General features: G+C 56.8%; 88 protein-coding genes, 1 other RNA gene and 2 pseudogenes (2 of these 91 cut by a window edge). 56 read left to right on the forward strand and 35 right to left on the reverse strand.

Features of this window, described 5'->3' with window-relative positions:
* The 3 genes from E9954_RS29650 to E9954_RS29660 all read right to left on the reverse strand — a co-directional run.
* A protein-coding gene (locus tag E9954_RS29650; RefSeq protein ID WP_136082912.1) for an MFS transporter crosses the window boundary here: on the reverse strand, window positions 1-530 show its start. Its footprint begins 1,135 nt before the window's first position; only the first 530 of its 1,665 coding nucleotides appear in the window; its start codon is at window positions 528-530; the stop codon falls past the left edge of the window.
* Window positions 531-720: 190 nt separating this feature from the next.
* Complete coding sequence (locus tag E9954_RS29655) at window positions 721-2,361, reverse strand: sulfatase family protein (protein ID WP_136082913.1); 1,641 nt, start codon at window positions 2,359-2,361, stop codon at window positions 721-723.
* Between the two features lie 79 nt (window positions 2,362-2,440).
* Entirely contained in the window at window positions 2,441-3,466 is a 1,026-nt protein-coding gene (locus E9954_RS29660; RefSeq protein WP_136082914.1) for an alpha-L-fucosidase, read from the reverse strand.
* 205 nt (window positions 3,467-3,671) lie between these two features.
* On the opposite strand from E9954_RS29660, the gene E9954_RS29665 reads away from it, so the two are divergent.
* The 3 genes from E9954_RS29665 to E9954_RS29675 all read left to right on the forward strand — a co-directional run bounded on the left by E9954_RS29665 (window position 3,672) and on the right by E9954_RS29675 (window position 5,089).
* Entirely contained in the window at window positions 3,672-4,037 is a 366-nt protein-coding gene (locus E9954_RS29665) for a type II toxin-antitoxin system VapC family toxin (protein WP_136082915.1), read from the forward strand.
* A gap of 108 nt (window positions 4,038-4,145) precedes the next feature.
* Window positions 4,146-4,358 (forward strand): hypothetical protein, encoded by a 213-nt coding sequence (locus E9954_RS29670; protein WP_136082916.1) that lies wholly within the window; start codon window positions 4,146-4,148, stop codon window positions 4,356-4,358.
* A 440-nt stretch (window positions 4,359-4,798) separates the two neighbouring features.
* Window positions 4,799-5,089: a hypothetical protein gene (locus tag E9954_RS29675; protein ID WP_222847371.1), complete on the forward strand. Its 291-nt coding sequence runs from the start codon at window positions 4,799-4,801 to the stop codon at window positions 5,087-5,089.
* A 145-nt stretch (window positions 5,090-5,234) separates the two neighbouring features.
* Here E9954_RS29675 and E9954_RS29680 read toward each other — a convergent pair whose 3' ends face one another.
* The 3 genes from E9954_RS29680 to E9954_RS29690 all read right to left on the reverse strand — a co-directional run bounded on the left by E9954_RS29680 (window position 5,235) and on the right by E9954_RS29690 (window position 7,934).
* On the reverse strand, window positions 5,235-6,296 hold the full coding sequence (locus E9954_RS29680; protein WP_168442687.1) for a LamG domain-containing protein: 1,062 nt from the start codon (window positions 6,294-6,296) through the stop codon (window positions 5,235-5,237).
* Window positions 6,289-6,822: a hypothetical protein gene (locus tag E9954_RS29685; RefSeq protein WP_136082918.1), complete on the reverse strand. Its 534-nt coding sequence runs from the start codon at window positions 6,820-6,822 to the stop codon at window positions 6,289-6,291. Before E9954_RS29685 ends, E9954_RS29680 begins: the two co-directional genes overlap by 8 nt.
* Window positions 6,823-6,908: 86 nt before the next feature.
* On the reverse strand, window positions 6,909-7,934 hold the full coding sequence (locus E9954_RS29690; RefSeq protein WP_136082919.1) for a glycoside hydrolase family protein: 1,026 nt from the start codon (window positions 7,932-7,934) through the stop codon (window positions 6,909-6,911).
* A 210-nt stretch (window positions 7,935-8,144) separates the two neighbouring features.
* Between E9954_RS29690 and E9954_RS29695 the strand changes: the two genes are divergently transcribed.
* From E9954_RS29695 to E9954_RS33210, 8 genes are all read left to right on the forward strand, one after another.
* Window positions 8,145-10,571, forward strand: a complete 2,427-nt coding sequence (locus tag E9954_RS29695) for a GH36-type glycosyl hydrolase domain-containing protein (RefSeq protein WP_136082920.1) — start codon at window positions 8,145-8,147, stop codon at window positions 10,569-10,571.
* Window positions 10,572-10,573: 2 nt separating this feature from the next.
* On the forward strand, window positions 10,574-11,590 hold the full coding sequence (locus tag E9954_RS29700) for a glycoside hydrolase family protein (RefSeq protein WP_222847372.1): 1,017 nt from the start codon (window positions 10,574-10,576) through the stop codon (window positions 11,588-11,590).
* Between the two features lie 184 nt (window positions 11,591-11,774).
* The gene (locus tag E9954_RS29705) at window positions 11,775-11,987 is read left to right on the forward strand and encodes a hypothetical protein (RefSeq protein ID WP_136082921.1); all 213 of its coding nucleotides are present in this window, start codon (window positions 11,775-11,777) and stop codon (window positions 11,985-11,987) included.
* A 32-nt stretch (window positions 11,988-12,019) separates the two neighbouring features.
* Window positions 12,020-12,187: a type II toxin-antitoxin system HicA family toxin gene (locus E9954_RS33750; RefSeq protein WP_342793908.1), complete on the forward strand. Its 168-nt coding sequence runs from the start codon at window positions 12,020-12,022 to the stop codon at window positions 12,185-12,187.
* Window positions 12,188-12,464: 277 nt separating this feature from the next.
* Window positions 12,465-13,484 (forward strand): LacI family DNA-binding transcriptional regulator, encoded by a 1,020-nt coding sequence (locus E9954_RS29715; protein ID WP_136082922.1) that lies wholly within the window; start codon window positions 12,465-12,467, stop codon window positions 13,482-13,484.
* A gap of 58 nt (window positions 13,485-13,542) precedes the next feature.
* Window positions 13,543-15,906, forward strand: coding sequence for a hypothetical protein (locus E9954_RS29720; RefSeq protein ID WP_136082923.1), 2,364 nt, complete (start codon window positions 13,543-13,545; stop codon window positions 15,904-15,906).
* A gap of 230 nt (window positions 15,907-16,136) precedes the next feature.
* Window positions 16,137-17,015: a sulfatase-like hydrolase/transferase gene (locus tag E9954_RS33205; protein WP_222847373.1), complete on the forward strand. Its 879-nt coding sequence runs from the start codon at window positions 16,137-16,139 to the stop codon at window positions 17,013-17,015.
* Window positions 16,906-18,099: a sulfatase-like hydrolase/transferase gene (locus E9954_RS33210; protein WP_222847374.1), complete on the forward strand. Its 1,194-nt coding sequence runs from the start codon at window positions 16,906-16,908 to the stop codon at window positions 18,097-18,099. Before E9954_RS33205 ends, E9954_RS33210 begins: the two co-directional genes overlap by 110 nt.
* A gap of 124 nt (window positions 18,100-18,223) precedes the next feature.
* On the opposite strand, the gene E9954_RS29730 is transcribed toward E9954_RS33210, so the two are convergent.
* The 3 genes from E9954_RS29730 to E9954_RS29740 form a co-directional block, all read right to left on the reverse strand.
* Window positions 18,224-18,841, reverse strand: a complete 618-nt coding sequence (locus E9954_RS29730; protein ID WP_136082924.1) for a hypothetical protein — start codon at window positions 18,839-18,841, stop codon at window positions 18,224-18,226.
* Between the two features lie 286 nt (window positions 18,842-19,127).
* Complete coding sequence (locus tag E9954_RS29735; protein WP_136082925.1) at window positions 19,128-20,045, reverse strand: hypothetical protein; 918 nt, start codon at window positions 20,043-20,045, stop codon at window positions 19,128-19,130.
* Between the two features lie 225 nt (window positions 20,046-20,270).
* Window positions 20,271-22,154, reverse strand: coding sequence for a Fic family protein (locus E9954_RS29740; protein ID WP_136082926.1), 1,884 nt, complete (start codon window positions 22,152-22,154; stop codon window positions 20,271-20,273).
* A gap of 203 nt (window positions 22,155-22,357) precedes the next feature.
* Between E9954_RS29740 and E9954_RS29745 the strand changes: the two genes are divergently transcribed.
* Entirely contained in the window at window positions 22,358-24,298 is a 1,941-nt protein-coding gene (locus E9954_RS29745) for a beta-agarase (protein WP_168442688.1), read from the forward strand.
* Window positions 24,299-24,456: 158 nt separating this feature from the next.
* Window positions 24,457-26,196 carry a sulfatase-like hydrolase/transferase gene (locus E9954_RS29750; protein WP_136082927.1) on the forward strand — a complete coding sequence of 580 codons (1,740 nt, stop codon included), beginning with the start codon at window positions 24,457-24,459 and terminating at the stop codon, window positions 26,194-26,196.
* 59 nt (window positions 26,197-26,255) lie between these two features.
* On the opposite strand, the gene E9954_RS29755 is transcribed toward E9954_RS29750, so the two are convergent.
* Both E9954_RS29755 and E9954_RS29760 read right to left on the reverse strand, forming a co-directional pair.
* Window positions 26,256-27,677, reverse strand: a complete 1,422-nt coding sequence (locus E9954_RS29755; RefSeq protein ID WP_136082928.1) for a sulfatase-like hydrolase/transferase — start codon at window positions 27,675-27,677, stop codon at window positions 26,256-26,258.
* A 167-nt stretch (window positions 27,678-27,844) separates the two neighbouring features.
* Window positions 27,845-29,287: an NRAMP family divalent metal transporter gene (locus E9954_RS29760; RefSeq protein ID WP_136082929.1), complete on the reverse strand. Its 1,443-nt coding sequence runs from the start codon at window positions 29,285-29,287 to the stop codon at window positions 27,845-27,847.
* Between the two features lie 319 nt (window positions 29,288-29,606).
* On the opposite strand from E9954_RS29760, the gene E9954_RS29765 reads away from it, so the two are divergent.
* The 5 genes from E9954_RS29765 (at window position 29,607) to E9954_RS29785 (ending at window position 42,134) form a co-directional block, all read left to right on the forward strand.
* Complete coding sequence (locus E9954_RS29765; RefSeq protein ID WP_136082930.1) at window positions 29,607-31,526, forward strand: hypothetical protein; 1,920 nt, start codon at window positions 29,607-29,609, stop codon at window positions 31,524-31,526.
* A 395-nt stretch (window positions 31,527-31,921) separates the two neighbouring features.
* Complete coding sequence (locus E9954_RS29770; protein WP_136082931.1) at window positions 31,922-34,321, forward strand: hypothetical protein; 2,400 nt, start codon at window positions 31,922-31,924, stop codon at window positions 34,319-34,321.
* 100 nt (window positions 34,322-34,421) lie between these two features.
* Window positions 34,422-37,355, forward strand: coding sequence for a hypothetical protein (locus E9954_RS29775; RefSeq protein WP_136082932.1), 2,934 nt, complete (start codon window positions 34,422-34,424; stop codon window positions 37,353-37,355).
* Between the two features lie 55 nt (window positions 37,356-37,410).
* The gene (locus tag E9954_RS29780) at window positions 37,411-40,326 is read left to right on the forward strand and encodes a family 16 glycosylhydrolase (RefSeq protein WP_136082933.1); all 2,916 of its coding nucleotides are present in this window, start codon (window positions 37,411-37,413) and stop codon (window positions 40,324-40,326) included.
* Window positions 40,323-42,134: a sulfatase-like hydrolase/transferase gene (locus E9954_RS29785; RefSeq protein WP_222847375.1), complete on the forward strand. Its 1,812-nt coding sequence runs from the start codon at window positions 40,323-40,325 to the stop codon at window positions 42,132-42,134. The genes E9954_RS29780 and E9954_RS29785 overlap by 4 nt, the downstream gene beginning before the upstream one ends.
* Window positions 42,135-42,214: 80 nt before the next feature.
* On the opposite strand, the gene E9954_RS29790 is transcribed toward E9954_RS29785, so the two are convergent.
* On the reverse strand, window positions 42,215-43,030 hold the full coding sequence (locus tag E9954_RS29790) for a hypothetical protein (protein WP_136082934.1): 816 nt from the start codon (window positions 43,028-43,030) through the stop codon (window positions 42,215-42,217).
* 373 nt (window positions 43,031-43,403) lie between these two features.
* Between E9954_RS29790 and E9954_RS29795 the strand changes: the two genes are divergently transcribed.
* The 4 genes from E9954_RS29795 (at window position 43,404) to E9954_RS29810 (ending at window position 49,566) form a co-directional block, all read left to right on the forward strand.
* Window positions 43,404-44,753 carry a vWA domain-containing protein gene (locus E9954_RS29795; RefSeq protein ID WP_136082935.1) on the forward strand — a complete coding sequence of 450 codons (1,350 nt, stop codon included), beginning with the start codon at window positions 43,404-43,406 and terminating at the stop codon, window positions 44,751-44,753.
* Entirely contained in the window at window positions 44,750-45,295 is a 546-nt protein-coding gene (locus tag E9954_RS29800; RefSeq protein ID WP_136082936.1) for a methylated-DNA--[protein]-cysteine S-methyltransferase, read from the forward strand. The genes E9954_RS29795 and E9954_RS29800 overlap by 4 nt, the downstream gene beginning before the upstream one ends.
* A gap of 93 nt (window positions 45,296-45,388) precedes the next feature.
* Window positions 45,389-48,379 (forward strand): FAD-dependent oxidoreductase, encoded by a 2,991-nt coding sequence (locus tag E9954_RS29805; protein ID WP_136082937.1) that lies wholly within the window; start codon window positions 45,389-45,391, stop codon window positions 48,377-48,379.
* A 200-nt stretch (window positions 48,380-48,579) separates the two neighbouring features.
* Window positions 48,580-49,566: a hypothetical protein gene (locus E9954_RS29810; RefSeq protein ID WP_136082938.1), complete on the forward strand. Its 987-nt coding sequence runs from the start codon at window positions 48,580-48,582 to the stop codon at window positions 49,564-49,566.
* Here the strand turns inward: E9954_RS29810 and E9954_RS29815 are convergent.
* The 3 genes from E9954_RS29815 to E9954_RS29825 all read right to left on the reverse strand — a co-directional run bounded on the left by E9954_RS29815 (window position 49,563) and on the right by E9954_RS29825 (window position 53,372).
* Entirely contained in the window at window positions 49,563-50,480 is a 918-nt protein-coding gene (locus E9954_RS29815; protein WP_136082939.1) for an alpha/beta hydrolase, read from the reverse strand. The two genes, E9954_RS29810 and E9954_RS29815, sit on opposite strands and share 4 nt — an antisense overlap.
* A 76-nt stretch (window positions 50,481-50,556) precedes the next feature.
* Window positions 50,557-51,936 carry a sulfatase gene (locus E9954_RS29820; protein WP_168442689.1) on the reverse strand — a complete coding sequence of 460 codons (1,380 nt, stop codon included), beginning with the start codon at window positions 51,934-51,936 and terminating at the stop codon, window positions 50,557-50,559.
* Window positions 51,937-52,079: 143 nt separating this feature from the next.
* Window positions 52,080-53,372 (reverse strand): glycosyltransferase family 2 protein, encoded by a 1,293-nt coding sequence (locus E9954_RS29825; RefSeq protein ID WP_136082941.1) that lies wholly within the window; start codon window positions 53,370-53,372, stop codon window positions 52,080-52,082.
* Between the two features lie 346 nt (window positions 53,373-53,718).
* On the opposite strand from E9954_RS29825, the gene E9954_RS29830 reads away from it, so the two are divergent.
* The 5 genes from E9954_RS29830 to E9954_RS29850 all read left to right on the forward strand — a co-directional run bounded on the left by E9954_RS29830 (window position 53,719) and on the right by E9954_RS29850 (window position 58,920).
* Entirely contained in the window at window positions 53,719-54,888 is a 1,170-nt protein-coding gene (locus E9954_RS29830) for a hypothetical protein (RefSeq protein WP_136082942.1), read from the forward strand.
* Complete coding sequence (locus E9954_RS29835; protein ID WP_136082943.1) at window positions 54,885-55,550, forward strand: hypothetical protein; 666 nt, start codon at window positions 54,885-54,887, stop codon at window positions 55,548-55,550. The genes E9954_RS29830 and E9954_RS29835 overlap by 4 nt, the downstream gene beginning before the upstream one ends.
* 68 nt (window positions 55,551-55,618) lie before the next feature.
* Window positions 55,619-56,425, forward strand: coding sequence for a hypothetical protein (locus E9954_RS29840; RefSeq protein WP_136082944.1), 807 nt, complete (start codon window positions 55,619-55,621; stop codon window positions 56,423-56,425).
* A complete protein-coding gene (locus tag E9954_RS29845; protein WP_168442690.1) occupies window positions 56,425-57,828 on the forward strand; it encodes a 1-acyl-sn-glycerol-3-phosphate acyltransferase in 1,404 nt (467 codons plus the stop codon). The genes E9954_RS29840 and E9954_RS29845 overlap by 1 nt, the downstream gene beginning before the upstream one ends.
* A gap of 96 nt (window positions 57,829-57,924) precedes the next feature.
* Window positions 57,925-58,920 carry a diacylglycerol/lipid kinase family protein gene (locus tag E9954_RS29850; protein ID WP_136082946.1) on the forward strand — a complete coding sequence of 332 codons (996 nt, stop codon included), beginning with the start codon at window positions 57,925-57,927 and terminating at the stop codon, window positions 58,918-58,920.
* 43 nt (window positions 58,921-58,963) lie between these two features.
* Here the strand turns inward: E9954_RS29850 and E9954_RS29855 are convergent, their stop codons facing one another.
* Complete coding sequence (locus E9954_RS29855) at window positions 58,964-59,155, reverse strand: hypothetical protein (protein ID WP_136082947.1); 192 nt, start codon at window positions 59,153-59,155, stop codon at window positions 58,964-58,966.
* Window positions 59,156-59,287: 132 nt separating this feature from the next.
* Entirely contained in the window at window positions 59,288-61,579 is a 2,292-nt protein-coding gene (locus E9954_RS29860) for a sodium-translocating pyrophosphatase (protein WP_136082948.1), read from the reverse strand.
* Window positions 61,580-61,737: 158 nt separating this feature from the next.
* Here E9954_RS29860 and E9954_RS29865 point away from each other — a divergent pair, with 158 nt between their 5' ends.
* Entirely contained in the window at window positions 61,738-62,277 is a 540-nt protein-coding gene (locus E9954_RS29865) for a nitroreductase family protein (protein ID WP_168442691.1), read from the forward strand.
* Window positions 62,278-62,307: 30 nt separating this feature from the next.
* Here E9954_RS29865 and E9954_RS29870 read toward each other — a convergent pair whose 3' ends face one another.
* Both E9954_RS29870 and E9954_RS29875 read right to left on the reverse strand, forming a co-directional pair.
* A complete protein-coding gene (locus E9954_RS29870) occupies window positions 62,308-63,003 on the reverse strand; it encodes a LytR/AlgR family response regulator transcription factor (RefSeq protein WP_136082950.1) in 696 nt (231 codons plus the stop codon).
* A gap of 8 nt (window positions 63,004-63,011) precedes the next feature.
* Window positions 63,012-64,868, reverse strand: a complete 1,857-nt coding sequence (locus E9954_RS29875) for an ABC transporter substrate-binding protein (RefSeq protein ID WP_136082951.1) — start codon at window positions 64,866-64,868, stop codon at window positions 63,012-63,014.
* Window positions 64,869-65,214: 346 nt separating this feature from the next.
* Here E9954_RS29875 and E9954_RS29880 point away from each other — a divergent pair, with 346 nt between their 5' ends.
* A complete protein-coding gene (locus tag E9954_RS29880; protein WP_136082952.1) occupies window positions 65,215-66,225 on the forward strand; it encodes a glycoside hydrolase family 43 protein in 1,011 nt (336 codons plus the stop codon).
* Between the two features lie 8 nt (window positions 66,226-66,233).
* Window positions 66,234-67,721: an MFS transporter gene (locus E9954_RS29885; protein ID WP_136082953.1), complete on the forward strand. Its 1,488-nt coding sequence runs from the start codon at window positions 66,234-66,236 to the stop codon at window positions 67,719-67,721.
* Between the two features lie 10 nt (window positions 67,722-67,731).
* On the opposite strand, the gene E9954_RS29890 is transcribed toward E9954_RS29885, so the two are convergent.
* Window positions 67,732-68,886: an AraC family transcriptional regulator gene (locus E9954_RS29890; RefSeq protein WP_136082954.1), complete on the reverse strand. Its 1,155-nt coding sequence runs from the start codon at window positions 68,884-68,886 to the stop codon at window positions 67,732-67,734.
* On the opposite strand from E9954_RS29890, the gene E9954_RS29895 reads away from it, so the two are divergent.
* From E9954_RS29895 to E9954_RS29920, 6 genes are all read left to right on the forward strand, one after another.
* Window positions 68,879-70,960 carry a hypothetical protein gene (locus tag E9954_RS29895; RefSeq protein WP_136082955.1) on the forward strand — a complete coding sequence of 694 codons (2,082 nt, stop codon included), beginning with the start codon at window positions 68,879-68,881 and terminating at the stop codon, window positions 70,958-70,960. The two genes, E9954_RS29890 and E9954_RS29895, sit on opposite strands and share 8 nt — an antisense overlap.
* Before the next feature lie 116 nt (window positions 70,961-71,076).
* Window positions 71,077-75,276, forward strand: a complete 4,200-nt coding sequence (locus tag E9954_RS29900; RefSeq protein ID WP_136082956.1) for a sulfatase-like hydrolase/transferase — start codon at window positions 71,077-71,079, stop codon at window positions 75,274-75,276.
* 147 nt (window positions 75,277-75,423) lie between these two features.
* A complete protein-coding gene (locus tag E9954_RS29905; RefSeq protein ID WP_136082957.1) occupies window positions 75,424-76,242 on the forward strand; it encodes a hypothetical protein in 819 nt (272 codons plus the stop codon).
* 285 nt (window positions 76,243-76,527) lie between these two features.
* Complete coding sequence (locus E9954_RS29910) at window positions 76,528-77,871, forward strand: SGNH/GDSL hydrolase family protein (protein ID WP_136082958.1); 1,344 nt, start codon at window positions 76,528-76,530, stop codon at window positions 77,869-77,871.
* Window positions 77,872-77,997: 126 nt separating this feature from the next.
* A complete protein-coding gene (locus E9954_RS29915; protein WP_222847376.1) occupies window positions 77,998-79,698 on the forward strand; it encodes a sulfatase-like hydrolase/transferase in 1,701 nt (566 codons plus the stop codon).
* Window positions 79,699-79,737: 39 nt separating this feature from the next.
* Entirely contained in the window at window positions 79,738-82,413 is a 2,676-nt protein-coding gene (locus tag E9954_RS29920; RefSeq protein ID WP_136082959.1) for an endo-1,4-beta-xylanase, read from the forward strand.
* Between the two features lie 7 nt (window positions 82,414-82,420).
* Here E9954_RS29920 and E9954_RS29925 read toward each other — a convergent pair whose 3' ends face one another.
* Entirely contained in the window at window positions 82,421-84,013 is a 1,593-nt protein-coding gene (locus E9954_RS29925) for a sulfatase family protein (protein ID WP_136082960.1), read from the reverse strand.
* A gap of 174 nt (window positions 84,014-84,187) precedes the next feature.
* On the opposite strand from E9954_RS29925, the pseudogene E9954_RS33980 reads away from it, so the two are divergent.
* A pseudogene (locus E9954_RS33980) lies at window positions 84,188-84,274 on the forward strand (hypothetical protein); the annotation flags it as partial.
* Window positions 84,270-84,773 carry an IS30 family transposase gene (locus E9954_RS29935; RefSeq protein ID WP_281281281.1) on the forward strand — a complete coding sequence of 168 codons (504 nt, stop codon included), beginning with the start codon at window positions 84,270-84,272 and terminating at the stop codon, window positions 84,771-84,773. The pseudogene E9954_RS33980 and the gene E9954_RS29935, both read left to right, overlap by 5 nt.
* Before the next feature lie 54 nt (window positions 84,774-84,827).
* Here E9954_RS29935 and E9954_RS29940 read toward each other — a convergent pair whose 3' ends face one another.
* The 12 genes and pseudogenes from E9954_RS29940 to E9954_RS29995 all read right to left on the reverse strand — a co-directional run bounded on the left by E9954_RS29940 (window position 84,828) and on the right by E9954_RS29995 (window position 96,755).
* A complete protein-coding gene (locus tag E9954_RS29940; protein WP_168442692.1) occupies window positions 84,828-85,391 on the reverse strand; it encodes a hypothetical protein in 564 nt (187 codons plus the stop codon).
* A 273-nt stretch (window positions 85,392-85,664) separates the two neighbouring features.
* Window positions 85,665-85,784, reverse strand: a pseudogene (locus E9954_RS33755) (GIY-YIG nuclease family protein); the annotation flags it as partial.
* 24 nt (window positions 85,785-85,808) lie between these two features.
* Complete coding sequence (locus tag E9954_RS29950; RefSeq protein WP_136081302.1) at window positions 85,809-86,828, reverse strand: IS1595 family transposase; 1,020 nt, start codon at window positions 86,826-86,828, stop codon at window positions 85,809-85,811.
* A gap of 32 nt (window positions 86,829-86,860) precedes the next feature.
* Window positions 86,861-87,007 (reverse strand): GIY-YIG nuclease family protein, encoded by a 147-nt coding sequence (locus E9954_RS33760; RefSeq protein ID WP_136082964.1) that lies wholly within the window; start codon window positions 87,005-87,007, stop codon window positions 86,861-86,863.
* Between the two features lie 438 nt (window positions 87,008-87,445).
* On the reverse strand, window positions 87,446-88,498 hold the full coding sequence (locus E9954_RS29960) for a Fic family protein (RefSeq protein ID WP_136082965.1): 1,053 nt from the start codon (window positions 88,496-88,498) through the stop codon (window positions 87,446-87,448).
* The gene (locus E9954_RS29965; RefSeq protein ID WP_136082966.1) at window positions 88,495-89,226 is read right to left on the reverse strand and encodes an RNA ligase family protein; all 732 of its coding nucleotides are present in this window, start codon (window positions 89,224-89,226) and stop codon (window positions 88,495-88,497) included. Before E9954_RS29965 ends, E9954_RS29960 begins: the two co-directional genes overlap by 4 nt.
* The gene (locus E9954_RS29970) at window positions 89,223-89,753 is read right to left on the reverse strand and encodes a hypothetical protein (protein ID WP_136082967.1); all 531 of its coding nucleotides are present in this window, start codon (window positions 89,751-89,753) and stop codon (window positions 89,223-89,225) included. The genes E9954_RS29965 and E9954_RS29970 overlap by 4 nt, the downstream gene beginning before the upstream one ends.
* Window positions 89,750-91,156, reverse strand: a complete 1,407-nt coding sequence (locus E9954_RS29975; RefSeq protein ID WP_136082968.1) for a DUF3696 domain-containing protein — start codon at window positions 91,154-91,156, stop codon at window positions 89,750-89,752. Before E9954_RS29975 ends, E9954_RS29970 begins: the two co-directional genes overlap by 4 nt.
* 40 nt (window positions 91,157-91,196) lie before the next feature.
* A complete protein-coding gene (locus E9954_RS29980; RefSeq protein ID WP_136082969.1) occupies window positions 91,197-92,732 on the reverse strand; it encodes a restriction endonuclease subunit S in 1,536 nt (511 codons plus the stop codon).
* Complete coding sequence (locus E9954_RS29985; RefSeq protein WP_136082970.1) at window positions 92,732-94,156, reverse strand: class I SAM-dependent DNA methyltransferase; 1,425 nt, start codon at window positions 94,154-94,156, stop codon at window positions 92,732-92,734. Before E9954_RS29985 ends, E9954_RS29980 begins: the two co-directional genes overlap by 1 nt.
* Window positions 94,157-94,168: 12 nt before the next feature.
* A complete protein-coding gene (gene hsdR / locus E9954_RS29990) occupies window positions 94,169-96,553 on the reverse strand; it encodes an EcoAI/FtnUII family type I restriction enzme subunit R (protein WP_136082971.1) in 2,385 nt (794 codons plus the stop codon).
* A complete protein-coding gene (locus E9954_RS29995; RefSeq protein ID WP_136082972.1) occupies window positions 96,546-96,755 on the reverse strand; it encodes a helix-turn-helix domain-containing protein in 210 nt (69 codons plus the stop codon). Before E9954_RS29995 ends, hsdR begins: the two co-directional genes overlap by 8 nt.
* Window positions 96,756-96,919: 164 nt before the next feature.
* Between E9954_RS29995 and E9954_RS30000 the strand changes: the two genes are divergently transcribed.
* A complete protein-coding gene (locus tag E9954_RS30000; protein ID WP_136082973.1) occupies window positions 96,920-97,111 on the forward strand; it encodes a hypothetical protein in 192 nt (63 codons plus the stop codon).
* Window positions 97,112-97,190: 79 nt separating this feature from the next.
* Here the strand turns inward: E9954_RS30000 and ssrA are convergent.
* Window positions 97,191-97,544: a transfer-messenger RNA gene (gene ssrA, locus E9954_RS30005) on the reverse strand.
* Between the two features lie 316 nt (window positions 97,545-97,860).
* Complete coding sequence (locus E9954_RS30010) at window positions 97,861-98,046, reverse strand: hypothetical protein (protein WP_136082974.1); 186 nt, start codon at window positions 98,044-98,046, stop codon at window positions 97,861-97,863.
* Between the two features lie 219 nt (window positions 98,047-98,265).
* Here E9954_RS30010 and E9954_RS30015 point away from each other — a divergent pair, with 219 nt between their 5' ends.
* From E9954_RS30015 to nuoE, 17 genes are all read left to right on the forward strand, one after another.
* Window positions 98,266-99,447: a PQQ-binding-like beta-propeller repeat protein gene (locus E9954_RS30015; protein ID WP_136082975.1), complete on the forward strand. Its 1,182-nt coding sequence runs from the start codon at window positions 98,266-98,268 to the stop codon at window positions 99,445-99,447.
* Window positions 99,434-100,138: a 4Fe-4S dicluster domain-containing protein gene (locus E9954_RS30020; protein WP_136082976.1), complete on the forward strand. Its 705-nt coding sequence runs from the start codon at window positions 99,434-99,436 to the stop codon at window positions 100,136-100,138. Before E9954_RS30015 ends, E9954_RS30020 begins: the two co-directional genes overlap by 14 nt.
* A complete protein-coding gene (locus E9954_RS30025; RefSeq protein ID WP_136082977.1) occupies window positions 100,135-101,328 on the forward strand; it encodes a radical SAM protein in 1,194 nt (397 codons plus the stop codon). The genes E9954_RS30020 and E9954_RS30025 overlap by 4 nt, the downstream gene beginning before the upstream one ends.
* A 71-nt stretch (window positions 101,329-101,399) precedes the next feature.
* On the forward strand, window positions 101,400-102,197 hold the full coding sequence (locus E9954_RS30030; RefSeq protein WP_136082978.1) for a prenyltransferase/squalene oxidase repeat-containing protein: 798 nt from the start codon (window positions 101,400-101,402) through the stop codon (window positions 102,195-102,197).
* Window positions 102,187-103,785, forward strand: a complete 1,599-nt coding sequence (locus E9954_RS30035; protein ID WP_136082979.1) for a prenyltransferase/squalene oxidase repeat-containing protein — start codon at window positions 102,187-102,189, stop codon at window positions 103,783-103,785. Before E9954_RS30030 ends, E9954_RS30035 begins: the two co-directional genes overlap by 11 nt.
* Window positions 103,778-104,194: a VOC family protein gene (locus E9954_RS30040; RefSeq protein ID WP_136082980.1), complete on the forward strand. Its 417-nt coding sequence runs from the start codon at window positions 103,778-103,780 to the stop codon at window positions 104,192-104,194. The genes E9954_RS30035 and E9954_RS30040 overlap by 8 nt, the downstream gene beginning before the upstream one ends.
* A complete protein-coding gene (locus E9954_RS30045) occupies window positions 104,191-105,516 on the forward strand; it encodes an outer membrane protein assembly factor BamB family protein (RefSeq protein WP_136082981.1) in 1,326 nt (441 codons plus the stop codon). The genes E9954_RS30040 and E9954_RS30045 overlap by 4 nt, the downstream gene beginning before the upstream one ends.
* Window positions 105,516-107,051, forward strand: coding sequence for a polyprenyl synthetase family protein (locus tag E9954_RS30050; RefSeq protein ID WP_136082982.1), 1,536 nt, complete (start codon window positions 105,516-105,518; stop codon window positions 107,049-107,051). The genes E9954_RS30045 and E9954_RS30050 overlap by 1 nt, the downstream gene beginning before the upstream one ends.
* Window positions 107,048-108,478 carry an outer membrane protein assembly factor BamB family protein gene (locus tag E9954_RS30055; RefSeq protein WP_136082983.1) on the forward strand — a complete coding sequence of 477 codons (1,431 nt, stop codon included), beginning with the start codon at window positions 107,048-107,050 and terminating at the stop codon, window positions 108,476-108,478. Before E9954_RS30050 ends, E9954_RS30055 begins: the two co-directional genes overlap by 4 nt.
* A complete protein-coding gene (locus tag E9954_RS30060) occupies window positions 108,475-109,413 on the forward strand; it encodes an NHL repeat-containing protein (protein ID WP_136082984.1) in 939 nt (312 codons plus the stop codon). The genes E9954_RS30055 and E9954_RS30060 overlap by 4 nt, the downstream gene beginning before the upstream one ends.
* Window positions 109,410-109,574 (forward strand): hypothetical protein, encoded by a 165-nt coding sequence (locus E9954_RS32820; RefSeq protein ID WP_168442693.1) that lies wholly within the window; start codon window positions 109,410-109,412, stop codon window positions 109,572-109,574. Before E9954_RS30060 ends, E9954_RS32820 begins: the two co-directional genes overlap by 4 nt.
* Window positions 109,571-110,131: a 4Fe-4S binding protein gene (locus E9954_RS30065; RefSeq protein ID WP_136082985.1), complete on the forward strand. Its 561-nt coding sequence runs from the start codon at window positions 109,571-109,573 to the stop codon at window positions 110,129-110,131. Before E9954_RS32820 ends, E9954_RS30065 begins: the two co-directional genes overlap by 4 nt.
* Before the next feature lie 158 nt (window positions 110,132-110,289).
* A complete protein-coding gene (locus E9954_RS30070) occupies window positions 110,290-111,513 on the forward strand; it encodes a 4Fe-4S binding protein (RefSeq protein ID WP_168442694.1) in 1,224 nt (407 codons plus the stop codon).
* A 387-nt stretch (window positions 111,514-111,900) separates the two neighbouring features.
* Entirely contained in the window at window positions 111,901-112,353 is a 453-nt protein-coding gene (locus tag E9954_RS30075; RefSeq protein ID WP_136082987.1) for a transposase, read from the forward strand.
* Window positions 112,354-112,833: 480 nt separating this feature from the next.
* A complete protein-coding gene (locus E9954_RS30080; RefSeq protein ID WP_136082988.1) occupies window positions 112,834-114,567 on the forward strand; it encodes an outer membrane protein assembly factor BamB family protein in 1,734 nt (577 codons plus the stop codon).
* A gap of 25 nt (window positions 114,568-114,592) precedes the next feature.
* Entirely contained in the window at window positions 114,593-114,997 is a 405-nt protein-coding gene (locus E9954_RS30085) for a GxxExxY protein (protein WP_136082989.1), read from the forward strand.
* Between the two features lie 39 nt (window positions 114,998-115,036).
* Window positions 115,037-115,343 carry the beginning of an NADH-quinone oxidoreductase subunit NuoE gene (gene nuoE / locus E9954_RS30090; RefSeq protein ID WP_136082990.1) on the forward strand. 2,039 nt of this gene lie beyond the right edge of the window, so only the first 307 of its 2,346 coding nucleotides appear in the window; it begins with the start codon at window positions 115,037-115,039; the stop codon falls past the right edge of the window.

The following is a 115,343-nucleotide window of genomic DNA, read 5'->3' on the forward strand; positions in this document are numbered from 1 at the left end:
CAGTAGAGAAACAGGGTGTAGACCTGCTGGACGTAGGTACGTACAACAAAGATACTCGTTCTTTCGCGATAATCCGGCGTCAGTTCGGCTCCAAGCGCCTCGTATGGAACGGAAAAAATGGAATAAAGCGTGTAGAAAACAAGAACCGTAATAAAGAGCCATGCGTGGATGGCCGTAGTCGACCAGGTTTCCGGCACCATCCAGATCACCGGGAAAAACAGACCCATCGTCAGTGAGCCAACCAGGATAAACGGACGACGACGCCCCCACTTGGATCGGCAGCCGTCTGACAGGCGACCGGCCGCCGGATCGGTGAACGCATCCCACAGACGGGCCACGGCAATGGCCGCACCAACGATCGATGCTTTAATGCCCGCGTTCAGGAAGTCCGTAAAGAAGGCCATCAGGAACGCGGATATACTGACGGTTGCAAAGTGGTCGGACGCCAATCCGAGGCCATATGAAATTTTTTCGAATAGAGGAACTTTGTCTTCCGCACTCGTTTTGCGATCGCTCGTATTTTCTGACATATCTCTTCCTCTGCTGATTAAAATTCGGCCTCTTGCCGGCCCTCTGCTAGTTCATGTCCGTGAATCCAGTCTACCGTCTCCATGCTAAGCGCTTTAATGTCTGGCATCCGGCGGCACAAGTCAAATACAAATGTTTACGGTAACATTCGGATGGCCGGAATGTTGGACGGCCGACGGAAGCCGGGCACCCCTATTTAAGCAACTCGCCCCACTTTTCGTGGTTCCAGCGCACGGGCGGCGCGAAATTTGGGGTGTGTTTGAAATACTCCGCCTTCATCGCCTGAACCAATTCCGGCATCTGATCCTTCAGGTCCGTGGTTTCGGCGGGATCGGCCGTGATGTTGAACAGCTCCAGCTTTGCGGGGGCGCCGTCGGGCTGCTCGGAATAGACGCCGGGTTCGATGGTTCCGGTGAAGCGCAGCGCGTGGTCGCCCTGAACGAGCGCCCAGCCGCCGGGCGCCTTGTTGCGTTCGTCGTTTTTGCCCAGCAGGGAACGGTGGCGGTTGAAGCCCCAGGCATAGGCGTGGATGCCCGCCCAAACCAGATTGTCATGGACTGCGGCTTTGCTTTTTCCGGAGAGCAGGCCGAGCAAGCTTTTGGCGTCGATGTGCTCCGGAGCCTTGAGTCCGGCGGCCTCGATGAAGGTGGGCAGGATATCCATGCTGGAAGCAAGGGGCTTCATTTCGCCCTGCGGCGGGATGCCCTTCGGCCAGTGGAAGAGCAGGGGGACGCGGATGCCGCCTTGGCGGAACATGCCTTTGTGCCCGGAAAAGGGGGCGTTGCCCGGCAGCACGTTGGCGCCGCCCGACATGGCGCCGTTGTCCGACGTGAAGGCGATCAGGGTGTTTTCGAGCTGTCCGGTTTTTTCGAGGTGGTCGAGGATGCGCTGGATGTTTTGGTCGACCGCGTTGAGGTGGGAATAGAAGTTCGAAAGGTTGTAGGAGGGCGATTTGAAATTGTTCCAGTAGCGGTTGGGGGCGTTGGGTTCGAGGTAGTCGTGTACGGCGTGGTAATGGAGTTGGACATAGAACGGCTTTTTGCCTTTGACCTGTTTTGAGATGAAGCCGAGCGCCTTGTCGGTGAAGACTTCGGTGTTGTAGCCGGCTTGCCGCCCGGCGTGCTTGAAGTTTTCCCAAACCAGTGTCGAGTCGTAGAACTGGCTCGCCCAGTTGTTGTAGCCATAATAATAGTCGAAGCCGTTGTTGAGCGGGTTTTGTTCCGGCACCACGGAGCCATAGTAGCCCGCGTCCCACGCCTCGTTGTAGAGCTCGGGATGTTTCTTGCCGAGCTGCCCCCACCAGAGGGTTTCCTCGATGCCATGTTTCGCGAGAACATTCTGGATTACCTGCTGGTCGCGCTGGCCAACATGCCACTTGCCGATGTGCGCCGTGGCGTAGCCCGCGTCGTGCAGTTTATGGGCTAGGTGCTCGCCGGGTTTAATGCCGCCGCTCTCCACATCCATGTTGGTATAAACGCCCGCGTCCGGCGGAATCTTCCCGGTCGCCACCGCCAGGCGCGATGGGGCGCAGAGGCTGCTGGCCGCGAACGCGCGGGTGAAGTAGGCGCCGTTCTTCGCCAGTCGGCTGAGGGTCGGCATGGCCTTTTTTGAAAGTTCGAGTGCCTGCTCCGGCGTGTATTCCTGGGTTTGCGCAACCCGCTCCTTGAAGTAGGGCTCGAACTGGTCAACCGTCAGGTTTTCGTTGTGCCACTGGCAATGCCCGTAGCCCAGATCATCGACCATGATGAACAGTAGGTTGGGGCGGTTGGCGGCAAGGGCTGAGAGGGAAGCCGAAGCCACGATCATGGAAAGCAAAACTCTAATCTTCATCATCAGTCCTTTTTAACGTGGCCTGAAACGTTAGAGCCTGGATGCCGTGGGGTCAAACTATACAAAAGGCCAGGGCCTTTCCTCAATCCAGCCCAACGAGGTCGATGTTTTTGCGTAGGCGCATGAGGGCATCTATCCATCGCTGCGGCATGCGGCCGCGCTGGTCGGGCGGGCAGTTGAGCAGGAAGTTGGCGCCGCGCCCGGTGGTGGCCATGTACATGCCCAGCAGATCCTTGTCGGAGCGGACGGCATCGTTCTCTTCATAGAACCATTCGCGGCCGATGGTATCGTTGGTTTCGCCCGGGATGTAGCAGTTCTTGCCGAGGATTTCCTTCCATTGGAAATAGTCCTGCTTCGCGTGGCCGTTGTAGGCATTTGGGATGTTGCGTTCCAACGTCATGATGTCCGAAGGCCAGGCAAACGTTTGGTCAAATGTTGTGCCGTTCTGGCAGGAATGGTTGTAGGCGAAAAAGAGTTCCGGCTTGCGCTGGGTGATGCGTTCGTAGAGTTCGGTACGCTTGTCGAGCGGCAGCACCTTGGGCATGTCGACCCAGAAATAATCCGGATCATAGGTATCGATCAGCTCATCGCACTGGTTCCACATGAACTCGCGGTAGCCGTCGTTGGTGGTGGTTACGCCGAGGCCATATTGGTTCCAGTCGCGGGTGATCGGCATGCCGAACAGGTTGGTGTTGTCCCATGCGCAATAGTAAAAGCCGACCTTGATACCCTTGTTGCGGCAGGCCGTAACATATTCGCCGACCACGTCGGTGGTGACCTTACTGTTCTTCACCGAGTAGTCGCCATAGGCACTCGGCCAGAGGGCGTGGCCGGCCACATGCTTGGTGGTCAGCACGGCATACTGCATCCCCGCATCGCGCGCCACCGAAATCCACTCGTCCACGTTGAGGTCGGTCGGGGCATACGTTTCGATCGGTTCGCACGCACTCAGCTCGAGGCCATCGAAGGTCGACATGCCCCAGTGGATGAACATGCCATATTTCCACTGCTCGAACTCCTGCAGCTTTTCAATGCCCAAGCGTTGTTCGCCGGCACCCTTGTCTTCAACCAACTTGATATTGTTTTGATCGGGGATCGGGTCTGCCATGGTTTTGCCTCCAAATGCCGATAAGAGTGGAGGAGTGGGAGATGGGGGGCAAGGGGGAAGGGTTGCAACTTTATGCGTTTTATAACGATTCAATGGGCAGGGAAACTGTGCAACGGTTCTTTTTCCAGCGCATCTTGGGAGACCAAACTATTTTGCATATGCTCATGAATGTTGTAGTTTGGCGGTAGTGAATTGGAGACGGGTAATGGATGCCGAATATATAGAAACCTCGGTGGTAAGCTATTATGTTGCGCGGGCTAGCAGGGACGTTGTGGTCGCCGGGCATCAACAGGCCACGGTTGAGTTTTGGCGAAGGCTTGGTGCTGATTTTGAACCCTACGTTTCGGCTTTGGTTATTCAAGAAGCCGGCAAAGGAGATGCGGAGCTGGCGCAAAAACGACTCGATGCAGTTTCCGCTTTTCCGATAATTGAAACAACGCCGGAGGCAGAGGAAATTGCCGGAAAAATTCATTCAAGGCAAAGGTATTCCCGAAGCATACCCGGAAGATGCCTTGCACATTGCCGTCGCGGCCTTGGCAGGCATCGAGTTTCTCGCCACATGGAACTTTAGCCACATCAACAATCCGTTTACACGAATGCTGATCCGTCAACTTGTCGAGAACCACGGCTATGCATGTCCGGAATTGGTGTCGCCCGACGAATTGACAGGAGGGGAACAATGAAAGATCCCATCGTTGAAGAAGTACGCAAGCACCGTATGGAGCATACAAACCGTTTCGATGGCGACCTGCACCGCATATGCGAGGATCTTCGCAAAACTGAAAAGGGGCTGTCCGACAGGGTCGTCAAGCGTTCGCCCAGAAAACTAACTGATCACGCACCGCTCTTCCGTGTTGCCGAGGAACCTTCGGAATACAGGGTGGAGGATTAGTTTTGGAGTGCGCAGGGTTGTCTTGCGCGTAGCTTAGACTCGCTCCGCGTGACTGCGCTTTTAATCCGGCGGCTTTGCGGAAGTGTTTTAAAGCTCCGTCGAGCCGGAGCACTCCAAAATTTTAAACAGCTCTTCCTTGTTCTTGCGCGTTGCGTTGCGGGCGGATACCCTTTCCCCCTGTTTGCATTTGTTGGTTTGCCGTAGGTTGGGCTCCGCCTCGACCCTCTGCGGAACGGGACAAAGCTGGAACTTTATCCTGCGGAATGTCTGATAGGAACTTAGCTTGAATGGTCTCACCTCAGAGGACACGGAGGCACAGAGAAATATAGCAATCCCGCTCCTCTGTGCCCTGTGGTAAAAAAACGAATCAGTTTAATTTGGTATGACAACCATTGACCAAGTACGAATAACCACCTCGGAACGAGGCGCGGGAGATTGGGATGAAGCAATCGGTATATATTGAATCGTCGGTCATCAGCTACTTGGTCGCCCGAAGAACTGGGAGGGAAATTCCAATGATTGATGATCCCATTGTTGAAGAAATCCGCCGCTATCGAAAAGAACACGCCGCGAAATATGGAAACGACATCCATCGGATTTGCGAAGCGCTTCGCGAAAAGGAGCGGACATCCGGGCGCACCTACGTTAACCGCGGGCCGCGCCTCCTCAAGGATCGGGATGCGCTGCCCCGCGTCGCGGAAGAACCGCCGGAATACGGGACGGAGAATTAAATTTAGAGGGCGACGCTCCGTCGGCGCTTTCCCATCCGCAAAGAGCGGTGACGCCGTCACCGCAGTCCAGGGCGGCTCCGCCGCAAAACGTGGCGCGGACTTTCCAGTCTGCGTCAGGCAGGCAGGAAAGCCTGCCCCACATTTGCTACTCCGACTGAAGCACTTGTGCAATCAGGTCGCGGTCTTCCTTGGAGAGGAGCTTGGTCAGTACCTTGATCTGGTTGCCGTTTTTCTTTTCCAACTCGACATAGTTGAACTTGGCGCGGACCAGCTTGGCCGTGGTGGAGCTTTCGCCGTTCGCGGATTTCCATTCGCGGAAGTCGGTGCGGAGCTTGGCGAGCCGCCACTCCGGGAGGGAGCCGTCGGATGGGACGAGCGTGTAGGCGCGGATCCAGTCGATCAGCGTGGTGTTGCGCGAAGGATCGTTCACCTCTTCCGGCGTGGGCGGCGTTTCCCAGTCGTAGGTTTCGGTTACCATGTTGATATGCATCGGGTGCTCGAAGGGGTGGGGGATGAGCGAGGTGTCGAACTCCACCTCGCCGACGAATTCGTTGTTGAGATAGAAGCGGACGCGGTTGGCATCGACCCACCAGGCGCCGTAGACGTTGAAGTCCTCGTATGATTTTCCGGGTAACGCTGCCTTGTTGCCCTTTGCCCGGCTTTCACGGTTGTGCCAGACATGGGTGTTGGAATTCATGTGGGTGGCAAAGCGTGGATTCTTTTTTGAGCCGCCGACGGTTTCGAGGATGTCCAGCTCCTGCGAGACATTGCCGATGCCTTCATAGTGGTGGCCGCGGTTGCTCATCCAAAAGGTGGACGACATCGAAATGTTCGAGGCCTTCAGACGGCATTCATAGTAGCCGTAGAATGCGCCGATCTTCCTGGAAACGACCGCCGCGCCACCGATGGTGAATTCCTGGCCGCGTTCGGAGATCGGTTCGTCGAGCATGCCGTTGGTCTGGCGCAGGTATCCACCGCCGACGGAAACATTTTCAGGCATGAAGCGGGCGGGGGGCCTGCCGCGCCAGCGCGGATGGTGGTCGTGCCACTTTTCGGAATCGAGCGCGTTTCCGTCAAACTCGTCGGTATAATCCTGGTTAACCTCCCACCGGAACCCTTCCGGCGCAGGCGGCGGTTCGCCCCATGCGGTTAGGGCAAAGGTTCCGAGGATTGGGATTTTCCAGAGACTGGAAAGCGATTTATTCATTGTTGACGGTCTCAAAGTTGTTTGCTTTGAAACGCTCCGCCGACTCGTTTGTTGGACACGAGACGATGCCGATGTTTTTCGGGCCCTTGAAACCGAAGGTGACGCGCTCGTAGGAAACCTGGTGCTTTCGATAAAACGCTTCGATCGCCTCGACCAGCTCATTGCGCCCGAGTTTTTCATCCGACCAAAAGTTGCAGCACGGAAGAATGAGCGCCGGCCGGATCAAGGCCGACTCCGCCACCGGGCGGGTCGCTTCGTCGGCATGAAGGCCGATCACCAGGTCATAATAATCCGCCATGGCCGAAACATATTCCGCTTCACGGTTGGGCACGCCCTTCATGGTCCAACCGCGCGGATCGATCACTTCGGAGTCATAGTTGTACTGCTTGCGCAGCACGCGGCTGAGCATGCCCTGGCCGCCCGCGACGTCGGCAATATATTGAATGCCCGTCCCGAAACAGCCGTGTACATATTCGGCCAGCACATCAAACCGCGCCGGATCGCCATGGAATTTTTTCCTGCCCATGAAATGTGTATTACCACAAAGGCACTGAGAGCACGAAGGGTCACCAAGTTCTAATTCTTCGTGTTCTTCGTGCCTTTGTGGTTAATTTAATCCACCTTGAGGACGGCGCCGGAGGAGGTGTTGTATTTCCCGCCGACCATGGCGAAGAAGACATAGTCCGGCTTGCCGTCCTTCATCAGCACCTGGGTGCGCTCGAAGCGGCCTTCGCGTTCGAGGCCGTTGGGCGGCTCGGGCAGATATTTGCGTCCGGCGTAGAACGCCACGGAGGGCATGCCCCAGTGGATGCCGTCGTCGGACTCGAACATCAGGCCGTATTCGTGGTTCCAGTAGCCCATGTCGCGCATGATCATCTTGAACTTGCCGTCTTCGATCCAGATGTAGGCATCTTCGGACTGCGCATTTTCGCCGAGGTGGCTGAGGTCGATGATCGGGCCGTCGCCGACTTTTTCCCACGGGCCTTCGAGGCTGGTGGCCTTGGCAAGGCCATATTGGCGGTTGGTGTGGCGACCGACGTCGGACGTTGCAACGCGCAGCCCGCCCGCGAGGTCTTTTTCCCAGTCGGTGGCGCGCCAGGATTTATAGTAGAGCCACAGCTCGCCGTTCGGGTGCTGAACGAAGGCCGGGTTGGTGGTGCAGACCGAGTTCCACGCGTCCGGATCCTTGTCCGGCTCGATGAGCGGCTTGTCGGAACGTTTCCACGGGCCGCTGAGCGAGTCGGAAGTGGCCATGCCAACGCGCTTGGTATAGACGGTGCCGTCCTGGGTGCCCATGTAGAAGAGCACATATTTTTCGCCCACCTTGTGGATGGTCGGGTTGTGGCAGGTCATCGCGTCCCACCAGTCGCCGCCGCGCCCGGTTACGGCCACATCGACGGTTTCGAACGGGCCTTCGGGGGTGTCGGCCACCGCGTGGGCAATCTCGCAGCAGGTGATCCAACCCTGGTGGTGCGCCTCGTTTTTCCAGCGCGAGTAGAAGACGTGGACTTTTCCGTCGTCGCCCCAAATGGGGGAGCAACCCCAGACATTGTAGTCCGGATCTTCCAAAATGCGCCCGACGGGCTTCAGTCTTTTCTCGAAATCCGAGGAAATCGGCTCGGTTAGGTTCATTTTCATGGCAGTCTCTCCATTAGCTTTATGATGACCTTTGTCATCGTTTGAAATCGTGCTACACGATGTTAACACACACATTATGCTCAAAAAAGTTATCGACACGGGCCGGATCATGGGGCATAACCTCCAAAGATGTTTACTGTAACATCCGCGTATATGGGCATAGCCACCGCTCGTTGTCCAGCGAATTTATGAAGGATATTGGGAAAGTTTATGAACGATAACAACACCTACCGTTTCGATGACGAAAAGCGATCCATCGAGATTTTCCGCAGCGATCTGCCGACGCCGTGGATCAACTATCTCTCCAACGGGCGCCTGCACGCGTTCGTGTCGCAGGCGGGCGGCGGCTTTGCCTGGTGGAAGAGCCCGATCACCTACCGCATGATGCACTACCGCTACCAAAACGTGCCGATGGACGGCCCCGGATTCTACACCTATGTCCGCGAAAAGGACGGCACCACCTGGTCGCCGACCTTCCGTCCGTGCGAGACGCCGCTCGACGACTGGAAGGCCGAGCACCATCCGGGTTGGTCGCAGTTCACAGGCACCAAAAACGGCGTGACCGCCAAGCTCAAGCTGTTCTGTGCGATGGATACCGACGCCATCTGCTACGACCTCGAAATCATCAACAACTCGAATGAGGAAAAGGAACTCGATCTGTTTGCCTACGCCGACCTGGCGCAGCTTGAATGGACGACCGACCTGTTCTACGGCTACTACATCCAAAGCCAGGTCACCACCTTCTACGACGAAGAGCTCGATGCCATCATCTATCGTTACCAGCACACCCCGCAACCGTTCGTCGAGGACGTGCCGCTGATCTGGATGGCGGCCGACCGCAAGATGGATTCGTGGTCGGGCGACCGCGACAAATTCCTCGGCCCGTACCGCTATGAACAAAACCCCATCGGCGTCGAGCGCGGCGACTGCGGCAACGACACCATCGAGTGCGGCCACCCCTGCGCGGCGGGGCAGGTGAAGCTGACGCTCAAGCCGGGCGAGTCCGACCGCGTGGTTTTCACCCTCGGCGTTGCGCCGGGCGGGCTGATCAAGCACAAGGAGACGCTGGCGAACATCAAAACCGATCTCGAAACCTTCCGCAGCCACGATGCCATCGATGGCCAGTTCGCCAAGCTCACCGCATGGTGGGACAACCATTTGAACAAGTTCGACTGCTCCATTCCGAACAAGGATATCGAGCGGCAGATTAAAACGTGGAGCCCGATCCAGACCGTGCACAACGGCCGCTACTCGCGCTCCACCTCCTGGCATGCGCCGGGCTACCGCGGCTTCGGCTATCGCGACACCGCCACCGACATGGTCGGTGTCGCCTACCGCGATCCCAAGTGGGCGACCGACATGTGCCTCTACCTGCTTTCGCAGCAGTTCGAGGACGGCCACGCGCTGCACACCTGCTATCCGGAAGACGGCCCCGCGATGTCGCGCGGCGCGTCCAAGCATGCCGACGACCATCTCTGGATGCCGATGGTGGTCTACGCCATCCTGGCCGAGACGGGCGACTATTCGCTGCTCGACCAGGAGGTGCCATGGCTCTCGCCGGAAGACAATTGGACGACGTTCGGCTCCGACTCCGTCTGGACGCACCTGATGCGCGGCGTCGACTTCACCGAAAACAACCTTGGCGAAAAAGGCTTCCCACTCACCTTCGATGGCGATTGGAACGATATCATCCTGCGCTTTTCCCGCGCCGGAAAGGGCGAGTCGATCTTCTGCGGCCAGCAGTATGTCATCATCCTGCGCCAGCTGCTCGAAATCGGTGCGGCGGCGGGCAAGCCGCAGGCCGACCTCGACCGCCTGCGGCATTGCCTCGATAAGATGGTCCTCAATCTCGAAACCCATGCGTGGGACGGCGAATACTGGCGCCGCGGCTTCACCGACGAAGGCGACATTGTCGGAACGAAGGAAGCCGAATACGGCAAAATTTTCATCAACCCGCAGTCGTGGTCGGTCTGGGCGGGCGTCGGTACCGACGCACAGAACAACAGCGGCATGGACAACGCCATCAAGTATACCGCCACCGACTTCGGCCTGCGCCTGGTCTATCCGGGCTTCAAGACCTATCCGCACGATCCCGACCCGTTCACGGGCTACAACCCGGGCTGCGCGGAAAACGGCGCGGTCTTCTGCCAGGCGAACGGCTGGGTGATTATTGCGTTGTCGAAACTCGGCCGTTCGGAAGACGCCTGGAAAATCTTCGGCGACATGGTGCCGCATACGGCGCTCACGAAGATTGGGCTGGAGCGCTACGAAGCCGAGCCCTATGCCTATGCCTCCAACATTATCGGCCCGGAAAACAAGCGCCACGGCTGGGCGAATGTTACGCAGGTGACGGGGACCGCCGCCTGGATGGATCTGGTCGGCACGCAGTATCTGCTGGGCGTGCGCCCAACCCTCAACGGCCTCGAAATCGATCCGTGCATCCCGGCCGACTGGAAGGAATACAGCGTTACCCGCGAATACCGGGGCGCAACGTATAAAATTTCCGTGTCGAACCCTGATGGAGTCGTGAAAGGCATAAAAGAGATTAAAGTTAATGGACAAATCATTAAAGGGCAGGTTATTGACCCTACAGCCGTTTCGGGGGAAGCGGCCGTTGAAGTCGTGATGGGAGCATAGCAATGGACGCGTTGATGGAAGAAACCAGGGAAGAGGTCGTTTCGGACTTCTGTGAAAGTTTAACGGGCGTTGGCCGCATCTTGGAAGATCCGGACTACAACGTCTGGGGCTGCTCCCCGATCTATGGCCCGGATGGCAAGGTGCATGTCTTTTATTCGCGCTGGCTCAACGAGGCCGACCACGAGGGGTGGCTCACCTGTTGCGAAATCGCCCATGCGGTGGCCGACGATCCGGCCGGCCCCTACGAAACCGTCGATGTGGCCGTGAAGGGCCGCGGCGACGACTGGTGGGATGCCATGACCTGCCACAACCCGACCATCCACAAGGTGGGCGAAAAGTATGTGCTTTTCTACATGGGCACGTCCGACGGCACCGTCTACACCAAGCGCGTCGGCATGGCCACCTCGGATTCGCTCTATGGCCCGTGGGAACGCTCGCCCGGGCCAATCATCCAGACCGACCCCGATCCCAAGGCCTGGAACTCCATGTGCACCTCCAACCCCGCCTTTGTGAAGGTGTCCGACGACGAGTTGCGGCTCTATTACAAAAGCTGGAGTATCGCCGACTGGGAATACGATCTGGAGCATGGCGACGGCATCCGCACCAACCGGCAGTATGGCATGACCATCGCCAAGTCGCTCGACAGCCCTTGGGTCAAGCAGTGCGAGGGGGGCCCCATCATCGATTTGCGCTATATCGGAAAAAACGCCCAGTGCGAAGATGCCTACATCTGGATCGAGGACGGCTTGTTCAAGATGATCCTGCGCGACATGGGCTACTGGAACCACGAATACGGCCTCTATTTCGAATCCGAGGACGGCATCCATTGGGGCGATCCGCAGATTTCCTTCTGGAATTCGCACCGCTATTTCGACGAGCCCCCCAACGGCCTCGACCGCGAGGGCCGCTTCGAGCGCCCGCAGCTGCTCCTGCGCAACGGCAAGCCCGAATATCTCTTCTGCGCCTTCCGTGGAGGGAAATACAACACCTCCTCCGGAGCGGTGCTGAAGGTCGGTTGAGGCTCCAGCTTCGACCCTCTCCGACGCTGGGCGGAACTGGGTTTCCCCATCTTTACGGATCAACGTTTACCCGATTTGCCCGCCTGCGCGGGGCAGGCTGGAAAGCCCGCCCCACAGAACCATTGCCATTCCACGGTGCAGATTGAAGCTTGAAAACAGAACTTTTTGAAGCATACTTCGTTGCATGAAAATTCTGGTTAAAGAAGACGGCGAAGGGTATATGGCGCGAGTACGCGGTTCGGATAATTTGTTCGCGTACGGTTTTACCAAGGAAGAAGCATTGGATGAGCTTTCGGGCGTCATTGACATGACCATGGATTACCACCTTGAGCAGGTGGACATCGAACGGCGCGCACGGCAGGAACTGATGGAAAACCGCGCAGCCTATGCCCTATAAATACAAAGAGATCGAAAAACGGCTCCGCAAAGCTGGGTTATAAGGTTGTCCGGCAAAAAGGATCCCACGTTCTCTTCTCGAACGGAATCATCACATTCCCTGTTCCAAACCATTCCGGTAAAGATATATCACCGGGGGTGGAGCGGCAGCTCCTGAAGCTGCTGCAAATGACCAAAGACGATTTCCTCAAGCTGAAATGAAAACCTTTGGCGCATCCAGCCTGTTTCGGGTTGCCAGATGGGTGGCGGGCACTGCTGGCGGCAGCGCTAGCTCTACTGCCCGCACCGCGCCGGATGAGGGCATCCGGCCTACAGCTGATGGCGGAGCGGTGTCGCCCGCTGGTTGCCACAGCTCCAAGACGGCAGCACCAACGTGTTTACAGGAATGTTAAATTCTCACGATTATTCAATCCTGTGCAAACTAATCCCCGTTTAATCATTGTGTTTGCTGAAATGTTCGTGGTAACAATCCGCCACTATGAAAAAGCAGATAACCATTCGTGATATTGCCGAGAAGACCGGGTTCTCGTTCCAGACCGTGAGCCGGGTGCTGAACGGCAAGGCGCATCTCCACAAGGCGGCCACCGTCCGCAAGATCGAGAAGGTGGCCAGCGAGATGGGCTACGTTCAAAACCTCTTCGCCAAAGGGATGCAGAGCGGCAAGACCTATTCGGTGGGCCTGATCATCGATCCGTTCGTCGATAGCTTCACCGAGGAAATCTTCCGCGGGGCGCACGACGAACTGATGAAACGCAATTTCCTGCCGATCCTGCTGATGCACAACCAGGATGGCCAGGACGAACAGCTGGTGCAGCGCCTGGCCGAACGGCGCGTCGAGGGCTTGATCATCCGCCCCTATGTGGAGCGCATGGACGAGGTTTCCGCCGCCGTCGAGCAGCACCAGATGCCGGTGGTTTCGGTGGACTATGCCCTCACCAGTGAAAAGAAATTCGACTTTGTCGGCACGGCCGACGAACACGGCGGGCAGCTGGCCGCCGAGCATCTGCTGGAGCTGGGCCATCGGCGCATGGCCTGCCTGTTCACCGACACCGAGAGCCTTCAACTGCGCAAGCGTGGCTTTGAATATGCCGTCTCCCGGGTCGAGGGTACGGCCATGGTCGGGCTCGAAGGCTGGAACTTCTCCGACGATGAGCCCAACCAGCGCAAAATCATGGAGCTGCTTCAGCGCGCCGATGCGCCGACGGCGATTTTTGCGGGCGGCGACTACATGCTGCCCAGCATCTACAAGGCGGTGCATGCCTTGGGCATCACCATTCCGGACGATGTTTCCGTGGTCGGGTTCGGCGACGAGGAGTTTTCAGAATACCTGATTCCGCCCGCAACGACGCTGCACCAGGACGCCTACGAAATCGGCGTGCAGGCGGCGCAGCTCGTTATCGACCGCATAGAAAACAAGGACCGCCAGGTGCCCGTGCGCCAGTTGCGCTTCGAGCCGCATCTGCTGACGCGCGAGTCCACCGCTCGTCCAAAAGACTAGTTTCATGGTTTGCCCAACGGGTGTTTCATGCACCCGTTGTTTTTTGAAAGGAAATGTTATGGTTCTCAAAGGTATATATGGTCCCGCCGCTACTATCCTCTTGCTGTTCCTCGCGCATGGCGCATTGGCGGCGGAGTTCGACCCGAACCAACTCGGTGTGGCCGGACGCGAGGCCTATGCAAAGCACCAGCGCTTGTTCAACGAGGTGGTGCCGAAGCACAAGGTGCAAACCAAGGTGCAGGTCAATTCCGGATTGGATGCACTCACGCATGTCACGTTTTATGAAAAGTCCACACCGATCAACGGCAGGATCGAGGTGCCGATCCCGTTCGAGCTCAACGAGCACATTTTCGATTTCAAGCAGGTCGAGATTCTCGGCTCCGGACTCAAGGGGGTAACCAAGGTGCTGGTGGAAAGCACGGGGGCGGGCAACCCGGTGCTCGGCATTACGGCGCAGCGCGAAAAGTCGATCCAGATCAAGGTGACCTCTTTCATGTGCGCGCTCAACGTGCCGCTCAAACTCATCATCGAAGGGCAGGGCACCGTCGAGAAGATCGAGTTTGTCCACCGCGAAGGCATCGCCATGGCGTTCGATGCTTCGATCTACCGCGAACCCGGACTCGATAAGCCGATCAAGCAGGTGAAGGTGTCGGTCGATGCCACCAAACTGCGCTCCATCGAAGGCATCTGCGAGGTGAAGCGCGAGCGCTTCTTCCGCTACTATGCCGATCCGAACGGCGACCGATCCGGCAAGGAGTCCTATTTCCGTGGCAAGGGCTTTCTGCCGGGGCGCCAGATTGTGGAAATAGGCCCCGCCTTCGAAGATCGCTACGGCGCAGCCAACGCGATGGCAACGCTGAAGGAAGATCCCAAGCGCCCCGGCTCCGGATATGCCGATCCGGCCTTCTTCGAACGCGACGAGTTCTGGCGCTTCGAGGGGGTTGATCCGAACCTTGAATTCGTGATGTGTTTCGACTCCTGGCCGCGCTTCACGCACCCGACCAATTTCCCGGGCGTGCCCAACCAGCGCGGAACGCCTGCCATCGATAAGTTCGATGCCGCCGCCGATATGAGCGTGCGCTATCTCCAGGCGGTGAACCGCGACAGCGGCCGCACTGCCAGATGGTGGGAAGTGAAGAACGAATCGGATGTGAAGTCGGAATGGATCTACCACCACGAAGAGGGCTACGACGGTTGGAAGCTGCTGGCCGATTTCCACAACACCATGGCCGACGCCATTCATAAGGATGTCCCGCAGGTTGAAGTGGGCGGCCCGGTTTCCGCCTGGTTCATTCCCTATGCGGGCGACTTTGCCGTCTGGAAAAACCAGGCGCGCTTCATGGACCTCACCCGCGACCACCTCGATTTCTACTCGCACCATTTCTACGAAATCGGCGCGATGGACTCGCTCGAGCGCGTGCGGCGCGAGGGGCACAGCTATGTGCAGGGCGGTCTCGAGTGCACGATCGACATGCTCTGCGCGCATATGGACACCACCGGAAACCGCAAGCCGTTGGTCTGCTCCGAATACGGCTCGCTCAGTTTCGTGCGCGACGAACGCGGCTTCTGGATGCACATCAAAAACATCAATTCGCTGATGCTCAAGTTCATGGATCGGCCGAGCGATTTCGAGATCACTGTTCCGTTCATGCTGACCTTCATGCACTGGGCGCCCGACTCGCTCGAAACCTTCATCCATCAAACGCCGGACGGCGAGTTCGTGAAGACCAAGAACACCTACATCATCGACATGTGGACGGGGTTCAAGGGCAAGCGAATTCCCGTTTCCGACACCGAGCACAAGGTGCGCACCCACGCCGTCATCGATGGCGACCTCATCCGCCTGGCCGTCAACAACCATTCCGGGCAGCGCGCCGAGTTGGATATCGAAGCCCTTTTGCCAAAGGGGGCGAAGGTGGAGTCGGTCAAACGCCGCATGGCGCTCTTTGAAAAGGGCGAGGTGAAGTTTGTCTACGACGATCTACAACGCCTCGACTCGATCCCGCTGGGCGTCGATGTGACCGCGATTCTTGAAATCAAGCTGGATCGGAATCTCACACCTGCGCAGGTGTGGAATGAAAGAATCCACTACGCCACGTCAACGGCCGTGAAGGTCGATGGTTCCGCGGAACTCGAGATTCCGGTCGATGTGGAAAAGGCGAAGGCGGCAACGTTGCGCGTCGGCCTGTTCCGCAAGGGCGGATTCAGCCAGCCGCTGACGCTGATGCTCAACGGTGTCGGGCAGGAGGTTGACCTGACCGCCAGCGAGGGAACGCCCAACCTGTTCGACTACGTTGAAGTCCCCGTCGATCCGAAGACGCTGAAGGCCGGAAACAAGCTGGTCGTCAAAACCGACGAGCCCGGCACCACCGTCACCGCCGCCCGCATCACGACCGTTACGGAAGGGCGACTTGGGCGCTAGCCTTTGAAAGGGAGCCGCAGCATGGGTGTGCTGAAAGCACAATACAATTTAGCCTTGGGCAACGCCCAAGGAGATAAGGTGGTTTGGATTATTTGTCCTGTAGGGACAACACAAACGCCGAATTGTATTGCCCCTGCAGGGCAAGTGATTGTTGGTGGCGGTAGGTCATGGGGCTTTGCCCCATGCTAAATTGTGTCGTGCCGTTGGCACATTGCTAGAGGATAAAGTGTATGAAGAAACTTCTAATATCATCATTCATGTTTGGTTGTATCCTGTCGGTTGTTGCGAAGCCGATGAACGTGATTCTGGTGGTGGCCGACGACATCAGTTCGCGCGAATTCCCCTTCTATGAATCGACCAAGTGGACGGGCGACCGCCGGGCCCGAACGCCGATGATGGATCGGATGGCGGTCGACGGTGGATGTTTTGTTGAGACGTTTTGGGCGGCGACCATCTGTAAGCCCAGCCGTGTGCTGTTGATGAACGGCACCTATGCCTACAACAACAAGTATTGGGACAACAAGCATATCGGTGCGGATTGCCGCAATGTCTACTCGGCCTACGAAAGTGCGCCGATCACGCTCGGGAACATGAGCCGCGATGCGGGCTATGCGAACATCTGGGTTTCAAAGAACCACATCGCCAGTGGCGGGGATGTGCTGAGCTTCGGGTTTAACGAGTGCGTGTTCAATCCGGCGGAGCCCGCGCGCCACATGGGGTGGAACCAATTCGGCACGCCGAACAAGAATCCCTATCCAATCTTCCGCACGAAAGATCCCGAAGACTGGGACCACGAATCCTTTTTCTGGTGGCCGGAAATCCAACTGATCAACCATCCCGACCACCCGAACGAACCGTTCAAATTCGCCAAGACGCAGATCGACGACTATGCGCCCGATCTGGAAATGGCATATATCTTCGATTTCATGGATCGCTCTCGGGAATCCGTTCTTCGTGCTGCACACGCCGCACCTTGGACATCTGGCGAAGGATTGCGCCGTGCCGGGCACGCCGACCGTATGGCCGGGGACTCCGGTGCTGGAGTGGAAGAACGGGAACTATGTCCGCAAGGAGCCAAAGCATGTCGCCAAGGCAGACGGCTCGTATGACCGGAAAAACATTACGCCCGACGGGCTGAGCTACCATGTGGAATATCTCGACTACCACATGTGGCAGTATGTCGAAAAGCTCAAGCAGATGGGCGAGCTGGAAAACACGGTCATTATTTTCAGTGCCGACAACGGGACGCAGGATAATGCAGGCAATTTTGGCAAGGCACGGATTACCCAGCAGCAGGGCATGCACGTGCCGCTGCTCATCTATGCCCCCGGTGTCAAGAACCTGGTGCAGGGCCGACGCATCATTCAGTCCGACTTTACCGATGTGCTGCCGACATTGGCGGAGGTGATGGGCTTCGATTTTCCGAAGGGCTACGACAAGCTCGACGGCAAGAGCCTTTGGCCCTATCTGACCGGCAAGAGCAAGCACCACCGCGACTGGATCTATTCCATGCGCATCGATGCCCAGATGATCCGCAACGACAAGGTGCTGCGCGACGGCCAAGGCACGTGGTACGACGTGAACAAGCGCCCCGGCGATTATCACAGCTTCACCAAGCTCGACGATCTGCCGAACGGTGAATACAAAAACATGTTGCTGACGGAAAAGGCCAAGCTGGAGCCGAAGCTGGCCAAGTTCAATCTCTACAACACCGATTCCGAAGCGCCCCTCCCGCCGCCGGACGCCGATGGCGACGGCATTGCCGACTGGTTCGAGGAAAAGCATGGGCCGCTGAATCCCAAGGAAGATTCCGATGGCGACGGGGTCGACAACTATCACGAATATGTGCACGGCGGCGACCCGAAGGATCCAAAGTCGCCAACGAAGAAGCAGCTGCCCCATTTGATTGAGGTTTCGGATGCGCAGGGCGAATATCTGGCCTTGCAGTTTGACCGCCTCGAAGAACTCGGCCCCGACTATTGGTGTGTCATCGAAGGCTCCGCCAATGGAAAGCAATGGACTACCGATGGCGTCATGCAGCAGCACACCCGCCGCTCGAACCACGACGGCACCGAGCGCATCGTCGCCCGCATCGCCGCCGACAAAAGCAAAGCCAACCTAAAGCAGCTGCGCCTAACGGTTCACAAACCGAAAAAGCGCCAGCCGCGGAAGTTTGTGAACCTGTTGAAATAAGGTTCATGTCCCGAATGGCACTTACCATTTGAATTGACGTAACGCCCGCTATCCCCGCGGGCTATCCCCTATCCCGGGTGACCCCTTTCTCATCGAAAGTCAGTTTTCGCGTTAACGGAGAACCTCAGATGGCTGGTTGGCAATATTTATATTCTGACAGCATTTTGTAGATGCGGAGTTCGTGATTTTCTGGAAGCCGATTCTTCCAAACACATTTTATAATTCCATTTGGCATGCGCCCTGTTGATTTTTGAAATGTCTTACATTTATTGTTCAGGAAGTCCTCGCCGATCTTTAATTCCTCTCCGGTTCCTAGGCCGAAATAAGTATCTAATTTATTTTTTCCATTGCTCAAATATGCAGTCATTTCACCATCTGTTAGATAGATGAAAAAGCGGAGTGCTGGTAAGCGGGTTTGAAATTCAAGTAAGCGACACATATCGTTGAAATGCTTACCTGCTTTTTGCGGACGGGGAGCGTTCTTTCCTCCCGGGTTTGCTCGGTCATACTTGAACTCAATTACAACTTCCTTTTCTTCGTAGTTTGGGATGTATGTATCGACTCGGGCATTTTGTCTGTGGTTATGAGGGAATTCCATAACAATATCATAAGGCTGAAGCGATGTGTTTTTGAGTAATGAAGCGAAGAATGAATAACGAACTGAATCTTCTGTGGTAAACACATGATTGCTTAATCGCTGAGTCAAATAATTGTCGAATGAGCTGTAAATTGCTTCGTTCATATTTATGTGATGCCAGACGTTTGGTGTGACCCTCGCTGCGCTAAACGTTGACCGAATCAAAATGCGTTGGTCAGCGTATGATCCATGCCCTGGGTACGCCTGGCATGAACACAAACTGACGGGGTTGAAGTCCCCTGCGCGTAGCCCGGCTGTTCGCTGCTCCCTTCATGGGGAAAGACGGTAGCCGAAGCGCTGGACGAAATCAACTGCGGGCTCGCGAGGGATCGCCACGCTAGTCCCAAAACAAGAAAAAAGCTACAATGTACGGGTGACCCCTATCCCCGCCCTAATCTGTCATCTGGTGAATTTGAAGTAGTATGTTTCCGGTCTGCGCTGCGTGTTTGCGTTTTCTCAAAAGTAGGCTAACGAAATCAATTCGTTCCTCAACCACAGCCATTAGATCAGCTCCGGTCATGAGGATTATTACAGGGCGTCCAGTGGAATGGGCGCGTACACCATCTTCCGAAAATCCGTTGATTGATAGGAAAAGGCCAAGTGTATTATCCAGTTTACGATTTACTTTACCGGCAAAGGAGTCGAGGTCGCTGATTGCACAGGGATCTTGTTGCCATTTGGCCTCAAATAAATAATCAGTACCTTCCATTGAGAATGCACCATCAATCTGTTCTCCGATATTTCTAAATGATGCCCTCGGGTCGAGATCAAATAAGTTAAATAAATCGTACATAACTCGCTCGAGTTCAAACCCCCGTTGCTGGGGAGTACACGTAGATACGAGAGACATATACCGAGATTTTATTTCATCGAGTTTTTCCCGAACTGCTGTGCTATGGCGGAGCCTTTCTGCTTCTTTCGCACGGCGCTCTTTAATCTTTCTTGCTTCATCAGTAGCTTCGTCATGAACCTCTACTATACGCTGTAGTTCTGCTACCGCCACACGAGCTTTTTCTGCCTTTGCTTTGCCATCTTCTAGCTGTTCGAGATGGCGAAACGAGGTCATTTTGGCGACCTCGTGGAACAAGCGGCGAATGTCACCTAAATATTTTTCTTGGTCTTGGCAAAGAAGGTCAACTACGTCCGACACTATCTGTCGTTTGTAGCCTTCCCAATCCGCTTGGGAGACTGCGCTTCGATCTGTAATGGTGTTCTGTAGGAAACTACGGAGATCCGCCTTATACCAATAGATTAAACATAGTGCTTCCTTAAGAGCCTGCACTGCTGTTGCTGAAACCATTTTTGTCATAGTTTTTATTTCCGTCGAACGATTAGGCAGAAACAGCATCTGCCCATCTATTCCCTTAAAGGTGTCGTTTGCTATGAGATAGGCAGAATGCCTGAATAAGGATTGTGTGAAAAGTATCATTCCGGAAAATGAGGTGGTGCTCTCGCTTCGCGCGGCATATCCGCCGTGCGAAGTACTTTCCGTGGTTGCTCTCTCGTGCAGATGCAACGAAGCTGGAAGCATCGTCTACGATCCATTCTCCAGCAGTTGCCGTCCCTTATCTGTGAGTCGGTATTTTTGTTTGCTGCTGCGGGGTTTGTCGGGGATGGTCATTTCCACGAGTCCATCCGTAAGTAGCGGATTCAGCACTTGGTTCCTGAACTTGGTGCGGTCGGTGCGCCCGGAAATTTCCATGAGCGCGCCAATCGCGTTTTCTTCCCTGCATTTAACGAGGATATCGACTTGATCCCGACTTAGTCCCGACTTAGTCCCGACATAGTCCCCACTTGGTTTCGACTTGGTGCCTTTTCCGGTTACTTGGGGGGTGACTTGTGCCTCGACTTGGTGCCGACTTGGTGCAGACTTGGTGCCTTTCCCGGCGACTTCCCCGGTGACTTCCCCGGTGATTTCGGGCGATTCGTTTTCGAGGAGGGTTAGGCCTTTGGCGGTGAGGCGGTATTTTTGCTGTCGGCTCCGGGGTGTTTCGGGGATGGTGTATTCCATTAGTTCCAAGGCTCTTAGGTGCGGAATAATGGCGCGTAGGTTGCCGCTGAGGGTCTTGTGCCCGAGCACGGTGGCAATGTCGCGCGAGGAGAGCGGCTGCATCCGACAGGCCTGCAAAATGCGCAATGCGACTTGTGCCTCCACTTGTGCCTGACTTGTGCCTAACTTGTGCCTAACTTGTGCCTCTTCTTGTGCCTCCACTTGTGCCGACTTGGGGGGTGGCGCCTCTTTTTCCGCCGTCAGCGGGAGGGTCAGCTCGAAGCCGTGGGCGGTTTCCTTGAAGATAGGTTTTGCGCCGTTGGTGTAGAGGGGCAGGTATTTATTGATGTTGGTGACGCCGGAGCCGAGCTGGTCGAACCGTCCGAGCTGGATCATGAATTTGCAGATGGTCGGGTTCTTTGAAAACGGGCGCAGGTTTTGCGGGGTGATTTCGCCGAAGTGGTGCTGGGTGCAGGGATTGTCGAGGATGACTTTGTCGCGGTAGATCATCAGCCGCGCGGGCGCGCCGCCCGTGTATTCGCGGTGGGAGATAATGTTGGAAAGGGCTTCGCGGAAGATTTTGTCGCGCAGGCTGATCCGCATGTCGCCTTCGAGGTGAAAGGGATCGTTGAGGTGCTTTTCCACGAATTCCATCATCTGGTCGTAGGCGTCGATCAGGTTGGTGTAGATGAGGACGCGGTCGTCGTAGCGGTCGACATTGTCGCGACGGAGCAGGCAGTCGAACTTGTAGGCCGGGGCGGCCTGCTGAATGGCCTGGTCGGTGCCGAACATCAGGATGGCGGCGAGGGTCAGGTGGTGTTGACCTGTCTCTTCGGTTTGTGTGTAGAAGCCGCCGATGCGGAGCATCTCTTCGTCGCTGAGGCCGATCCAAGGGTGCTTCGAGTTGTAGGAGCGCATCAGGCGCCGGGCACGGTCGAACAGTTCCGGGCGCAGGTCGTCCATCGTGGCAAAGGGCAGGGTGCGCTGTTCGGTAAAGAGGCCCAGCTTGCGGTTGATCAGTCCGGCGAGCTGGTGCGTGCCCTGCACGCGGTAGTCGCCGTCTTCGCTGCGCAAAATAATGTTGCCCCCGGTTTTGTGGAGCTGCGAGCTGAGCGGTACCTGCACGGCAATGATGGTTTTTTCGTCGATCTCGAAGGTCTGCGGGAAAAGCAACCAGGGCGGATCGACCTTCTGGGGATTGTTGGAGAGATTGGCGAGGTCGGCTTTCATCCTTTCCGCCGCAGCGGGATCGACGCCTTTAATTGCGCCATCGTCGGCCACCCCGAGAAAGATCGTGCCGCCATCGGTGTTGAGGAATGCGCATACGGTTTCAAACAGGTTGCGCGGCAGGTGTTCGCGCGCCTCCTTGAATTCGCGGTGCAGCCCTTCGCCCTCCGACAGGTCGTCTAAAACTTGGTTTAGGTTCATTCCCCGTTGCCTTCCCTGTGCTTCAAGTTTGTTGCGTCGTATTCGACCGTGAAACCATACCTGCCGGGCGCGGGGGAAACAAAATAAAACACGCGGAATGGGGCCGTGTTTCCTTTGCTCGGGAATAATACATTTGGCCAGTTGACAGTTTGGGGCTTCCTCTGCGATTGTTTGCGTTCTCATTCTAAAAGGAAGGCAGAAGTATGAAGATCGGGAATGTAATAGGTTTGATGGTATTGGGTTCGGTTTTGACGGGCTGCGTGCCTGAACAGGAGCAACGGGCCATCGATTGGTCGAAGCCGCACATTGTGGTGGAGGCGGAGACGACGCGCGCCATTGGTGGCGTTTCGGAGGTGGATCGCAAGCGCTATTTTTGTGTGAGCGACAACGGTACCGGTTTCGACAAGCGCATGACGCCGGAGGTTTACGACTATCTGGTGAATGAGCTAGGCATTTCGTTCGGGCGCAGCCTGGGGCCGGTGCAGTGGGTTGCCAAGCAGCTTAAGGAAGATCCGACGCGGCCGGGGTATGCGGATGTGACGGGGCTCAAGACCCAGAAACTTCCGGAGCCGGGCGAGCAGTTCGTGAAGGATTTCGGCCCCAATCTCGATGTGGCGTCGCACGGCAACCACAACGCCTACCCGGCCTACATGGGCAAGCATATGCAGGAGGGCGCGGAATACCACGGCACGCCGGAGTGGATTCCGGAAAACATCGATGCCGCCGCCGAGCTGGCCGCCGCCGTGATGAAATACAACTATACCGACTTCGACCGTCCCAAATATTTCGAGCCGCTCAACGAGCCGCACTGGAAATATTTCGTGGACCAGCACATGGCGGACTGGCATCTGGCGGTGCAGGAGAAGGTGCATGCCCTGACGCCCGAGGTGAAGGTGGGCGGCATGTGCCAGTCGGTTTCCTATTTCTTCCGCGACAACTACCAGAATTTCAATGGCTTCAAGGGCTTCATCCAAAACACGCAGGGCCGGATGGATTTTTATTCGTTCCATTCCTACGACTACCTGCGCTGGCGCGACGGCGAGTTCAAGGGGCGCATCCAATCCGGCATTGCGCTCGAAGGTTCGCTCGACCTGATGCAGAACTACACCGTCAATGAATTCGGCAAGGAAGTGGATGTGGTGGTCAGCGAGCAGGGGGGATATGCCCACCACGAGCCGAAAGGCATGTATGACGGCGAGTTCCTCGCTGCGGGCATCATGGCCTCGAACTATCCGAACGCCGATGCCACGTCGTGGGACTATGAGATGAAGAAGCGTTCCATCGTCTGCTTCGGCCATGTGAGCAGTATCCTGGCAAACACCATGGCGTTCATCGACCATCCGCACACAGTGCAGAAGTCGGTGCCGTTCCTGCTGCCCAACACCTGGAGCTGGGACACGAAATACTACGCCAATCTCTACGTGCCGAAACACTATACCGATGAATCGGAGTGGGTTGGAACCCACATGCTCGACTTCTACAAGTTTTTCCGCGGCGTCGATGGCCGCCGGGTGAAGTGTATCTCCAGCGACCCCGATTTGCAGACGCGCGCATTCGTGGATGGATCGAAGCTGTATCTGGCGGTCAACAACCAGAGCTGGCGTCCGGAAGCGGTTTCGCTCCATGGCATCGATGCGAAGCAGGTCGAGATCCGCCGCTTCGGACGCAATACCGACTTCACCGCCTACTACACCGAGGAAACCATCGCCACACCCGAAACACTGGAGCTGCCCGGGCGCGAGTCGGTCATGATTGTGGCCGACCTCGGCAAACCGATCGCGGAACAGGCGAAAGTGAACGAAATCATGTGCTATGGCGACAAGGTGATCGTCCCGATGAAGAAGGCCGAGTTCACGGTCAAGGTGCCCGTTGAAAAGCAGATCGACTATGCCGTGTTGCGCGTCGGCCTGACCCGCAAGACCGAGTCGAACAAGGAGGCGGTCATCACGCTCAACGGCAAACCGCTCGCCGTTCCGCTTGAAGACTGCGCCGACCGTCTGGCCGACGGCGAATACGGCGTCACGAAACTGGTGAATCTGAACGTGGCCGATCTGCAGGCTGAAAACATCGTCAAGGTTTCGTTCCCCGACGGCGACGAAGGAATGGTCGGCACCGTCGTCATCCGCGCCGCCGTGGTGGAATAAATACATGACCGCGAAGACGCCACGACTATAAGGTTTTCGATTCCACGCATCGTTGCGGCTTCGCGGTCATCTAAATCAATGGGGTTAGGCCGAAAGGCTAGGTTGTTGGTCGGGGATGTTGCTGTACTGTTCCATTCTGATTTAAACGGAGTAGGACCATGAACAGGATTTTTTCTTTGTGTTTCATTTTGTCGTTGGCGGTCGGCGCGGTTGCCGAGCGGCCCAATGTGGTGTTTATCTTGATCGACGACCTGAGCCACTACGGCATCACCGCCTACGGTGCGAATAGGATCAGCTCGACCGAGGGCTTCTTTAAGAACGTGGAGTTCGAGACGCCGCGCATCGACAGCCTGGCCGAGGAGGGCATGCTGTGCACGCACGCCTATGCCTATCCGCTCTGCGAGCCGACGCGCATTGCGCTGATGAGCGGCATGAACAATATCCGCAACTACCACCAGTGCAAATCGCAGCATGCGTCCGACATCACCTTCGGCGATCTGTTCCAGCGCGAGGGCTACGAAACCTGCATCGTTGGAAAATGGAAACAGACCCGCGGTACAAAAGCGATCCATGGCAAAGACTACATTTCCGAGTTCGGCTGGGACGAGTTCTGCTGCTTCGATGTCGTCACCGAAGGCTACCGCATGATCGATCCCGACATTGTTGAAAATGGAAAGATGATGAACTACAAGGGCGTCGATCCCGTAACCGGCCGTCGCTATTACGGCCCCGACATCTTCAACCGCTATGCGCTCGATTTTCTCGACCGCAGCAAGGACAAGCCCTTCTTCCTCTACTATTCCATGGTGCTGATGCACGACGAGCACACGCCGACGCCCGATACGCGCCCGAAGGAAATCTTCGATGACCACGATATTTCCAAGCCCAGCGATTATGGCTTCATGAAAGGCGACGACCGGCGCTATTTCCCCGACATGCTCGCCTACACCGACAAGATGGTCGGTCAGGTGCTCGACCGGTTGAAAAAGCTTGGCTTGGAGAAAAATACGCTTGTCGTTGTGATGGGCGACAACGGCACCAAGGAATGCTTTTCGCATACGCTGCCCGACGGCACCGTTTTCCTTGGCGATAAAGGCAGCAACAAAGAGGGCGGACTGCACGTGCCGCTGCTGCTTAAAGCTCCCGGAAAAATTCCGCCGCAACAAACGTATGGCGGCATGGTCAACCTCACCGACATTCTGCCGACGCTTTGCGACGCCGCCGGCATCGAGCCGCCCAACAAGGATGCGCTCGATGGCATCAGCTTTTGGCCGCAGGCCACCGGCCAGGCCGGCGGTGAGCACCGCAAGTTTATCTACACCTGGTATAACGGAAACAACAAATCGTCCGATCCCGACAACGTGCTCGAATATGCCTTCACCAAGGAGTTCAAGCGCTACGCCCCGAGCTCCCTCTATCCCGAAGGTCGCTTCTTCGACCTGCGCACCGACCTGTTTGAAACGGCGGGTGCTAAAAAGATCAAGGTGCCGAAGGTTTGGAACAAGTGGCACCATAGCGGCCTTGAGCTCAACAAGCTGACGGCCGAGCAGAAGCGCGCCTACGACGGCCTCGGGAAAATCCTCGAACAGAAAGCCTACGTTCCCGTCCAACGATTGGAAGTGGTTAAAGGCGAGGTTCCGCTACGTACCGGAAAGTCGGTCGAGCTCGATTGCCGCGTCTTCCCGGCCGAAGCCACCCGGCGCGGCGTCGTCTGGCAATCAAGCGATCCCACCATTGCAACCATCGACAAATTCGGAGTCGTGACCGGCCATCGCAAAGGCACCGTCGAAATCACCGCCTATTCGTGGGACGACGCCATCCCGCTCGCCGACCGCAAAAGCGCCGAATACAAAACCGGCGGAATCAGCGACACGATCAAGATTCCGGTTGGGCGATAGTAGCTCGCATATCCGATGCGAGTTTTGTGCGCACGGGGAACGCGGATCGGATATCCACGCTACTTGGCATCGCGCGCCTTTTTGGCTTCGGGGGGAATGGCGTCTTTGTGGAAGGCTTTGCGCTTTTGGTTGTATTGGAAGAATTCCCAGAACTGGTAGGGAATGTTGGGTTCGTCCCATTCGTCCCACATGGCCTTGAGCGTGGCGGCGGATTCCGGGCTTTGGTTGAGGATGTTGTTTTGCTCGGCGGGATCGGTGTTGAGGTCGAACAGTTCGGCGGGCTGGTCCCATTTGTTTTTTACATATTTTTTGCCATTGTGCAGCACCGACCAGAGGGTGTGGTTGTAGCCGCGCCAAAAGAGCGCCTTGTGCGGCTGCCCGGTTTTTTCCTGCTTGAGGAACGGCATGAGGTTGACGCCTTCCATCTCCGGCGCGGCGGTTTCGCCTCCGCCGAGTTCGACGATGGTGCGGGAAATATCGAGCGAGATGACGGGTTCGGGATAGCTGGTGCCGGGTTGGATGGCTGCCGGCCAGTTGGCGAGCATCGGGACGCGCAGGCCGCCTTCGTAGAAATCGCCTTTGCCGCCGCGCCACGGGCCGTTGCTGGAGCCGTTGCCGCCGTGCGGCTTGTCCGGTGCGGCGAGCGGTCCGCCGTTGTCGGAGAGGAAAAAGACGAGGGTGTTTTCGCGGACGCCCTGTTGTTCCAAGGTCTGGACAACGCGACCGATGCCTTGGTCCATCACATCGACCATGGCGGCATAGACGCGGCGTTTGGGGTCGGCGATGTGCGCATATTTTTCAATGGCTTCTTCCGGCGCCTGCAATGGGGCGTGCGGTGCGTTGTAGGAGAGGAAGAGGAAGAACGGCTGTTCCTTGCTGCGCTCGATGAAGCCGACGGCTTCGTCGGTCAACGTGTCGGTTAAATAGCCCTCGAACACGGCAGGCATGTTGTTGCGCTCGAGCGGCAGGAGGTAGTGCTGTTCGCCGGCCTCGATGGTGTCGATGCGAAAATAGTCGTGCCCTCCTTCGCGGAAGCCGTAGAAAAAGTCGAAGCCGCGGCGGTTGGGATGGAAGGGCGCGGCGGAGCCGAGGTGCCATTTGCCGATGATGCCGGTGGTGTAGCCCGCTGTTTTTAGGCGGGTGGAGACGAGCCGTTCGGTTTCGGCAATGCCCATCTGCATGTTGGTGGGGTCGTAGGCCGGATTGGTTTCGAAACCGAAGCGGTGCTGGTAGCGGCCGGACATGATGCCGGCGCGCGACGGCCCGCAGAAGGGGTGGGTCACATAGCCCTGCTCAAAGACCGCGCCCGTTGCTGCAAGGCGGTCGAGGTTGGGCGTCCGGATGTCGGTGCTGCCGGTGAAGCCGGTATCGGCATGCCCCATGTCGTCGGCCATGATCAGTACGATGTTGGGGCGTTGTTTCGCGGCGTGCGGTGCGTGAAGTGCGGCGATCAATGCGAGGAGCGAAAGTAGTTGTTTCATGGCGGGTTCCCTTTGGTTATTCAAAACAATAGGCGAGGGCGGTTTCCGCTACAACTGGCTTTTAGTCTAGGTGGTGGAGGCAAAAAGAAACGCGGCCTTTTCGAGGAAAAGAGCCGCGTCCTGCAGTGGCCTGGAAAGCGGCACAGGACGTGCCGCACTCCGGCTTATTATTTCGCCTTTTCGGTTTTCGTCATGTTCCTGATCTTGTCGATGACGCCGCCCTTGATTTTGATGCCCGCGCCGACGAGCGAGAGCACCACCGCCACCAGCAGCACCGCGTTGACCGCGATGCGCTTCCAGCCCTTGCCGACGGCGTCGCCGAGGTAGGAGCGCTTGTTGTTGAGGATGAAGAAGCTAACGTAGGCGATCGGCAGCATCGTGAAGGCGAGGGCCGAGGCGATGACCGGCAGCCAGATCGGGCTCTTGATCATGACGCCCAGGATGCCGATGGCCGGAACCAGGGTGAACATGCGGTAGCGCTTGGGGGTGTATTCGAGCCCGAACATTTCGCAGACCGTGAAGCCGCAGCAGACCATGTGCGCACTGATGGCGCCGCAGGCCATGCCGATGAAGCCGAGGTCGAAGACGATGCGGCCGATAGGGCCGCCGAGCACCACGGCCAGGCTCTGCGCGGCGTCGATCGGCTTGAAGTTGGCGGTGGTTACGCCTTCGCCCAGATTGCCGTGCACGGTGGCCGCCATGCCGATGATAATGAGCGAGGTCAGGATGACGTAGGGCACGAAGAGCGACATGACGAGGTCGAAGCGCGCCAGCCCCTTGTGGTGCTTGCCCCAGCCCTTGGCGAGGATGGAGTAGGGGTAGAGGAAGGTCATGTTGATGCCGACCGCCGCGCCGATGGCACCGAGGACGGTGGTGAGCGAGCCTTTGCCTTCCGGCAGGCTGATTTTAAAGAAGCCCTTGAGGACGGCACCCCAGTCGACCTGCAGTTTCACGGCCTGCACCACCACCACGATCAGGAAGGCGGCCATCACGCCGCGGATCGTCCAGCTCAGGAAGGACTCGTAGAACTTGATGCCCTTCGACTTGCCGCCATAGTTCCAGGTCAGCGCAATGTTGATACCGAGGATCAGGAAGCCACCGGCAAAACGGACGACAGTTTCAACGGTTTGCGAGTCGCCGCTGTTTTCAATGCCGGCCACATTGGCCATATCCCAGAAGGCGCCGCCGAGCAGGGCGTATTGCCCAAAGTGCCAGATCACCGTCGAGACGACGGTGGCCAGCGCCCAGAAAAAGGCGATGGAGGGATGCAGCTCGCGTTTGACCACCTGGTAGCCGCGCTCGCCCTTGGTGAGGGTGATGTTGGAGAGGGCGGCCATCATGAAGACGCCGAGGAACATCGCGATCGGCTGCACCCACAGCAGTTGGTAGCCGAAGAATGCGCCCGCCACCACCGAGGCGGCGGCGGAGCCCGCGCCGAGCGTCATGGCGCTCTGCATCCAGGCCGGGCCCGTCATCTTGAAGTAGCCCCTGATCTTTTTCCCGAAGGGTTGTTGTTCCAGATCGAGAAGATGTTCCTCTTCCGCGCGGATCTTTTCGGGATCCCACTTGCTGGCCATTGGAAGTCCGCTGCTTTTCTGTTCTTCGCTCATCGTGTCCCCTTGTCTGCCTGGTTGCGCTCTATCAACAGCGTCCACCGGCGAATTAGTTAATAAAGGTTACATATATGCCATCTGCCGGGGCGCAGGTCAAGTGCGCAAGGGGGGATGTTGAGGAAAACTGCGGGGCAATGGAATCTGTAAAATGTGCAAAACAGGGGTTTTGTGAAATATAATCCATTTGTGCAGGAAGACCGGCGCCCCTATAATGTTTACGTTCGCAACAAAGGCCTGGCATCGACCGTGGTGGTCGAGATGCGAGAGAGGCATTCATGGTGAGAGGTCTTTGCGCGAGGCATCGTGGAGAAGGAACATGAAAAAATCAGCATTGGCATTGGCACTGGCATTCGGCGCATCGATGGGACATGCGGCGGTGGTTTTCGAGGATGACTTTTCTTCCTATGCGGAAGGGCAAACGATTAACGGCGTGAACTGGAATCCGAAATGGGATGGCAACAACGACCTCACGCAGCAGGACTTGATGACGGCCACGAACGGGTATGTGAAGTTCGACACGTCGATTGCCAAGCGCAACTATTTTTGCCCGAGCAAGCATGGGTTTAGTGTGGCGAGCAACAAGTATGCGGTGATCGGTTCGGACTTCCGCTATTTCCACGAACCGGGCGGCAACATTACCGAGCCGCCGAACAAGGCCAACCAAGGGGCGTTCGGGTTGCTGATCAGCACAACGCCAACCTGGTGGGACGGCGTGAACAAGTCGTTCCAGATGTGCAACCGCGGTTCGCACATGGGCAACAAGGTTCCGGTTGATCCTTGGCAGGAGGGATGGCAATCGCACTTGACCACGTTTGGCGTCGATACCACGGCCGGGGGCTTCAGCGATTGGTTCCGCATTGAATGGACGGTTGTTCAGGGAGAGATCAACTATGAGGCGACGGCCAAGCTGTTCAAGGCCAATGGCGACGGCATCTATACGGCCACGACGGTGGATCTGGGCATCACGAACGGGGCAACCCTCTATGCAGGTTTTTCGCCGGGCTGGAACGATATCAACACGAACATTGCCCAAATCAGCAAGTTCAGCGAAGTCGATATGGATAACTTCAAGGTCGAGGTGGTCACCATACCGAATACACGAACCATCTTTTCCGACGATTTCGAGAGCGGCAGCTACGTGACCTATCCCCTGGTCGCCGATTGGCGGAATCCCGCTCCATGGAGCAAGGCGCTCAACAACCCGTCGGCCTACGAGGTCACGAACGGGGTCATGAAAACCAAGTTTGGCTACCGGGGCATTGTGGCGGGCGGCAGTCCGGTGGTGGCCGCTCCCGGCGAAACGATCCGCATTGCGTACGATGTCACCATCGATCTCGGCTCCACGTTCAATACGTACCAGTTGGGCGACTATATGTTTTCACCGGAAGGCGGTGCCTATTTCACCAACTATGTGAATCCGATTCTGAGTTATGACCATGCCCTGAATTCCAGCGGGCTTGCGCGCCGGGTTGAATTCAATGCCTGGACGGATGAAGGGAGTTTCCCGAATGGGCGCGTGGTCGTCAACTTGAACGGGGGGAGCCCGGAATACTATCTGGCCGAAGATCTCGGTTTGGCGCCGGGAACGGGCGCCGACTTTGTCTCCGATCCATTGCGGATGGCCTATGAATACACCAAAAGACCAACGGTTGGGCTGTGGGAATGCGTAACGCTCATCTCGAACATGCACTCGGCCGCCATGCTGACCACCACCCAGTTGATCTCCCGGGTGGATACCTGGAACGTGGAGGAGTTTTTCTTTTCCATTCAGAACCCCGAGCTGCCGAGCGGTGGCGGATGGGAAATCGATAATCTGGTGGTGCAGGTGTCGTCGGGGCCGGACATCATCCTCGTAGGGTTCGAGGCCTGGGCCGAGGGCTATGGCCTGCTGGGCGGGGCCGACGACGACCAGGATGGCGACGGCCTCAGCAACCTCTATGAGTATGGACTCAATGGCGACCCGACCAATGCCGCCAACCTCGGAACCTTGCCGCAAATGACCTATGGCGCCGACCATAGCGTCAGCTATACCCATCCGTTGCTGCTCGATTCAAAGGCCGGCATTTCCTATGTGGCCGAATGGCGGGACAACCTGAGCTTTGGCGATTGGTCGAGCGTGTGGCTGTTCGATTCCAACTATCCAGCCGCCGACGAGGAGTACAACGAGCGGTTGCTGAAGCTCGATGGCCTGGGCAAGGACCGTCTCTTCATGCGCTTCAGGATCACCCAGCCCTGATTCGGGCCGGATGAGGTTTTCGCAAGACGTTTAATGTTCAGGCGCTGGATTTCCATAAATGAACATCCGAATACCTGTTTGGGTCAAAAGAGTTGATTGTGGGCGAAAAGGGCCCTGAATGTTAGTGATGACATGGAATTGGCGCTCATTTGCGTGTAATTACACCTTTTGGATAGGTGGAGGGCGCGTTTCCTGAAACAGCAAAGAAACGCTCTATTGTTTAAGCAAAACGGTTGACCCGATGGTATTGGACAAAAAAAACATGAAAAAACGTTTGCATGTTAAGGTAAACATTACTACGTTGTTTACGTTCGCAAATAGGCCGTGTCCTGTCCCGGTAGGCCAGGGCGCATTTCAATGTCCAGCAAGGGCGGCTCAATTGAGGAGAACATGAGATGAAAAAAGCAGCTATATTACTGTCACTTGCCTTGGTTGCAGGGACTGTCGGCGCTCAAGTCATTTTTGAAGATGACTTCAGTTCGTATAGTGGTTCCATTAATGGGGCCAACTGGAATCCCAAGTGGGCCGCTGGTACTGATCAGCAAAACCTGCTGATGGCGTATGATGGCATCTTGGAGTTTGATACGACCATTGCGCAGAGAAACTACCATTGCCCCAGCAAGACGGGATTCACGGTCGGAACCAATGACGTCTACATTATTACGGACGCCCGCTATGTGTATGAAGGCGGGGGTAATATAACGGCCAATTTGAACAAGGGCGCGTTCGGCCTTTATTTTTCGCAAACGGATCTTTGGTACAGTGGTCCCGATAAAAGTTCTCCGATGTGCAACCGGGGCGCTGCGGTGGGTCACAATCGGATCGATGGTAGTGGTGTTGATGGATGGAACACTCACTCGAGCTTAGGTGTCAACACAGCCAATAACGAAACCAGCAACTGGTTCAAGGTAGTCAGCCGCCTGGTTTCTTCGAATTCCACGATCTGGGTTCAGGCCTTGGTTTACGATGTGGATGATACCTATCTGGAATCCCCGGTTTCCACCGGGGTGATCTCGGATTCCGGAGTGGCTGACGGAACAACGATCTATGCTGGTTATTCACCTGGATACAACAACGTAGGGAACACCAACATTGCTTCATTCAGCAAGTTTACCGCAGTCCACTACGACAACTTCTACGTCGGCAGCAAGCCGGAGTTTGGAACGCCGGCGCCGTTCTCGGTTGACAACCTGCAGCTGCGCGGGGGCGCGGCCAAGATGGTCTTTGGCGGCACGACCACTAAAGGCGCCATCACCAACCACCCGGACTTTACGTTGAGTGCAACGTACTATGCACCGGCCATCGGCGAGCCGCTGGATATTCCTTTGCGCTGGGACGGATTCGACCTCGATGGCGATGGAACCAACGACTATGTCGACTTTACCCTCCGGGCGGTCGGAGCGGTTGAGAAAGCCGGGCTACTTGGAAATGGATTTGGTGATGGCTACACATTCAATGCCACCAACGAAGCGGTGACCTTTACGGTTACGGATATTACCCTCAGCGATGGAACCCGCGGATCCGTCACCTTTGATGGCTTCACCGGCGGTGCGACGATGGGCGCAGACTGGGGAGATAAGACCTATGAGTTCTATGCGGACATCAACGGCCTAACGGTTGGTGGGCAGGAAACCAATAACAGTGTAAAGACATGGCATACCGGGCACGATGTTTTCACCAACGAAACCATGGTCGTCGACAATATCGTGTTGTATTCCAATGAGTATACCGGAAGCCTCTGGGTGCGTGAGTTCGACCTCGATTTCACCTGGAGTGGATACGAGCCTCCCGAACCGCCGAAGACGCTGACCATTAACGACCTGTATACGCGTCCGGATACGAACCAGTTTGTTTATGGCGGTTCCTATGAGGGTGTCATTGAGTTGCAGCCGGATGCCCCGGTCATGCAGGGAGCACAATACGCCAACCCGATTGAGATCCCGATCCGCTGGAGCAATCTCAACCTGGACGGCGAGGGAGGAACCGACGACTGGATCGACTTCACCCTTCGGGCAGTTCCGGCCGCTGAAGCCTCTGCCGTCTGGCAAAATGCCGGATTCGGGGATGGTTGGAACATTAATACGAATGGTGAGGGTCTCACCTTTACGGTAGCGGATGTTTCTGTTGGTTCGAATACTGCGGGTTCCGTTAAGTTCGACGGCTTCACTTCGGCAGCAGTCTTGGTTTCCGACTACTCTGATCCGAAGAGCTGGGATGTGAGCATCGATATCAATGGGATCACCATCAGCTCGGTGGTAACGAATCAGGGCGGTAGCGGAAACACGACCATGAAGGTTGCTGAAAATGCCTTCACTAACCAAACGCTGCTCGTCGATAATCCTGTCATTCCCGACCCCTCGGATGAGTTCTATGGGGAGATTGTTGTACGCCACCTGGACATGATGTTCACCTGGACTTCGGAGGAAGCGCCGGCTGGCGGTTACGACCTGTTTGCCTGGGAGTATGAACTGAGCGGTGTCAAGACCGACGACAAGGACGGCGATGGCCTGAACGATTGGGGCGAATATGTCTTCGGTGGCCACCCGGATGGCGGCGAGCCCGTTTGGGGAATGCAGCCGGTGCTCGATCCGGCAACCGGTGACTACACCTTCTATCTGGTTGGCGACAACTCCGTTGTTGCGCATGTGGTAACCACGGATAATCTGATTCATGGCACATGGACCACGAACCATACCGAAACCGTGATCCTTACGGATGGGGTTGTGGTTCCGTACACCGATGATACCCTGGGCACATCCGCCACGAAAAAGTTCATCAAGCTGCTGGTTGAATAAAGCGCGGCTCCTTGTGAACTAAGCAACTGGAAAGCCCCGCCTCCGTGCGGGGTTTTTCAACATCTGGAGAAAATCGATGTCCAACGAGGGAATGAATAGAATGAAAAAGAAAAGCGTGCTTCCCATCCTAATCCTCGTTGCAGCACCCGTGTTTTCCGCGCAGGTGCTGGACATTGCGTTTTCTTCTGCGGAAGGGTTTGTGGACGATGCTCCCATCGACGGCATCCAGGGATTCAACGCACAGAATCCGTGGGTCGCCGGCGATGTTGCAGGAATCGGCCATGCCACCTTGCCGGGCGGCTGGTCGCGCGCGCGCAACTATGCCGGTTTTACCTTGGAGGTCGGGGCGGCAGTGGTGATCGAAACCACCTTCCGCCTTTCGACAACCAACGGTTGGCCGAATACCGATGTCTATTACGTCGGCTTTGCCGAGGAGACGGTTCACTCCGGATTGGCAACACCTTCCATCGGCTCGAAGATCCATTCCAACGGCGATGGCAGTTTTTGGGTCGGCAGTTCGGATGCCGGTCAACAGGTCGCCGTTCCCGCCGCCTATTCCAACGACTGGATCAAGTTTACGCAGACCATCACGCGCTCCGCGGTCTCGAACGAATTCATCGGAACGGTTGCGGCCACCAACCTGACGGCGGGGATCGACTTGGGAACCACCTCCGCATCCTGGGCGCAATCGACTGCCGACGGTTCGTGGGGCGGGGCCATGAATCCCAGCTTCCGCGGCATCCACAGCGGCAGCGTGCGAATGGAGATCGACCACTGGACGGTCTCGACCCTCGATGCCCCGACTCTGCCGCAAACGGTGGTGGTGAATGTGGATGCCACCCGTACGCGCTCCATCGGCGGCATAAATTCGCTCGACCGCGAAACCTGGTTCGGCGTCTACCACGAAGCCGGGTACGGAACGCGTGAGCTGGATGGAAAAACCATCGACGAGTGGATTCTTGAAGAGGGCCGCATGCTACCCTCGCGCGGTACCGTGAGTTATGATTCGTATTGGGAACCCGGCGGCTATGTCGATTATACCGAAGACCCGAACCGGCCCGGCTACATCAATCCGATCGAACTGACTAACAACATTGGCCCGGTGAGCCGCTACGTTACGGCCAAGGCGTTGGATCCAAACCATAAAACCATTTTTTCAGGTTCTGGCCACGGGCGCTATCCCGATTTCATGTGCTGGGATCCGGCCGATACGCATGGCATCAACACCGTCTCGAACCACGCCGCCCACGGCGAGGCGGTGGTGACCGCCCACTGGCGCATCCAGGATGCCGGTGGTCTGATGCCGCACTGGTACGAGGTGATGAACGAGAGTTCCATCCAGAACAACTTTGGTTGGTTCTGGGATTCCGATGCGTGGGACAAACTGGCCGAATTCCACGTCGGGGTGGCCGACGCCATGCACGCTTCATCGTTTTCAAACACGGTCAAAGTGTCCGGGCCGACCGATGCCTATCCGTTCCGCGACGGCAGCAGCGGCGATTTTTCCTCGTGGGAAAACGGCAATAAAAAATTCATCTATCTCACCGAAGACAAGATGGATGCGTATGGCATCCATACCTATGAGCAGATGAATGGCGGAACCGCCTACGACGACTATCTCGAACGCTTCGAAATCTGGCATCTCGGTCGCCTGCCATCGTTCCTCGACCTGTGGGAAAACGAACAGGTCAACACCTGGGGCGACACCAAGCCGTTTGTCTTTTCCGAATACGGCCTGCTCAACAACATTGCCGGCGACACCAACGCCTTCTACCAGATCCGCAGCTGCAACGGCATCTTGCTTTCGTTGCTCGACCGCCCCGACGTCGTCGATAAGATGAGCGCCTTCCTGATGTCGTGGGCGCCCTACAGCTGGGATCAAAAACGCGTATTCTTCGCGTCGGACGACAATGGGACGAACATCTATAAAACCAGCTATTTTGAATACCTGCGCTTCTGGCGCGACCTCGACGGCGACTATCTGTTCTCAAACGCCGACTCGCCCCACCTGGTGCAGCATGCGTTTCTCGATGGCGGCACCAACCTGTTTGTCGTGTTGCAGAACAACTATAAAGACGCCTATGCAATCGACCTGCGGGCCGCGTTGCCCGCCGGGGCTTCAATGGTCTCCGCGCAAATGCAGCGGCTCTACCATGCCAACAACGATGTCGCGCGCGATCCATTTACCCCGGTCGCCGACCTTGGAAACGTGCTGCTGGGCGCCGATGAAACGGCCATGTTCAAGCTGGAGCTCTCCGGCATGCCGCTCCTGCCGGTGTGGGATGAATCGAACCACTATGGCGACCGCACGCTGGTGCCGATGCAGGCCGGCGTGGGCGAGGCCTACGCGATCGACCTGCCGCCGGGCACCACCCATAGCGCCGGCTGGCTCAACCTCGGCCTCTATGCGTTCGAGGGCTTCAGCAACGGCCTCCAGCAGGTTTCCGTTAATGGAACCGCGTTGGGCAACCTACCCGACCTTTCCTACACCGCCGGCGCGCCGCGCCACTGGGCCAAGGTTTCGCTCCGTATTCCCGAAGGCGTTTTGCAAGAGGGCTCGAACAGCGTAACGGTCGTGCCCGCCGACGGGGAGCCCTTGATGAAGATTACCTCCGTCCGTCTGACGTCCGAGCAGGCGTCCGATGCGGTGTTCAATGCCGATCGCGATCTCGACGGCATGTCCGATGCATGGGAAATCGAATACGGTTTCGATCCCTCCGACTTTGCCGACGGCGCGCTCGATTCCGATGGCGATGGATTCGACAACAGCGCGGAATATGTTTGCGGAACCGATCCGCACGACGACCAGGATTTCATCTCCACCATCGGGTTGCCGGAGACCGGTGCCGGATTCAAGGTTTCGTTCGATTCGAAGTCGAACCGCCTCTATGCCGTGGAAGCCACCGAAGATCTGCAATCGGTTTGGATCGACTTCACCAACGGCATTCCGGGAACGGGCGGCCCGATTGAAATCATCGACGCGGATGGAACAACCAACCGCTTCTACCGCATTAAAGTGCAGCTTGATCATTAGCGTGTTACCTCAGTGCGCTCTGAGGTGAAAACGATTTGAAGAGAGCATCGAAAATATGAAGAAACCAGTTTGGTTGCAGGTTGCGGTGTTGAGTCTCTTTGGTTTGCAGGCGCAGGCGGCGGTGGTTGTTTCGGACAACTTTTCCTCGTATGCCGATGGCGTAACGCTATCGGGTTCCTGGGATCCCAAGGTCGATGCCGGTTCGGGGCAACAGGATCTACTGACCGGCCATAACGGCGAGTATGCCGTGCTCAGCGGCCAGGCGAAATCCAACTACCATGCCCCGCAGCAAACGGGCTTCGCGGTGGGCACGGGGCAACATGCGGTTGTCAGCTCCGACTTCAGGTATGTCTATGCCGGCGGCGGCGACACGACGAACCACCTGAACAAGAATGTGTTCGGCCTGCTGGTTTCAACCTCGCCGGATTGGAATGTTGGAACGGATAACGGATTCTATGTGGCCCAGCGCGGCGGCGCCCTCGGTAGCCGGCTTCCGGATGCCCCTTGGATCGAGGGCTGGGTTCCGCACGGCTCGCTGGGGATCAACACGGCCCATGCGGATACCAGCAACTGGTTCTCGATCGAGTGGACGATCCGCGATGCCGGCGGATCGCTCCATGGGCAGGCCACCCTGACGGACGGTGCATCCGTCCATTATGTTTCCAGCGAAGTCGATCTTGGCCTGGCCACCGGAACGGAGCTTTTTGCGGGGTATTCCACGGGCTGGAACGGCACCGGGCTCGATATTGAAACCTTCGGAAGGATCTCCGAGGTGCACATGGATAATTTCGAGGTGACGCTGTCGGGAAGCGCCTATCCGTTCACGGATCCCGGTAACGCCGGCGGATGGATTCCCTATGAACCGATGACCGACGAGTTCGATGGCCCGGCGCTCGACCCGCGGAAGTGGGAGCCGGTTGGTTGGATCGGCCGCGATCCCGTGTATCATGAATTCGACAATGTTGCGCTTTCCGGCGGCAGCGCCATCCTGACCACGGACTTGCGCGATGTGCCCTATACAAACGGCAACGGGGAGGTCTATCTATACGATGCCGGATATTTCCAGAGCACGACCTCCCGCCGCTACGGCTATTTCGAGATCCGTTGCCGCGCCCTCGATTTCCCGATCATGACCACCTGGTGGCTCACCGGCGGCAGCAGCTCGTTCACCCGCGAGATCGACATGCTCGAATGCCCGTCCGGGCGCGCGGGCTATGAGGACTATTACAGCTGCAATTTCCACATCTGGAAAACGCCGACGCCGGAAGGCGTTGACGATAACGGAGGCTCTTCCATTGCCGATCCCGAGCATTACACCTTGCCGTTCGATATGGTGGACGACTTCCACGTCTACGGCTTCGAGTGGGACAAGGATGAATGCAAGGTCTACATCGACGGCGCGCTCTACCGGACCCGCGACACCGGAAGCTTTACCGTGGGGCAACGGCTCATGGTTGGGAATGAATTCAACGACTGGTTGAGCAAGGTGGAGGAGATCAACACCAATCTCCATAAGCTTGGCAACTCGTACGACATCGACTATGTCCGCGCATGGATCAAACCCGAAACCGACACCACGTGGTATGTGGATGCGGCGAATGGCGACGATGCCAATAGCGGCCTAAGCTGGGGCGCGGCCAAGCAGTCGATTCCTGCCGCCATCGACGAAGCCTACGACGGCGATTCAATCTGGGTTGCCGGGGGACGCTATCCCGAATACCTGACATTCTACGGCATGCACAACTTGAAGGTTTACGGCGGCTTTGTTCCCGGCGACACCTTGCTCGAAGAGCGCAACCCGGCAGCAAACCCCGCCCTCATTGAATCGCCGCAGGATGGCTATTCAACGGTCAGCATCAAAGGCACCATCGGATTCCGGCTGGACGGATTCACGGTTGTGGGCACAACGGCGAGCTACGAACATGGCATCGATATCCTGGGCGTCTGTTCCAACGTTGTGGTCGCCAACTGTCGCATGGTGGGGCACAACCCGGCCAACGGCGGCGGCAGCGGTGCCTACGTGGATGGGGTCGATGGCCAGGGCCTTGCCCATGTGCGGTTTGAAAACTGCGAGTTTTCCGGCAACCGGTCTTTCGGCGATCATGCCGGAGGTGCGGCGTTCGGTGCGCGCGACGGAGCGGTGGTGGAGATCGTTGATTCGCAGATCATCCACAACGAAACCTCCGGCGATGGTGGTTTCCTTACCATGCAATGGGATGCTGATAACACAACCGTCCGCATGACCAACTGCCTCGTTGCTTTCAATACCAACAAGGCGAACCGGGGCGTGATCCGCCACAATTGTGGAACGGTTCAGGTGGTGGATTGCACCTTTGCCGAAAACAGCGATGACGCTGTTGAGTCCGATCAATGGGGTTCGCCTTCCACCACCATTGCAAACAGCATTCTGATGGAAAGCGGCGGCGAAGGATTCTGGGTCAACCACGCAAACTTTTCCCTGCAGGACAATCTGTTCTTCAGCAATCCCGGTGGGCACGTAAACTATGGTGGAGACAAAAACACCGAAGCCGCCATCAATGCCTTGGCGCAGGCCGCCGGCAACCGCGTGGCCGATCCGAACGATGTTTTGGCGCAAGGATCCGACAGCGATTCCGACCTGCTTCCGGATTGGTGGGAGCTCGCCAACGGCATGCTCCTGACCGGCAACGACTCCGGGGTGGATCATGACGGCGATGGACACACCGCCGGCCAGGAGTTCGTTGCCGGAACCGATCCCCATGCCCCGGGAAGCTACTTCGCGGTCGGCGGTCTTGCCGCCACGGGCTCTAGCCTAAAGATGTATTTCGAATCGTCCAGCAATCGGGTCTACTCCGTGGAGTCGACAGAGGATCTGTTGGCGGGTTGGACCGAGCTGACCAACGGGATTCCGGGTACGGGAAGCCGGGTTGAATTTGTGGATGCGAACGGAACCTCCAATCGGTTCTATCGCGTGAAAGTGGATTTGGAATGAACAATGGACATTTGATGCGGGCCGTGGCCGTGGCCGGTATAATCGCCAGCCTGGCGGGCGCCGGGAAGCAACCCAATATTCTGTGGATCGTCACGGACGACCAGCGGCCCGATTCGCTGGCGTGCTACAACGAAGCCGTCCGTGGAACCAAGCTGAGCCCGCTGGGTTTTGTGATGTCGCCGAACGTGGACCGGTTGGCCCGGCAAGGCACGCTCTTCTCTCAGGCCTATTGCAACGCGCCGGCCTGCGCTCCGTCGCGCGCCTCGATGCACACCGGGCAATATCCCTTCCGCAACGGCGTCTATGGCTTCGAACAAAACCACCAGGCCGCCGCCCCGTGCCACAAGACCATCCCGCAGGTGATGCGTTCCGCCGGCTATGCCACCGCCCAGTTCGGGAAGCATGGCTACTACATCTTCGACTGGGGGCCCGGCCTGACCTGGAACACGGTCGACCAATATGATGTGGCGGTCGATAAGAAAAACGACCTGCAGAAAAGCGGCCGCACCGATTTCTTCCCCGAAACCAAGTGGAGCAAGGAGGGGACGATGCGCATCGAACGCTTCTATTATCCGGACGGGACCACCAAGGAATACTGCACGTCGCGCGGAAAAAACCAGCCCCCCCTTCCCGAGGATGAAGCAAACCGAAAGGCGATTGATGACGAGCGCGATATTCTCCGCGCCTACACGCGCGAACAGAGCGGCATGATTATCGGGGGCGAAAGTCCCCAGCCAACCGACAAGACGCTCGATGGCGAAATTGCCACGGCCATGGTGGACTATCTTGAAAGCGCGCCGGTCGACCGCCCGCAATTCCTGCATCTGGGTTTCCACTTCCCGCATTCGCCGGTGCTGCCATCGAAGGAGTTCCGCGATCTCTTCAAGGCCAAGGAACGCGAGATTCCCTACACCATTCCGGAGTTCGATCCGGAGGAGGTCGGGCGGATGCCGCCGCAGCTGCAGAAGCTGCACAAGAAGATGAACTTTTCCAACTTGAAGGAAGAGGAGAAGCTGCAGGCCATTCGCGACTACTATGCCTTCTGCGCCCACGGCGATGCGCAGATCGGCCGTTCCGTCGAAGCCTTCCTCGAGTATGGCAAAAAGTCCGGGCGCGACTGGATCATCGTCTATGTCTGCGGCGACCATGGCTGGCATTTGGGCGAGCAGGGGATCGAGGCCAAGTTTGGGCCGTGGAGGCAATCGACGCTGAATGCGGTGGTGGCCGCATCGTCGATCGAAGGCTTGTTCCCGAAAGGGGCGCACACTGCCAACCTGGTCGAGTTTGTCGATCTGGCGCCAACCTTCTACGAAGCGGCGGGGGTGGATCTCGGATCGCGGGATTTCGAATATCTCGACGGCGAAAGCCTCCGCAAATCGGTGAAGCAAAACCAACGCGAATATATTCTCGGCGAGATGAACCACGTCGTCGGCCCGCGCGCCTACCTGCGCTCGAAGGAGTTTTCCTTCTCCATGAAGACGCGGAACAAGGATGGCAAGCCCGGCGACAAGTGGGGCGAAAAACCCGGTGAAAACATCCGGTGGGCGCTGGAGTGCCCGCGTGCCGATGCGCAGCTCTGCCTCTACGATCTGCGCATTGATCCGAACGAACGCTGGAACGTCGCCGAAGACCCGAAGTATGTGGCGCTCGCCGATTGGTTCCGCCAAAAGCTCGGCAACATTGTGCTCGGCGACCGTCGCGCGGAAATCAACTGGAGCCAACCGGACGACTATGCCGTTTCCGACTTCGCCCTCGGCGCCGACGACAAGAAGCTCGAACTCCCGAAGGGCATCGTGCCCGAGGTGTGATGGGGTGGTTGCCGGAATGCGGGCAAAAAAAAGCCCCCGCTTCAAGCGAGGGCTTTGTCGTTTCCCATTGAATGGAAAAGCTAGATCATGAACCGGCGGCGGATGAGCATGATCCCGCTACCAAACGCCACCACCAGGCCGAGCGTCGCCGGTTCCGGAATGGAGGAGGTCAGCGTTGCTTCGTCCACCTCCATCTTGGTCAGATCCGCCGCCGTCGTGAACTGGTATTCCGTACCCATGTTGAGATACCAAATGCTTTTGTCGGCAAGGCTCGGCAGGGTTTGCCCAAGTGAATCATCCGTCCAGATTACGGAGTCGGTACTGTCGTAGTAGTTGAGCAGGATATCGTATCCACTGGCGGCTTTGGTAATCTTCAATTCACAGGAGAACCAATCGCTCGTTGCGTTGGTTGGGCTGCCAAGGCCAATCTCCGAGATGTTGTTCCAACCTCCAAACTCCCATGTTCCGTCGGTGGCGTCGATGGCGGATTTCGGGGAGGAAATGGCGGATCCCCAAATCTGTCCGGGGACGGCATCGTTGTCCCTGCGTGTCCACATGGCTTTGGCATTATTCCCGCTTGTCCCCGATGTATCGCCCACAATGGCGAGCCGGGTCGAGTATTGGTTTGCGTCGGACAATCCGTTCGTGCCAACGGCGATCCTCTGTTTGATCTTTGCCGATACCCAGTCGCCTTCGGCCTGCGGGGCGGCAACGCCGGTCTGCATGGTCATGAACTGGGTTGCCTGGGTTGTTTCCGCAACTCCCGCACTGGTAGACCAGTTGGCGTTTGCAGACCATCCGGACAGGTTGTCCATGGTGTCCGTCACGGTCACCATTTCCGCAAGAGCCGTCGTCGCCGCGATCGCGCCAATGGCCATGGTAAGGTGCTTTTTCATAGCTGTTTTCTCCTTTTGTTGATTTGAACGCTACATGAGAACATAAACAATGTTGCTTGTCAAAGTGATTGTGGGTGTTTACTACATGATTAATGGCAACGTTTACATCCTCATTGGAGGTCGGATTATGTCCTGGTTGTGGATGTCCGGTGGCATTTTTCCTGAGTCCGGTAACGCGTTGTTGTCTTGAAAAAGGGAGTCGTGTGAATGCGGGATAATGCGAGGCTGTGAAGATGGTATTTTTTACAGGGGTGTTGGGAAAGCCCTTCGGAACGGAACCAGGCAAGCAGTACGTGTGGAACTTTTGGCCAGTTGACAAATGTGGGCTGACGGATTAGACCAAAGCGGTGCTACGGTAAATGCGAGGAAAACAATGAGTGTCAAGAAACGGTTTTTTGCGAACCATGCAAAATCAAGCGCAGCGATCATTAGTCTGGCGATCCATGCCATATTGATCCTGATTGCGTTCACGTTCGTGGCGGTCACGGTGATCACGAAGGAGGATCCGGTCTTCGAAACCAAGCAGGTCAAGCGCCCCAAAATGCCGATGCGGAAGCTGCAGGTTCCGGTCAACGTAAAGAAAAAGCAGATCCAGAAACCCAAGTTGCGCAAGCGCATCGTGGTGCAGCCCAAGGTCAACCAAAACATGCCCGACATCAGGATGCCGGAAATCTCGGGCGTCAAGGGCGGCATGGGCGGCGGGATTGCCGGGGGCATCGGAGGCGGTGGCGGGGTGGGCTTCACCATGCCCGAGATCGAGGTGTTCGGCATCAAGGGCAAGGGCGAGAAGGTGTTCATCATCCTCGATTCCTCCACCGAAATGATGTGGGACGAAATGGGGGGCATCCCCGCCTACACAATCATTAAGGAGGAGCTGGTGAAAATCATCGGCGGACTCCCCCCGACCGCGCTGTTCAATGTGATTGTCTACGACCAAAACCGCACCTTCATGCTGTTCCCGCAGATGGTGGCGGCCAGCTCCCATAATGTCGGCAAGGTCGATTCCTGGCTCAAGCCGTTGAACTCGGTGAAGCCCGGAATGGGGGTGGACGAGTTCGGTGTTTCCACGCTGGGGGAAGGCGGGGCGCAGAATTCGGAGGATTTGCTGGTCGGCAAGTTCGAGCGCCAGGAATCGTGGTACCGTCCCTCCATGCTGGCCATGAAGCAGCAGGCCGATGCCGTGTTCGTGCTGACCTACTGGTGGGGGCACCAGCGAATCGAAACCGGCAACAACAAGATTGAGCAGTGGAAGAAAACCACACCGGGTAAAAAATGGATCGAGTGCCATGAAGAGGCGAAGCGGTTGCTCGATGAAGACAACAAGCAGCGCCTGGCCCGCGGCGAAGCCCCCCGCGCGATCAACCGCAACAATGCGTGGGACATGAACCGGGCCTATTTCCCGGATATCGAGCGGCCTCCGCAACCCGACTTCTACTACCACAAGCCTCAGGAGTATGCGCAGGCCATGTTGGAGATTCGGGAGCGGAACAAGCCCAACGATATCCAATCGAAGAGCGGATTGAGCCGCAAGTCGACCAGCGCCAAGGTGGACTTTTCCTTCAACGTGGTGCGGTTTGCCAAGAAAGATGCCGAGTGGAACGAATATTGGGATGGCCGCACGGAGGATAACTTCAAGAAGCTGACCGGCCTGCTGAAGGGCAACTATAAATCCATTGCCGGCCTCGAGGCCATCCAGAGCTCGGTCTCCGGAGGAGGGAATTGAGGCTGCATCTCGAGGCCGCCACGCCCGCCGAGGTGAAGGCCGGTGGGGCGGGGTGGACGATTGCCGCCGGTTATGCCGATACGCCGTTTGGCAACTGCCTGCTCGCCGAAAGCCCGCGCGGCATCTGCCATCTGTCGTTTGAGGAGCCCGGGGCTTGGAGCAGTCTGGCAACCCACTGGCCCAATGCCGGATTTGCGCGTGATGACGATGGCGCCACGGAATGGTGCAAGCGAATTTTCATGGAGGGGCGGAGGCCCCTCCCGCTCTTCGTGAAGGGCACCCCCTTCCAGCTGACGGTCTGGCAGGCGCTCCTGCAAATCCCCGAGGGCCAGCTGATCAGCTATGGCCGGCTGGCGGAGCGGATTGGCAACCCAAAGGCCTCGCGCGCCGTGGGTGCCGCCGTCGGGCAAAATCCGATCGGATTCCTGATCCCCTGCCACCGCGTCATCCGCGAAACCGGCGCCATCGGCGGCTACCGCTGGGGCACCGACCGCAAGCGCGCCATCCAGGCCTGGGAGCGCGCGCGCGTGCCCGCATGCTGATGGCGTAAATGTGCACATCTTCTGCGCGGGTGTCGGTAGGCGGTGCGGGCCGCCTCGCGTAAGTTCGATCGTCTATTCAATCAGGAGAGTGTCATGAAACAGGTTTTGGCTTTGGTTTTATTCGTGCTGTTGTCGGCAATGGTTCAGGCTTCGCAGGATGTCCGCGGGCATTGGCGGTTGGACGACGGCAGGGGAATGCAGATTGCGGATTCATCGGGCAATGGAAATATTGGATTTGCGAAGAACGTAAAATGGGAACGGGGCGTCAGCAACTCCGGCCTCTTGTTCCAGGGGGAGGGCTTCGTCAACTGCGGGAACGACCCGAGCCTGAACCCGGTCGATGGGCTGATGGTGGAGGCTTGGATCAAGCCTTGGAACCTCCCCTACGAAAACCATCCGACCATCGTGAACAAGGAAGGCGCCTACGCGTTCCGCTTTGCGCCGGGCGGTCGGCTTTCGATGCTGCTGAGCCTGGATGGCGAACCCGTGGAGCTGACCTCGAAAAAATCCGAGTGGCAAAACGGGGTCTGGCAGCATGTCGCCGCCACGTTCGATGGTTCAACCATCGCCCTCTATGTGAACGGGGAAAAAGATTCCGAGAAGAGCCTCGGCGGAAAAAGGAAGATCGATCGGAGCACCTCCTACTGCTTCATCGGATCGGTGAATGGCAAAACGCCTTCGCCGGGGCGCATGGACGAGGTTCGGGTTGCCGGTCGCGCATTCTCGGAGGAGGAGGTCATGCAATCCTACAAGGCCGGCGCATTCGATATGGAGCGGGAGGCAACCAACTTCAGCGCGTTCTTCCAGAAAGAAAACCGGCGGGAACCCAAGGCCGTTGTGCCCGGGTTCATCTGGGTCGATGCGGAGGATTTCGACGACTATGGCGGCTGGTGGATGGATACGCAGTTTGTGCCGCAGATGGGGTCGCCCTACCTGATTGCCGCAGGCATCGGTAAGCCGGTGGCCGATGCCCGGACGACGCTCACCATTCCCCAGGCCGGCCCGTGGCGCCTGTGGGTGCGGAGCCGCAACTGGCTGAAGAGCCATTCGCCGGGTCGGTTCCAGGTCAGCATCAATGGCACGCCCTCGGAGAAAACCTTCGGCATGGCCGACAGTGAGCAATGGGTTTGGCAGCTTGGCGGAACCTTTGAATTGGAGGAGGGGGAGGCCAGGCTGGCGGTCGGCGACCTCACCGGATGGTATGGCCGGATCGATGCATTGATCCTGACCCGGGATCTTCAATATACGCCCCCGATGGAGCTCAAGGCCTATAAGGCCGAAGTGGCGCGCCTGACGGGCACCGATACCTCCGCCGAGATGATGGGCGACTATGAGGTGATCGTGGTCGGCGCCGGCGTGGCCGGCATCAATGCGGCCATTGCTTCGGCGCGCACCGGGGCGAAGACCGCACTCATCCAGGACCGCCCGATGATCGGTGGCAACAACAGCCTTGAGCTGGGCGTGGTGGTCTCGGGGCCTGCCCAGCATAACCATCCCCATTCGCGGGAGGGCGGGCTCAACGAAGAAATCGGCCGGGAGCGCGCCTATCACTATCACGGCAAGTGGAGCCGGGGCGCCGAAAGCGTCGTGGCCAATGAACCCAACCTGGCCGTGTTCCTCAATACGCATGTGAACGAAGTCGAGATGGAGGGCAACCGCATTGCCGCGGTGAAGGCGTTCGACATGGTCGATGGCCGGCGCACCCGCTATGCCGCGAAGCAATTCATCGACTGCACGGGCGATGGTTGGCTCGGGTATTATGCCGGTGCCGAATACCGCATCGGGCGCGAGGCGCGCGACGAGTTCGACGAAAGCCATGCGCCCGAAAAGGCCGACAACATTACGATGAGCGGCTGCCTGATGACCGGCCATACCCTCTCATACAACACGAAGAAAATGGATTCGCCGCAACCCTTCAACGGCCCGGAATGGCTTTGGGACCTGACGCCGAACACGGAGTATCTCGAAGCGCGCAATATGTACGAGGGCAGCCACACCTATGGCCGCTGGTGGCATGAAAACCGCGGCGAGGTCGATGACTTGTGGGATCCGGAAAACGCGCGCGACCAGCTCATTATCCTGAACCTCAGCTACTTCAACTGGATCAAGAACCACTCCAGCCTAAAGGACGACGCCGCAAACTATGCGCTCACCATCATCCCGATCGGCAACGCCAAGCGCGAAACCCGCCGCCTCATGGGCGACCATGTCCTGTCGCAGAACGAAGTGCTCTCCGCCAAGCCGTTCGCCGACCGCGTTGCCGCCGGGGGGTGGTCGCTCGATATCCACAACCCCGAAGGTATCTTTTCCAAGGACGGGCCGTTCGACTTCAACACCCATTCCCCCATGAACCACATCCCCTTCCGGATCCTCTATTCGAAGAACATTGAAAACCTGCTGTTTGCCGGTCGCAATGTTTCGACCACCCACGTGGCGCTGGGCACGGTGCGCGTGCAGGGAACCACCGGCGTGATGGGCCAGGCGGCCGGAACCGCGGCGGCCATGTGCGTCGATCGGGGCGTCGATCCGCGCGGACTTTATCAAAAGCACATCGGCGAGCTGCAGCAACAGCTGCTCAAGGACGACCAGTATATCATCGGCATGAAAAACGAGGATGCCGCCGACCTGGCGTTGAAGGCCACCCTCACCGCGTCCAGCGCAGAGCCAAAGTGCGGGCCTGAAAATGTCATCAGCGGCGTCACCCGCATCGTGGATGAACAGATGAACTTATGGAAGTCCGACCCCTCCGCCGCCATGCCCCAGTGGATCGAGTTGGATCTCGCGGAAATGCAAACGCTGAACGCGGTCTACCTCACGTTCGATACCGATTTCAGCGACAAGCGCCACGCCTCCTGGGAACACAAGGACGACGAGCGGTTTGTTCCGGAGTGCGTCCGCGACTACCGGGTGCAGGTCTGGTCCGGTTCCGGTTGGAAGACCGTTGCCGACGTGTCGGACAACTACCAGCGCCGCCGCATCCATCGCTTCGATCCCGTCAAGACCTCCAAGCTACGCGTCGTCGTCGATCAAACCAACGGCGACCCATCCGCCCGCATCTTCGAGATCCGCCTCTACAATGAATGACGGGCCGCAGTGGTGTAATCCAAAGTGACGATCGTGCATTTGGATGTCACCCTGGACGGATGAAGGGCGGCCTGCTGGGCCGCCCTTTTTGCCGTCCGCGCGAGTTGCAACGGTTTTTCAGGATGGTGTTTGTGCTTGATCATTCTTGTGTTCTTGCTATTCAAGATGGGTTGATGTGTTGAGAACGAAGGGGGATTGCCATGGGTAAGCGCTGCTTTGTCATAAGTCCGATTGGTATGGAAAATACGACGGTCCGGGAGCATGCCGACAACGTGTTTGATTTGATCATTGCGCCAGCCGCCGAGGAGTGTGGGGTCGTGGTTTCGCGTAGCGACCAAATGCCCGATCCGGGGCATATCATGGATCAAATGTTCCGTTCGATTAGCAAGGCCGACTTTTGCATCGCCATTTTAACGGGGCATAATCCCAACGTGTTCTATGAGCTGGCGCTTTGCCATGCCGCCTGCAAACCCGTCATTGTCCTAATGGAAAAGGGGAACGAGCTTCCATTTGATGTCCGCGATCTCCGTTGTGTGTTCTACGACTTTGGCTTGAAGGCAACCTTCAACCGCACCTATGCCAAGGAGCTTCAGCGGCAGATCGAGGCACTCCGCAGTTCGAATTGGGAGAGCTCCGGACTTTTTGCGCGATTTGTCGAAGAGCTAAACGGTCGGGTTTCCGTGGAAAAGGATGGGCCGGTGGAAGCCGATATGCTGAAGCGTATTTTGCTCGAAGCCACATCCCATGTCGATCTGATGGGGGTGAGTCTGGAGCAGTGGCGCGATGTGGGCGGAGGGGAACGGCTCGTGGCGAAGGCGAAGGAAGGGTGCAAGGTGCGTATCATGCACATGGACCCGGCGCATATCGCCTTGCCGGAATTGGTCGAGCAGGCATCGCCCGACCGGGGGTTGGAAGAGACCACGGTATCGATCTCCATGATGGCGAACCTGTTTGATAAAATCGGCCGCGAGCACGAAAACATCGAGGTTCGTCCAATCCACAGCGGAGTGCCCAGCGTCAACCTGCTTCGTACCGACAAGGCGGCCTTGGCCGTTACCTTCCTGCACGCAACGCCGCCCAGGCAAAGCCCCATGTGGCGCGAGGCCCCGTCCGGTTCCCGATTGTATCAGGCCCTGACGGAAGAGTTTCAAGCCATGTGGGAACGAAATCAAAAACCAAAGGGCTAATCGGCTTGAAGTCCATCGGCAAAGGCTCCGATGGCGTCAATGACCTTGGGGAGGGATGGGCAATCCGGGGTGGTCAGGTCGTGGCCTCCGGGAACTTCGACATAGGTGGCCTGCATGCGCTTGGCCAGTCGGCGGCTCCGTTTGGGTATCGATTTTTCATCCGCATCCCCCTGGATGATCAGCGTTGGGGGATGTGCGGTGTTCCATTGCTTTCCGTAGGCCGAGCGAACCATGGCGCGCAGCTCCGCGACCATTTTCATCGAAACCTTGAATTCGCGTAGATCGTCGTGAAGCGATTCGTCCGCGACGGTTTCCGGCGGGAAGACTTTGCCGAGATCTTTTAGGAACTCGGGATCGCTGAAGTCCTTGTTCTTGAAGGGCGCCCAGGTCTCGGGCATTAACGGGCCGAAGAGCCACCAGACCATCCGGTCGAGTGTGCTTTCAATCCACTGGTATGGAACAATCAGCACGAATCCGTCGAGATCCTGGGGATTCAGGCTGCTGCAGGAAACCGCACAGCCCATCGAAAGGGCCACAACCAAAACCTGGTCATGTTCTGCCGCCAATTCCGCGTGCGCGTTGCGTACTTCGTTCTGCCAATCCGTTGTGGTTCGCTTATACATGTTTTCCGAATCCGAGCCGCAACCGGGGAGCAATACCGTCTTCACCGTCCAGCCTTTGGCATGGAGTGCATCGGAGATGGATTTCATTTTGTAGGGCGTGCCCGGAACACCATGAACCAGTAGGGCGGCAGCGCTTCCTCCCGGCCGTGTGCAGGGTTTGTATTGTTCTCCGGAAGACGCGGCGGCGATGTGGGCCAGCACACGCTCCGTCGCCCCCGGACGAGCAGGTTGGCTGCTTCGGCAACCCGCAAGAAAGAGAATGAGTCCCGCCACAAGAAAACGCAATTGCATGTTTCGCCCCCTGACTGAATGGAATGACGAAGGACTTTTACAATTTTTTCCTGGTTCGTCGAGTGCGTACTAACCGCTAGTTCATGCTGGCCGGCAGGTGCTTGCGCAGCTCTTGGATCACGTTTTGGTATTCCGGATTCGTGGCGAGGTTGGTCCACTCGTTGGGATCGTTGTCGTGGTCGTAGAGTTCGTCGCCGTTTTTCTTGCTGATGTAGCGCCAGCGCTCGGTGCGTAGGCTATGGCCGGAACTCGAACTCGTGATGGCGGGGTGGTCCCATTCAACGTCCGGATTCTTCAGCACCGGGACAAAGCTGCGGCCATGGAGATCATTCTTCTTCGGCAGGCCGGCGAGGTCGATGAGGGTGGGGTAGAGATCGATCAGGTTGACCGGGCGGATGCTGCGCCCCGGTTCCAGCCCGGGCACCTTGACGATGAACGGCATGCGCGCGGTCTCTTCCCAGAGGGTGGATTTTTTGTAGCGCAGCTTTTCGCCGACATGCCAGCCGTGGTCGCTCCACAGCACCACGATGGTGTTGTCCTTGTAGGGGCTCTTTTCCAGCGCATCGAGGATCACGCCGACGCAGTCGTCGGCATAGGCAATGTTGGCCAGGTAGGCCCAGACGATCTCCTCGCGCAGGCCCTTTTCAACCGCTTCCCCATATTCGCTGGCGGCGCCGCCCTTGATGTCGGAATAGTCGTCGGGGTTGATGGGCGGCAGCTTGATCGAGTCGAGGTCGAAGCGGGCATAGTATTCGGCCGGCACCGTCCACGGCAGGTGCGGGCGGAAGATGCCGCAGGCCAGGAAAAACGGTTTCGGGGTTTCGTGTTCGGCGGAGTCGGTCAGCCATTGGGCGGCCCACATGGCGTTCTGGTAGTCCTGCGTCAGCTCCTTCGGGGTAGGGGTGGACTTCCAGGCAATCCGCGGCTTCTGTACGAAAGAGAGCCCGTTGTCGATCTTGATGTCCTGGTAGGGCGTCATGTCGGTCAGCTGTTCCTTGGGCACCGTGAGCGGGTCCTTCTTTTGGTCGCTCAGGATATCCCAGCTCTGCGGGTCCAGGCCGGCGTGGTGGAAAATCTTGCCGCGGGCCAGCGAGGTGTAGCCGTTATTGCTGAAATAGCGCGGGATCATCACGGCATCCATCAGCACGGGATTTTCGCGCATCACCTGGCCGTTGCTGTAGAGGCCGGAGGCGTAGGGCGGAATGCCGCTCATCAACGCCGATCGCGATGGGTTGCAGGCGACCGACGAACAGCTTGCGTTTTCGAACACCATGCCCTGCGCCGCCAACCGATCCATGTTGGGCGTTTGGGTCTGCGGGTGCCCGCCGAGAAAGCCGACCCAGTCGTTCAGGTCGTCGATCGCAATCATCAACACGTTCATGGGCCGTCCGTCCGCCTGGACGAGCAGGGCGGTCATTAAGGAAATTCCCAGTAAGGTTCGAGCGCGGTGTTTCATGTTTTTCCTCTCGGTTGAATGGCGTGGCCGACCCGTTTGGGTGGGCGTGCGGGAAAAAATAACACAGTTGCCCGGCGGGGAAATATGCGATCCCGCATTGTTGATGCGCGATTGCGCCGCAAAGGAATAGACGATCGAGGGAATCAGGTGTTGGCGGCGGACTCGTTGCCGGCCTTTTTCATCATGAACCATTTCATCGGAAGCCCGAGCGATGCCGTAATGAGGCCGCGGCCGACAAAGAACATGCAGATGACGCCGATGGTCAGCGAAGAAAGGATCAAGCGTCCCAGGCTCCGGAGGCCGAAGCCATTGATGAAGCCCGCGGCGATGGAGGAGATCAGCATGCCGCAGGTCAGCAGCAGGTTGACGGCGGTGTCGTAGACCAAATGGCCAACGGTGTAGGAGGAGCTTTGCGCTGCGGCGGGATCGATGCCGAAGAAGCCGGCCACCAGGTTCAGGGTTCCGAGGATCATGGTGAGCAGCAGCAGGGTAATCATCACATAGCCACTGCCGAACAGGAATGCGGCAAACTTGGTGCGCTTCTGGATGGTGCGCGACAGGAACAGTTTTTTCCCGTGCGCCATGAACGCGCGCATGACGCCGTAGGCCCAGCGCATCTGCTGCTTGAACAGGTCGCCCGGGGTGTAGGGCACTTCGCAACGGATGCGCAGGTCGGAGACATAGGCAATGCGCTTGCCGGATGTAATCACGCGCAGGGAATAGTCCACGTCTTCGGTAAGGGCGCCCATGGTCCAGCCGCCCTGTTCAATCAGATAGCTCTTCTTCACCAACTCGCCGGAGCCGCAGAAAACGCATTGGTTGGTGGCGGCCTTAAGGAAGGGCAGGATCACCGAGTGGATAATGTTCACGATGCCGGTTCCCATCAGTGTGCTGTGGTTGTCGTGCACGTTGATGATCCGCCAGGCCGCCTGCGCGCCGGCGAGCGTTGGATCCTTGATGACCGGAACCACCAGGCGCTTGAGGAAATCCTTCTTCGGCAGGAAGTCGGAATCGAGGATCAATAAATAGTCGCCCTTCGCCTTCGGCAGCATCACGTTCAGGTTGCCGGGCTTGAAGCCAACATTGTCGCCGCGGCGGCTGATTTCGATGCGCGGGTTGGCGGCGGCGAATTCGTCGATCTTTGCCGAGAGCTCCGGTTGGTTGCTGTCGTCGCCGATCATGATCTGAAGCTTGTCGGCGGGATAGTCGAACTCCAGGCAGCGGGCGGCGCAGTTAAGGGCGGCCAGCTCGTTGTAGGTCGGGATCTGCACGGTGACGCTCGGGTAGAGCGATTCGTCGGCAATGGTTTCGGGCTTTTCACGCAGACGGGAAAGGGCCAGCGCAAAGGCGGTTACGATGAAGTAGCCCAATGAAAGAACGAAGGCCCCCATCAGCGCGATTTCAAAAAATGTCTTTACTACACTATGAAAACCCATGATTTCCCCCCAGGTTTTTGCAAATCACGGTTGCTCCGTGTATTGACGGCGTTGTTTATAGGGAAATTATCCCGAACGCAACCCCCGCGGCCGATTTTTTGTGGCACCGATCCCATTTAAAACATGGTTTTCTGCGCCCCAAAGCCTGCCCTTTGGTATCTGGGGATGCGCTTTCACCTGCGTAGGATGACGGCACAGTGTTCATTCAATGCCCTGAAGATCTATCATATTTTGTTTGCAGGTTTTGTAAGTGACATCAGGGCAAGGCATAACAAGGTTGAGGGGAGGTGGTACACCTTGTGCATTAGGGGATGGTAGGCATTAAGCCATTGGGAAGGAGCGGGTCATGAAAAAGCTAGGATTGATTTTGGGTTTGGCGGCCATATGCATTGCGTCGGTTGCCGAGGAGAAGGAAGGCTATTTTCTTCCGTGGGATCAAAAGGGAAGTTTGATCTGGCGCGGGGCGGTCGAGGGCAACGACGGCACGTGGTACGATATTCGTATTGTTCCGGGCTACACCCCTCCGGGGCGTTATGGCTGGAAATACATGAAGATGGGCGGGCGCAACCTGCGCGAATATGTCGAGGCCGAAAAATACCAGAAAATCGGGGAGCAGAGCGGCGAGGTGCTCGAGTGGTCGTACGACGACTGCCTCTCCGATTTCACGTTCAAGGGGGCCGGGAAGGCCTGGAAAAAAAATTATGGCCGGGCCGCCAAGCGAACGGAAAAACGGGTGTTCGGGTGGTGGCTCTCCTATCCCTGGGCCACGGTGCAAAGCTGCGTCGATAACGTATTTCGCATTCCCACCGGATTGATTGGAACCACCGCCGGCACGGGATGGAGCTTGGTGGTGATCCCCGCCTACCATGCCGTCGATTCCGGCACCAAGGCGGTTTGGAACGGCGGTGTGAGAGGAGCCGTTGTCCCGGTGTCGGGCTGGGCGTGGAACACGCTGGCCTCGCCGCCACTTTCGCTGGTCGGCCAAATGCCGTCGCACGAGCGGGTGGATGGATTCTGGGTGCGCGAGGTTGAGAAGGGGTTGGAACCCGGCCGGGAACCCGACCAACAAGCCAAGGTGGCCGTGGCCGAATGGGGCGTGTTGCTGCATGGGGAATTCATGGGCTTCGAAACCCGGCGCAATGAAATCAACCGGGAACAGAGTCGGCGGTTAAAAGAGATTGAGGCCGAAAAAAGACGCGTGCGCGAGGAAATGGCCCGCCGGAAGGCGGCGGTTACGCTGGAGGAGGAAAAGCGTGTCGAGTCGTTGTTGGCCGAGGAAAACCGGAACGATCTGGTTGGCCGTGTGCAGGATGGGAACTGGACAAAGAACAGCATCCGCTACTATCGCGACGATATCCGCAACCAGCTTCAAAAGCTGGGCATGTCCAAGACGCAACAGGATGCCGTCATCCGGATACTGCAAGAGCATCCGCCGGCCTCCATCGATTGGCGCGCATACCAAAAAACCGATCCGTTGCTGGAAACCATCGACGTGATCAAGAAGGTGGGGCAATGAACTACACAGGATTAACAAAAATCGCGCTCCGCACATTCCTCGGTTTCCTGGGGCTTACGGCGGCCATTGCCATCGTATCGGTGCTGGGCGGAAAATTCGGCGAGCTTCAGGCGAAGTTCATCGGGTCGACCTTCACCATATCGCTCGCGAGCATCTGCTCAATGTCTTGCGCCGCATTCATCGCCCGGAAAACCCGAACGGCCATCGGCCTATCCGGTATTGGCTTGGCGGTGGTTAGCGCAATCCTTGTGATTGCGGGCATCTGGCCGGAGATCAACAGTGAGGGCTACTGGAAAACGACCGCTTCGTGCGGAATCGCTACCCTTGCCTGCGCCCATGGATTTCTTCTCGTCATTCCAGAGCTGGGGGAGCGGAAAAAATGGTTCCAGCAGGTTTCATTTGCATCCGTTGTGGTGCTGGCCTTGCTGGTTGTTGTGGCGATGTGGGGCGATATCGGCGAAGAGGTTTATTACCGGTTCATGGCCGCCGTGGCCATCGTGGTTGGGCTCGAAACCGTTTCGTTGCCGATCCTGATGAAGCTGAACAAGGCTGGCGGGCCGAGACGGCAGCTCATGCTCAAGGAGCTAGAAGACGGTATTTATATCGACCCGGCCGGAAGGAAATACCACGTGAAGGAACTTGACCCGGAGCCATGCGCTTGAACAATACGAGGTAGGAGAAGCAGATGCTGGATCATAGTCCATCCATATGCGCTTTGGTTATCCTGATTGTGGTCACCATTGTCCAGGTGGCGTCTTTCTTGAGCAAAGGACGCTTTCGCGCACCTACGGCCACCCGGCCCCTGTTGGCTCTTTTCCTGGCGATCACCGTGGCGGAATGGGTTTCTTACAGCGTTGCATTGTGGCTGCTTGCGCTCATCAGTTTTTGCGCCTTGCGCGAATACCTGTCGCTGGTGGATATCCGGCTCGAAGACCGTTGGGGCATACTCGTTTCATATCTCTCGATTCCATTCATGTTCTATCTTATTCATATCGAATGGTACGGATTCTTCATTATCGCCATACCGGTCTACGCTTTCTTGCTCATCCCGTTTTTCGTCGCTCTCGGCGGTCGGTCGAAAGGGATTGTGTTTTCAGTGGGCATGCTGGATTTCGGCCTGTTCTTCTTTGTTTTCTGCGTGGGGCATATCGCTTATCTGCTTTTCTATTCAGCGCGGATGACATCGCTCATGATCGTGGGGGTCAGCGCCGCTGCCCTGATTCATAAACACCTGAAAATTGGGTCGCCCAGAATGAGGCTGCTATTGCAAGTGGCCGTTGTTTGCCCGCTGTATATCGGCTTGGCTTCCTGGACGGCGATTCCGCTGGTCCACTCAGTCATGCTGGGCATCCTCATTCCGGTTTCGGTTTGCATGGGGCGGTATACGCTCCACGCGGTTGAGCAGGATCTTGGCATCCGTGCGGATCGGCTGCAGCAGGGAAGGGGTCGCACCATTAATGGGCTCAAGTCCTATCTCTACACCGCCCCGATCGTCTTCCATTACCTGCGATGGTTCCTCAAATGGGGCGACCTCTAATGAATGCGCTGAGGACAGTGTTGCACTTGATCCTCATCCGCCCACTGCTCCGCCTGCTGTTTGGCGTCAACGTGGTGGGGCGCGAAAACCTCGATGGACTCGACCGCTTCATCCTCGCCGCCAACCACAACAGCCACCTCGATATTTTCCTGCTCTACTCGGCCTTGCCGTTGTGCAAGATCACCCGTACCCACCCGGTCGCCGCACGAGACTATTTTTCCAACCCGCCCTGGCTTTTCAAGATGGTGCAGTTCCTCCTCCAGCCCGTCTGGGTCGACCGCGAAGAAAGCGGCCTTGCCGCCATCAAGGAAATCCAGCGCCGGCTCGACGACGGCCGCAGCATCATCATCTTCCCCGAAGGCACCCGCGGCGCCGCTGGCGAGCTACAGGAATTCCGCGGCGGGGTTGGCCTCATTGCCGGACATAACCCGGATGTCCCCGTTGTGCCTGTCTACCTCGAAGGGCCGGAGCGCGCATTCCCCAAGGCGATGGCGTTCCCCCTTCCGCTCTGGAACCATATCACCATCGGCCCGCCCCAGCGGCTCCAAGGCAAGAGCCGCGACATCTCCGCCCGGTTGCACGACCATCTCGAAGCCCTCGCCGAAGAGGAGCGCGCCTACCGCCAGCGCCGCATGCCCGAACCGCACAATCCATTTGTCGTGGCAGTCATCGGAGTCGACGGCTCCGGCAAGAGCACCCTGTCGCGCCGCCTGGCCGGGTGCTCCGCTGGCAACAGCTGCTTCATCGGCGACACGCTCGAACTGTTCAACGCCGGCGAGCCGAGCGAAGCCCAGCCGCTGGTCGCCAACGAAGTGCGCAAGTGGGTGGGGCGGCAGGCCAAGAGCGCCAAGAACCTGAAGCACTACAAGATTCCAAAACTTGCAGAGCTGTTGCTGCGCGACCGCCTGCTCTCCGACGTGCACCGCTGGTATCGCCCCGACCAGGTCTTCATGGACGGCTCGCCACTGCTCAACATGGCCGGCTGGGCCATCCTCTACCACGAAGACGCCTTCAATGAAGAGGTGTGTTCAACAGCCATGGACATCCTCACCGGAAAACACGTCTGCGGAAAGCGCGATCCCATCTTCAAGCAGTTCCCGGAACTGTTGACGTTGCGCAAACTCAACCTCACCCATCTGCACCTGCCGGATGCGGTCATCTTTCTCGATGTCGATCCAGCGGTCTGTGTGGAGCGCATCACCTCCCGCGGCGAAGAGGTGCAGGCGCATGAAAACATCGAGAAGCTAAGCAAGCTCAGAAAAGCCTACGCCCTCGTCTGCGACGTCGTGCAGCAAACCCGCCCCGTCGGCCGCCTGACCGGCGACAAAACCCAGGATCAGCTCACCGAAGAAGCAACCGCATTTATCAAAACGGCAATACAGCAGAAAGTAGAAGCAAAATGATTATATGCAAAATGAGGAACGCTCAACACCCGTTGTCGAAGCCAACATTTTGCATCAAATTGTTTTGTTATAAGAAACCGGTATAGAGGGAATGTTATGAAACGGATTGATGTGATTGCCACAACGATCTCCGGCTCGATTGCCGACTGGAAAAAGGTCGAGCGGATAGTTCCGCTGTTTGCGGAGCATGGCTATTCCGATGTCCGGTTGCACTCGGTCGACAGCCATGCCGCCGCGCGCGCCGCCGCCTGCGCGGCGTTGAAAGAGGGCGGGCGGATTCCCATCTCCGCCGGTGGTTCCGGCACCTTCCGCGCCGTGCTTGAGGGTTGCATCGATTCCGGCGTCGGGCTGGCCGACGTCCGCCTCGGTTTCCTGCGCAAGGGCTCCGCCGACCTCATCGGCAAGGTGCTCGACATGCCCGACGAGATTGAACGCGCGATCCAGGTCTTTGCGAAATCCATCACCGCAGACCGGCATCTCCCCGCCGACATCCTCCGCGCCAGCAGTCCGGCGGGCAACGAAGTGCCGCGCCACTTTATCGGCTACGGCGGAGCGGAACTCTTCGGGCGGATTCCCTACTATACCGAGAACCGCTACACCAAATATTACAAGGGCATCCTCAGCCAGTTTTTCGGCGACCTCGGCCCCTTCATGACCGGCGTGGCGCTTGCGCTAATGGAGCGGCTCATCAAAGCACCCTTCCGCAGAAAGACGCGCTGGCAAATCATGGCCGACGGCCGGCTCGCCGCGGAAGACGCCTTCCAGTCCATCATCCTTGTCAACGGATACCTCGGCCCCGACCTGCCGTATTCCGACCAGCCGCTCGGTTCCGGCGAATTCTATTGCTTCGGTCTGCGCAACCTCGGCGCCTCCAAACTGCTACCCCAGATCAAGCACGCCCGCGACGGCTCCATCACCGACGATCCCGAACGCTGGGGCCTCGTACCCATTGTCGCAAAAGACAATCTCGAATTCATCCCCGACCACGGCAAGCCATTTCCCATCAACGTCGATGGCGGCACCTTCATCGCCAAGGAATCCATGCTTTTCGAACGCGTCGGGCAAATCCCGCTCATCGCAAACGCTCGCTAATGGTGTTGGGCCGATCCGCCGCCCGCCCGGTGGGGCACCGGGCCTACAACGCGGCTGTAGGCTGGGTCACTGACCCGGCGCGCGGCGGCAAAGCGTTATGGTGCTGAACGGCAGACGCCACCCTCCCTGTTTTCTCTTCTTTTTGGGGATGCTTCATCAAGATCGTCACGGGAGCACCGCCATGGTTCCAGGCCGTCGGCCCGAATCCAGTCATGTTGGTCCATTCAACATTCATCGTTCCTCTCCTGTCTTCCCACAAAGCGTAGAACGCGTTCGGGGGCGGTTTATTGCATCCACCCTCAAAGCGTATCGCCCAGACTCACGGCCGTGAAGCTGGGCGATACGTTTTCTGGAAAGCCCTCCGGAACTATTTGGTCGTGATGTGCAGTAGCTCCTGGATGACCGGGGAGAATTTGACGACGACCGGGGTGAAGACGACGCTGACCATGGTCATTAGCTTGATGAGGATGTTGAGCGAGGGGCCGGAGGTGTCTTTGCAGGGATCGCCGACGGTGTCGCCGACGACGGCGGCCTTGTGGGCATCGGAGCCCTTGCCGCCGTGCGCGCCTTTTTCAACGTATTTCTTGGCGTTATCCCACGCGCCGCCGGCATTGTTGAGCATGGTGGCCAGCACGAAGCCGGTGGTCAGTCCGCCCGCGAGCAGGCCCATCACGCCCGGCACGCCGAGGATCAGGCCGGTGACGACCGGAATGATGATCGCGAGCAGGGAGGGCACGAGCATTTCACGCTGGGCACCCTTGGTGGAGATCGCCACGCAGGAGGCATAGTCCGGCTTGCCGGTGCCTTCCATGATGCCCGGAATTTCCCGGAACTGGCGGCGCACCTCTTCCACCATCGCGCCGGCGGCGCGGCCGACCGCCTTCATGGTCATGGCGCAGAAGACGAAGGCCATCATGCCGCCGAGGAACAATCCGCAGAGGAGCAGGGGATTCATGATGTGCAGTTCGAAGGAACGGACGAAATCCATGATGCCGGCGTGCTCGGCCTGCTCGGCGGTGAATCCGGCAAAGGAGCCTTCGCCGGCCAGCTTGGCAATCCAGATTTTCACCTCTTCGATATAGGCGGCGAGCAGGGCCATGGCGGTGAGGGCAGCGGAGCCGATGGCAAAGCCTTTGCCGGTGGCGGCGGTGGTGTTGCCGAGCGAGTCGAGCGCATCGGTGCGCTCGCGCACTTCCGGCGGTAGACCGGCCATCTCGGCATTGCCGCCGGCATTGTCGGCGATCGGGCCATAGGCGTCGGTGGCCAGCGTGATGCCGAGCGTGGCGAGCATGCCGACCGCCGCGAAGCCGATGCCGTAGAGGCCCATCGACATATCGGAGAAGCCGCCCGCGAATCCGAAGGCGCAGATGATGCCGATGACGATGGTGATCACGGGGATGCCGGCGGAGTACATGCCGGTGGCGAGGCCGTCGATGATCGTCGTGGCCGGCCCCATGACCGCCTGGTCGGCGATGCCCTGAGTCGGTTTGTATTCCTCGGAGGTGTAGTATTCCGTGGCTTGACCGATGATTACACCCGCCGCAAGGCCGGAGATGACGGACAGTACGATACCGCCGGAAATCATGCCGAGCTGCCACAGGCCGATCAGCGCCAGTACAATCAGCACCGAGCTGCCGAGGGTACCCGTAAGCAGGGCTTTCAGCAGGTTCTTTTGCGAGGCGCCTTCTTTGCAGCGAACCATAAACATGCCGATGATGGAAAGAATGGTGCCGACCCCTGCAACAATCATCGGAGCAGTAACAAGACTGATGGCATCGGCTTCGGTGCCGGTGCCGTTCATCACTTTATGCGCGCCGACGGCCGCGCCGAGGGCGGCGGTGGCGAGGATCGAGCCGCAGTAGGATTCGTAGAGGTCGGCGCCCATGCCGGCGACGTCGCCGACATTGTCGCCCACGTTGTCGGCGATGGTGGCCGGGTTGCGCGGGTCGTCTTCCGGAATGCCGGCTTCCACCTTGCCGACGAGGTCGGCGCCAACGTCGGCCGCCTTGGTGTAGATGCCGCCGCCGACACGCGCAAACAGGGCCTGCGTGGAAGCGCCCATGCCGAAGGTGATCATGGTGGTGGTCATGTGGACGAGCTTTTCCGCCACGTCGCAACCGGCTGGGACGAGCTCCATGCCCAGCATGTGCCAGCCGTCCGCCATGTGCGCGGTGGTGTAGACGAGCTTATCGAGAATCAGGTACCACAGGCAAATGTCGAGCAGGCCGAAGCCAACGACGACGAGGCCCATCACGGCACCCGAGCGGAAGGCAACCTGCAGGCCGCGGTTGAGGCCTTCGGAGCAACCCTGCGCCGTGCGCGAGGAGGCGGCCGTGGCCGTCTTCATTCCAATGTAGCCGCACAGGCCGGAGAAAAAGCCCCCGGTCAGGAACGCGATCGGGACAAACGGATTCTGGATGCCAAACAATGCGAGGAGCTGGAGAATAACCAGCAGCACGACAAAGACGATGATCACGACCTTGTACTGGCGGAACAGGTAGGCCATGGCGCCCTCGCGAACGTGCCCCGCGATTTCGATCATGGTTTCGTTACCTTCGTTCGCCGACATCATCTTCCTATAGAAGAAGACCGCGAAGAACAGCGCGAAGATGGATGCGATCGGCGCAATCCACCACAGACTAGTTATTACTGTGTTCATACATTCCCCAATGTTTAGCAGTCGTTAAGAGTTCTGGCGATTTAGCGGAGAGTAGGGATACGGGCGTGGCAAATCAAATGCAATTATGCGTCATCGAGCACCGCGATTTGCGAAAAGTTCCCATGACTGGCTTTTAGTCCATGTGCTACGTTCCACCTATGGAAAAGGAACCGTTCATCAATTTGGTCAAGCACCGGACGAGCTGCCGGTCGTATGAAGCGAAACCGGTGCCGCGCGAGCATCTGGAGCTGATGCTGGAGGCGGCGCGGCTGGCGCCCTCGGCCTGCAACAAGCAGCCGTGGCGCTTTGCGGTGGTGCAGGATGCGGGCACGCGGATGCGGCTGGTGAAGGAGTCGCTTCGCGTCGGCATCGAAATGAAATGGGCGGCCAATGCCGGCGCAATCATTGCCATCGGGGTGCGGAGCAAAGGCCTGGTGCATAAGGTGGGTACCCGGATTACCGGTGTTGAATATCCGCAAATCGATCTAGGCATTGCGGGCGAGCACCTGGTGTTGCAGGCGGAGGAGCTGGGGCTGGGAACCTGCTGGATCGGGTGGATCAAACAAAAGGCGGTTCGGCGGATTGTGGGTTGGTCGAAGGATGTTGCGCCGATGGGATTGATTACGGTCGGCTGGCCCGCCGGGGAGCGCAAGACCCGCCCGCGGCTGCCCTTGGATGAAATCGTGAAATGGATCTGACGAATCCGGGGATTCGAGGCTGGATCGGGCTTATTGGAATATTTGCTGGAGCCGGCCGAGTGCTGTCGGGCCTATTTCAAGTATGTCCCCATTCAGCAATACAATCTGGGCTTTGTTCGAGTGGTTCAGCCTAGAAAAGGCGCTGATTTTTTTCACGTTGATGATGGTGGACCGATCTAGCGAAACAAATTGTTCGTGAGGGAGTAGTTCGAGCCATTCGTGCATGCGCCGATTGCACAGCGGGTGGGTGCCGTTGTCATCAAGTATCGTGGTGTAATCACGATCGGCGGTCACCTGGATGATTTCATTGATCTGGCTGATCCGGGTTGTGTTTCCGATTTTCAGAAGGATGATGCCATTGCCTGTGCTTTTTTTGGGACGGGGGTTGGGTACGCGACGGAAGGCTCTCTCCAGCTTCTCTTCGGTTACGGGTTTAAGCAGATAATCGATGGCCCCGACCTCGTAGGCCCGCAGTGCATGGCTTTCGTACAGTGTTGTACAGATGATGTGGGGGCTATAGTCCAACTTTCTTAAGTGATCCAGGCTTACCTCGCGGCCGAGTTGAATATCGGACAGAATGATATCAGGGCGAAGCTGTGCCGCTAAGTCCATGCCTTTTTCAATGGTTTCCGCAGTACCGACCAACTCATGGTCCCCGAACTTTCCGAGCAGGATCTTGAGGTTTTCCATGTCGACGATGTTGTCTTCTATAATGATGACCTTCATACGAGCCTTTATGAGACGATTTTAGGCGGAGAGGAAGCGTCCATCTGCGAATGGGCTGAAATCATCGACGAATCCGCCCCGAGCGGTACGGCAACGGTGAAAACCGTGCCGGTTGGCTGGGCATTGCCGATTCGGATGTCGCCGCCGAGCAGGCGGGTGTTGCGCTCGACGATGGAAAGGCCGAGCCCGACCCCCGAACGGTGCGACGGCCCTTCGGCCCCTTGGGCGAACATGTCGAAAATCCGTTCGCGCTCCTCCTCGGGAATACCCGGGCCTTCGTCGGAAACCCGCATCTCCAGGGAGGATGGGCTGCATGAAAGGGCGATGCGGACGGTTCCGTTTTCCGGTGTGAACTTGATGGCATTGTGGATCAGGTTCAGCAGGATTTGTGAGAGGCGGGTACGGTCGGCCTCAATGGTCGCGGTGGTGGCATCGATGCGAACCTGCACGCCCTGCTCGTTGGCCAATGGCTGCACGAGGTTGCCGATTTCCCCGCCCCATTCCGACAATTCGAAGTGTTCCGGGCGCACGGCGGCGGCATTCATTTCGAAGGCCGAAAGATCGAGGATGTTATTGAGCATGAGCATCAGGAACCCGCCGCCGGACTTGAGCTGCTCCAGGAATGCATTGAACTTGTCCGGCAGCTCCAGGCTCTTGCCATGGTGGTGGAAAATATTGGTCAACCCGATGATCGAGCTGATCGGCGCGCGTAGGTCGTGGCTGACGTTGGCGATGAACCAGGTTTTTTTGCGGTTGGCCTGTTCGGCGGCTTCCTTGGCATCCGAGAGCTCCTTGTTGATGGTCAGCAATTTTGCATTGAGGTGCCGGAAGTAGACCGTGATGGCCAGCAGGATGGCCAGCAGTGCCGTTGCGCCGGCTACCGCTTTCATGAACCAGGCAGGAAGCATGGTGCCGTCGGGTTGGTAGATGAACCCGTCGAGATCCGGGCGCTTGTCCAGCATGCCGATCTCGATATAGGTGTCTGCAATGTGTTCCCAGCGCCCCGGCAGCATATAGCCCGGATCGACGAGCCCGGTCATTAGATCCCGCGTAATCCGTGCTTCGTACAGCAGGTGCTCGCGGCTCATGCGGGTGGGGTAGTGCTCCAGGATAATGTCGATCGCCTTTTCCGGATGGTTGTAGGCCGCCTGCCAGCCGCGGACAGAGGCCGCGCGGAAGCCCTTGGCCACATCCTCCCTTTCCGTGAGCATGGCCTGGGTGGTGAAAAAATTGTCGCCGTAGAAATCGATCCCGTAAGTGCGCGGCGAGAGGATGAAATGCTCGACGCCCATTTGGTCGAGCACAAAAGGCTCGTTGCCCATATAGGCGAAAATGGCGTGCGCCTCGGAGGTGAGCAGGTCTTCAATGTAGCCCGTGTGGTTCAGGCAGGTTAGCTGGTCGAGGGGAACCCCGGCTCGGTTGAACATTGCGAAAAGGTCGGCGGCATGCTCTTCGATCATGATCGTCTTGCCCGCTAGATCCTGCATGGTGGCCGAGGGCTTGTCGCCCCGCATAATCAAGATGACGGGGGAGTGCTGGTACACCACGCCTAGCACCTTCACGGGGCTGCCTTCGGCATAGTTCAACAGCAGGTCGCTGGTCGCCACGCCGAAGTCGGCTTCGCCCGAAAGCACCCGCCCGACCACATCGATGTTAGGCCCCCCGACGACAATATCCACATCCAGCCCCGCCTCGCGGTAGTAGCCGTTGTGTTGAGCCATATAGTATCCGGCAAATTGGAACGCATGAGTCCATTTCAGTTGCAACGTGACCTGTTCAAGGTTCGTTTCCTCAGCTTGTAACGGCGACGCCAAGAGCAGGGCGAGCAGGCAGGGGGCTATTCCAATAGATTTCAACGGATTCATTCATGAAGATTCTTAGAGGAAAACGCCTCGTTATAAAACCCATTTCCCAATCTAAACCCAAAGGGTTTTGCGGCTGCTAACTGAAGAGCCGAGAAACAAAGGGCAGGGCGGCTACCGGGCTGCATGGCTTCGCCGGCCATGGATGGCGATGCACTGATCCTGTGAACAAAACCCATCTTGACCGAATTCAGAAACAGTCGGGCCTGTCGTCATGAAGTTCCACGAGCGGAACGTCCAATGTTTGAAAAAGCGGCGTCCGGTTTCATAAAACCCGATTCCCGCTTCATGAGGCCTGATTGCTGATTCGGGGGTGGTGGGATACATTCTGTTTTTAGGAGTTTACCCTATGGCGAAATGGACAAGATATCTTGTGCCGCATCTATACACGGCAGACCCGCATGCGCATGTGTTTGACGGGAAGCTATATATTTATCCCTCGCATGATATTGATGCGGGCATCCCGGAAAACGATAATGGCGACCACTTCGCCATGCGGGATTACCATGTCTTTTCGATGGAGGACATCGAAGGGGATGTTACCGATCATGGCGTTGCGCTGAAGTTGGAGGATATTCCATGGGCCGGTCGCCAATTGTGGGATTGCGACTGTGCCTGCAAGGACGGCAAATATTACCTCTATTTCCCGCTGAAAGACCGTTCGGATATTTTCCGCATCGGTGTGGCCATCAGCGACAAGCCGGAGGGGCCCTTTGTTCCTCAGGAAGTTCCAATGGCTGGAAGCTATTCGATCGATCCTTGCGTCTTCCGTGATGAGGACGGCTCGCACTACATGTACTTTGGCGGTATATGGGGCGGGCAGCTGCAATCCTATCGGAACAACCAGGCGGTTGAGAACGGGAAGGAACCCGCCGACGATGAGCCGGCGCTCCCCCCGCGGGTGGCTAGGCTGCGCGATGATATGCTCCAGTTTGGCGAGGAACCGCGTGCCGTTGTGCTTCTGGATGAACAGGGCGAGGAGCTGAGAGCCGGCGACCATGAGCGTCGCTTCTTCGAAGCCGCGTGGATGCACAGATACCAGGGCAACTATTATTTTTCATACTCCACGGGCAATACGCAAAAGCTGTGCTATGCCGTGGGGGACAATCCATACGGGCCGTTCACCTACCAAGGCGTGATTCTGACCCCGGTGGTGGGATGGACGACACACCATTCGATTGCGGAGTTTAAGGGGAAGTGGTATCTGTTTCACCACGACAGCGGTCCGTCGGGAGGCAAGACCTGGCTGCGCAGCATGAAGGTCTGCGAGCTGGTATACCGCGATGACGGAACGATCTGCACGATGGACGGCGGGGGGGAAATGGAACCGCTGCAACCTCAGGATTTGACCGAAGCATAAGGGGTAATATGGGACATTTTCATCAGAAACTCTCCTTCCGCGAAAAGGTAGGCTACAGTCTGGGTGATGGAGCCGCCAACCTGGTCTTCCAGGTTTTGATGGCTTATCAGTTCATGTTTTTTACGCAGATTCTGGGGCTGAGCCCCAAGGCGGCGGGGCTCCTGTTTCTGATCGGACGCTTCTTCGATGCCTTCACCGATCCGGCCATGGGGTTTGTTGCTGACCGCACAAAGACCAAGTGGGGACGCTTCCGTCCCTGGCTGATTTGGTCGGCGCTTCCTTTTGCCGCCATTTTCTGGCTGACCTTCACCAGCCCCGGATGGTCGCCCACGGGGCAGATGGTCTATGCCTACCTCATGTATTTCCTGCTGATGGCCGTCTATACCGTGAACAACGTGCCGTATTGCGCGTTGAACGGAGTGATGACGGGCGACGTGGATGAACGCACCAGCCTTTCCACCTACCGGTTTGTTTGCGTCACGATTGTTTCGTTCATCGTGCAGGGCATGACACTGCCGCTGGTTGATAAATTCGGGCAGGGCGACGATGCCAAGGGCTGGTCGATCACCATGGGCATTTTCGCGGTGGTAACCATTTTCCTCTTCGTGATCTGTTTCTTCTCGGTGAAGGAGCGCGTGGAGCCCGACCCCGATCAGCAGTCGTCTGCAAAACAGGACATGCTGGACACGTTTAAAAACCGCCCGTGGGTCATCCTGTTCAGCGCCACGCTGATGATTTTCATCATGCTGGTGGTTCGCGGCGGATCGCTGCCTCTTTTCATGGAACACATCGCCGACCGTCAATCGTTGGCGGACTTTATTGGAAGCATGGGGCTTCAGTCGGTTGACGGCGTTGCCCCGACCGGCTTCGGGAAATTCCTGAACGCCTTCGGTTATCTGCTGAAGCCGGATCATTCCAATGTGCCCGGCGTCGCCTACGGCATCATGGGTATGCTGGGCACCTTTACCATGTTCCTTGGCGTTTTGTGCTCCAAGCCCCTTTCGAAGCTCTTCGGGAAGCGGATGGTGTTTGTGGGATCGCTAGTGGTAACGACGTTCGTGACCCTGTGGCTGTTTTATATTCCTTCCACGAATGTCCGCGCCATGCTGTGGCAGAGCGCGTTGTGGGGGTTGGCGTACGGCCCCACCGTTCCGTTGTTGTGGTCGATGATTGCCGATACCGCCGACTATTCCGAATGGAAGACGGGTCGCCGCGCGACCGGGTTTACCTTCGCGGGCGTGGTCTTTGCCCTCAAATTCGGGTTGGGGGTCGGCGGCTATATCCAGGGGCTGATCCTTGCCCAATACGGTTACGAAGGCGGGGCTGAGCTGGCTGAACGCGCCATGACCGGCATTCGTGTTGCCTCGTCCGTTGCGCCGGCCGCGTTCATCATTGCGGCAGTGGCCATTCTGCTTTTCTATCCGATATCGAAAGAGCTGAACTATCAGATTGGCGATGATCTCGCGAAGCGGCGGAAAGAGCGGGCTGGGGAATAGATCCGTTCGTTTAACGATCCCGTTCTTGTTGTTTCATTTTCCGGTATTTTCCCGGCGTTGTTCCATATTCCGTCTTGAAGCTGTTGATCAGGGTGTCGACGGAATAGTAGCCGCAGTTTTCGGCGATGTCCTCGAGTGTGGCTGTGGTGCAGCTCAAAAGATGGGCGACGGACTGGATGCGCTGGTAGCGGATTTCCTGCCCGGGAGAGCGGGAATAGTTTGCGGCAAAGGCCTTCTGAAGTCCCTGTTGGGTCACGCCCATGGCCTCGGCCACGTCGGTGGCCTGAATGCCGGTGTGGAAGTTGTTCTGGATCCAGTGCAGCGCATCGGAAACCAGCGGGTTGCGCACGGCATAGCAGTCGGTGCTCCTGCGCACAACAACCTCGGCCGGGGCGTGGCGGATCACCGTTGCCTCCGCCTTGCGCGCTGGCTGCTCCAGAAGGCCGCGAAGGGTGTTGGCGGCCAACCGGCCCAAACCTTCCTGATCGGTCTCGATGCTGCTCAGGCCAACCGTGAGCCCGGCGTTGACCAGATCGTCGTTATCCACACCCAGTACGGCCATGTTTTCCGGAACGCGCAGCTCGTTCCGCAGGCAAAGGGATATCAGCTCCGCCGCCATATTATCCTGGTAGGCAAAGAATCCTAAAGACAGCTCCTCCAGACGGTTGCCGCGTTTTTTTGCAATCTGTTCCATTTCCCGGATAACGCCCGGCTGCATGTTTTCCGATGATTGGAGAACCGTGACGGAGCCGCCATCTTCCTCCATGAATTCGCGCAATGCATCCAGGCGCTCCTGATACATCCGGATATTTCCCGGGCCGAGGGCGAAGACTTCGCGATAGCCGTGGTCGCGGAAATGTTCGGCGGCAAGGCGGCCGATTTCGCGGTTGTCGGTCACGACGCGCGGAATGGGAAGGTTGTGTTCGCCGAGGCCAAGATCGACCAATGGAATTTTGTGGGTACGGAAATATTGCAATGTCTCCCTGCACTGGAGCAAGGCGATGCACCCATCGCCCTTCCAGTCCTTCAGGTACCCGTCGTTGGTGACCGGATCCTTCGGGCAATTGAGCTGCCAGCCGGCTTCGCGCGCAACCTGCGCCACGCCGCGGTGGATGCGGTAGTCGTACCATTCCAACAGCAGCATGATGTGTTTGCGTTTGATCATGGAGTTTCACCTTTCAGGATTCGGTGTCAGGAATACCTCGTATCTGAGCGATGTCAAACATTCAAAATGGGTTTCATTTTTCCGCATTAATGTTTCGATACTGGGGATTGATAGAATTCCGTTCTGCGCTATTTTGGATTACAGATGGAAACAGGAGTGTGATCTTCGCCTGAAGGGCTGGCGATGGATTTTTAACCAGAAATGCGAGGAGAGGAATGAGATGAAAAAGTGCTTAACGATAGTCGCAGCAACCCTCTTGGTTGCCTGTAGTTATGCAGGGACGCTTGAGGACTGGCAATTCAACGATGCCAATGGAACTGCGCTAAACAGCGTTACGAACACGGGGACGGTCGGCTCGTCCTGGAATTTTGGCGGGCCATCGACACAGGCGGGCGATCTCAACATTGGTGACGCCACCTTCTACAAGTGGAATCCGGGCAGCGGAACAACCTTTAGAACGGCCGATTTTACCGAGCTTACCTCCGGCCAGTATATATTTGAATTTGTCGTTTCCGATTGGAATATGGCGGGTACAGATGGCCTTGGCGTCGTTAATAACGGAATAAAATTCGCGTTCGGACACACGACGAACGGGAGTGCCCAGATTGAATTTGAAGTCGCCCAAGCACCTGGCAATGATATGCGCGTGCGTTCACAAAATTCAAACAACGGAAATCTCTCCGGCACGGATGCTCAAAATCAACTGGGCAGTTTGAATTTAACCAATACCGCACCGGTTACGGTGCAACTTCTGGTCGATCTCGATACGGGCGAATGGTCTACGCAGGTTGATGCCGGAAGTGGTTTTGTCGCGCTGGTGTCTGACGGAACCGGAATGACAATGATTGACCGTATACAGCTCATCGTTGATGCCAGTAACGGGACCTGGGAATTCGGCGGCGCGGCTGGAACGGCAACGGAATTCATCAAGATTGATTCGGTGTCCCTGTCCGAGCCGGCTCCCGACCCATGGAGTAAACTCGAATACTGGGATTTTGAAGCTGATGCGGCCAACAAGTCATTTGGTACGAATTGGGTTAACTCAGGTTCTTTGGGCAGTGAGTGGACTTTTGGCGGACCGGACACCATAACAACGGATGGTGCGGGTAGTTTAATTGTCAGCAACCACTCCGGCGAGGTATTCCGGAAGCTTCCGAAAGCGGGAACCGCCAATGCGAATCCAACGAACGATGCCTATGCGACAGCCTTTACCACCGGTAAATATCGTTTGGAAATGAATTTTGCTTCATGGGATCTTCCGGAGGGTGCCGACAGCGGAAACCTCGAGCTTCAGGCGTTGTCCGGCACAAATGCCGTCGCCCTGATTCGCCTGAGGGTCAATGACGCAGGAAATGCCACATGGATGCAACTGATGGGTGTGGAATCAGGAGCTCAAAAATTCAACACCTATGGCCTCGGTACTGCCAGCACAAACAGAACGACCCCGGCGACGGCTGTGATCGAATTTGATTTCGACAACGATACCATTGAATACTTCCTGAATGGTGAGCTGAAGAAATCTACGAATGTGTTTAACGAAGCCGGTTTCGATCAACTGGTATTCACAACAGATGCAAACTGGTCATCAAATAATGTGGTGGTGATCGAATCGATGGGACTGTCAACATTCATAGATCCAAATGCGACTAATGATACTCCCACGTCGCTATGGAGTGAATGGATTGCTCTTTATCCGGGTGTAGGAGCCAGCTCAAATCTGCTGGATAACGGCGACAGTGATGATCTGGATAATCTGACCGAATATGCCTACGGCGGTGATCCTTCGGATGGCGGCGACCAAGGCAATGTGCCGGTGCAGTCGCAGGTCGCCGCGGGAGGAACTAACTATCTCGAATATATCTACTACGAACGAACCGATGCGGACGACCGAGGGCTGGCTTCGATCCTCGAGGTGGGTACCGATCTGGTCATCACCAACTGGGCCGATGGAAGCGGCTATGAAACAGCCAGCGGTGCATCGGGTGTAACAGGGTTCAATGCCATAACCAACCGGATTCCAACCGATACTGAAGCTCAGCAGTTCATTCGGCTTCAGATTGAATTCACGCCGTAAGCACGTTGCCAGGTCAAAAAGTATTAAATGTGTGCGCCCCGGCTTGCCGGGGCGTATGCTTAACGATGAGTGGTTGGGCGCATCAAAGCGTCTAGTGGTGTAAAGAGGCAAGTTACATGAGCATTAGAAGAACAAAACATATCGTTTCAGCATTTCTCGTTCTGCTGGTTGCCGGCGCTCAATCCGCGCTTGTAGTGGATTTTGATGCCGCGGTGCTGGTAACGAACAACAGCTCGAATGTCAGCTCGGATACGGCCCTGAATATCGGTGCGCCCCTCATCACAGCCGATGGCGTGAACTATATCGGGCCGGATGTTTATGGCGCATTGCACCGGCAGAATGCAGGCGTCTGGACGGTTGGCAACAATGGGGCTTCCGGCCTGCGGGTGCGTTTCAATACCGGTGATTTCGGGCATGCCGTTGCCGGCCTGTTTCTTTTTAAAACAGACGCCGTTCAGTTTAATATCGCAAATGACACAATGAATGCGGCGGATATTTTCACCAGTCAGATCCAGCGACTGGATTCGGCGACCATCCGCTTTGTCGTCGAGGATGGCGGCCAGTTTTATATTTCCTCTTCTTCCGCAAATTTTTCAACAGGAGGCTCAGGCAACCAAGGCGATGCCTTCAGCATTGAAGCGCTGAGCGCAAGCTGGTTTAACTATGATCCCTCAACAGCCACAGGCGTTTCCGCAATCGGCTCCGCTGCAACACCCGCCTTTGCAGACATTGGTTTTGTTGGATTCACCCTGTTTGCAGACTCGATCGATGCAGGCGATGCAAGCGTCAACTTCGGGGTTCGGGAATTTTACGTATCAGCCATTCCGGCTTCGGCAGGTTCGGCAGCCGGGGTAGTGAATGCCGGGCTGAAGCATCAGAAGATCGAAGGGTTCGGGGCATCCGCCGCATTCTATATCAATAAGCTGATCGAAAATGATCACTCCAACGAGTTGGCCAATCTGTTGTTCGAGGATCTGAACCTGGATATTTTCCGGATTCGCAATCTCTATTTGGCTGATGAATCCAATGTTCAGAACAATATCGATGGTACGATCACGACCCTTCAAATGGGCGAAGCTTCTCTTGGGAGGCCGCTAAAAGTTCTGATGTCGGCCTGGACGCCGCCGGATGACCTGAAAAGCAATACGAACAAAATCGGCGGAACGCTGGCTTCCGATGGCGGCGGTTATCGTTACGACGATTTTGCCCAGTGGTGGGCCGACAGCCTCGACTACTATGCAACACTTGGCATTTCCCCGGATTATATCAGCATTCAGAATGAGGCGAACTGGGAGGCAACGCATGCTTCCTGCAAGTTTGACCCAATAGAAACCGGAAGCTTCGCCGGCTACAACATCGCCTTCGAAAAAGTGTGGCAGAAGCTGGCGATCGAAATGGGGACGGCCGCGATGCCGAAAATGCTTGGTCCGGAATTGGTCGCATTCAACAAGCTGGATGAATACATCGATAACCTGCTCTATCCGTTGCACGCCTATGGGTATGCGCACCATTTGTATAGCAGCAATGTCGGCTCCAACCCATCTGTCCTGAATGCCGAGATGCAATCGACGAACGACGACTACGATTACAGGCCGCTGTTCCAAACGGAATATTACAGCGGCGCCTCCCCGACGGATTGGCTGCGGAAATACAATCTCGCGAAGCTTATGTTTAACTCGCTTACGATTGAAGAAGTCTCTGCGTATCTCTATTGGTGTTTGTATTGGCCTTTCGACGACGGACAGGCGCTGATTACCCTGCCGGATGATTCCTCCTACGACATCAATCCGGAATATTATGCCTTCAAGCATTATTCAGCGTTCATCAATACCGATTGGCGGAGGCTGGATACCACATCATCGAAACCGGGCGTTGATCTGGCCGCCTTCATCAGTCCCGCTGGCGACGAAGTTAGCGTCGTGATCCTCAATTCCAACGGAAGCCTTGTGGATCTGGATTTATCGTTTTCGGGTGTCACGATTACGGGAGGAGATATCTATCGCTCCACCTCCAGTTTAAACTGCACGAACATCGGCAGCTTTAATCCTGCTGCCACGAATCTAGTCATCCCGGCGGAATCGATCACCACGCTAGCGCTTACAGCCTCCCCGAACACGGCCCCATCTAATCCAAATATTCTGATGGTTTATGTCGACGATCTCCGGCCGCAAACCAGAAGCTATGGTGCGGCGCAGATGATCACGCCGAACATGGATCAGATTGCGGCGGATGGCTATCAGTTCAACCGCGCTTATGTGCAGCAGGCAGTCTGTTCTCCCTCGCGCACCAGTTTAATGACCGGCATGCGCCCCGACTCGACACAGGTATTTGATCTGACGACCGACTTCCGCGACACGATTCCGTGGGTAGAAACCCTGCCGCAATACCTGCAGGATTATGGCTACTATTCTGTCGGTATCGGTAAGGTTTATCATGGAAGCCTGAATGATGATTTGTCGTGGAGCGAATCATGGAGCGCCGGTTCCGGAACCTATGGTTCGGTTGGCGCGGGTAATCCGCCCACAGAAAGTCCGAATGTGGCGGATAATGTGCTGCGCGATGGCGCTGTAACGGATGAGGCCGTTATCAAACTGGCCGACCTTAAAACGAAGCAGCCTTTCTTTTATGGGGTGGGCTATGTTCGTCCGCACCTTCCGTTTGTAGCACCTCAAACCTATTGGGATCTATACACGACCAACGATCTGGTTTATCCCCATACGGATGATCCGGCTGTCGATGCTTCAAGCTTGGCCTACACGACCTGGGGTGAATTGCGCGGGTACGACGGAATTCCTGCCAGTGGTCCGGTTTCATCAGCACAGGAACAGGAACTGATTCACGGGTACTATGCTTGCGTGTCCTATATGGATGCGCAGCTCGGTCGTTTAATGGCCGCGCTCGAAAATGAAGGCCTTTCCGAAAATACGATTGTTGTAGTCTGGGGCGATCACGGCTGGCATCTGGGCGACCATGGCCAGTGGACCAAGCACACCAATTTTGAATTGGCCACCCGGATTCCTATGATCATAAAAGTTCCATGGATGCCCGGCGCTGCGCAAATCGATGCACTGACCGAAGCCGTTGATCTCTATCCGACGCTACTCGATCTCTGCGGCGTTCCGCACCCCGTCCAGCTCGAAGGCGACAGCCTGATGCCGTTACTTGAAAGTCCGGATTCAGCGGGAGAAGCCGATGCCATCAGTCAATATCCGCGCAGCGGTAACATGGGCTATTCCATGCGCACCGACCGGTATCGCTATACGGAATGGCGTCTCGAAAATTCCAATATTATCGTCGATCGCGAACTGTACGACCAGTTCCTCGATCCGCGCGAAGACACCAACGTGGTGGATCACATTGTATACGCTGCCGATGTTGCAACCCTCGCCGCGCAGCTGCAGGCACGGCTGGACGAACTGAATCCCTCGTCAGGTGCCAATGGCGAGAATCTGGTCTTGAATGGCGATTTCGACGATGATTTGAACGACTGGGTTCAAACGATCAACGGAGCCTCGGCTTCATTCGCCACCAACGGCCCCGTAGCCGATCCGGAATTGTACGTGAGCATTACCGATGGTACGGCAGATAAATACCGGTTGGCTATCGAGCAGATTGTGCCGGCTCAGCAGGGCAAGCTTTATACCATCCGTTTCAGCGCCCGAGCCGCCGCCGACCGGACCATCACCATTCTGTGGCGAAACAAGGACAATGTCGGGACGGCTTATCTGACGTTGAATATTCCGATTGATACGGTCAGCCGCACATATGAGTTCTCGGCCATCCAGCTCGCGAATATCACCGGCACCGATCCCGATGGCGAAATCCGCATTCAGTTCGGCGGCGATGATGCCGATGTCTGGATCGATGCCATAGAAATCTATGCCGAAACTTCTTTTGCAGCAGCACTGGTAGAAGCCGGACTGAGCGGCACCGATGCTCTGGCAAGTTCAGATGCCGATGGAGACATGGCCATTAATCTGTTTGAGTATGCTTCCAATCTGGATATGGCAACCAACGATTATCATCGGCTGGTTTCCGGCAGTGGAACGTCCGGCCTGCCGACGTATCAGATTGCTCCCTCCAACAGTTTCCAGACGCTGGAGCTTGAATATCTCCGTCGGCGCGGCGCTTATGACCTCCAATACATCCCTGAGTTTACCGGGAATCTGGTTGGAGGGGAATGGGCTGAATCTGTCGCTTCCGAAACAGTCGTGCTGATCGACTCTGACTGGGAACGCGTAACCGTTAGAGATGTTGAAACCACCGAAACCTCCACCAACCGCTTTGGCCGCGTCCGGATCCTCTTCAGACCGTGAACTTTCTGCGTGTTCAGATTTCAGTATACAGCGTTCAGGAGTGCCGATTGCCGATATGGCTTCGGCGTATATTATGTAATACCTAATCGAATAAGAAAAAGACGCGGACGCTGTAAGCGTGCGTAACGTTTGAACGGAGGAACAATAATGAAGAAACTGGGAATGGCAGGACTGACGGCGATGCTGTTGGTTGCCGTAAGCAATGCGGATGTGCTGGAGGATTGGCAATTCAACGATGCCAATGGTACGGCGCTGAACAGCGTCAACAACAGCGGATCGGTCGGGTCTTCGTGGAATTTCGGCGGCCCCCAGACGCAGGCGGGAAGCCTCAACATCGGCGATGCCAACTACTTCAAGTTTAATCCGGGCAGTGGACAAACCTATAGAACCGCCGATTTTGCGCAACGCACATCCGGCCAGTATATCTTTGAGTTTGTTATCGCTGATTGGGATTTGGCCGGCACCGATGGAATCGGAACCGTTAACAATGGAATAAAATTCAATTTCGGAAGTGCAACGAACGGAAGCGCACAGCTTGAATTTGAAGTCGCTCAATCGGGCAGTAATGATATCCGTGTCCGTTCACAGAATTCAAACAACGGAACGTTGTCCGGAACGGACTCCCAGCATCAACTAGGCGGTCTGAACCTGACGAATACTTCCTCAGTTACGGTTCAGCTGCTTGCGGACCTCGACACTGGCGTCTGGTCTACCCGGGTAGATTATAATGGAAGCTGGGCGGATCTCGTTACCGACGGCACGGGAATGACCTCGATCGACCGGATCCAGCTCGTGGTTGACGCCAGCAACGGAACCTGGGAATACGGTGGTATCGGCGGAACGGCTACGGAATTCATCAAAATTGATTCGGTTTCCCTCACCCAGATTCCGGAACCGGCTACGCTGGGGATGATTGCGGTCTTCGGCGGAGGCATCCTTTTTATACGCCGCCGTTTCATGATGTAGCTGCATGGAGCAGGATAAATTTCAGCGGGATGCCGTTACGCCGGCATCCTTTTTTATGGCGCACGCTTCTGGTAATGCTGGATTGCCGACGAAGGTGTCGTAGCATGGCAGGAATGCAAAATCCCTTTTAGCGAAGGCTGCCTGTCCACGGCTCGCAAGTGATGGACTTCCCCTGTTCTGCCTCGCGCCGATATAGCAGGTTGTTTAAAAGAAGCGCCTTGCTGTGCCGCGGAGCATGAATCAATATAAGCTGTTTATCTGTCGGAAACGAGCAAGGAGCATGGGATGAATGGAAACAGACGCGGATTAATAAAAGGGATGATGATCATAGCCGTGGGTGTGGCTATGGGAATGGGCGCAGCGGAGTTTAAAACACCTGTTACATCGATCGACCTGCAGGATGGCGACACGCTTGTTTTTCTGGGCGACAGCATTACGCACCAGTGCCTCTACACGCAGTATGTGGAGGATTATTTTTATACCCGCTATCCGGATCGCCGGATCCTTTTCCACAATGCGGGCGTCAGCGGCGACCGTGCGGCCGACGCGCTCGACCGTTTCGCCGAGGATGTTGCTCCGTTCGAACCGAAATATATTACGGTGCTGCTGGGCATGAACGACGGCAGTTATCAGCACTTTGATCTCGGGATTTTCAACACCTATGAAACGGGCATGACCGAGCTCGCCGACCGCATGGACGCGCTCGGCGCGGTCGAAGTCTTTATGGGGCCGACGATGTATGATTCGCGCGTGGCCTCGGTCACGCCGCCGCACTGGCTGAAAGACCAGGAAAAGATTGCTCAGGCCAGGCACTATTACAACGCGGTGCTCGCATTTTATGGAACCTGGTTGCGCGACACCGCGGTGGAGCGCGGGGCGGGGTATGTGGATCTGCTCGGGCCGCTGAATTTCCACACCACCCAGCAGCGCCTTGAAGATCCGGCGTTTACCCTGATTCCGGATGCGGTTCATCCGGGGCCGGCCGGCCATGCGGTGATGGCGTTCGAGCTGCTCGAACAGATGAATGCCGACCGCTCGGTCAGCGGGATCAACGCATCCACGAAGCCGGATGGAAGCTGGCGGGTCGCCTCGCCGAATGGTGAGGTGTCGGACATATCCGGCGACGGCGCATCGCTTCGGTTCACTTTCAAGGCGCAGGCATTGCCGTGGGTGCTGCCGCCGGAAGCCACGCTCGGCTATGAAATTACAAAGTCCGGACATAAGATGAGCAATGAACATCTTTCCGTACGCGGGCTGAAACCCGGCAAATACAGTCTGAAAATCGACGGCATCGAAGTGGGGCACTACTCGCATGCCCAGCTCGGTTCCAAGGTGGAGCTGCAGAGCAACGAAAAGACGCCGCAATACCAGCAGGCGCTTGCGGTCGCGTTGCTCAACAAGGAGCGCAACGACAAGGCGGTTCATCCCCTGCGGGATCAATGGGGCGCCCGCAAAGGCAAGCGCCGCGAAAAACTGCAGGAAAAAGATCCCGAAGCCTATGCGCAGTTTTATTCGGCCTACGAGGCCGAGGTTGCCCACTTGCTGAACGTGAAGGCCGATTATGAAGAGCGCATTCACGAGCTCGCGCAACCAAGGGCGCGTGTCTATGAAATCAGTCCGGTAAAATAACTATCGCCACGGATTCGCTCCCGTTTCATTTTTCAGGTTTTAGGCGTCAATAGTCGCGGTTTACGCGGCGCTGGGGTGCGCATACCATTGATGGCCTCAATAGAAACAGAACGAGCGGGTATGAATATGAAAGGGTTACGGTATTTATCAATTGTTTTCATGGGGGCAGCGATTGCATCCGGCGTTCCGGTGCAGTCGGTATCGAAACCCAATGTGCTCTTCATTATGATCGACGACCTGCGTCCGCAGCTGGGTTGCTATGGGCATACCGAAACCCTTTCCCCGAATATCGACCGACTGGCGAGTGAGGGCCTGCTGTTCAACCGCGCCCATGTGCAGGTGCCCGTCTGCGGCGCATCGCGCGCAAGTCTGTTGACCGGGCTTTATCCCACGGCGGATCGCTTTGTGACCTACTATACCAAAGCGCAGGAGGATGCGCCCGCCATACCGGACATCCCCGCCCACATGAAGGCGAATGGCTATACCACCATTTCAAACGGTAAGGTCTATCACCATGCCGACGATAATACCAACTCGTGGCACGAGATCCACAAGCCGAAGGACTTCCGCGTCTATCTCAAGCCGGAAAATCAGGGCAGGGAATGGGCAGAAATGGCGGCCTGGGAAGATGCCGATGTGCCGGACAATGCCTATCCCGGTGGAGCGCTGGCCGACAAGGTGATTAAAGACCTGCAGCGAGCCAAAAACGAAGGGACGCCTTTCTTTATTACCGCCGGGTTCACCAAGCCGCACCTGCCGTTTAACGCACCCAAAAAATATTGGGACATGTATGACCCGGAAAGGCTCGCGCTGGCCGACAACCCGTTCGCCCCGAAAGACGCGCCTTCCAATGCCATTCATCAGTGGAACGAACTGCGCGACGGCTATGGCGGAATGCCGACCAACGGGCCGGTCTCCGATGCCGTTGCACGAAAACTGATTCATGGGTATTACGCCTGTGTGTCCTATACCGATGCGCAGGTCGGCAAGCTGCTCGACGAGCTGGAGCGGCTGGAACTGCGTGAGGATACGATTGTTGTTCTAATGGGAGACCACGGATGGCAGCTGGGCGAGCATGGACTTTGGTGCAAGCATGCTCTGTTCAACACCTCAACCTATACGCCGCTCATGATCAGCGCGCCCGGTTTCAAGCAAGGCCAGCGCACGGATGCCCTGGTGGAGTTTGTGGACATCTATCCTTCACTTTGCGAGCTGGCCGGTCTTCCAAGGCCTGGACACCTGCAGGGAAAAAGTTTTGTTCCATTGCTCAACGAACCTTCCAGGGATTGGAAACAAGCGGTATTCAGTCGCTATCATGCCGGCGAATCGATCACGACGGATCGCTATTCCTACTCGGAGTGGTCTGATGGCAGCCGCATGCTGTACGACCATAGGAAGGATCCGGATGAAAATACGAACATTGCGGTTTTGCCGGAATATGCACAGCTCACCGAAAAACTTTCGCGGGAGCTGCAAAAGCACCGCGAAAAGGTTAAAGCCCTGGATCTGGCTTCCGGCCTTCGAAAAACCGAAAACGTTCCGCCGACCTGGAAGTCAAAGCGGTTCCAGCAGAAAGCTGCAACAGCCGGTCAGCCTTACATGAACTATATCAACTGGCGGGTTTCGGATGCCGATGGAGATGAGCTCAGCTACGCCAAGATCCGCGGGCCTGAATGGCTGACGGTCTCCAATGCAAAATTCGGAAAAATTGAAGGAACGCCGGCAGCTGATAACGTGGGGATCAATCTATTTGTGGTGAGTGTTTCAGATGGAGTCAATGCTCCGGTTGAGGCCACGATGGAATTGGATGTGCTGCCGGCGAAATAGCGCGATTTTTTTTAGTTAGGTTGGATCGAGAGAAAAACCATGAAGTCATATTTTATACAACTGCTCTGTGTCATCGGTGCCGTGTCTTGCGCATCCGCCGCCCCGCTGAAGGATGAATTTTCCGATGACTTCCTGATGGGAACGGCACTGGGGAGCCGCCATGTGAACCATCACTATCGGTATCCCATGCGGCAGGATGCAAAGGAGCTCGCCGTGGTGACCCGGGAGTTCAATTGCCTTACCGCCGAGAACCTGATGAAAATGGAATACCTCCAACCCCGGGAGGGCTTCTTCAACTTTGAGCAGGCCGATGAATTCATGGCCTTTGCCGAGGAGAACGGCATGGCCGTCGTCGGCCATGCGTTGGTCTGGCATTCGCAGACACCGGATTGGCTGTTCAAAGACAAGTCCGGCAATCCGGTTTCGCGCGAGGTGCTCATTGCGCGGATGCGCAACCACATTCACACGGTGGTCGGCCGCTACAAGGGCCGCATCAAATACTGGGATGTGGTCAACGAGGCCATCGATACCAAGATGGTGGTGGATGAAAGCCTTCCATTGGATGAAGAGGGAAACCCGCAAAAAAAACGAGTGGCTTTTTATCGCGATTCCCCATGGCTTCAGATCATTGGCGAAGACTATATCGAACTCGCGTTCCGCTTTGCGCACGAAGCCGACCCGGGAGCCCGGTTGCTTTATAATGACTTCAGCATGACCGACCGGGCCAAGGTTGAATTTGCCGCCGGGATGGTGCAAGGCTTGAAAGCCCGGGGCGTCCCGATCGACGGCGTCGGGATGCAGGCGCACTGGCATTTGGATTATCCAGCGGTCGAGCAGCTGCAGGAGTCCATAGATATCCTGGCCGCAACCGGCGTGAAGCTCAGCATCACCGAACTCGACATCGGCGTGCTCCCGCGCGGAAACCATTATCAGGGAGCGGACGTAAGCCGGCGCGAGGAACTGCGCGCGGAACTCAACCCCTATACCAACGGGATCCCTGCGGAAATTCTCCGTGAGCAGGGCGAAAAATACCGTGCATTATTCGAGGTGTTCCGCAAAAACCGGGAGCATCTTGAGCGGGTGACCGTTTGGGGCGTCTCGGATAAAGATAGCTGGAAAAATAACTGGCCGGTGCCGGGCCGAACGGCGGCCCCGTTGCTGTTCGACGCCAACTACCAACCCAAGCCCGCCTACTATGCGCTGCAGAAGCCCAGCATGGTCGTCATCATCTGCGACGACCTCAACGACTCCATCGCAGGCATGGGTGGACACCCGCAGGCGAAGACGCCGAACATCGACCGCTTGATGGAGCGCGGTGTGCGTTTCGAAAACGCCGCCTCCAACTGCCCCCTGTGCGGGCCGTCGCGCGCCAGCCTCTGGAGCGGGCTGCTTCCGACCTCGACCGGCTACTATGGCTCCAACCAGCAGGCCAATCATTGGCGGAAAAATCCGGTGCTCAAGGAAGCGCCCACCCTGTTCGAACATTTCACGCGCAACGGCTACCGAAACTTTTCCACCGGCAAGATCCACCACAACGGCCATGAGGAGCTTTCGATCTTCCAGAATCCGGATGGTTTCCCGGGCTTTGGAAGCAAACCTAACTTCGGGCCGATTCCAAACGATGGAAAACCGAAAAACCTGCGCAACGGCGTACTGCCCCCGTGGATGCCGGCAAAGCTGCGCAAGGAAGGTGGGTGGGGCGACGGCTTCGGCCCCGTTCAGGATCTGAAACCCTACGGCGCGGAGTATGGCTGGACGATGTTTTATTCCGGCGAGCCGTGGGAGTTCCGCAACGGCCACGACCGCGATCCCATGCCGGACGAAATGCATGCCGCCGAGGCCGTCAAGTTCCTCAAACAAAACCACGAAGCCCCGTTCCTGCTGACGGTCGGTTTCACGCGCCCGCATTCCCCGTGGTATGCACCGCAGGAATATTTCGATCAGTTTCCGCTCGAAACCATCGAACTTGCGCCCATCCTGAAAAACGACACCGACGACTGCGCAAAGATTCTTGTTGAGCAGAACGACATCGCCCAGCCATGGGGCTGGCAGAAATACAGGAAGATCATGGAAAACGGCGGCGAGCAACAGCTGCGCCAATGGACGCAGGCCTATCTCGCCTGCGTGGCGTTTGTCGACGATCAGGCGGGAAAGATTCTCGATGCGCTGGATGAAAGCCCCTATGCCTGCAACACGCTGGTCATCCTCACCAGCGACCACGGCTACCACATGGGCGAAAAGGAATACCTGTTCAAATATTCCCCGTGGGAGGAGAGCGTCCGCATCCCGCTGGTGGTTGCCGGCCCGGGCGTGGCCACCAACCTGGCCTGCTCAACTCCGGTCTCGCTGATCGATCTTTACCCGACCTTTACCGACTATGCCCGTATGCCGCCGCCCCCGCGGCTCGACGGTTTTTCGCTGCGCCCCCTGCTGGAAGATCCAGCGGCTGGAAAATGGGCCGGCCCGGCCTTTTCCCTCGCGGCGTCCGCCTCCAAGGTTCCGGTCGAGCAGAACGTTCCCGCCAAGGCGTCCGACCAGCATTTCAGCCTGCGCACCGAGCGCTACCGCTACATCCGCTGCCGCAACGGCGAGGAAGAGCTCTACGACCACCGGAACGATCCCAACGAATGGATCAACCTCGCCGGGAATCCGGAATTCGGGCAGGAGCTCGCCTCGTTGCGGGAAAAACTTGAACAAGCGGTTCCGCAGGATTGAACCGCAGTTAGTTGCCGTCGAATTTTGAAACGTCTTCGAAGAACCGGCCTTCGTCGATGAGGCGCGGGTCGCCGGTGGCCTTCATTTCCGCGAGCAGTTGTTTCTGGAGCCTTGCAACGACTTCCCGGTATTCGGGATTGTCCGCGAGGTTGTTCATCTGGAACGGATCCTTTTGCACATCGAAGAGCTCCAGGCGCGGGCGCTTGCCATAGGCGTGCTGGAAATAGGTCTGCCACTTGGGGTCGTTGCGATGCTCGACGATCCACGCCTTGGCCGGCCCGGCATCTTCGTCGGGAAGGGTGGCGAAGGTGTTGTTTTCCAGCTTGTCGGAGGAGGGGGCCTTCCCGTTGTCCAGATCGAAGGGGTCGCCCAGCGGATAGCGGTCGGGCCGGAAGTTGATGACCAACAGGAATTCCCGGGTGCGGATGGCGCGCTGGGGGTAGGGCAGGTTTCCGGCGCGGGCCTTCCGGACGTGCCGCTCGCGGCCGATGTAGACCCCGGTGCGGGCGGGGTCGACCCATCCGTCTTTTTCGGCCGCCAAAACCGGCCAGAGTGTTTTCGCGGTCATCACCGACGGAACATCAACCTGGCCCGCCTCCAGGAAGGTGGGCGCCAGGTCCGGCAGCGAAACAAAGTCGTTCACCACGCGGCCGCCCCCGATGCCCGGGCCGGAGAGCGCGAGCGAAACCTGCGTGCCGAAGTCGTAGAGGTTGCATTTCCCATGCGGGAACCCCGGCGCGCCGTGGTCGCCCGAGATGGCAATGATGGTGTTTTCAAATTTGCCGCTCCGCTTGAGTTCTTCAATCAGCACGCCGATGGCTGCATCGAACGCCTGTGCTTCGCCGAGGTAGTCGGCGAAATCCTGCCGCACCTCATGGACGTCCGGCAGGAAGGGGGGCATCTTGCCCTTCAGGCTGTCGGGATCAATGTTCCACAGTTTCTTGCCGGAACCCTTGATCCACTTGCGGTGCACGTTGGTGGGGCCGAACCAAAACGCGAACGGCTTGCCTTGGCCGCGCGTTTCCAGGAAACTGCGGAAGTTGCCGCGGGCTTCGTCGAGCAGGGCCGCTTTGGCCTCTTCAACCGTTGAACCCTTTTTGATCAGTGCGGTTGCGGTTTGGGAAAACGAGTTGAAGCGTTTCCCGGCCTGCTCAAACCGGGTTCTTTTTTCGCCGATCGGAGCGTTGAGCGGGGTTCCCGGCGCCCACACCTTGTAGGAATAGCCAATGTCGTATCCGCCCGCCTCCAGCAGCAGCGGCCAGCTCGGGATCTTCGAATCCCACGTGGCGCCCTGCAGGATGGCGCCATTTCCCGTCCGCCAGAAATGCTGCCCCGAAAGCAGCGAGCTGCGGCACGGCGTGCACGAGGGCGAGTTGACGTAGGCATTCAGGAACAACACCCCGGCTTCCGCCACCCGGTCGAAGTTCGGTGTCGAAACGGTATCGTTCATCGAGCCGGGCCCCTCGACCTTGGCGTAGGCGCTCGCATGCCGTCCCCAGTCGTCGGCAAACAAAAACAGAATGTTGGGCCGTTGCGCCGAATGGGATCCGGTTGCGGCGGCAAGAAGCAGGGCGGCGAGGGAGGACAGATGCATTTTCATGGAAACACTATAAAGGGGCCGCGGCTCGCCCCGCGACTTTTTTTTGCCGAATAACGCGGGTGGATCATGCGGGGTAGACTGTAAATCAAACTGTCCGAAATTGGAGCGAGAAGAACCCCATGCCAGAATGAACCTTATTCTACATCGACCAAAACGAAGAAAAGGAGCATCGGCATGGGGCAGAAGGAAAGTAGCAACAACGACCGCAAGGGCAAACATTTGAGCTGGGAAGAACGCATCCAGATAGAGACCCTCCATAGGGAGGGATACTCCGAAAAGGACATCGGCGAACGTCTTGGCCGCTCTCATGAAGGCGCAGTGCTTGGAGTATGCGGTTTGCGAGAAAACCATCTATAACCTGATCGACGCGCAGAAGGTGCCCGGCGTGACCAATGAGTCGCTATGGGAGAAGCGCAAGCGCAAGAAGGGCCGCAAGTCGTTGTGCCGACAGCGCAAGTGCGCCGTGGATCCCGGCCATGGCATAGGTGATCGCCCGCAGGAAGCCGAAGAACGGCAGGTGGCCGGGCTCTGGGAGATCGACCCGGTCTTTGGCGGCAAGGGCAAGGGAACGGCCGTCCTGCTCACCCTCACCGAACGAAAGACCCGCAAGCAGATCATCCGCAAGCTAAAGGACAGGACGGAGAAGGCCGTTGCCCGCAAGCAGGTCCAGAAGATCGAGGACGGGATAAACAACTATCCGCGCAGGATATTGGATTTTGAAACCGCAGAGGAACGGTTCATTCAGGAGCTGTCGGCATGAGGCGCGAAAAAAACGGACAGTTTGATTTATAGTCTACCAATGGCCTTCGGGCGGCTAGAAGACCAGCAGATCCTTCGGGGAGCCGATGCCGAAAAGGCGGTCGGAAATATCGCCCAGCGCCCCTAGGGTTTCGCTCGAGAGCAGGCCAAGGATTTCATCGACGGCCTCGCCCGAGATCATGTAGGGGGCGCCGTTGAAGATCAGATCCTGGTCGATGCAGAATCCGTAGATCTGGTATTCGCCGCACTCCTCCGGGGGATAACCCTTCACCATGCAGTGGCCGAGCCAGCGCTCGTGGCGGGTTCCGAATTTTTCCAGTAGTTGGGCGGGGCGGTGCTCGAGGTCGACGTTTTCGGCGAAATAGCTGCGGATGCGCCGGGTGCTCTCCTCCGAAAGGTTCTCCAAGCACTGGAAATGGCACTGCAGGCAGATGGCGTGCTCGAACAGGGTTTCGCCATCCTGGAATGCTTTTTCGATCACATAGTTGGTGCCCGGTTCCATCAGCTCGCGGTGGCACAGGCTGCAATGGCTGATCGGCTTGCCGGTCTCGAACGACCAGAAGATTTCCGGAACCGGGATATAGTCATCATAAACAATCATGCGGTATGGATAACACAATTCAACCGCCTTGAACAGAGGCCGCGCCGTAAATGAATGCGTTTTTTCCGCCGAACTTCAGGGTATACGTACCGAGGAAAGCTTTGTAGTTGGTCATTTCGATAGACTGAATCTTCCTGCCACCCGCTGTCACCAAAGAGTTTTTTCAGATGCTCATTACCGCGACGAAGAATACCTCCACCTGAAGATCTACGACCTACCTCATCTGGCAACGCGACGGGACCTGTGAGACGCACTTCCGAGAAGAACCGGAATTTTCTTCTTTGGAATGAATTACCACAAGCGCTTTTTGGCGAAGGCGCGGCCCGAACCGGATTTAAGATAGGCCTCAAATGCTGCAGATTGCTCTCGTGAAGAAAAAGCAAGATAGGTCACGAATTCCCATGGCTTGTATCCTGCCTATCCGATTAACACAGGCTAGGTCGAATCTTTCGATTCCCTTGCGGCTTTATAAAAGTTTTGCACAGTCGGAGACTCCACCTGGACCGCAATTTTCAGCACACTCTCGAAGCCTACCATGGGCCAGAATCGGCGATTGAACCGGAATACGAATTCGTTGAGATAGCCCTGCAAGTGCGCCGAACTCACGCCGTGGTGTGTTCCCAGAAGCCAGGCATCAAGATTTCCGAATACAATGTGAATCATCGGAAGATGCTGGTCCGTTTTGGCCTGATCCCCTCTGATGGGCACGGCGATGTGTTTGTACCCCAATCCATGCAAGTTGTCATAGCCCGTCCATCCGTCGGTTCGTACTTCGGCTTTCTTCTGGACGTTGGTCACAAGGATCGGCTCCAGCGTTTCCTGCTTTCGGTTGGGAACAACCTGAAGCCGCAACCTTCCCGCAATAAAACTCCGTCCATGTCCTCCCTGATGCTGTGGACGCTGCCCTGATGGCAGGTTCGGATCAGGCCCCAGAGCCTTCTTGCGAGGCATAACTTCCACCATACCAACAACAAGTGTTTTGTGATGCCGTCCCCGGCCCTCCCCTTGGGTTGTGCCACCGACGAACGTCTCATCCACCTCAACGGGCCACTTGGAACCAATTCGGTCTCGCTCTGGCCGAACCATAGCCATGCGCAACTTGTGCAGAATCAGAAACGCAGTTTCGTAACGTTTGATACCGAGCTGCCGCTGGAATTGCAGAGCACTCATACCCGGGGTCTGCGTCGTCACCAGGTAGGCAGCCCAAAACCAAATCGTCAGGGGGAGTTGTGTTCGGTGCATAATTGTTCCTGCTGTGAGGCTGGCCTGATTCCCGCATTGCCTACATTCCAGCACGCGGGGTCTGGCTCGAAGTCGCCAAGGGTCACCGACGTTTCCACAGGACGGGCATTCGAAACCCGCTGGCCACCTGACATGCTCCAGATGGTGCAAGCAGGATGACTCATCAGGAAAGCGATGTTGAAACTCCAACAGGGTTCGAGGGTAATTCGACATGCGTTAGGGTGTGCCAAAAACACCAACCTGTGTCAATCGGATAGGCATGGCTTGTATTTTGAGGTATGCGGAGATCCGCCCTCATTGTGTTTATTTAGGCGGGATTTGAGATCATCGGTGAGGCCGATGTAAGTTTGGCCGGGATTTGCGATGCTCCGAATGAGGTAAACGTAGTGCATGACTTTTCCTTATGGACGTGCCAAGTCCTCCTTCGCTAAAGCTTCGGCGGACAGCCCTCGCCAATTCTCCGGCTTGCCAGCCGAAGGCGGTTGCCAAGTCCTCCTTCGCTAAAGCTTCGGCGGACAGCCCTCGCCAATTCTCCGGCTTGCCAGCCGAAGCCTTGGCGAAGGCTGGTGGAGGACGCGTCGTCGATAAACAATTCACGCTCCGCCCGCCCGTCATTCACAACCTCTTCAACAGCAGCTTCATACGAATCGTATATTTCCCAGGGCGAGAGTTGTGAAAAAGGAAGCGATTTAACCAAATTTCCTTTCTCCGTTTTCTCCGCGAGTTTGCGGGTGCTATTTTGACTCCAGTTTACAGCATAAAAACCGCGTCAGAATCTTCCGTATCACAGCAGTTGTCATAGCTTTGTCACAGCTTCGTGTCGCAGCTTGTCACAGCTCCGCTAAAGCATAGTGACGAGTGGGATCTGTTGCTCCTGCACCAATTTCTAAAATGACCTCTTTATCCAGCATACCCTTGAGGTCTCGTTGCAAGCTACGTCGATTTACATCGGGGCAGATACCTTCAAAGTCCTGAATGGTCAGTTTTCTGTTTTGAAGCAAATAACCCAGAGCTTTGCCTTGGCGTTCATTCAGACTGTGCTTCTGAACCAGAACGTCGCGGCGGATAACCTGCTCGCCTCGCTCTTTCACTTCGATCATCTGGGTTTCGAGCCCCGTGATGAAATAGTCAAGCCAGCCGGTCATATCCATATCGTTTTCTCGAACGCTTTGGATCTTTTTGTAAAAAGTGGGTCGGTCGCGGTCGTAGTATTCGCTGATGGTAAACAGCCGCTTGAAGTCGTATCCAGCTTTGTACAGGCAAAGCGTGGACAGCAGGCGCGAGGCGCGTCCATTTCCATCGAGGAATGGATGAATGTGCACCAACTGGAACTGAGCAATACCGCTGACCAACACCGGGTGAATATCAAGATCGCTGTTCAGCCATTTGACCATTTCCGACATCATGATCGGCACGTCCGCCGCGCCGGGCGGGGTATAGATGACTTGACCAGTTGCCGCATTGGCCACATAGTTTTGAATGCGCCGGTAGTTTCCAGGATCAGCTTTGCCGCCGCGAACGCCATCCACCAGTTTACGGTGAATCTCCCGAATCATACCTTCATGGATCGGATCCCCGCTGTCCAGGCACTCGGATACAAATCCAAAGGCCGAGCGATAATTGAGCAGTTCCCGCGCATCATCCGGGTCAGCCTCCGGCACCGCTTCTCCGCGCCATAAACGTTCTGCCTGGTCCAGTGTCAGATGCGTTCCTTCAATATGGGTTGTATGATGCGCCTCTTTGATCAATGCCTCAGCGCCCATATCCCGCACCCAGTCATCCGACAAACGCGCCGCCTCCAAAAAACCACGCGCCCGCTCAATCTGCGTGATCGCGGCGGTCATGCGGTTGGTGATGGTGAATTTGGGTGTGAAGGTGGTCATGAGCTTGTCTCCTCATTTTTATCCAGCACTGCACTCTTTCCCTCCCAAACCGTCGAAGCGAGCGTATTCGATCTTATGGGCGCACGCGACCAATGTTCATCAACGGCCTGAATAAAAGAAGACCGAACAAGTTTTGCGCGTTTCGTCAGCCACTGTCCGTGTTCCGCCCGGAGATAAAGTCCTTCAGCAGGATCATCTGATATTTTTGATTGCGCTAACATCAGTTCTATCTCCGACAGAGAAAAGCGCCCTTGGGCCACCTGTGGGACTTTGGTGACTTCCATTTGTTCGAACAACTCATTTCGGCGCATAACTGAGAGGAATTTCTTTTCATGCTTATCATAAAGATCAAATCCAAGAAACCAATCGGGCAGATGGTTGTAATGAACAGAATGCTGAGCCCAACACCACTCGCCAAAAAGGATATAACGGTCAGTTAATATTTCAAACAGCAGATCTAATTTAGGTTGCAGCCATTGTTCCAGTTTTTTCCACTGTCCTACGGCAGGAAACGTCAAATATGCCCCCCTATTTTGACAGAGCAAACCTCCCTCTGAATCAAAGGATATTCCCAAATTTGCGCCATCAACTTTTTCTTCAACAATCAGTTTATTCAGGAGGAAATCATCTTGTTCTGCTTTTGACAGAACCTTGTCGCCCCGAACGACCACGCCTTCTAGCGTCGTCAGGTGAGGGGTTGATGGGAATTTGTAAAACGAGTCATTCACGTCCCTATTTTCTCCGCATACTTACCCTGAATGTATGAAGCACACATGAATTGTACCGTGATATTGCAGATACTTAGCGCATCTTTCCATCCCCACCATTTGCTATCTGTTGCCTGAAGAATGGTTGGCTTGTTTGGATGTGTATTCGCAACGGCAACAAACTTGCGATCTGAAATGTCGAATTCCGTTAGATCCGCATGCTGGGGAAATTCATTGTATGAATCTCCGTTCTTTGTGATTTCAACGCGTTGATGATCTGGCAAAGCGTACCGATTATCATGCACCCACTTCATAAAGCAGTCCCCCATACCGGGACTCCCACTCATTGAAAGCTGTTGCCGATATTCATCAAAAATTTCGTCACCTGCATCCAACACAACTCCCTTTTTCTTGATGACATGCTCTATCGCTTCAATGCATGCAAGAACGCACTCATCAGGCACATCAGAGGTTGGGTCAGGCTGAGTGGCCAGATTAGCTGTTTTGGCGACATTCGTATCCACCACGCATAAATTGGGATAGCTCATTCAGAAAGCTCCGTATTTAGAGATTTCTGCTCCATCCGTTTTTTCATGGCCGCCTTGGCTTGTCCGGTAATATCACCCATTTCATCGCCAAAAAAGTTTGGCGGCCAGTTCAAAATACTGCCAAACATATCAATCTGTAAGGGTTCTAATTTTGCAGGTGTTCTACTGACATTCGCAAAATAGGCCGAGACTTTTTCTTGCGACACAGCATCTTCTGCAATTCTTCGCTGCAAGCGTCTCAAAAAATGCTCTGAATGGGTTTCAATAACCAATTGAATATTCCGGTCGCAGCCGTTTTCTCTAGAGTTAATCACGTCAATCAGTACATCGGCTAACGCCGATTGTGCATTAGGATGAAGATGAATTTCGGGCTGTTCCATAATAATGATGGAATTTGCCGGAGCATAAAAACATTGCACCAACACAGGAAGTACTTGTGAGATACCAAACCCTACATCCGGCAAATCCACCCAATCTCTGGAACCTTTCGTGCGAACTTTCACCTCATATTCTTGACGCTGTTTTGAAATTGGATTCACTCGAAATTCTTCAATCAGGCTCATTTGCTTTAGCTTCATCGCAATAATTTGCTCAAAAGGTTTCGTGGCTTTTTTATACCCCATACTGATTTTTCGGTTTCTGGCTGCCAGAATGGCCGCAATCGTATTTTCACCTGAATAGCCAACACTCTCCGGTTCCATTCCCGTCCAGGAATATAAGCGCTCCACTTTTGTGCGTAGTGGCCCTAAATAACAAATGGATCTAAATAGCTTTTCGTGCAGTAGATTTAAGTCCTGAACAAAATCAGCGTTCTGGTGATACGCAACCACCTCATCAGGAAAACCATAAAATCGAACCGGCGCTCCGGGATACCAGACACGGCCTTTATTGCGCTTAAGCGAAAAACCAGTGGCGTCCACTTTGTAATCCGATTTTGAATCCGCTTTTCGTTCCATCCCCACGGACAAGCTTCCCTCTGTATCCTTCTTGAGCTCATATTGGAATTTATCAACCACCAGCATATGCTGATCCTTATTGCCTAGCCCTGCTTCAGCATCGAATCTTATCGCACTATATTCATACGATTGGCCCGAGTTCGGATCTTTGAATTTAGTCGAAACAGGCAAAGTCCATTCATACTCAAAACTAATCTTATTTTCCGGATCACGGTGAAATACCATTTCCTGATAAGAACCCAGCTGTACGGCAGAGTTTTTGCTGCCCGGATGAAACACCGCCTTGCGATCCGGTGACTCGACCGTCTGCTTCAACATCATCAGAAACTGACCGATGCTCGACTTGCCTGAACTGTTGGCGCCAAAGAATAGAGAAATCGGAGCCATGCGAATCGCATCCGTATCCTTCCAACCCTTAAAATTTTGTATGCGTAACTGCTTCAACATAATGGAACTCCATCTACTCTGGTTTTAAATTGCTGTGTGCTTACTTTTTCAAAGCCTCTCGAATAATGCGAGCCTCTTCATCAGGGGCGCGGGCCTTCAGTTGGGTCGCGGGCGAAAAGGCTTCTTTGAGGACGGCTTGGAGGAGGCGGTCGGCGTGCTGGCGGGAGTGCTCGATTTCCTGTTCAAGCTCGCGGCAGTGCGCCATCAGCGCCTCCACCCGCTCTACAATCGCCGCTTGTTCGGCTAGGGGTGGGAGGGGGAACAATAAGTTCTTGAGCTTACTGCCACTAACATTTGGCTGCGCACCACGAGCTGCATCAATCAGCTGCTCCCAGTAGCATGGACTTCCTAGGTACATTTTTATAAACACCGCTAATTCAATAAAGGAAGGAATGACACGAACCAAATATGATGCAAAAACCGATTGAACAGGAAGAGCATCAACCAAATAGGACTTCCCCACAGTCCCACCAGTTCGTGCGATGAGAATATCACCCACATTAAGAAGGTATTTCCTTCGCTCTTTATCCGTACATGCACAACCAGGAACTGACTCCCAGTTAACACGATCATTTTGAATATCTGTAATACGGAGCAACCGGGTTTCTTTTTTATTCACATCTGCTGAAGCAGTGAATCCATAATGAATATCTCTCGACATATCCATCAACCGACACCACTCCCATCCTTCCGGAATGCCGAAAGGAATTTCTTCAGGGGTGATGGGCGGGAGCGGTTTTTGTTTCCGGATTTTCTTGTCGGCGATGAGCTGATCTTTTTCTTTTTGGATGCGTTTGAGCAGTTCGGCGGCGGGTTCGGTGGCGGGGTTTTCTGCGCGCCACTGTTCCGTCAGCTTTCCCTGAATCGCCTCCTGCAAAATAGCCTGCTTTAGTTTTCCCAACAGCGCCTCTTGGTGCGTGATTTCCGACGCCAGTTCCACTTGCCTTTTCTGAGAAGTTAAAACTTCTTCGATTTCAGGAACGATATTCGAATTCTCTGAATCAGATGCTATTGCAACTATTTCATCCTGAACAGAGCGTTCAAACTTAGGCAACTTTAGAGCAGAAAGCTTTTTGGCATTAACGCTGGGTCGGAATTCATCACGATTGAGAGAGGTAATTTGTCCCCAATAGAAATAGCTGTTCAAAAAAATAGAGATGAACGCGGGGTTCGTATTGGAATTTGCCCGAATTCGAATCAAATAGCCTGCAAAGATCGAATCTTTTGGCGGTGACAAAACCATGAAGCTTTTTCCAGTAGTTCCACCTGTTCTGGCAATAATCAGATCGTGATCATTGAGCAGGTATCCATCGGGATCGTCACACTTACAAAAGGGCACGGAATCCCAATCAATTTTCCCGTTAGTAATATCGCTAATGCGGACGAACCGATTTGTCCCAGAGTCTTTTGCGGCGGCGTTGAATCCGTATTGCGTGCCCTCAATGTAATGCGAAAGAGGAACTTCATTTTCTGCGAGTGATCCAAAGTGGCGAAGGAGCATAGTGTTCTTAATTAAACGTTCCTTTTCATCCTTCTCCGAAACAAACGTAAGTGGGATATACTTTGCCTCTATCATTACGCTTCCAAACCTTGAAGAATACTATCTATTTTAACCTGACTTTTCCGAAGTGCAGCTATGATTTCCCCTTTACTCAGAATCTCTTCATCATCTGGGATAACAGGATTTTTCACATCCAAATCAAAACCAGCTTTGAGATCATCAACGCTGACCTTCCACGCATTTTCATTTTCTTCGCGGTCGTCCCACCAGTCGATCAGCGGGGTGAATTCCTCAAATTGGATGGGCTTGGTTTTGGAATAGCTTTTTTGTCCTTCGGGCAGTTGGTGCTCCCAATACCAGATTTCTTTAGTCGGCGTGCCTTTTTGGAAGAACAGCAGATTGGTGGAAACAGTGGCAGGATGGAAGGTGGACTGCGGCAGGCGAATGATGGTGTGCAGGTTGCAGTCGGTCAGCAGTTTTTCACGGATGCGCGCCTTATAGCCGTCGCCGGTGATGCACCCGTCGGGCAACACAATCGCACAGCGTCCGCCGGGCTTGAGCAATTGCAGCATGAGGATGACGAAGAGGTCGGCGGATTCGCGGCAACGGAAGGAGGCTGGAAAGTTGGTTTCAACGCCTTCGGCAATGCCCGCTCCAAAAGGTGGGTTGGCGAGAATTACGTCGACCTGTTGTTTGGGGCCGATGGTGTTGTATTCGGTCTTGAGGCTGTCGCGGTAGTGCCAGTCGGGGACTTCCAAACCATGGAGAATCAGGTTGGTCAGGCCGAGGACGTACGCCACGGGTTTGTATTCCCACCCGGCGATGGACGTTTGCAGGACGGCTTCGTCGTCGAGGGTTTTGACCTCGCTGTCGCGAATGTAATCAATGGCGGCAGAAAGGAAGCCTCCGGTTCCTGCGGCGGGATCGAGCACCTTTTCACCGAGGGTGGGATTCGTCATCTGCGTCATGAGCTGGGTAATGGCGCGAGGCGTGTAATACTCACCTTTGTTGCCGGCATCGCGCAGTTCAATCAGGATGGATTCATAGATGGTGCCGAAAATGTGGCGGTCTTCGGAATTATTGAAATCGAAGCCATTCAACTGGTTGATGACTTTGCGCATGGCAAAGCCGGATTTCATATAGTTGTTGAGCCCGTCAAATACCTCGCGCACAAGGGAGGCGCGTTGCGGGTGGTGCGGCGCATTCAGATTCTTCAGCTTCGCGAAGAGTCCGTCGGACGGGTGGTCGATGAAAAGTAACAGCTCGTCGCCGGTGAGTCCCTCGGGATCAACGGCCCAGCTACGCCACTGGAATTGTTCAGGGATAACAGAGGTGTATCCTTCGCGGATGCATTCAAGCTCCAGGTCTTTTTCGTCGAGGATTTTGAGGAAAATCATCCAGCCGAGCTGTTCCAGTCGCTGGGCGTCGCCGGAAATACCCCGGTCTTCATCGCGCATGATATTGCGCACATTTTTTACAATGGAGGAAATATTAGCCATAGTTGAGTCTCATTAAACTGCGTAAAGTTCTTCGGTTAAATCATGGATCGCTTCGTCGTAGGCGGCTTTGCCGCCAAAGGCCCGGATGATCTCCGGAGCGGTGCCCAGTTGTTTGATCGGGTCGAGCGTGATGATGGCGGGGTTTTCCAGATCGGCGAGGCCGTCGTCGGCATATTTTTCGAGCAGTGCATCAATCACGTTACGGGCGAGGTCGCCGTAGCGGGTGAAATAGTCACGTTTTCTGACCTGCTCGGCCCGCTCGCGACGAGTGAGTGGTTTTTGCTCATAGGCGATATGGCAGATCAAATCGAACGGATCAAAGTCGGAACCGATTTCTTCCTGTAACGCCGCAAATAGAATGCCGTGCTCTTCAAGCTCATCCACAATGGCCCGTTTTTTATCGGCTTGCTTCCATTTACTGAGAAAAGCATCCAGCGTGGCACAGGCCGAGCGGATATTCGCACGGGTGTAGTCACGCAGACTTTCGGTGATAATTTTCCCGTCGTGGCCCATGTACTGAACGCGCTCTTTAAGGATCACCACTTCCACGCCGTTTACATTCACTTTCCGGCGCGTCCGGTATTCTTCCGTTTCTTCTGCCACAAACGAAACATCTGGTGTTTCGGGATCAGGGAACTCGACGGTTTCGCCCGTCAGATCATCAATGAGCAGAGCATCATCCGCTTCGTCCTCGGTTCCGGAGATGTCATCATCCTGGACGGCGTCTTTCACACGAACGGGATCGCCATCAAATTCCTTGTCTGCGAAAAGCGCAGTGACATTGCGAAAATCCATAATGGTGAAGTAATTTTTGCCGTAGTCTTCGTTAATACGAGTTCCGCGCCCAATGATCTGCTTAAACTCCGTCATTGATCCGATATTGGAGTCGAGGACGATCAGCTTACAGGTCTGGGCATCCACACCGGTAGACATCAGTTTCGAGGTCGTCGCAATGACCGGATAAGGTTCACTTGGGCTGATGAAGGAGTCGAGGTGACGCTTTCCCTCTTCGTTATCGCCGGTAATCTGCATTACATATTTACTGCTACGTGCGACTTCATCGGCATTAGCATTCGCAAGAGCGGTTCTCATTCCTTCGGCGTGCTCAATGTCCACGCAGAAGACAATAGTTTTGGAGAAACGCCCACTGCCCTTTAGAAATTCGGTAATTTTTTCGGCAACCAGCGTTCGACGTTCATCGATGACGATGTTCTTATCAAAGTCGGAACGGTTATAAATTCGATCCTCCACCGGATTGCCGTCTTTGTCCTTAAATCCCTTCGGTGGTCTCCAGCCCTCGGCATCCACATCCAGCGTCACCTTAATGACTTTGTAGGGGGCGAGGAACCCGTCGTCTATGCCCTGTTTTAGGGAGTAGGTGTAAAGCGGATCTCCAAAGTATTCGCTACTGGAAACATCCTTTGTTTCTTTTGGCGTTGCCGTCAGGCCGACATGAGTGGCTCCCGCAAAATAATCCAGGATTTCCCGCCACTTGCTGTCTTCTCGGGCACTTCCCCGGTGGCACTCGTCTACGATAATCAGGTCGAAAAAGTCCGGACTAAACTGCTTGTAGGCATCGTTATTGTTATTGTCAGAGAGCCCCTGATACAGGGCGAGGTAGATATTGTAAGCCGTATCAATCTTCTTGTTTTTAATGACCGTAGCCGCTTCTTTGAAATGGCGAAAATCGCCGCGAATGGTCTGATCAATTAGTGCCGTCCGGTCGGCCAGAAATAGAATCCGCTTTTTAAGACCGCTTTTCCAGAGGCGGTAAATGATCTGAAATGCGGCATAGGTTTTCCCGGTCCCAGTTGCCATCACCAGCAGATGACGGTTGTCTCCTTCATTTTTGGCAATGGTCTCTACGGTGCGGTTAACAGCAATTTGCTGGTAATAACGCGGAGAACGACCGGAGCCGTCTGCAAAATAGTCTTGAGCTACGATCGGGTCAACTTCGTCAGCAATATCCTTGAAAGCTTTATACTTCAGCCAAAGCTGTTCCGGTGATGGGAAGGTGTTCAAAGGAAGCTCTGTTTCAATGTCTCCGTCTTTTACAGTTCGATCGTGAAATAGGAATGCGTCTCCATTGCTGCTGAAAACAAATGGAATATCCAGTGTTTCTGCATAGCCGAGAGCCTGCTGCATGCCTGCATTCACCGAATGTTTGTTGTCTTTGGCTTCAATGACAGCAATAGGAATGTTCGGTTTGTAATAGAGAATGTAGTCTGCCCGTTTCTTTGCTCCACGAGTGTAGAGTTTGCCCCGCACATAAATTCGGCCGTCAGTGAAGCTGACCTCTTCGCGAATCTGGGTTTGAATATTCCAGCCGGCCTCCTTCAGGGCCGGGGTAATAAATTTTGTGCAGATGTCGCGTTCGGAGAGTTGCTTCTTATTCATCGTCCAGCTCTCCCTGTTTTCTTTTGTCATCGCAAAACTGCTCAAACTGTCGCTGAGCCAACTTGGAAGGTTTGGTTTTCTCGTTCTCCCAGCGATTGACGGTGGCAAAACTGACGCCGAGAGCATGAGCCAGTTCTTCCTGGCTGAGATGCAGTGCAGAGCGCACGGCCTTTACCTCTTCTGAAAATGGTTTGGTGCCCATATCTTTCCTTCTCGCGTTCGCTAAAGTCCTGGGCATAATATAACACCTGTTATAGCTTGTGCAACGGCGTTTTTTTTAGGGCAGAAAAAAAACAACTCTCTTCCGACACATTCTCTGTTTCTCCGGTAAGTAACCCCACACGTACGAAACTATGGGAGAAGCGAATGGATATTAATGATTTGTTTGACGGAATCGCGGATGCATTTCGCCAGTATCAGGAAGAAACGGAGATGTCTGTTTCCGGACTTGAGGAGAGTGTGGATGCAAAAATACAGAGAACGGAGAAGCAGATGAGCGAAGAAATCGAGGTTAATCGGCCTTCTGGCGGAGATTGGCCTGAAGGTAAGTCCGGATAGCGAGTGTCATAACTATTTTCGTTCTAAAAAGTTAAGGCCAACACCCTCTCATCAGAGAGGAGGTTGGCCTAACAGAGTTTGGTGGAGGCGGGGGGAATTGAACCCCCGTCCGAATAAGAGTCACAGCAGCTTCTACGTGTGTAGTCGGGCATTAAAAGATTCGCCGCCTCCGCTGCCACCCGTCAGAGCCACTTTGGTCGCTAGAATCCTGTTGGGTTTCGCGCCGCGTCCCGGATCCCCGGAGTTGGCACTAGCTTGTTGTCGTCGCCTCTATCCCCTAACAAGCTTCAAGGTAGAGACGTAGCGGAACTATGCCGCCATTGCGTAACTTTCGTCAGCATTTATGTTTTTTGGGCTCCTTTTTACGAGGCCTGGAGTCCAACCTCGACACGCCACTGAAGCTTCAACCTACCCGTCGAAACCAGTCGCCCCCAAATCATTGGGTTTTAAGCAGAGACAGAGGGAACACGAAAAACGTTCAACCGTCAACACAGGTTCATCGGATATTTCTAAGGCCCGGACTCTCGTGCGGTCTTCCACCGGGTGCCCGCCCGCCGAGGGGCGGGGCAAAATTGGAATGCAGGGTGTTGCCCTGGCTACTGGCGGTATAGGTTGCGAATGGGGAGTGGCGGCGGTTCCACCAGCGGGTTACCGGTAACCGGGCGGTCCATGGTATGGTTAGTTTGTGTCGCATTTCGGAATCCTTCCTTATCGAAGGTTTCTTTTGCAAAAACAGTGCCAACCTTGGTTCAGTCTTTGCCGGTGCGGTGAAGCGCCCCCAGATGGTTGAGATCGTCCTCGTGCAGCGGCGCGGATTTAACGGTGTTGCTTTCCGGATCATCGCGGTATTTCCTGCGATTCCACCATTTGCCGTCGTGCTGGTTGCCCTGACGCCCGTTCCGCAATCGAACTCTCCATGGAACTTGAAGTTTCATGCCAATGCTCCTTTCGTCCAGTTAGACTGCATTTATGAGAAAACAGTCAATATTCGCTCCTCCAAATATCACGAACCGTGCCAGGAGCATGCCGATGTGTTCTGGCTCTGGGCGGGGCGCCCGTTTTAACATGCTGTCCTTTTCACTCACGTTTTGTTCGTTCCTTTTGCATCGCGCACCAGGTTCGTGTAGAGTGGCGCGCTCTAACCGGAGGTAGTCATGGAAAAATGGATGGGTTGTTTATTGGTGGCGGCGGTGGCTGCCGGGGCGGTTGCGGACGATTGGCATACCTGGCGCGGCCCGAATGGAGACGGGATCTCGAATGAAAAGGGTTGGAATCCGATGGGCGCGAAAACGCTTTGGACCAAGGAACTGGGCGTGGGCTATTCCACCGTCAGCGTCAAGGGCAACAAGCTCTACACCATGGGGCACCAGGAGGGCACCGATATCGTATATTGCCTCGATGCGAAGAGCGGCGAGAAGATCTGGGACTATTCCTATCCGTGCAAAACCGGGAAATACAAGGGGCCGCGTGCAACACCGGTGGTTGATGGGCAATTTCTCTACACCGTTAGCCGCGAAGGCGAGCTGTTCTGCTTCGAGGCCGAGTCCGGCCAGAAAAAGTGGAGCCTCGATGTGCTTGATGAAACCAAGAATGAGGATAGTCGTTGGGGATGGGGAATATCGACTTCGGCGGTCGTGGAAGGCGACCTGATCCTGCTCAACATCGGAAAGGCCGGAACGGCGGTTGATAAGCATACCGGAAAGATCCAGTGGACGAGTTCGGGGCTGCAGAGTTATGCCTCCCCCGTGGTCTTCACGCACAAGGGGAAGCGGCTGGCCGCCATCTTCAGCGCGCCCGGCCTCCAGATCGTCGATGCCAAGTCCGGAAAGAAGATCGACGACTACGGATGGGAAACCAAGTATGACATCAACGGCGCCGACCCGTTGGTCATCGGCGACCGGATTTTCATCTCCTCCGGCTATGATCGCGAAGCCGCCATGTTGGATTTTTCATCGGGCAAGCTGAAAAAACTGTGGAACAGCGACGTCATGAAAATGCAGTTCAGCAGCGCGATCCATGCCGATGGATACATCTACGGGGTGACGGGGCAGAATAAGAAAAAAGGGCACCTGCGTTGCATCGATATGGACGGCGAAGAGCAGTGGAGCATGCCGATCGGGTTTGGTTCCGTGATTGCAGCCGATGGCAAGCTGATTGCGTTGGGCGAAAAGGGAACCCTCTACTTTGCTGAAATTTCCCCGAAGGAATATAAGGAAATTTCAAGCATCGAAACCGGACTCAGCCAGCTCTGCTGGACGCCCCCCGTGCTCGCCAACGGCATCGTCTATTGCCGCAACGACAAGGGAACCCTCGTCGCCGTCGATGTCTCGAAATAAATCCATTCTAATATGCCAATGCGCCGAGCGCGGGTTGGTTAACGTAGACGGAGCTTCCGGCTCCGTTGCGGATGGGCAGGTGGTTTCTATTCCCGACCTCTGCAAGGCCGCTGCCGAGCGCGATCCCGTGCTGGGAAACGGCTTCACCGAAATCCATGCCTGCCATCCCCGCGCCGTTCAAGCCCTCTTTGACTTTGCGGGGCACAAGTTGTCCGGTGATGTGGAGATCGTCAACCACCGCACCAATCCCCCCATCTCCCCATCTCCCGCTCTCCCTCTCGATACAGGCGGCCCAGCCGCCTGGTACCCGGTCATCGACTACGACCGCTGCACCTCCTGCGGGCAGTGCCACGACTTCTGCCTGTTCGGGGTCTACGAAAAAACGGAAGCGGGCAAGGTGGTCGTCGCCCATCCATCCAGCTGCAAGAACAACTGCCCGGCCTGCGCCCGCATCTGCCCCGAGACCGCCATCATCTTTCCCAAGGTCGGCGAGTCGCCCATCGATGGCGCCGAGATCACCGACGAAGAAACCCAGAAGGCCAACGTGAAAATCAATGTCGATGAGCTCCTCGGCGACGATGTCTACGCCGCCCTCAACGCCCGCAAGCAGAAGCGCCGTTCCCTGCTCAACCAAAAGAAGATCGACCAGGCGCTCGAAGAACGCCGCCACTGCTCGGAGAAAGAAGAATGAGTGCCACGTTGATGAAGCGCCTGATGACCGAACCGGACAAGCGGCTGCTGTGGAAGTTCGCCTACAACTTCGGCTACAAGGGCATGCGCTCCATCGAGCGCTTCCAGAAGCGGCTGAAGCAAGGCGAATATTTCCCGGCCTTCCTCTTCATCTCCGTCACCAACGCCTGCAACCTCGCCTGCCAGGGCTGCTGGGTGTCGCAATCCAACCCCCCGAAGGAGATCGCGCCCGGCACGCTCGACAACCTGATCACGGAATGCAAGAAGCAGGGCTCCTACTTCTTCGGCATCCTCGGCGGCGAACCGTTGCTCTACGACGGCCTTTTCGAGGTCTTCGAAAAGCATCCCGAATGCTATTTCCTGCTCTTCACCAACGGTATGATGATCACCGATGCCGTCGCCAAGGAGATGCGCCGCATCGGCAACATCAGCCCGCTCATCAGCATCGAAGGGCTCGAAGAGGTCAGCGATGTCCGGCGCGGCGGCGAAAGCGTCTACCAACAATCCATGATGGGCCTCGCCAACTGCACCAGGAACCGGCTCGTCACCGGCGTCTGCACCAGCGTCTGCAAGTCCAACATCGACGACCTCGCCAACGAAAAGTTCGTCAACGAGGTAGCCCGGCTCGGCGCCCACTACCTCTGGTACTACATCTACCGCCCCGTCGGCCCCAACCCGACCCCGTCGCTCGCGCTCAATTCCGAACAGGTCACCGACCTGCGCCGCTTCATGGTCGATGTCCGCCGCAAGGCCCCGATCATGGTGGTCGATGCCTACTGGGACGACCAAGGCGCGGCGCTCTGCCCGGCCGCCGTCGGAATCGCCAACCACATCAGCCCCGATGGCTACATCGAACCCTGCCCGCCGCTCCAATTCGCCAAGGACAACATCGGCGACGGCACCGGGCTCTACGACATTTTCAACAACTCCGAATTCCTCGCCAAGTTCCGCTCCATGTGCACCGCCACCACCCAGGGCTGCATCATCATGGAACACCCCGGCAAGCTGGCCGAATTCATCGAGTCCGAGGACGCAACCGACAGCTCCGGGCGCGGCACGCTGCTGCAGGAACTCGGCTGCATGGGCTCCTGCGGCAGCCACCACCAACCCGGCAAAGAGATTCCCGAACGCAGCTGGGCCTACCGCTTCGCCAAAAAACACTGGTTCTTCGGGTTCGGGGCCTACGGTTAAGGAGGAGGGGGCGGTCCTGTGAAATAATGTTTTAAAACATTATTTCACAGGACCGCCCCCTAAGCTAAGGGATGCAGAGAAAATCATTATCAGACCGCCTGTTGCAATCGGCCGCCGCTTCCCGCCGCTTCCTTGACGAAGGCTCGCTCGACAAGATTGCCCGCTTTGTCCGGGATCGGCAAAATGCTGACGGCGGCTTCCGCGGCCGCGATGCGAGGAGCGATCTCTACTACACCGTCTTCGCGGTGGCCTGCCTCAAGGCCCTCGGCTATCCGCCCCCGGTTTTCAAGATCTGGAAATATGTCCTTTCGTTCGGCATGGGGAAAGAGCTGGATCTTGTGCATCTCGTTTGTCTGATCCGGCTGCGCACGGTCTTCCCGCATCTGGGGTTCACCCGCCGCCGATTGCTCAACGGGCTGCAAAGGTTCAAGGCCGAATCGGCCTATGGCCTGTTCCTGAAGCTCTTTGCCGCAGATTTCCAGTTCGCCGCGCCTTCCGCGCCCATCGCGGTTTCCCTCGCCGATCCCACCACCAACCTGGCGGCGGCGCTCATGGTGGGCAACCAGGAGGGGGTTGCCGAAGAGCTGCTCGCCCGCGCCCACGCGTCCGGCGGCTTCACCCCCTCGAAACAGATCCATGTTCCCGACCTGCTCTCCACGGCGACGGCGCTGTTTGCACTGACGCAGCGCGGCATCAACCTGGACGAAATCCACAAGCCGTGCTTCCTTTATGCCGAATCGCTCTGGCGCGACAGCGGCGGTTTTGCCGGGCACCGCGCCGACGAATTCGAGGATGTCGAATACACCTTCTACGCCCTGCTTGCCATCGGCTGCCTCACCCAATCCATGGCCAAGGATTATGGAAATTGACCCCGCCATCCAAAATGCGCGCCAGCGGTTGCTGGCCGAACTCCAACCCGCCGGGCGGTGGGAGGGCGAGCTGTCGCCGTCCGCGTTGGCGACGGCGGTGGCTTCGTTTGCGCTGAAGTCGGCCGGCAGAACGGAGCTGGCGGAGCGGGGCTTGCAGTGGCTGCGGGAGCACCGCAACGCGGATGGCGGCTGGGGCGACAGCCCGGAGAGCCCGAGCAACTTTACCACCACCCTGCTGTGCCGCTGCGCGCTCGACCTGGAGACGGGGGATCCGGAAAAGCTGGCAGCCGAAATCCTGCGCTTCTATGGCGAAGACCGCACCTTCTCGGTGCCGATCCTGACGATGTGCATGCTCTCCGGAAAGCTGGGCAGCGATTGGTCGGTCGTTCCGCAACTGCCGTTCGAGCTGGCGGTCTTCCCGCACAAGGTCTACCGCTTCCTTAATCTGCCCGTGGTGAGTTATGCGCTCCCGGCGCTCATTGCCATCGGCCTCGTTCGCCACCGGCACAAGCCGTCGCCGCTGGCGTTCCACCGCAACGGGCTGGTGGGCAAGGTGCTCGGCATCCTGCGCGGCATCCAGCCGGAGAGCGGCGGCTTCCTGGAGGCCGCGCCGCTCACCGGCTTTGTGGCCATGAGCCTGATCGGGGCGGGGCAGGGCGACCATCCCGTCGTGCAAAACGCCATCGGCTTCCTCGAAGAAACCGTCCGCGGCGACGGCAGCTGGCCGATCGACGTCAATCTTTCAACGTGGGTGACTTCGCTGGCGGTCCGGGCGCTGGAGGGCGACCTTTCCGAAGAGCGGCAAACCGCGATACGCAACCATCTAGTACAGACCCAATGGCGTGAGGAGCACCCGTTCACCCACGCCGAGCCGGGCGGCTGGGGCTGGACAAACCATCAGGGCGGGGTGCCGGATGCCGACGACACGGCGGCGGCGTTGATTGCCCTCCACCAACTCGGGTGCGAAACCGGGGTGGCGGAGCAGGGCATCCTCTGGTTGTTGAATCTACAAAACCGCGATGGCGGGATGCCGACCTTTTGCCGGGGCTGGGGCAAGTTGCCGTTCGATCGCAGCTGTCCGGATTTGACCGCACACATGATCCGCGCCTTTTCGCTTTGGCGCGATGCGATGGACGAAAACCTGTGGGCGGCGATGTTCGATTCGATCCTGGTCGGCATCGAATATTTGGAAAAGGAGCAGCGTCCCGACGGCTCGTGGGTACCGCTCTGGTTCGGCAGCCAATCGCACCCGGAGCACGAAAACCCGGTCTATGGAACCTGCCGCGTGCTCGAAGCCTTGGCCGGACTCGACGAAGGGGAATTCCCGAAGGCCGCAACCATGAAAGCGCGTGCTTTCCAATGGCTCGAAACCGTGCGGCTCGACGACCTTGGCCTGGAGGAATTGGCGCTGGTGGCCGGGTTGACGGGAAAGGGGGTGGATGAATTACTTGAAAAGACCGCCCAGGGAACGCAATTTCCGGCTAGCCCTATCGGCCTATATTTTGCGAGTCTGTGGTACTCGGAAAAGCTGTATCCGCTGATCTTCGCGCTGGAGGCGCTGAAACGTTGCAAGGAACGGGATGGATAATTTTATCAAGGGAATCTGCCACTTTGGGCTTTCGGTGTCCGACCTCGACGAGTCGATTCGTTTCTATACCGAGGTGCTGGGGCTCACCATGGGCGAGAGGCGCGAGAAGGATGCCTTTTTCCCAATTGGAACCGACGATGTGCTCGCGCTGATCCAGTATCCGTGGGGTGCGAAGCGGTTTGATGAGGAATTTCGGTTGAAATACCACGGTAAAACGTTTACTCATTTCGGTTTGGCGGCAGGTTCGGCGCAGGAGGTGTTTGCTTTCCAGGAGCACCTCAAGGCGAACAACGTGCAGATTGTGAAGGAAGCGTACGAGCGGTGGGACGGGGCGAGCCTCTACTTCCTCGATCCCAACGGTTATACGATCGAATATATATATTTTAATCCGAAAGGTGGTGCGGAATGAAAACGATGATCATTGGTTTGGCATTGGCCCTATCCGTGGCGGCGGTTGCCGCCGACTGGCCGCAGTATGCGGGAATCAACCGCGACAACGTCTCGGCCGAAACCGGGCTGGCCGGCTCGTGGCCATCCGCTGGCCCGAAGGTGCTCTGGGAAACCAAGGTGGGCGATGGCTATTCCGGCCCGGCCATTGTCGACGGCAAGGCCTACCTGACCGACCGCGATGGCGAGGACAGTCTGTTGCGTTGCTTCGAGATGAAATCCGGCATGGAACTTTGGAAGGTGTCCTTCGGTGATCCAGGGATTCTGAAGAGCAAAAAATACGACGGTACGCGCGGTACGCCGACTATTGCCGACGGCAAGGCCTATCTGGTGACCAGCTACGGCACTTTTGTCTGCATCGACCTTAAGTCGCAGAAGGTCAAGTGGCAGCATAATCTTTCCAAAGACTATAATCAGGATATCTGCCAATTCGGCATTGCCCAGTCTCCCGCGCTCTACGGCAACATGGTGCTGGTGGCGCCCAACTCGAAGGAGGTCGGCGTCGCGGCCTACGACTGCAAATCCGGCGAGCGGCTCTGGACATCGAAGGGGCTCGGCTTTCATTCTTTTGTTTCGCCTCGCATCGAAAAGGTTTGCGGTCAGGATATGGTGATTGCCGTTGGATCGGCCGAACCGGAACCGCGCGAAACACGCCGCAAGCACGGTGAACCGAAGTCGGAACCCGCCGAGCCATCCACGCTGGAACCCTGCCATATTGTGGGCCTGTCGCCGAAGGACGGCTCCGTTCTCTGGGACTACACGAACTGGCGCTGCAAGTGGGCCATCCCGCATCCCGTGGCCTTGGCCGATAACCATTTCTTCATCACGGGTGGCTACGACGCCGGTTCGGCCATGATCCAGATCGTGAAAAAAACAAACGGCTTCGAGGCGAAGGAACTCTACAAGACCGACGACGTCGGCTCGCAGCTCCACCAGCCGATCCAGGTCGGCGACCACCTCTTCATCGGCAGCAACTCCAACAGCCGCAAGGATGGACTGGCTTCTTTTTCGCTCGACGGCAAGCTGGCGTGGCGCACCAAGGATATCGACGATGCGCCCAACTTCGAGCGCGGCCCGTTCATCCTGGCCGACGGCAAGCTGATCATCCTCGACGGCAAGACGGGCATCCTCCACCTCGTGAAGGCCGACCCGGAAAAATTCCAGCTACTGGCTTCCGCCGAAATGGTCGAGGAAAACGACATGGCCTGGGCGCCGCTCGCCCTCTCCGACGGCCGGTTGCTCGTCCGCGACTGGAACACCCTCAAGTGCGTTGAACTGAAGTAGTGCAGAAAGCAAAACCAGAGTACGGCGTTCCCGCGGCCGAGGCGCAGCGCAGCGAAATGCAGCAGGCCGTGGCCGCATACGCCACGCAGCACCGTCTCGTGCCGCCGCTCTCCATGGAGGAGCTGCGCGACCACGCCTCGCGCCTCACGTCCCAATCGTCGCTCCTCGACTATGCCATGGTGTTGCTCAACAACGAGGTGTGGCGCGAAACGGTGGCCTCCATCCCCTACAGCCGCCGCCTGCTCCTGCTGCCGCAATGCCTGCGCAATTTTGCCGACTGCCCCGCCACGCTCGACGAGTTCGGCCTGCTCTGCGAAGAGTGCGGCCGCTGCAACATCGGCGAGCTGCAAGCCCTGGCCGAAGACCTCGGCTATGTGGTCCTCGTGGCCGAGGGCTCCACCGTCGTCTCCAAGCTGCTCGCGGGCGGGAAGGTCGATGCCGTCGTGGGCGTCAGCTGCCTCAATGCCCTCGAAAAATCATTTCCGCACATGGCCGACGGCGCCATCCCCGGCCTCGCCATTCCGCTCACGCTCGACGGCTGCATCAACACAACCACCGATTTCGGGCACGTTCGCGAAGCCATCCGGCTCAAGTCGTCCGTACCCTGGAAAAACCAGGTCGACACCGAGGCCATCCGAAAAATCGTCGATGGCTGGTTTGACGAACCGTTCGACTGCGCAACCGAGACCGAACGCATCGCCTACGATTGGCTGCTCAAGGACGGCAAGCGCTGGCGACCGTTCCTGCTCGCCTGCACCTACAGCGCCCTCAACGAAGGCTCCTCCGATTTCCCCGCCGACGTCCGCAAGCTCGCCATCGCCGTCGAATGCTTCCACAAAGCCTCGCTCATCCACGACGACATCGAAGACCACGACGACCTGCGCTATGGCCAGCCGACGCTCCACCGGCAATACGGCATCCCCGTTGCCATCAATGCTGGCGACCTGCTCGTGGGCGAGGGCTACCGCTGGATCGCCGAAGTCGAAAACAGCGCCGCCGCGCTCCTGCGCATCGCCTCCGCCAACCACCGCACCCTCTGCGTCGGCCAGGGCGAAGAGCTCATCGGCACCGAACGCAACCACCCCCTCACCGCGCAGCAGGTCATCGAAATCGCCCGCCGCAAGACCGCCCCCGCCTTCGGCGTCTCCCTGCTGCTCGGCGCCGTCGCCGCCAATGCCGACCAGGCGCTGCTCGACGCCCTCCACACCTTCAGCGAATCCCTCGGCATCGCCTACCAAATCCGCGACGACCTCGAGGAATACACCTCCGGCCAAGCCGCCGATCTCCGCGCCTCCATCATCCTCGCCCTCGCCGAGGGGTCAGAACGCTTTTATCGTCATTTTTCGGATGACGAGAAAAGCGTTCTGACCCCTCAGGTGCGGAATCGGTTGGATGAGTTGATGGTGGTGGAAAAGGCGTCGCAGTTGCTGGAGCACTATAAGAACGAGGCGGTGCGCGCGCTGAACCCGTTGCAGAGCGCCATGCTCAAAACTTTGTTGCGGCGAGTAGCCGCCAAAATGCTGGATCTTTTTTGAATAAAAAAACAACAAGCTGGCTAGTGGCCGTGCCCGTCCTCGTTTTGTGTGGATGGGCGGCTTTGCATGTGCTCTCGGAATGGCTCTCCGCCGATCCATCCGCCAAGCTGGTGCGTAGCGTGCCCGGCAACGACGGAGCACCGCCGGAAGCCGAACGCGTCAAGGACGAACTCGATATCGAGTTGGCGGGTACGCTCGAAACCTTCGGTGGCGCCCCCTCCGCTCTTCCCGGAAGCTGGCCGCGCTTCCGCGGCGCGGACTTCGACAACATCCACAAGGGCGGCGCCAAACTTGCCGACTCCTGGCCGGAGGAGGGCCCGAAGGTCTACTGGTCGGTCGAGCTGGGCGAAGGCCATGCCGCGCCCGCCGTGCTCGATGGCGCCGTCTATCTCTTCGACTATAACGAAGAGACCCGTTCCGATGCCCTGCGCTGCTTTTCGCTGGCCGACGGCCAGGAAATCTGGCGGCGCTCCTATGCGTTGCCCGCCAAGCGCAACCACGGCCTCTCACGCACCATCCCGGCGGTTACGGAAGACTGCATTGTCACCATCGGGCCGCGCTGCCATGTTTCGTGCGTCGAAACCAAGACGGGCGCGTTCCGTTGGGGCATCGACCTGCAGAAGGAATACGGAACCACCGAACCGCTCTGGTTCACCGGGCAGTGCCCGCTCATCGACGGCGGCCTCGCCATTCTTGCGCCCGGCGGCCCCGATGTTTTGCTGATGGCGGTCGATTGCAAGACGGGCGATGTGGTTTGGCAAGTACCCAATTCCAAGGGCTGGAAAATGTCGCACTCCTCGGTCATGCCGCTCACGGTGCACGGCGAAGAAATGTATGTCTATGCCGCGGTCGGCGGGATGGTGGGCATCTCCAAAAGCGGCGCTCTGCTGTGGGACATCCCTTGGAATGCATCGGTCATTGCGCCGTCACCGCTAATGGTTTCCGAAGACAAGATCTTCATCACGGCGGGCTATGGCGCGGGTAGCCTGATGGTTCAGGTCGATAAAACGGCCAACGGGTATGCTGCGAAGGAAATTGCAAAACACGGCCCGAAGGATTGGCTCGCCTGCGAACAGCAGACGCCGATCCTCGTCGATGGCCTGCTCTACGGAATCATGCCCAAGGATGCCGGTGCGTTGAAGCAGCAGTTTGTCTGCTACGATCCCGCCAGCGGCGAGCTCGTATGGTCGAGCGGGAAAACCGCCCGTTTCGGCCTGGGGCCTTTCCTCCTGGCCGACGATAAATTCTATGTGCTCGACGACGATGGAACCCTCTCCCTGCTCGCCCTCGACAAAACCGGGTACGAGCAGCTCGCGCAGCACCGCATCCTCGAAGGCCACGATGCCTGGGGGCCGATTGCTTTGGTGGGGACCCGCATGCTCCTGCGCGACTCAACCCGCATGGTTTGCATTGAGGTGGGAAAATGAAAACAGCTGCAAAAAACTGGATTTGGTTCGTTGCCCTCATGGCGCTGGTGGTGGGGGCCGGAGTTTTCATCGGCAATAATCGCCGTAAGGAGCTTGGAAAGAGCTTCGACTATTCGCTGGCTGAATACCGCAAGGTGGATCCGGCATTGATCAAATACCAGGAGCTTGAACCGATCGTTCCGTCCATTGGAAATATATCGGCGTTGGCGATTGCCGAAAATGGACAGCTTTACATTGGCGGTGAAAATGCCATTGAAACGATCGGCGGCGAAACGACGGTCGTTGAAGGAACCCCCACGTGCCTTGCGGTGGATAGTGAGGGCATTCTTTTCTACGGATTGCAGAATCGGGTTGAGAGCTCCGATGGGCGCAGTTGGAATGTTCCTTCGGGGAAAGCCCACCTCACTTCGATCGATGTGGATGAGTGGTATGTCTATGTCGCCGATGCGGGTAGCCGCCGGATCTGGCGCTTCAATAAGGCGGGTGGCGAGCCCTTCGAAATCGGCAAGAAGGACTGGGCGAACGGGGTACGCGGCTTCTTTATTCCGAGTCCGTTTTTCGATTTGGCGATCAGCCGCGCAGATGGTTCGCTCTGGGCGGTCAATCCGGGGCACCATGCGCTGGAAAACTATCGCCCCGACGGCATGCCGCTTTCGAGTTGGGAAGCGAGTGGAATGCGGATCGAAGGCTTCAGTGGCTGCTGCAACCCGTCGCACTTTGCGCTGCTGCCCGACGGCGGATTCGTCACCGCCGAGAAGGGGTTGCCGCGCGTGAAGATCCACAACGTCGATGGCTCGCTGCGCTGTGTGGTTGCCGCGCCGGATCAATTCGAAGAGGGGGTGGAGGGGCTCGACGTCGCCGTCGGCGAGGACGGAATAATCCATGTGCTCGATCCCAGCAAAAACCAGGTGCGTATTTTCGAGGAGAAACGATGAAGCGGATGGATCGGAAAACATTTTTTAGAAACGGTGCGCTGGTTGGCATTGTTGGCCTGTGCGCCGTGCTGGTTTCGCGTGAAGAAAAGTTCGAGTGCAGCGACCGGTGCGGCAAGTGCCCCAAGTTTGAAAACGGGAAGTGCGGACTGGGATTGAAATGAAAGCTGGAGAAAACAGAGGACGGCGAAACTTTATCCGCGGCGCGGCGGCGGTCGTGATCGGCGGCACAGTGCTGGCGGCGGCGCGTAGCCGCTCGCCCAAGCTGGTGTGGCAGATCGATCCCGAAAAATGCACGCGCTGCGGGCGCTGCGCAACGCACTGCGTGCTGGCGCCGTCGGCCGTGAAGTGCGTTCACTCCTATTCCATCTGCGGCTACTGCGACCTCTGCGGCGGTTATCTGCGTCCCGATGCCAAGGGGCGCGATACGGGCGCGGAAAACCAGCTCTGCCCGACCGCAGCCATCAAACGCACTTTCATCGAGGAGCCCTATTTCCAATACAAGATCGATGAGGATCTCTGCATCGGCTGCGGCATCTGCGTCGAGGGCTGCAGTGTTTTCGGCAACGGTTCGATGTATCTGCAGGTCAAGCACGACCTCTGCGTCAATTGCAACGAGTGCGCCATCGCCCATGCCTGCCCGTCCGATGCCTTCGTCCGCGTCGTCGCCAAAAACGATGCCTACCTCCTCAAATCCGACCAGGAAAAGAGGGTGAGTTAATGGCCGCGAAGACGCAAAGACGCGAAAGAGCAGATGTGGTTTCCACCACGGAGGGACAGAGACACGGAGTATTGTTTAATTTCCTGACCTCCGTGTCTCTGTGCCTCCGTGGTAAAGAAAATCATCGCGTCTTTGCGTCTTTGCGGTCATCTATTCTGATGCTGATGTGCTTGGTGGTTCCCTCGTTCGGGGAATTTCGTTTTCCGATGCCGGAGTTTTCGACGGGCTACGAACATCCCGCCGTGCACACGCCCGAGCCGTCGAATGCGATGGTTGGATGGGATGTTGCGGTATTGATCGGTGCGCTGGCGCTGGCCTCTTTTCTTGTGCTGAAGCGCCGCAAGCGCAACGAGATTTTGTTGCTGACGCTGTTCTCGATGGTCTACTTCGGCTTCATCCGCAACGGCTGCGTCTGTTCCGTTGGCTCGGTGCAGAACATCATTGCGGGTATGGTCGATTCAACCTACGGCGTGCCGCTCACCGTGCTCGTCTTTTTCGCGGCGCCGCTCGTCTTTGCGCTCTTCTTCGGTCGCGTTTTCTGCGCATCGGTCTGTCCGCTCGGGGCCATCCAGGAAGCGGTCGCGTTCAAGCCCGTCAAGGTGCCGCCCGCCGTCGAAAAGGTGCTGTCGGTTTTCCCGTTCATCTATCTCGGCCTCACGGCGCTCTCCGTGGTGATGGGCGCGGGCTTCATCATCTGCCAATACGATCCCTTCGTCGGCTTCTTCCGCATGGGTGCCAGCTTCGGCATGCTGGTCTTCGGTGGGCTCATGCTGGTGCTCGGCATCTTTGTAGCGCGCCCCTACTGCCGCTTCCTCTGCCCCTACGGCGTGCTGCTCAACTGGTGCTCCAAACTCTCCCGCCGCCACGCCGTCATCACACCAACCGACTGCATCACCTGCCACCTTTGCGCCGACTCCTGCCCCTACAACGCCATCAACGAGCCCACCCCCGCCGCCGAACCCGAAGCCCGCTCCACAGGCGCGCGGCGCCTCGGCCTCCTCATCCTGCTGGTGCCCGTGCTCGTGGCCGTCGGCGTGGGCGTCGGCAGCCTGCTCAAGGAACCGCTCTCGCGCATGCACCCCAACGTGCAGCTCGCAGAGCGCGTCGCGGGCGAGGAACTCGGTCGCTACGAGGGAACCAACATCGAGTCCGAAGCCTTCCGCGGCTCCGACCAACCCATCGACGATCTCTATGCCGAAGCGCTGGAGTTGAAAGAAGGGTTCGGGATAGGCGGCATGTGGCTCGGCGCGTTCATCGGATTGGTGATCGGATGCAAACTGATTTCCATTTCCATCCTCCGCAAGCGCGAGGGCTACGAACCTGATCGCGGCACCTGCTACAGCTGCGGCCGCTGTTTTAAATATTGTCCGGTGAAGGAATGACGTTTTGATGAAAGGAATGTTGTGTTGCCCCTACAGGGCAAGGGATATGGGAGGCAAGGCGTGAACATGGGGCGTTGCCCCATGCTAAATTGTGTAGTGCCGTTGGCACATTGAAAACAGGACAACAATTGAGATCGGATCCATTGCCCTGAAAGGGCAAAACAATTTAGCCCGGGGCTAAGCCCCGGGATGCAGAGTCGCAAACGCATGGAGGTTGCCCTGAAAAGGCAAAACAATTTAGCCCGGGGCACCGCCCCGGGATGCAGAGTTGCAAACGCATGGAGGTTGCCCTGAAAGGGCAAAACAATTTAGCCCGGGGCACCGCCCCGGGACTGGAGAGAGGAAAAAAAATGCCCTGAAGGGGCAACACAAGCAGAGGAATGGAAAATGCCGCAATCGTTTTGCCAGTTGCATGCGCACATCGTGTTCAGCACGAAAGAGCGCGAGCCGTATTTGGGCGAAAGCATACGCCCGAAGGTGCATGCCTACATGGCGGGTATTCTCAATGAACTCGGTTGCTCCGGCATCCTCGTTGGTGGATTCGTCGATCATGTCCATTGTCTCTGCCTACTGAACAAAATGGAAACACCCGTGAAAATGGTGCAGATGTTAAAACAGGATTCGTCGAAATTTATCAAGACCTTGGATGATCGTTTGCATGCGTTTGGTTGGCAAAATGGATATGGTTTGTTCTCGGTCAGCCCGACGCATGTGGATTCCGTACGCAACTATATTTCGGAGCAGGTGGAGCACCATCGGGTAAAATCGTTTCAGGAAGAGTATCGGGAATTTTTAAAGCGGTATAATGTGCCGTTTGATGAACGATATGTTTGGGATTGAGGATCGGTTGTGTTGCCCCTTCAGGGCAAATGGTGGGTGGGGTAGCCATCCAGACCCGGGGCGTTGCCCCGGGCTAAATTGTGTAGTGCCGTTGGCACATTAAGATGGAGATGGTGGTAAAGAATCGGTTGTCCTGAAGGGACAACACAATTTAGCCCAGGGGCGTAGCCCTGGGACGGGGCGAAGCCCTGGGGGACAAGACAGGAACAAGGAAGGTTTGCGCTGAAGGCGCAACACAATTTAGCCTAGGGCAACGCCTAGGGGACAAGACAGGAAGACGGAAGGTTTGCCCTGAAGGGGCAACACAATTTAGCCCGGGGCGTAGCCCTGGGACGGGGCGAAGCCCTGGGGGACAAGACAGGAACAAGGAAGGTTTGCGCTGAAGGCGCAACACAATTTAGCCTAGGGCGCAGCCCTAGGGGGACAGAAGTCCCGAAATATAATTTGCCCTGAAGGGGCAACACAAATATCAGGATTGCCATGGCAAAAAAAAACGAATTTAAACAAAGACAAATTCCTGGACTGATCGCGCAGGGGGTGGCGCTGGTGGCGGCGCTGTTTGTGCTGGTGGTGGCGGTGCTGCTGGTTTCGGACCACGTGAAGCTGGTGAAGATGGATCCGCTGAACGATCCGACGCTGCTGGAGTTGCGCGAGCAACTGGGCAATGCGAGTGAAAGCAATGAGGCGGTGGTTGAGCAGATCCGCACCTACGACCTGTATGCGCGCCGCGCTTTTTTCAGCAACCAGGAGCAACGACGCGCCGGCGGCCTGCTGGCGCTCGGTGGAGCGGTCGTTTGTTTTGTTGCCCTCAAGCTTTCCAAGGTTTGGAAACCAAAGCTGCCTGCGGTGCAAAAGCCCGACACGCCCGACCACTGGGAGCTCAACAGCCTCTTCCGCCAGCTCATGGCCGGGACGGGGATCTTTCTCGTGGTGCTGTCGCTCTTTCTCGCCTTCGCCGTGCAGAGCGATTTGGCCGTGGTGCTCGCCCAGCAGCCGGATGAGCAGGCAGGGGTGCCTGCTCATCAGGAAGAACGCATGGCGCAGGCTTCCTTGCCTTTGCAAACCGAAGCAATGAAAGCCAACTGGCCATCGTTGCGCGGTTGGGGAAACATTGGCCAGGCGTTGGCGATGGACGCGCCGATTAGTTGGGATGTGGAATCGGGCGAGGGTATCATATGGAAGGCGGATGTGCCCGTGCACGGTTTCAACTCGCCGATCGTCTGGGGCGACCGCCTCTTCTTCACGGGGGGCGACGAGGAGGGTTGCGAGGTCTTCTGCTACAATGCCGACTCGGGCGAGGAGCTGTGGGTGGGGAAGGTTGAGACCTCGGTCGAGCTACCGGAGGTTTCGGAGGATACCGGCTTTGCCGCGCCGACCATGGCGACCGACGGAACGCGCGTGTTCGCCATCTTCGCGACGGGCGAGCTGGCGGCGTTCGATTTCAATGGCAACCTGGTCTGGCAAAAAAACCTCGGCGTTCCGGAAAACCCCTACGGCATGGGCTCGTCGCTCGTCAGCGATGGAGAGCGCCTGTTTGTGCAGTACGACCATGAGGAAAACCAAAAGGTGATGGCGTTCAATTGCGCCGACGGTTCCGCGGTCTGGGAAACCGCGCGCCTGCACATTTCGTGGTCGACGCCTGCCCTCATCGAAACCGCCGGCGGCATGCAGCTGGTGCTCAACGACGAGGAGTTTACGACCGCCTACGATCCGAAGAGCGGCAAGCAGCTCTGGCAAGTCAAGTGCCTCGGCGGCGAGGTGGCGCCTTCGCCCGCCTTTAACGGCAAGGACCTGGTTTTCGTGGCCAACGAATATGCACAGGCCAGCGCGCTCAAACTCAATGGCGCAACGCCGCAGATCCTCTGGCAGTACGACGAATACCTGCCGGAAATCGCCAGCCCCCTCGCGGCCGAAGACCGTTTCTTCATCGCCACCTCGGCGGGCGACATGATCTGCCTCGACGCCGCAACGGGCGGGGTCAAGTGGGAGCAGGAGTTCGACGACGGCTTCAGCTCGTCGCCCGTGCTGGTGGGCGGCAAGGTCTATGCGGTACACCTCGGCGGCATCATGCACATCTTCGATGCCAAGGCCGATACCTACCACGAGATCGCCGCCATCGACATGGGCGAAGCCGTCTACGCCACCCCGGCGTTTGCAAACAACCGCATCTACATCCGCGGCGACGAAACCCTCTACTGCATTGGGAAGGAATGACCGCAAAGACGCAAAGGACGCGAAGATGGATAAGAAAAAGGCCATAACAACTGATCGGCAAGAAGAGCTGGTGAAACAATTCATTGATGCTGCCATAACCGTCCATCGGGAACTCGGGCCGGGGTATGATGAAGCAATATATGAAAACGCACTTGCCATAGAAATGGACATCAGAGGAATCCCGTATGAGCGGCAGAAGGTCTTTGATGTTACCTTCAAAGGGCACGTAGTTGGTGAGGGCAGGATGGACTTTGTTCTTGGAAGTGAAGTTGTTGTCGAACTCAAAACGGTTGATAAGCTAAGTCCCAAGCACACTGCCCAAACAATTAAATATCTCAAGGCGCTTGGAAAGCCCCTGGGATTGCTTGTGAACTTCCACGAATACCTTCTTAAAGACGGGCTTAAACGTATCATTTATGCAGGTAATTGAGTTCTTGGTTTCTTCGCGTCTTTGCGGTCAAACAAATAGATGAATAGCGAAATAGACATTTTGGAAGTGGACCGGATCGTTGCCGAGGTCGGAACCGACGCGGCCTCGGTGATTCCGATCCTGCAGGCGGTGCAGAAGACGTTCAAGCATCTGCCGGAAGAGGCGCTGCGGCGCGTGTGCGAAATCACGGCGATCACCCCTGCGCAGATCGAGGGCGTGTCGTCGTTCTTCTCGCAGTTTAGGCGGACGCCCGTCGGCCGGCATATGATCAGTGTCTGCGATGGCACGGCCTGCCATGTGAAGGGTTCCGAGGCGGTCTATAAATCGGTGCTGCACGATCTTGGAA

The sequence above is a fragment of the Pontiella desulfatans genome (assembly GCF_900890425.1).
Lineage (GTDB): Bacteria > Verrucomicrobiota > Kiritimatiellia > Kiritimatiellales > Pontiellaceae > Pontiella > Pontiella desulfatans.

What these genes read in the sequence shown, in the direction of transcription:
- E9954_RS29655 (WP_136082913.1), bottom strand. Translation starts at nt 2,361, where the DNA reads ATGATGAAGATTAGAGTTTTGCTTTCCATGATCGTGGCTTCGGCTTCC.
- E9954_RS29660 (WP_136082914.1), bottom strand. Translation starts at nt 3,466, where the DNA reads ATGGCAGACCCGATCCCCGATCAAAACAATATCAAGTTGGTTGAAGAC.
- E9954_RS29665 (WP_136082915.1), top strand. Translation starts at nt 3,672, where the DNA reads ATGGATGCCGAATATATAGAAACCTCGGTGGTAAGCTATTATGTTGCG.
- E9954_RS29670 (WP_136082916.1), top strand. Translation starts at nt 4,146, where the DNA reads ATGAAAGATCCCATCGTTGAAGAAGTACGCAAGCACCGTATGGAGCAT.
- E9954_RS29675 (WP_222847371.1), top strand. Translation starts at nt 4,799, where the DNA reads ATGAAGCAATCGGTATATATTGAATCGTCGGTCATCAGCTACTTGGTC.
- E9954_RS29680 (WP_168442687.1), bottom strand. Translation starts at nt 6,296, where the DNA reads ATGAATAAATCGCTTTCCAGTCTCTGGAAAATCCCAATCCTCGGAACC.
- E9954_RS29685 (WP_136082918.1), bottom strand. Translation starts at nt 6,822, where the DNA reads ATGGGCAGGAAAAAATTCCATGGCGATCCGGCGCGGTTTGATGTGCTG.
- E9954_RS29690 (WP_136082919.1), bottom strand. Translation starts at nt 7,934, where the DNA reads ATGAAAATGAACCTAACCGAGCCGATTTCCTCGGATTTCGAGAAAAGA.
- E9954_RS29695 (WP_136082920.1), top strand. Translation starts at nt 8,145, where the DNA reads ATGAACGATAACAACACCTACCGTTTCGATGACGAAAAGCGATCCATC.
- E9954_RS29700 (WP_222847372.1), top strand. Translation starts at nt 10,574, where the DNA reads ATGGACGCGTTGATGGAAGAAACCAGGGAAGAGGTCGTTTCGGACTTC.
- E9954_RS29705 (WP_136082921.1), top strand. Translation starts at nt 11,775, where the DNA reads ATGAAAATTCTGGTTAAAGAAGACGGCGAAGGGTATATGGCGCGAGTA.
- E9954_RS29715 (WP_136082922.1), top strand. Translation starts at nt 12,465, where the DNA reads ATGAAAAAGCAGATAACCATTCGTGATATTGCCGAGAAGACCGGGTTC.
- E9954_RS29720 (WP_136082923.1), top strand. Translation starts at nt 13,543, where the DNA reads ATGGTTCTCAAAGGTATATATGGTCCCGCCGCTACTATCCTCTTGCTG.
- E9954_RS33205 (WP_222847373.1), top strand. Translation starts at nt 16,137, where the DNA reads ATGAAGAAACTTCTAATATCATCATTCATGTTTGGTTGTATCCTGTCG.
- E9954_RS29730 (WP_136082924.1), bottom strand. Translation starts at nt 18,841, where the DNA reads ATGAACGAAGCAATTTACAGCTCATTCGACAATTATTTGACTCAGCGA.
- E9954_RS29735 (WP_136082925.1), bottom strand. Translation starts at nt 20,045, where the DNA reads ATGACAAAAATGGTTTCAGCAACAGCAGTGCAGGCTCTTAAGGAAGCA.
- E9954_RS29740 (WP_136082926.1), bottom strand. Translation starts at nt 22,154, where the DNA reads ATGAACCTAAACCAAGTTTTAGACGACCTGTCGGAGGGCGAAGGGCTG.
- E9954_RS29745 (WP_168442688.1), top strand. Translation starts at nt 22,358, where the DNA reads ATGAAGATCGGGAATGTAATAGGTTTGATGGTATTGGGTTCGGTTTTG.
- E9954_RS29750 (WP_136082927.1), top strand. Translation starts at nt 24,457, where the DNA reads ATGAACAGGATTTTTTCTTTGTGTTTCATTTTGTCGTTGGCGGTCGGC.
- E9954_RS29755 (WP_136082928.1), bottom strand. Translation starts at nt 27,677, where the DNA reads ATGAAACAACTACTTTCGCTCCTCGCATTGATCGCCGCACTTCACGCA.
- E9954_RS29760 (WP_136082929.1), bottom strand. Translation starts at nt 29,287, where the DNA reads ATGAGCGAAGAACAGAAAAGCAGCGGACTTCCAATGGCCAGCAAGTGG.
- E9954_RS29765 (WP_136082930.1), top strand. Translation starts at nt 29,607, where the DNA reads ATGAAAAAATCAGCATTGGCATTGGCACTGGCATTCGGCGCATCGATG.
- E9954_RS29770 (WP_136082931.1), top strand. Translation starts at nt 31,922, where the DNA reads ATGAAAAAAGCAGCTATATTACTGTCACTTGCCTTGGTTGCAGGGACT.
- E9954_RS29775 (WP_136082932.1), top strand. Translation starts at nt 34,422, where the DNA reads ATGAAAAAGAAAAGCGTGCTTCCCATCCTAATCCTCGTTGCAGCACCC.
- E9954_RS29780 (WP_136082933.1), top strand. Translation starts at nt 37,411, where the DNA reads ATGAAGAAACCAGTTTGGTTGCAGGTTGCGGTGTTGAGTCTCTTTGGT.
- E9954_RS29785 (WP_222847375.1), top strand. Translation starts at nt 40,323, where the DNA reads ATGAACAATGGACATTTGATGCGGGCCGTGGCCGTGGCCGGTATAATC.
- E9954_RS29790 (WP_136082934.1), bottom strand. Translation starts at nt 43,030, where the DNA reads ATGAAAAAGCACCTTACCATGGCCATTGGCGCGATCGCGGCGACGACG.
- E9954_RS29795 (WP_136082935.1), top strand. Translation starts at nt 43,404, where the DNA reads ATGAGTGTCAAGAAACGGTTTTTTGCGAACCATGCAAAATCAAGCGCA.
- E9954_RS29805 (WP_136082937.1), top strand. Translation starts at nt 45,389, where the DNA reads ATGAAACAGGTTTTGGCTTTGGTTTTATTCGTGCTGTTGTCGGCAATG.
- E9954_RS29810 (WP_136082938.1), top strand. Translation starts at nt 48,580, where the DNA reads ATGGGTAAGCGCTGCTTTGTCATAAGTCCGATTGGTATGGAAAATACG.
- E9954_RS29815 (WP_136082939.1), bottom strand. Translation starts at nt 50,480, where the DNA reads ATGCAATTGCGTTTTCTTGTGGCGGGACTCATTCTCTTTCTTGCGGGT.
- E9954_RS29820 (WP_168442689.1), bottom strand. Translation starts at nt 51,936, where the DNA reads ATGAAACACCGCGCTCGAACCTTACTGGGAATTTCCTTAATGACCGCC.
- E9954_RS29825 (WP_136082941.1), bottom strand. Translation starts at nt 53,372, where the DNA reads ATGGGTTTTCATAGTGTAGTAAAGACATTTTTTGAAATCGCGCTGATG.
- E9954_RS29830 (WP_136082942.1), top strand. Translation starts at nt 53,719, where the DNA reads ATGAAAAAGCTAGGATTGATTTTGGGTTTGGCGGCCATATGCATTGCG.
- E9954_RS29835 (WP_136082943.1), top strand. Translation starts at nt 54,885, where the DNA reads ATGAACTACACAGGATTAACAAAAATCGCGCTCCGCACATTCCTCGGT.
- E9954_RS29845 (WP_168442690.1), top strand. Translation starts at nt 56,425, where the DNA reads ATGAATGCGCTGAGGACAGTGTTGCACTTGATCCTCATCCGCCCACTG.
- E9954_RS29850 (WP_136082946.1), top strand. Translation starts at nt 57,925, where the DNA reads ATGAAACGGATTGATGTGATTGCCACAACGATCTCCGGCTCGATTGCC.
- E9954_RS29855 (WP_136082947.1), bottom strand. Translation starts at nt 59,155, where the DNA reads ATGAATGTTGAATGGACCAACATGACTGGATTCGGGCCGACGGCCTGG.
- E9954_RS29860 (WP_136082948.1), bottom strand. Translation starts at nt 61,579, where the DNA reads ATGAACACAGTAATAACTAGTCTGTGGTGGATTGCGCCGATCGCATCC.
- E9954_RS29865 (WP_168442691.1), top strand. Translation starts at nt 61,738, where the DNA reads ATGGAAAAGGAACCGTTCATCAATTTGGTCAAGCACCGGACGAGCTGC.
- E9954_RS29870 (WP_136082950.1), bottom strand. Translation starts at nt 63,003, where the DNA reads ATGAAGGTCATCATTATAGAAGACAACATCGTCGACATGGAAAACCTC.
- E9954_RS29875 (WP_136082951.1), bottom strand. Translation starts at nt 64,868, where the DNA reads ATGAATCCGTTGAAATCTATTGGAATAGCCCCCTGCCTGCTCGCCCTG.
- E9954_RS29880 (WP_136082952.1), top strand. Translation starts at nt 65,215, where the DNA reads ATGGCGAAATGGACAAGATATCTTGTGCCGCATCTATACACGGCAGAC.
- E9954_RS29885 (WP_136082953.1), top strand. Translation starts at nt 66,234, where the DNA reads ATGGGACATTTTCATCAGAAACTCTCCTTCCGCGAAAAGGTAGGCTAC.
- E9954_RS29890 (WP_136082954.1), bottom strand. Translation starts at nt 68,886, where the DNA reads ATGATCAAACGCAAACACATCATGCTGCTGTTGGAATGGTACGACTAC.
- E9954_RS29900 (WP_136082956.1), top strand. Translation starts at nt 71,077, where the DNA reads ATGAGCATTAGAAGAACAAAACATATCGTTTCAGCATTTCTCGTTCTG.
- E9954_RS29905 (WP_136082957.1), top strand. Translation starts at nt 75,424, where the DNA reads ATGAAGAAACTGGGAATGGCAGGACTGACGGCGATGCTGTTGGTTGCC.
- E9954_RS29910 (WP_136082958.1), top strand. Translation starts at nt 76,528, where the DNA reads ATGAATGGAAACAGACGCGGATTAATAAAAGGGATGATGATCATAGCC.
- E9954_RS29915 (WP_222847376.1), top strand. Translation starts at nt 77,998, where the DNA reads ATGAAAGGGTTACGGTATTTATCAATTGTTTTCATGGGGGCAGCGATT.
- E9954_RS29920 (WP_136082959.1), top strand. Translation starts at nt 79,738, where the DNA reads ATGAAGTCATATTTTATACAACTGCTCTGTGTCATCGGTGCCGTGTCT.
- E9954_RS29925 (WP_136082960.1), bottom strand. Translation starts at nt 84,013, where the DNA reads ATGAAAATGCATCTGTCCTCCCTCGCCGCCCTGCTTCTTGCCGCCGCA.
- E9954_RS29950 (WP_136081302.1), bottom strand. Translation starts at nt 86,828, where the DNA reads ATGTCGAATTACCCTCGAACCCTGTTGGAGTTTCAACATCGCTTTCCT.
- E9954_RS33760 (WP_136082964.1), bottom strand. Translation starts at nt 87,007, where the DNA reads ATGCACTACGTTTACCTCATTCGGAGCATCGCAAATCCCGGCCAAACT.
- E9954_RS29960 (WP_136082965.1), bottom strand. Translation starts at nt 88,498, where the DNA reads ATGACCACCTTCACACCCAAATTCACCATCACCAACCGCATGACCGCC.
- E9954_RS29970 (WP_136082967.1), bottom strand. Translation starts at nt 89,753, where the DNA reads ATGAGCTATCCCAATTTATGCGTGGTGGATACGAATGTCGCCAAAACA.
- E9954_RS29975 (WP_136082968.1), bottom strand. Translation starts at nt 91,156, where the DNA reads ATGTTGAAGCAGTTACGCATACAAAATTTTAAGGGTTGGAAGGATACG.
- E9954_RS29980 (WP_136082969.1), bottom strand. Translation starts at nt 92,732, where the DNA reads ATGATAGAGGCAAAGTATATCCCACTTACGTTTGTTTCGGAGAAGGAT.
- E9954_RS29985 (WP_136082970.1), bottom strand. Translation starts at nt 94,156, where the DNA reads ATGGCTAATATTTCCTCCATTGTAAAAAATGTGCGCAATATCATGCGC.
- hsdR (WP_136082971.1), bottom strand. Translation starts at nt 96,553, where the DNA reads ATGAATAAGAAGCAACTCTCCGAACGCGACATCTGCACAAAATTTATT.
- E9954_RS29995 (WP_136082972.1), bottom strand. Translation starts at nt 96,755, where the DNA reads ATGGGCACCAAACCATTTTCAGAAGAGGTAAAGGCCGTGCGCTCTGCA.
- E9954_RS30000 (WP_136082973.1), top strand. Translation starts at nt 96,920, where the DNA reads ATGGATATTAATGATTTGTTTGACGGAATCGCGGATGCATTTCGCCAG.
- E9954_RS30010 (WP_136082974.1), bottom strand. Translation starts at nt 98,046, where the DNA reads ATGAAACTTCAAGTTCCATGGAGAGTTCGATTGCGGAACGGGCGTCAG.
- E9954_RS30015 (WP_136082975.1), top strand. Translation starts at nt 98,266, where the DNA reads ATGGAAAAATGGATGGGTTGTTTATTGGTGGCGGCGGTGGCTGCCGGG.
- E9954_RS30020 (WP_136082976.1), top strand. Translation starts at nt 99,434, where the DNA reads ATGTCTCGAAATAAATCCATTCTAATATGCCAATGCGCCGAGCGCGGG.
- E9954_RS30025 (WP_136082977.1), top strand. Translation starts at nt 100,135, where the DNA reads ATGAGTGCCACGTTGATGAAGCGCCTGATGACCGAACCGGACAAGCGG.
- E9954_RS30030 (WP_136082978.1), top strand. Translation starts at nt 101,400, where the DNA reads ATGCAGAGAAAATCATTATCAGACCGCCTGTTGCAATCGGCCGCCGCT.
- E9954_RS30035 (WP_136082979.1), top strand. Translation starts at nt 102,187, where the DNA reads ATGGAAATTGACCCCGCCATCCAAAATGCGCGCCAGCGGTTGCTGGCC.
- E9954_RS30040 (WP_136082980.1), top strand. Translation starts at nt 103,778, where the DNA reads ATGGATAATTTTATCAAGGGAATCTGCCACTTTGGGCTTTCGGTGTCC.
- E9954_RS30045 (WP_136082981.1), top strand. Translation starts at nt 104,191, where the DNA reads ATGAAAACGATGATCATTGGTTTGGCATTGGCCCTATCCGTGGCGGCG.
- E9954_RS30060 (WP_136082984.1), top strand. Translation starts at nt 108,475, where the DNA reads ATGAAAACAGCTGCAAAAAACTGGATTTGGTTCGTTGCCCTCATGGCG.
- E9954_RS32820 (WP_168442693.1), top strand. Translation starts at nt 109,410, where the DNA reads ATGAAGCGGATGGATCGGAAAACATTTTTTAGAAACGGTGCGCTGGTT.
- E9954_RS30065 (WP_136082985.1), top strand. Translation starts at nt 109,571, where the DNA reads ATGAAAGCTGGAGAAAACAGAGGACGGCGAAACTTTATCCGCGGCGCG.
- E9954_RS30070 (WP_168442694.1), top strand. Translation starts at nt 110,290, where the DNA reads ATGCTGATGTGCTTGGTGGTTCCCTCGTTCGGGGAATTTCGTTTTCCG.
- E9954_RS30075 (WP_136082987.1), top strand. Translation starts at nt 111,901, where the DNA reads ATGCCGCAATCGTTTTGCCAGTTGCATGCGCACATCGTGTTCAGCACG.
- E9954_RS30080 (WP_136082988.1), top strand. Translation starts at nt 112,834, where the DNA reads ATGGCAAAAAAAAACGAATTTAAACAAAGACAAATTCCTGGACTGATC.
- E9954_RS30085 (WP_136082989.1), top strand. Translation starts at nt 114,593, where the DNA reads ATGGATAAGAAAAAGGCCATAACAACTGATCGGCAAGAAGAGCTGGTG.